The following is a 109,060-nucleotide window of genomic DNA, read 5'->3' on the forward strand; positions in this document are numbered from 1 at the left end:
CGAGCGGCAGCAGCACCTCCATCAGCCGGTGCAGGGAGACGCCCGCGTCGCACAGCACGGTGCCGCCGTCGGCGTCGATGGCGTGGATGCGGTCGAGACCGGTCATGTCGAGCACGGCGCCGCCGGCGTTCTGCGCCGCGTCCCCGTAGGCCCGGCCAAGGCCCCGGGCGATGCCGCCACGGGCCCCGCAGCCGCGGACGGCGGCCACGGCCTCCTCGTACGTCCGCGGACGCACCAGCCGGGCGGAGGTGGGGGCGGTGCGGCCCCACCCGGTGACGGAAACCATGGCTCCAGACATGCCGGAGACCGTATCGCCCCAATGTGAGCGATTAATTTAGAAACATCCCATCCCTCCCCGAAATGGGTGATTAATGGGATGTCGCTCAATATTGCCGTAGTTCTGGCGGTGCGGGCGTGAACAGTGAGTCCACATGGACGACATGGACCACCGGATCCTCTCCGCACTCCGCGCCCGCGGTGCCGATCCGCGCGTCGCGTCCGCCGCACGCGGCCTGTCCCTGGCCGGTGAGCACGGCGCGCTGTGGCTCGCGGCGGGTCTCGTCGGAGCCGCCGCGGACGGCGCGCGGCGCGGCTCCTGGCTGCGCGGCACGGCGCTCGTCGCGGGCGCGCACCTCACCAGTTCGGGCGTCAAACGCCTGGTGCGCCGGGCGCGCCCGGCGCACATCGAGCCCCTTGTACGCACCGTCGGCCGGTACTCCTTCCCGAGTTCGCACGCCGCCTCCGCGACGGCCGCCGCGGTGGCGTTCGGGGCGCTGGGCGCGTACGGGCTGCCGCCGCTGGCCGCCGCCATGTGCCTGTCCCGCCTGGTGGTGGGCGTCCACTACCCCTCCGATGTCGCCGCCGGCGCGGTCCTGGGGGCGCTCACGGCGCGACTCGGGGCGCGCTGGATGACAGGGGGCGGTCGTGACTGAGACCGCGCCCCTCAGGGACGGCGTGCACGCCGGGGAAGCCACACTGCCGGAGCGGCGCAAGCCTCCCGTGCCGTCCGTGCGCCCGATCAAGGGCACCCTCCTGGGCGGCCTGCTGAGGACCACCCGCCCCAAGCAGTGGGTCAAGAACAGCCTCGTCGCCGCCGCCCCGGCCGCCGCCGGGCAGCTCTTCTCCCGGCACGCGCTCGCCCAGGTGGCCCTCGTCTTCGTCCTGTTCACCGCCTGCGCCGCCGCCGTCTACCTGATCAACGACGCCCGTGACGCCGAGGCCGACCGCGCCCACCCGACCAAGTGCCGCCGCCCGGTCGCCGCGGGACAGGTCCCGGTACCCGTCGCCTACGCCGCGGGAGCCGCCCTGGCCGTGCTCGCGCCGGCCGCCGCTGCCTGGCTGACCGCGCCTCTCGTCGCGGCCCTCCTGGCGGCCTACGTCGCCATGCAACTGGCGTACTGCGTCAGCCTCAAGCATGTGCTCGTCGCCGATCTCGCCGTCGTCACCACCGGCTTTGTGATGCGCGCGATGATCGGCGGGCTCGCGCTCGGCATCCCGCTGTCCCGCTGGTTCCTGATCACCACCGGTTTCGGGGCGCTGTTCATGGTGTCGGCCAAGCGTTACTCCGAAGCCCTCCAGATGGCCGGGAAACCGGGCGCCACGCGCGCGTTGCTCACCGAGTACACCACCGGCTACCTCCGCTTCGTCTGGCAACTGGCCGCGGGGGTCGCCGTCCTCGCGTACTGCATGTGGGCCCTGGAGGAGGGCGGCGCGCCGCACGCGGGCGTACTGCCCTGGCGGCAGCTGTCGATGGTCGCCTTCATCCTCGCGATCCTCCGCTACGCCGTCTTCGCCGACCGCGGCGCCGCGGGCGAGCCCGAGGACGTCGTCCTGCGCGACCGGGCGCTGGCCCTGATCGGACTGGCCTGGCTCGCCATGTACGGGCTCGCGGTGGCGAACTGGTGAGCGTCGCCCGGCGCGAACTGCTCGGCTTCGCCGTCGCCGGGCTCCTCGCCTACGCCACCGACCTGGCCGTCTTCAGCCTGCTGCGCGGCCCCGCCGGACTCGATCCGGTCACCGCGAAGACCGTGTCCTTCGTCGCGGGCTGCACGGTCGCCTACGTGGGCAACGCGCGCGGCACCTACCGCCACGCGCAGCCGCGGGGCCCGCGCCCGTACGCCGTCTTCGTCGCCGTGAACCTCGCCGGCGCGCTCGTCCAGCTCCTGTGCATCGTCGTCAGCCACTACGGCCTCGGACTCACCTCGCAGTGCGCCGACACCGTCTCCGGTGCCGGCATCGGCATGGCCCTCGCCACGGTCCTGCGTTTCTGGGGTACCCGGACATTGGTGTTCCCCGCCGAGGGCAGAGTCGGATCATGGACTGGCTGAAGAGGCTCCCCGGAGTAGGACCGCTCGTCACGTGGCTCATGGCCACGCACGCGTGGCAGGCGTACGAGCGCCTGGACCGGGTGAAGTGGACGCGGCTGGCGGCGGCGATGACGTTCATCAGCTTCATCTCGCTGTTCCCGCTGCTGACGGTGGCCGCCGCGATCGCCGCCGCCACGCTGAGCACGGCGCAGCAACAGCAGCTCCAGAAGAAGATCACCGAGCAGGTCCCCGGCATCTCCGCGCAGTTGGACATCAACGCCCTGGTGCAGAACGCGGGCACCGTCGGACTCATCGCCGGTGCGGTCCTGCTGTTCACCGGCATCGGCTGGGTCGGCCAGATGCGCGACTGTCTGCGGGCGGTGTGGGAGCGGCCGGACAGCGAGGGCAACCCGATCGTGCGCAAGGCCGTCGACGCGGGCGTCCTCGTCGGCCTCGGCGGCGCGGTGCTCGCGACCATCGTCATCTCGACGGTGGCCTCCGCCCTGGTCGGCTGGATCTCCGACGAGTTGGGCCTCGGCCGGGCGAGCTGGGGCAGCCTGCTGCTGCGCGTCGCCGCGTTCGCCGTCGCCGTGCTCGCCGACTTCCTGCTGCTGCTCTACGTCCTGACCCTGCTGCCCGGGGTCGATCCGCCGCGCCGCCGCCTGGTGGTGGCCGCGCTGATCGGCGCGGTCGGCTTCGAACTCCTCAAGCTGCTGCTCAGCGGCTACATCCAGGGCGTCGCCACGAAGAGCATGTACGGGGCCTTCGGCGTGCCCGTGGCCCTGCTGCTGTGGATCAACTTCACCTCGAAACTGGTGCTGTTCTGCGCCGCCTGGACGGCGACGCAGAGCAAGGAAGCACCGGTCACGGACGGGGCGTCGTCCGACGGCGCACCAGGTCCGGCAGCGGCCAGCGGCGATTGATCAGGAACACCCCGCCGGCCAGCAGCACCAGCAGCCCGCCGGTGATGGCCAGCGCGACGCCCGCACCACCCGAACCGCCCGCGGCGGAGGCGCCGGCCGGCTTCGCCGGGGACCCGCCGCCGGCCGCGCTGCCCGCGGCGGTGCCACCGCCCGCCTCCGCGGCGGACGCCGAGGCACCCGGCTGTCCGCCGGCCGGTACCGCGCTCTTCGGCGGCACCAGTTCGCCCACCGGCCGCGCCTTGCCGGCCGCCGCGAAGCCCCAGTCGAAGAGCTTCGCGGTCTCCTTGTAGACCTCGTTGTGCTCGTTCTTCTGCGGGTTCATGACGGTGACCAGCAGCACCCTGCCGCCGCGTTCCGCGACGCCGGTGAAGGTGGCGCCCGCCTTGGTGGTGTTGCCGTTCTTCACGCCCGCGATCCCGTCGTAGACGGAGATGTCGGCGTCGCCGCTCAGCAGCCGGTTGGTGTTCTGGATCTCGAAGGTGCCGCGGACCTTCTTGCCCTTGACCTTCTTGGTCTCGCCCGGGAAATTCGCCCGGACCGTGGAACAGTACTCGCGGAAGTCCTTCTTCTGGAGTCCGGAGCGGGCGAACAGCGTCAGGTCGTACGCCGACGAGACCTGTTCCGGCGCGTCGTAGCCGTCGGGGCTGACCACATGTGTGTCGAGGGCCTGCAACTCCTCGGCGTGCGCCTGCATGTCCTTGACGGTGTCCTTGACGCCGCCGTTCATCGCGGACAGCACGTGCACGGCGTCGTTGCCGGAGCGCAGGAAGACGCCGAGCCACAGGTCGCGGATCGTGTAGGTCTCGCCCTCGTGCACCGGGACGACGCTGGAGCCCGCGCCGACGCCCGCCAGATCGGAGGGCACCACCTTGTGCTCGGTCGACTTGGGGAACCTCGGCAGCACGGTGTCGGCGAACAGCATCTTCAGCGTGCTCGCCGGGGGCAGGCGCCAGTGTGCGTTGTGGGCGGCGAGCACGTCGCCGGTCTCGGCGTCGGCGACGATCCAGGAGCGCGCGGTCAGTCCCTTGGGCAGCACGGGCGCGCCGGTACCCAGGTCGACCTGGGTACCGGCCTGGCCGAGGCGGGCGCCGCCGACCGTCGACATCTGCGCCGGGGGTGTGGCCGACGGACGCGGGGCCGCGAGGGCGGCCGGCGCCGCGAGAGCAGGCGCGAGGGAAAATGTCAAAAATGCGGCAGAACATACCAGAAGGGATCGTCTGGCGATCTTATAAGGTGCGGGCACGGTCGAGAACGTACCTGTCGTGGGCCGTGAAGTCCCGTCGCCCGCCCCACCCCGGGCCGGGATCCGGACAGCCGACCGCGATACTGGGCATATGAAGCTCAGCCGCCCGGTGTCCTGGTTCCTGCTCGCCTTCGGGGTGTGGAGCTGGGTCATCTGGGTCACTTTCGTCAAGAACCTCGTCAAGGACAGCAGCGGACTCGCCTTCGACGACGGGCATCCGACGGGCTATTTCTGGGTGCATCTGCTGCTGGCGGTCGTCTCCTTCGTATGGGGGACGGTCATCGGCGGCATCGGGTTGCGCGGGCTGCGCGCACTGCGCCGGACGTCATAGCCGGACGTCATGACGGAACACTCACAACGGAAGACCGAGGACACCGCACAGTGGTCATCGTCTTAGTGCTCGTCGCCCTGGCCGTGCCGGCCGTCGTGGCCGGGCTGCACTGGTACGTCTGGCGGCGCCTGGTCCGCGACACCACGGCGGCGCCGGGACGCGCCCGCCGGGCCGGTACGGCGGTGTTCGTGGCGGGCCCGGTCCTCATGGTCGCCGCGCTGGTCGCCGAGCGCGGCGGAGCGCCGTTCTGGCTCCAGCGCGCCCTGGCCTGGCCCGGCTTCCTGTGGATGGCGCTGGCGCTCTACCTGCTGATGGCGGTGGTGGCGGGCGAGGCGGTGCGGCCCCTGCTGCGCCGTCTGACGCGCGCACGCGCACCCGAGCCCGTCCCCGCCGCCCCGGTGGCCGTGCCGGCGGGCACAGCACCGGCTCCGCAGGCGCAGCAGCCGGCGCCGGAGCCACAACCGGACGCGGGCCCGGAGCCCCGACCGGACGCGGGCCCGGAAACCGGCCCGGAGCCCGCCCCGCAGGACCCGTCGCGCCGGCTCTTCGTGTCGCGGGTCGTAGGCGGGGTTGCGGCCACGGCCGCCGTGGCGACCGTCGGCCACGGCACCTACGGCGTGCTGCGCGGACCGCGTGTGAAACGTGTCACGGTTCCGCTGGCCAAACTCCCGCGTTCCGCACACGGTTTCCGCATCGCCGTCGTCAGCGACATCCACCTCGGGCCGGTCCTCGGCCGGGGCTTCGCGCAGCGGGTCGTCGACACGATCAACGCGACCCAGCCCGATCTGATCGCGGTCGTCGGCGACCTGGTGGACGGCAGCGTCCCCGACCTGGGCCCGGCGGCGGCACCGCTGGCGCAGCTCTCGGCCCGGCACGGGGCGTACTTCGTCACCGGCAACCACGAGTACTTCTCCGGTGCCGAGCAGTGGGTCGAGGAGGTGCGCCGGCTCGGGCTGCGCCCGCTGGAGAACGCCCGCACCGAACTGCCCGGTTTCGACCTCGCCGGGGTCAACGACGTACAGGGCGAGAGCGAGGGCCAGGGCCCGGACTACGAGAGAGCCCTTGCCGACCGCGATCCCGCACGCGCATGTGTGCTCCTCGCCCACCAGCCCGTGCAGATCCATCAGGCCGTACGCCATGGTGTCGACCTCCAGCTCTCCGGCCACACCCATGGCGGGCAGTTGTGGCCCGGCGGTCTGCTCGCGGCGGCGGCCAACCCGACGGTGGCGGGCCTGGAGCGCTACGGCGACACCCAGCTGTACGTCAGCCGCGGTGCGGGCGCGTGGGGGCCGCCCACCCGGGTGGGGGCGCCGTCGGACATCACGGTCGTGCAACTGGCGTCCCGGCACGCCTGAGCGCGGCTGCCGGCGCCGCAGGCCCGCGTCAGCGCGCGTGAAAACAGGGAAACGTGCAGGTCATGACGGTGCTGAGGAGGTGCCGGCGGCGCTCGGCCCCGGCCCTGTGGGCACCCTGTGAAACCGGGCGGTAACCGTCGTGACGTAAGTTCTCGCACATCTCGCCCGATTGCTCTTCCCCCAGGTGAAACACGTGTGATTAGGTGAGCCGCGCCACGAAGGGGATGTGGCGTATGTGCAACGCCAGGGGTAGGGCCGCGGACGGCCCGGGGAGGGCACCACCATGCGATCGGTTCGCATGCGGATTCTCGTGACGCTGCTCGTACTGGCGGTCGTGGGAGTGGGCGGCTGGCAACTGCTGCCGTCGCAAGGGGACAAGAACAAGTCCATCACGGTCGGTACGACGGACGCCGTCACCTCGCTCGACCCGGCAGGCGCCTACGACGCCGGCTCCTGGGCCCTGTTCAGCAACGTCTTCCAATCGCTGCTGACGTTCGAACCAGGCGGCGTACAGCCCGTGCCGGACGCGGCGCAGAGCTGCGCGTTCAAGGGCAGCGACCTGAAGACGTACCGGTGCACGCTGCGCGACGGGATCGTCTTCCCGAGCGGCCGGGTGCTGACGGCCGAAGACGTCAAGTACTCCTTCGACCGGGTCAAGAAGATCAACTCCGATGTCGGTCCCGCGTCGCTGTTCTCCACCCTGGGCTCGGTGAGCGCCGACAGCGCCACCACCGTCACCTTCCACCTGGCCTCGCCCGACGCCACCTTCCCGTTCAAGGTCGCCACCGGCGCCGGCGCGATCGTCGACAAGGACAAGTACCCGGCGGACAGCCTGCGCACCGGCTCCGGGGCCGACGGCACCGGCCCCTACCGGCTGACCGCGTACACAAAGGACCAGCGTGCCGTCCTCGCGCCGAACAGCCACTACAAGGGCAACCTGAACGGCACCGGCAAGCCCATCGAACTGCGGTACTACGCCGACTCGCAGGCCCTCGACAAGGCGTGGCAGGGCAAACAGATCGACGTGGCCACCCGCACCCTGCCGCCGAAGGTGCTGTCCGGGCTCAATTCGAGCGACCCGAACCAGCGCGTCACCGAGTCCGACAGCGCCGAGACCCGCAACCTGTACCTCAACACCCGCGCGGGCTCGCCGCTGCACGACGCGCGTGTGCGCCAGGCCATGGCCTGGCTGGTCAACCGCGAAGAACTCGCCGCCACCGTGTACGAGGGCACCGTCGACCCGCTGTACTCGCTGATCCCGACCGGACTGACCGGCCACACCACGTCGTTCTTCGACACCTACCCGAGGCAGAGCACCGCGAAGGCGAGAGAACTGCTCACCGAGGCCGGGGTGACCCTGCCGGTGCGCTTCACCTTCGGCTACGGCAAGGGCCGCGGCGCGGGCGCCGAGGAGTCCGCCGCGCTGAAGAAGCAGCTGGAGGCGGGCGGCCTGTTCGAGGTGGACGTCAAGGGGTACGAGTGGACCGACTTCCAAAAGCGCTGGGCCGCCGGGAAGATGGACGCCTGGGCGGTCGGCTGGGTCGCCGACTACCCCGACCCTGACACCTTCGGCTCCCCGCTCGTCGGCACCGGCTCCACCATGAGCACCGGCTACACCAACAAGGCGGTCGACACCCTCATCCAGGCGAGCCAGCAGTACGCCGACCGCAGCCGGGTCGCCCAGGACTTCCGTGACGTGCAGGCGCACATCGCCACCGACGTGCCGCTGATCCCGCTGTGGCAGCGCAAGGAGTACGTGGTCAGCAGCGAGGACGTCGGCGGCGGCCAGTACCTCTCGGACGGCACCGGCGTGTTCCGGCTCTGGCAGCTGAACTGGATCTGACCCTCACGGCGCCACGGGCGCCCGGCACGGCAGCGTGACCGTCACGGCCAGCCCCTGACCAGGGGCCGTCCGTACCGCCACCTGCCCGCCGTGCGCCCGCACCACGCCCTGCACGATCGCCATCCCCAGACCGCTGCCCGCTCCGCCGCCCGCGCGGAAGAACCGGTCGAAGATGCGCGTCGCGTCCTCCTCGGCCAGCCCCGGGCCCTCGTCGGCGACACACAGCCGCACCAGCCCGTCCGCCCGCTCCACGCCCAGCCGCACCGGCACGCCGGCCGGCGTGTGCGTACGGACGTTGGCCACCAGGTTGCCCAGCACCTGGCGCAGCCCCGACTCGTCGGCGCGCACCAGCACGGAGCCGTCCGCGGCCACGGTCACCGGACGGTCCGGCTGCTGGGCCCGCAGGTCCTGCGCCGCGTCCCGCACCAGCCGGCTCACGTCCACGTTCCGCAGCCGCAGTTCGGGCCGCTGGTCGAGGCGGGCCAGGGTGAGCAGTTCGTCGACCAGCCGCCCCATCCGGTCCACCTCGCCGTTCATCCGGTCCCAGGCACGCTTGCGCTCTTCGGGCTCGCGCAGCATGCCCTTCTCGTAGAGCTGGAGGTAGCCGCGTATCGCCGACAGCGGGGTGCGCAGCTCGTGCGAGGCGTCGGCGACGAAACGGCGCAGCTGGGCCGCGCTGTGCTCGCGCGTGCGGTACGCCGACTCCACCTGGTGCAGCATAGAGTTGAGGGCGAGCCGCAGCTGCTCCACCTCCTGGGTGGTCTCCCGGCTGGAGGGCACCCGGCGGGCGAGGTCGCCCTCCGCGATCGCCGAGGACGTCTCCACCATGTCCTCCAGCGGCCGCATCCGGCGCCGCACATTGAACAGGGTCAGACAGGCCAGCAGCGCCAGCAGCAGCGTGCCCATGGCCACATCGAGCCTGAGCGCCTTGGCTATGCCCTTGTGCAGGGCGTCGGTCGAGTTGGCGAGCAGGACGTAGTTGCCGTCGGCGAGCCGGACGCCGATCGCCCGGTACGAGGCGTCGGCGACGGTGATCTCGCGCGGCTCGGGCAGGGCGGCGAGCGGGGCCGGGCCGCCGATCGCGTCGGCCAGCGCACGCTGGCTCTCGGTGGGCGGGAACCCGGCGAGGGGCAGCACCCCGCCCTGGGCGTCGACGACCGTGAACAGCGAGTCCGGGCGGGGCCGCTCGCTCATCGGGGGCCGCACGAACCGGTCCCGGATGACGGCCAGTACGGCCAGCGAGTCGATCTGCCGCAGCGTCACACGGGAGTCGGCGAGCGTCCGGCGGGACTTGTCCAGCTCGGCGTCGACCTGCTGGAGCAGATAGTGCCGCATGCCCATCAGGCTCACCGCGGTGGCCGCGGCGATGCCGAGGGCCAGCAGCAGGACGTTGGCGAGGGTCAGTTTGCCGCGCAGGGAGCGCATGCCGCGGGAGGGGCGGCACCTGGTGCCCAGCGGTCCGAGCCGGGTCCGCTGTGCTTCCCCGCTCCCCGAGGAGGCACGGGAAAGCACCGGCTTGCGGCTGCGCCGAGCGAGGGCGGCCGCCCACGCCGGGGCGGCCGGCCGACGGCGCATCACGGCCCCTTCCGCGGGGCGCCAAGACCGTATCCGACACCGCGCCGGGTGGTGATCACCGGCGGCCCCAGGGTGTCCAGTTTGCGGCGCAGATAGCTGATGTAGGTCTCGACGACGGTCGACTCGGCCGGGGTGTGCTCGTACTGCCAGACGTGCCGCAGCAGCTGCTCCTTGGGCACGATCCGGCCGCCGTTGCGCACCAGGAAACGCAGCAGCGCGTACTCGGTGGGGGTCAGCTCGACCGTGCGGCCCGCGCGGCGCACCGAGTACGTCGTCTCGTCCAGCTCCAGATCGCCGTAGCGCAGCGGCGGGCGCTGCGGGACGAGGTCGGCGGGCCGGGTGCGGCGCAGCACGGCGCCGATCCGGGCGACCACCTCGTCGATGTTGAACGGCTTGGTGATGTAGTCGTCGCCGAAGCCGAGGGCGCCGACGATCTCCGCGGGCGAGTCCCGTGCGGTGAGGAAGACCAGCGCAAGATCGGGCCGACGGGCGCGCAGCTCACGGCCCAGCGCGCGGCCGTCCCCGTCGGGCAGCATGACGTCGAGCAGGGCCACGTCGGGCCGGGTGCGCCCGGCCGCGGCAAGCGCCTCGCGGACGGTGCCCGCGATCATCACCTCGAAGCCGTGGTAGCGCAGGGCGATGGCGAGGACGTCCGCGATGCTCGGCTCGTCCTCCACGACCAGCACGGTGCCTGGAGCCGTCGTCATGCCCCCAGTATCGGCGGGACCACTGACAGCCGGGCTCGTTCGCCCTTTGGAGTTCCTTGAGAGTCATGGGCGCGTCGTGTGCACGCGCGGGTGCCGGCGCCAATCTGTTGCCCAGGACCTGGGGGACCGACCGACCGAAACAGTGAAGGAGCCTTGAACGTGGCGGCATTGGCACGGTGGTGCTTTCGGCACCGGCTGGTGGTCCTGCTGGTGTGGGTGGGGGCGCTCGGCGGGCTGGGCTTTTCGGCCTCGACGGCGGGCACGGACTACGCGAACGTGTTCTCCCTCCCCAACACGGACTCCAAGCGCGCGTACGACCTGATGGAGCGGGCCTTCCCGGAGACGTCCGGCGACACCGACACAGTGGTGTGGAAGACCGGCACGGGCACGGTACGGGACCAGGACGTACGGTCCCGGATCGAACCCGCACTGGAGAAGATCGCCGGGATGGACGGCGTCGGAGCCGTCACCGGCCCCTACACCGGGGAGCGGGGCGCCGCGCAGATCAGCCGCGACGGACGGATCGCGTACGCGCAGATCACCTTCACCGAGCGCGCCCAGTCCGTGCCCAAGGAACTGGTGCAGGACGTCGTCGACACCGCGCAGGGCGTGGAACACGACGGACTCCAGGTGGAGTTGGGCGGGCAGGCGATCCAGCGGGTGCAGGAGCCGCCGACCGGCCTCGCCGAGCTGGTCGGGATCATCGCGGCGGCCGTCGTGCTCTTCCTTGCCTTCGGCTCGCTGTTCGGGATGCTGCTGCCCATCGGCGTCGCCGTCTTCGGCGTCGGCACCGGACTGTTCTCCACCCAGCTGCTCAGCCATGTCACCGACGTCCCCGATCTGGCCCCGCTCCTTGCGACCCTGATCGGGCTGGGCGTCGGCATCGACTACGCGCTGTTCATCGTCACCCGGCACCGGCGCGGCATCCTGCGCGGCACCGACCCCGAGGAGTCCGCGGTCACCGCCCTGAACACCTCGGGCCGCGCGGTGCTGTTCGCGGGCGGCACGGTGTGCATCGCGCTGGCGGGCATGCTGGTGACCAACCTGCGCTTCCTGGACGGCGTGGTGATCGGCACCTCGCTGACGGTCGTGCTGAGCGTGCTCGCCGCGACGACGCTGCTGCCGGCGTTCCTCGGCTTCCTCGGCCCGCGGGTGCTCAGCCGCCGCCAGCGCCGCCGCCTCGCCGAGCGCGGGCCCGAGCCGGAGCGGGCCAGCGGGCTCGCCGCCCGCTGGTCGGGCGGGGTGCAGCGGCGCCCCCGTACGGTCGCCGCGCTCGCGGTGGTCGTCATGGCCGTGCTCGCCCTGCCCGTGCTGTCGCTGCGGCTCGGCGCCACCGACCAGGGCAACGACGAGGCGTCCACGACGACCAGGAAGGCGTACGACCTGCTCGCGGAGGGCTTCGGCCCCGGCTTCAACGGGCCACTCCAGGTGGTCGCCTCAGGAGGCGACACCAAGGCCCTGGTCGAGGGCATCGAGACGACCTCGGGGGTGGCCCGGGCGGTCGCACTGCCGCCCGCGCGGGGCGTCACCGTCATCCAGGTCGTGCCGACCACCTCGCCGCAGTCGAAGGAGACGGACGACCTCATCGACACCCTGCGGGACCGGGTGATCCCCCAGGCGGGCGCGCAGGCCCATGTCGGCGGGGTCACCGCGGTCTCCAAGGACTTCGCGTCGGTCACCGGCGACCGGCTGCCGTACTTCGTCGCGACCATCATCGGCCTGGGCTTCCTGCTGCTGCTGATCGCCTTCCGCTCCCTGGTGGTGCCGCTGACGGCCGCGGTGATGAACCTGTTCGCGGCGGCGGCATCCTTCGGTGTCCTGGTCGCGGTCTTCCAGTGGGGCTGGGGCCTGGACCTGCTGGGCCTCGGCAAGGAAGGCCCGATCAACGCGTTCCTGCCGGTCATCATGCTGTCCCTGCTCTTCGGCCTGTCCATGGACTACCAGGTGTTCCTGGTCAGCCGGATGCACGAGGAATGGGTGCACACCAAGGACAACGCGCGCGCGGTGCGCGTCGGCCTGGCCGAGACCAGCCGGGTGATCAACTCGGCGGCCCTGATCATGGTGTGCGTCTTCCTGGCCTTCGTGCTCAGCGGCGACTCGGGGGCGGCGATGGCGGGCGTGGGGCTCGCCGCCGCGGTCGCCCTGGACGCGTTCATCCTGCGCACGGCCCTGGTGCCGGCGGTGATGCATCTGCTGGGCCGGTCGAACTGGTGGCTGCCGCGGTGGCTGGACGAGCGGCTGCCGCACCTGGCGGTGGAGCCGGCCGACGACGGGCCGCCGGCCGCCGAGCCGCCCGCGGCCGACGGCCCGGCGTCGGTCGTGCACGGCTTCATCCGCTCCGTCGACGGCGACCCGGTGCGGGGCGCGACCGTGACGCTGATGTCCAAGGGCGGCCGCCAGCTCGACCGCGTCGACTCGCTGGCCGACGGCTCGTACATCGTGGCGGTCCCCGGTCCCGGCACCTACCTCCTCGCGGCGACCTCCGCCTCGCACGGCACCCGCGCACGGCATGTCGTCGTCGACGGCGGCCCGCTGGTGTACGACGTGGAACTGGCGGACGACGAGGTGGACGCGGTCAGCTGACCACCGGCTGCTGCCCGGCCCCGCGCGCGGATGGTGGGCCCTTGGGGGGCCGGCCCTCTCGCGGGGCCGGGCAGGAAGCGGCCGAACTCCTCAGGTACGTCGCGCGAGTTCCGGCCGCTTCGAGTAGTCCGTGAACCCGAGGACGTTCCCCCACGGGTCGGCGAACTCCACGGTCCAGCCGGTGGCCACGGCGAACGGCTCGTCGAGCGTCCCGATCCCGGCGTCGGCGAGCGCGCGCGCCGCCACGCGCGCGTTCGGCACCTCAAGCCAGATCCGTGGCGAGGGCCACGGCGGCGGCCGGTGACCGAACTCCTCCTCGGTCCGCAGCAGGATGCCCGGAGTCTCGCCGCCGACGTGCAGCAGCGCGATCCCGCCCTCGTCGAACCGGAACCCGACGGCGAACCCGGCCCGCTCGTAGAACCCGACGGCCTCACCGAGATCCCCGACGGGCACCAGCACATTGTCAAAACCGAGCAGCTCGTACGACTCTTCGTCTGACATGTCGTCACATTAGCGAGCCGGGATCACCCACCCCTCGGGACCGGCCCGGTGGCCCGCACCGTGATCACTCGATGAGGCGAGACGTCCGACGTTCCGCCTGGGCAGTCCGAACGAGCAGGCGGGACTCTGGCGCATGGAGGCACCCACGAGCGAAGCGTCCGAGACCGAGGCGGAGACGCAGACGGAGGCCGAGCGGATCACCCGCTGGCCGATCCCGCCGGTTACGGGCGCCGGCGCCGAATCTCCCGTGGGGGCCGCGGGCAAGCCGAAGGCCCCGTCCCGGTGCGGAACCGGATACGGGGCCCTCGGGCTACGGCGGAGACCAGGTCGACGGAGACCGGGTCAGAAGCGGCGGGTGATCAGGGCTCGTTTTACCTCCTGGATCGCCTTTGTCACCTCGATGCCGCGTGGGCAGGCGTCCGTGCAGTTGAAGGTGGTGCGGCAGCGCCAGACGCCGTCGCGGTCGTTCAGGATCTCCAGCCGCTGCTCGCCGGCCTCGTCACGCGAGTCGAAGATGAAGCGGTGCGCGTTGACGATCGCCGCCGGGCCGAAGTACTGGCCGTCGTTCCAGAACACCGGGCACGAGGACGTGCACGCGGCGCACAGGATGCACTTCGTGGTGTCGTCGAAGCGGGCGCGGTCCTCGGCGGACTGCAGCCGCTCGCGCGTCGGCTCGTTCGTGTCCTTCGTCACGAGGAAGGGCATCACGTCCCGGTACGCCTGGAAGAACGGCTCCATGTCCACGATCAGGTCCTTGAGGACCGTGAGGCCCTTGATGGGCTCGACCGTGATCGGCTTCTCGGGGTTGATGTCCTTGATCAGCGTCTTGCAGGCGAGGCGGTTCTTGCCGTTGATCCGCATCGCGTCCGAGCCGCAGATGCCGTGCGCGCAGGAGCGGCGGAAGGTGAGTGTGCCGTCCACGTCCCACTTGATCTTGTGCAGGCCGTCGAGGACCCGCTCCTTCGGGTCGATCTCCAGCTGGAAGTCCTCCCACGTGGACTCCGCCGAGACCTCCGGGTTGAAGCGGCGGATGCGGAAGGTGACCGTGATGTAGGGAGAGGACGCGGCCTCCGCCTCCACCTTGTCCAGAACAGGGGTTGCCATCAGTACTTACGCTCCATCGGCTGGTAGCGGGTCTGGACGACCGGCTTGTAGTCGAGACGGACGGACTCGGTGCCGTCGTCGCCCACCTCGCGGTACGCCATGGTGTGGCGCATGAAGTTGACGTCGTCGCGGTTCGGGTAGTCCTCGCGGTAGTGACCGCCGCGGGACTCCTTGCGGGCCAGCGCGGACACCGCCATGACCTCGGCGAGATCCAGCAGGTTGCCCAGCTCGACGGCCTCCAGCAGATCCGTGTTGAACCGCTTGCCCTTGTCCTGGATCGCCACGTTCTTGTAGCGCTCGCGCAGCTCCGCGATCTTCTCGACCGCCGTCTTGATGGTCTGCTCGGTGCGGAACACCATGACGTTGGCGTCCATGGTCTCCTGCAGCTCGCGGCGCAGGGTCGCCACCCGCTCGGTGCCTGTGGACGTACGCAGCCGCTCGATCTGCTCGATGACCAGGGACTCCGGGTTCTCCGGCAGCTCGACGAAGTCGGCCTTCTGGCTGTACTCCGCCGCCGCGATGCCCGCCCGGCGGCCGAACACATTGATGTCCAGCAGGGAGTTGGTGCCCAGGCGGTTGGCGCCGTGCACCGACACGCAGGCCACCTCGCCGGCCGCGTACAGGCCCGGCACGACGGTGGTGTTGTCCGCCAGGACCTCGCCCTCGACGTTCGTCGGGATGCCGCCCATCGCGTAGTGCGCGGTCGGCTGGATCGGGATCGGGTCGGTGTACGGCTCGATGCCCAGGTAGGTGCGGGCGAACTCCGTGATGTCGGGCAGCTTGGCGTCCAGCTGCTCCGGCGGCAGGTGCGTCAGGTCGAGGTAGACGTGGTCGCCCTCGGGACCGCAGCCGCGGCCCTCGCGGATCTCCGTGTAGATGGAGCGGGAGACGACGTCACGGGACGCCAGGTCCTTCATCACCGGCGCGTACTTCTCCATGAAGCGCTCGCCGTCCTTGTTGCGCAGGATGCCGCCCTCACCGCGGGCGCCCTCGGTGAGCAGGATGCCCATGCGCCAGATGCCGGTCGGGTGGAACTGGAAGAACTCCATGTCCTCCAGCGGCAGACCGCGCCGGTAGACCGCCGCCTGGCCGTCACCGGTCAGGGTGTGCGCGTTCGACGTCACCTTGAAGAACTTGCCGCAGCCGCCGGACGCGTAGATCACGGCCTTCGCCTGGAAGATGTGGATCTCACCGGTCGCCAGCTCGTACGCGACCACGCCTGCCGACCTCTTGATGCCGTCGACCTCGGTGATCAGCTGGTCCAGGACGTAGAACTCGTTGAAGAACTCCACGCCCTCCTTGACGCAGTTCTGGTACAGCGTCTGGAGGATCATGTGGCCGGTGCGGTCGGCCGCGTAGCAGGACCGGCGGACCGGGGCCTCGCCGTGGTTGCGGGAGTGACCGCCGAAGCGGCGCTGGTCGATGGTGCCGTTCGGGGTGCGGTTGAACGGCAGGCCCATCTTCTCCAGGTCGAGGACGGAGTCGATGGCCTCCTTCGCCAGGATCTCCGCGGCGTCCTGGTCGACGAGGTAGTCACCGCCCTTGACCGTGTCGAAGGTGTGCCACTCCCAGTTGTCCTCCTCCACGTTGGCGAGCGCGGCGGCCATGCCGCCCTGCGCGGCGCCCGTGTGGGAGCGGGTGGGGTAGAGCTTGGTCAGGACCGCGGTGCGGCTGCGCTTCGTCGCCTCGATGGCCGCGCGCATACCGGCGCCACCGGCGCCGACGATGACGGTGTCGTACTTGTGGATCTTCATCAGTGGAATACCTCGGTCCCGGGCCTAGCGGATGTTCGGGTCGAAGGTGAAGATCACCAGCGTGCCCAGCAGGATGGTGAACACCGTGGCGGTGTAGAGCAGGCCCTTGAGCCACAGCCGGGTGTTCGCGCGTTCCGCGTAGTCGTTGATGATCGTGCGCAGACCGTTCGCACCGTGCAGCATCGCGAGCCACAGCATGGCGAGGTCCCAGACCTGCCAGAACGGGTTGGCCCAGCGGCCCGCCACGAAGGCGAAGCCGATCTTGGAGACGCCGCCGTCCAGGAACAGCTGGATCAGCAGGTGGCCGAGGACCAGGACGACCAGCACGATGCCGGACAGGCGCATGAACAGCCAGGCGGCCATCTCGAAGTTGCCCCGGGTGCTGCGCGGGGTCTTCCTGGTGCGCCGGCGCGGCGCCTCGATGAGCGGCGCGGGGTTGTCCACGCCGTACAGGGCCTCGCCCTCGACGGGGCCGATCCCGGAAGCGGTGGTTTCAGTGGTGGACATCGGCGTCAGCTCCCGAACAGGACACGAGCGGCGTGGCCGAGGACCGGGTAGATCGAGCCGGCCATCAGGACGACCCAGACGCCGACGACGGTCCACAGCATCTGCTTCTGGTAGCGCGGGCCCTTCGACCAGAAGTCGACGGCGATGACGCGCAGGCCGTTGAGCGCGTGGAAGAGGATCGCGGCGACGAGGCCGTACTCCAGCAGCGCGACGATCGGCGTCTTGTACGTGGCTACGACCTTGTCGTAGTCCTCGGGGGAGACACGCACGAGAGCGGTGTCCAGCACGTGAACGAACAGGAAGAAGAAGATGAGGACGCCGGTGACTCGGTGAGCCACCCAGGACCACATTCCTTCCCGGCCGCGGTACAGCGTTCCAGCCGGCACGGAAGAACCCTCCGGGAGCGGGGACTGAGGGCCGCGCCGGCTTCGGTGTCGGTCGGGCCCGGCCGGGTACGGTCCACCGGCCCTAAGCATCGTAGCGGGGTGCCTGCGGCGCTCAGCGGGGGGTCTTGACTGTGTGATCAAACTGGCACCGGACGGATGAGCTGGGTGGGGCGGCCAGGGGGGTGGGGGGTGCGGTGTCGTGCCGGGTGCGGGTAGGTCGTGGCTGGTCGCGCAGTTCCCCGCGCCCCTTCGGGGGCTGTCGGTGTTGTGGATTGGGTGGCGGTTAGGGGGGTGGGGGGTACTGGGGGGTGCCGGGTGCGGGTGCGTTGTGGTTTCTCGCGCAGTTCCCCGCGCCCCTTCGGGGCGCAGCCGGGGTTTCGGGGATCGGTTGTGCACGTCCGTTGTGGCTGGTCGCGCGGTTCCCCGCGCCCCTTCGGGGGCGCGCTGCCGGGTCAGGTGCTCAGGTGGGTGGTCAGGCGGGCTCTTGCCAGGTGGCGTAGTTGGTCTGCGGTCACCGCTCGTTCCTCGTCGGGGTCGTTCGTCAGGCGGGAGCGGATGCCTTCGAGGGTGCGGTCCAGGGCCTCTCCGGGCGGGGTGCCGCCGAGGTGGATGACGAACACGTGTCCGAAGCGGGCCTCGTAGGCGGCGTGCGCGGCGCTGAGGGCCGTGTGGGCCGCGGAGTACGTGTCCTCCGGCAGCGGCGGCAGGGTCTCGCCGGCCAGGGCCTCGGCCAGCTCGGCCGGGGTCAGGTCGTACGCCGCCTCGTCCGCCGCGGCCAGCAGGGCGTCCAGGTCGGGATAGGGGCGGTGGGCGGCGACGCGCTGGGCCCAGCGCGGGCTGCGCAGGCAGGCGAGAAGTGCCTCGCGGGCCTCGTCGGCGGTCGCGGCGTTGAATCCCGCCAGTCCACCGGAGACGGGCGGGACGCGGGTCTGCTCGGGGAGCGCCGGTATGGTCACTCGGTCCAGGGACCCGGACGGGTACGGGAGACGGTGCGCAGGCAGCGTGGGTCCTCGCGTCACATGTGGGGCGGCAGCGGATGCTGTGAGAGATGTGCGGTCACGTTATCGAGAGCGGTCATGGCGTGTCCGACGGACGCCCGAATTTCACCCGGACGGCGGAGTTTCGGAACCGTTCGTGGACGCACGGCTTCGGCATTGGCCTTAGCTTGGCGGTGTGAGTCAGCACAGGCGCCGCACGCCGGCGCAGCCGGTCAGGCGGCGCGCGACGGTCGTCGGCGCGTTCGTCGGCACCGTCGCCCTCGGTGTCGGACTGGGCGTCTGGGCCGCCGCGGACGGCGGCGGTGCGGCGCGGCCCACCGCGACCGCGCGGCAGTCCGCGGGCGGCACCGCGGTGGGCACGGCCCCCGGTTCGGCAGGACCGAGCCAGGCGAGCCCGTCACCCAGCCGTTCCTACCCGCTGTCCCAGGCGCCCCGCACCATTCCCGCCGTGCGCTCGCACACCCCCGAGCGCGGCCCCGGCTGGCATCCGGCCGGCGGTGAGCGGGTCGTGGTGGGTGCCCCGGCCCTGGCCGACGAGGGCCGCCTGATAGCCGGTGAGCTGGGCCTGACCTACGCGGGCGAGCGGCGCGACCGGCGCGCCGGTGATCTGCGGCTTGAGCTGAGCGGCGACAAGGCCGCGAACCCGGAGTCGTACACCATGACCGTGCGCGGCGGCGCCGTGACCATCAGCGGGCCCGCCGACACCGGCGTCTTCTACGGCACCCGCACCCTCAAGCAGGAGGTCCACGGCGGCGGCACCGCCCCGGAGGGCGTGGTGCGCGACGAGCCCGCCAAGCCGCGGCGCGGCTTCGTGCTGGACATAGCGCGCAAGCCGTACAGCGAGTCCTGGATAGAGGACCGGATCCGCGAGCTGGCGGACCTGAAGTTCAACGAACTGGGCCTGCACTTCTCCGACGACCAGGGGTTCCGGATCGAGTCCAGGACCCACCCCGAGATCGTCTCCGCGGACCATCTCACCCAGGCGCAGGTCAAGCGGATCGTCGATCTCGCGGCCGGCCGGCACATCGCCGTCGTCCCCGAGATCGACTCGCCCGGACACCTGGGCGCGGTCATCGCCGCCCACCCCGATCTTCAGCTGCGCAACGCGCAGGGCGTCGCCGCGCGCGGTGCCGTCGACATCTCCAAGCCCGCGGCGGCCCGCGTCGTCGACGACCTGCTGGGCGAGTTCACCGGCGTGTTCCCGGGCTCGTACTGGCATCTGGGCGGCGACGAGTACCGCGCGCTCGCGGTCTCCGATCCGGCCGGCTCCTACCCGCAGCTGGCCGCCGCCGCCCGGAAGGCGTACGGCTCCGGCGGTACCGTCGCCGACCTGGCGACCGGCTGGCTCAACGCACGCGCCGACACCGTTCGCGCCCACGCCCGCACGATGCGGGCCTGGAACGACGGCTTCTACCGGGGGACCTCCGTGCAGCCCGCCAAGGACCTGGAGGTCGCCTACTGGACGGGCAAGGAGATCGGCGCCCGGCCGCCGGCCGACTACCTGGGCGCGGGACGCAAGGTCGTCAACTACAACGACGAGTTCCTGTACTACGTCCTCGGCCAGCCGCAGACCTTCGTCTACCCCACCGGGCAGCGGATCTACGAACAGTGGAACCCCCGGGTGCTGCGCGGCACCACGGCCGTGCCCGCCCGCTACGACGGACAGATCCTCGGCGGCTCCTTCGCCGTCTGGGGCGACGTGCCGAACGCCCAGACCCAGGACCAGGTGGCGGCCGGGATCCGGATGCCGCTGCGGGCCACCGCGCAGAAGCTGTGGGACCCGGGCCGACCCGCCCTGCCCTGGGCCGGCTTCCAGAAGCTGGCCGACCGGCTGCGCTGACCCGCGCGCAGGGCGTCCGCCGACCCCGACGGCATGGCCGAAAACTCCTCTTCCGCCTGCTCGACCTGCTGGGCGTGCCCACCCCTGTGACACTCCGGCGCCCTCCCGCGCGCTGGATCGCTGCGTACCCCTGCTGGGCGGCGACGACGAGGTACTGCGTCCGCTGTGGGGCAGCCTCGCGGACGGCGGCGACTGGGGTGAGCGCCTGGAGCGGGCGCGCGCCGCGCTCGGCCCGCGGGACCCGGCCGAGGACGAGGCCGCCCGACTCGCCCGCCGGATGCTCGACGCGGCCCCGGCCGAGCGCGCCGGAGCCGCCGTACGGGTGTGGGCCGACGCCTGCTCGGTCGCCGCGCTGCGCGTGCACCGGCTCCTCGAACCCGCCGAGAGCGACCGCGGCGGCCCGCGCCGACGGCCCCTGGGCGCCGTGCGCGCCGCGGGAACGGCGGGCGCGGGTCGTACGGAGGGCGTGTCGCCGCTGGTCGCCGCCGAGCTGCGGCGCCAGGTCAGCGTCCTGGAACTGCTCGCCGGGCACGGGGCGGGCGGGCTGCGGCGGGCGATGGACGTGACGACCGAGGGGCGCCGGGTGCTGGGCGCGGTGGTCTCGCGCCGGGCCCGCGGCCGGGCCTGAGCCCGCTGGGCGGCGGCAGCGGGCGGACCGTGCCGCCGGGCCGGTGCTGTGACCGTCGTGCGGGGGAGGTGGGGCGGTCCTGCGCCGGTTGTGGATCCGGCCCGGATCCGTGTGACGAAAGCCACGCCTGTCTCGCTCTTGAGTATGTGACAGCGCAGCAGGTGACAGCACAGCAGCAGACCAGGCCGCAGGCCGCGGCCAAGCCCGTGCGATGGGCGGCGGACGTCGTGGCGACGATGCGCGAGGGCGCGCGGGTACGGCTCGACTACTCGGCGCAGAGCCTGTGGCGGGTGGACCGGATGATCGACGACATACGCCGCGAAGGCGCGCCGTACGCAGCCGTGCAGGACGTACTGCGCGGGTTCGGCGCCTACGCCGGCGAGGTGATCGTCCGGCAGACCGGCGCCGAGTGGTGGGCGAGCGGCGGCGACCACTGGATCCGCACGCCCGACGGCCGGTTGTGGGATCCCGTCGACGAGGCGCGGCGCTGCTTCACCGGGCACGGCTCGCTGCGGCTGCTGTGCCGGGACGCGACGGTGTCGGTGCCCTGACCGCCGCCCCGGACGCGGCCGGTGCGGCCCGCGCGGACGCCCGGCGGGGCGCCCGCCGCGGCCGGGCGCGGCCGTGCCTGTGACACATCTGTGCACCGCGGCGCTGATCATCGTGGGGATGCGGGTCGCCGTGTCACACGATGCCGGCGCGCTGCGTGGACGAGCAGCGGCACGAGCACGGGCACGGCTCGTACGGACGAGGACGGTTCTTGGGCCAGGGAGGGGAACGTCGCCGCCTGCAGGCGTACGACGGCGAGCTGGGCGCGGCCGTCGCGCGGGCCCAGGACGGCGACGAGACCGCCTTCGCCGCGGCCTACCGGATGGTGCAGCCGGGTCTGCTCGGCTATCTCCGCGGCCTCGTCGGCGACGACGCGGAGGACGTGGCCTCCGACGCCTGGCTGGAGATCGCCCGGGACCTGGGCCGGTTCAAAGGCGACGGCGCCGGGTTCCGCGGCTGGACCGCGACCATCGCCCGGCACCGGGCCCTGGACCATCTGCGCAGACAGCGGGTGCGGCCCCGGGCCACCGGACTGGAACAGGACGTACTGGAACTGCCCGGACCGCACAGCACGCACGACCAGGCGCTGGAGTCCATCTCCACCGAACGCGCCCTCGCCCTGGTCCGGAATCTGCCGCGCGACCAGGCCGAGGCCGTGCTGCTGCGGGTCGTCGTCGGGCTCGACGGCCCGGCCGCCGCGCGCGTCCTCGGCAAGCGTCCCGGCGCGGTGCGCACGGCCGCGTACCGCGGGCTGAAACGTCTCGCCCGGCAACTGGGCGGCGGGCCGCCGGCGGACGGCGGCGCGCACGGCGGTGTGACGCAAGAGGGCCCCGGCACGCTGGGGGATGCGACATGAACGGCGGCCGGGCGCGGCACGTACGGAACCGGTGGGGCCGGTGGAACGGGCGGGGCCCGGCGGCCCCGCGGTGTGACGGAGCGGACGGCTCCGGTGGAGTGGACGGACCGGGCGGACCGGGCTAGGACGGGGAACGGACATGGGTGAACGGCACAGCGACGACGGGCCGCCCGGCCGTCGGCGCGCGCGCCCCGCCGACGCCGCGCCCGGCCCACAGCCGCCCGACCCGGCCCCGGCGGGTGCTGGCGTTGACGTGCCGGGCATGTCGCCGCCCGACCCGGACTCGGCGGGTGTTGGTGTTGGGGTGCCGGGTGTGTGGTCGGCTGATGTGGACTCGGCGCGCCCCGCCGACGCCGTGCCCGGCCCACAGCCGCCCGACTCGGACCCGGCGGGCCGTGGTGTTGCCGTGCCGGGCATGTCGCCGGTCGATTCGGGCTCGGCGGGTGCTGGTGTTGGCGTGCCGGGTGTGTGGTCGGCTGATGTGGACTCGGCGGGTGCTGGTGTTGCCATGGCCGGCCTGCGGTCGGCCCACCCGGACCCTGCGCGCTCCGGCGTTGGCGTGCCCGGCCCGTGGTCGGTCGGTTCGGACCCGGTGCTTCAGGCGCGGTTCGGCAGGGCGCTCCGGCGGGACGGCGCCGGTCTTGACCCGGAGGGCGAGCGGCGGGCCGTGGCCGCGTTCCGCGCCGCGCGGGACACCGGGGCGCACCGGGCGCGGACCCGGTGCCGGGACGACTGGCGGGCGGGCGGGACACGGCGCGCCCGGTTCTCGGTGAAGGCATCGCTGTCCGTGTTCCTCGCGAGCGTCGCGCTGGGCGGCCTCACCGTCGCGGCGATCGCCTCGGCCGGGTCCCCTGCGCACCACGGCGAGCCCGGCGGCAGCACCCCGCGCCCGACGACGGAGACCCACGAACGGCCGGGCTCCCCACCGACACCGTCCGCCCCCCGGCCCGCCACGGGCTCCGGCGCCACGGGCCCGGCGCCCACGGGGCCCGCGCCCACGGGGCCCGCTCCCGCGGACCCGGCGGCCACCGGGTCCGCGGCGGCCCGCATCCGCCCGGACCGCCCGGCCACGGCCAAGGACACCCTCGCCCACTGCCGTGCGTACGAGCAGGTCACGGACCGGGGCAAGGCGCTGGACGCGACGGCCTGGCAGCGGCTCGTCACGGCCGCGGGCGGAGCGGACAAGGTGGCCGCGTACTGCGCAGCCCACCCCTCGACGACGCCGACACCGACCGGGAACCCCGCCCCGCACAAGTGACCCCATGGGTGGGCACACCACGCCCGGTCCGTCGACCCGGACACGGGAGAGCCGCTCGGGGCGCTGTCCGACGAGCAGGCCGCGCACGCTGTCAAGCTGATGGAGTCGGCGGGGGTGAGGGTCGACTACCGCTCGGCGCCGGACGCGCCGCACGTCCTGCACGAACTCGACCCGGCGCGGTACGCACAGCTCCTCCACGACTGGGTGAGCACGCTGCCGGTCAGCTGACCCTCAGTGCCCGTACCTTCCCAGTTCACAGCGGTGGGTGCCGGTGAGACGGCCGGGGCCGCCACCCCCCACAGGAGAGGCCCCGGCCGTCGCGCGGTACGGGCCGCGCGGCGGCCCGTACTTCCTTCAGCGCCATGGGTGCGTTTTGTGTCACACCCGTCCGCGTCACGAGCAGGTTGCATCGTGTACGAACGTGGACGGGAGCGGTTTCAGGCCGTAACGTGCCTTTCGCGCCGAGGCGCGGGGGACGCGCGACCATCGCAACCACCTGTGACCTCGAACACCGCAACCATCAATTGAGGAACCACGACGGCGAGGACCACGTCCGCGAGAGCGGCGCCGGTTGAGGCGCGAAGTAGGGACACCACGGGTGCTGGGGGACGACGCGGAGTTGACCGCCGCGGTGCGCGCGGCACAGGGCGGGGACGAGACCGCGTTCCGGACCGTCTACCGCGCGGTGCATCCGCGGCTGCTGGGGTACGTACGGACGCTGGTCGGCGATCCGGACGCCGAGGACGTCGCGTCCGAGGCGTGGCTGCAGATAGCCCGCGACCTGGAACGCTTCAGCGGTGACGCGGACCGCTTCCGCGGCTGGGCCGCCCGTATCGCCCGCAACCGCGCCCTCGACCACATACGCATGCGCGGCCGGCGCCCCGTGATCGGTGGCGACGAGACCGAACTGACCGCCCGGGCCGCCGAGTCGGACACCGCGGGGGAGGCCATCGAGGCCCTGGCCACCAACAGCGCCCTGTCCCTGATCGCGCGGCTGCCGCAGGACCAGGCCGAGGCGGTCGTCCTGCGCGTGGTCGTCGGCCTCGACGCCAAGACCGCCGCCGAAACGCTCGGCAAACGCGCGGGCGCCGTCCGCACCGCCGCGCACCGCGGTCTCAAACGGCTCGCCGAACTGCTCGCCGAGGATCCGGAATCAGCCGGCCGGCTCGACGCCCTGCCGAACCAGCGAGAACCGCGCGGCCGCGCGGTGACGTCCGCCACTGTGACGCATATGCGTTCGCGGACGCAGAAGGACATGTGATGGCCGACGAGCAGTACAAGTGGCTGAACCGGGAAACGGCGGAACGCCTGCTGCGCGGTGAACCACTCGAAGCCGTCGACGCGTCCGCCCGCGGACAGGCCGAACGACTCGCCGGGGCACTGGGCGCGCTGTCCGTGGAGGCCACCCCGGCCGGGGCCGAACTCCCCGGTGAGGAGGGTGCGCTCGCGGCTTTCCGGAAGGCCCGCGAGGCCGCCGCCGATCAGGCCGCCGCGGCGCACGGCGAGCGTTCGCAGCCGCGACGCGACGGCGCGGCGGCCCGGCCGTCCGACGCGGGTCTCATCCGCATCGGCGCACGCCCGGCCCCCGCCCGCGGCCGTACCCGCCGGGCCCGCCCCGTGCGTCTGGCGCTCGCCGCCGCACTGGCCGTGGGCGCCGTCGGCGGGGTCGCGGTGGCCGCCGGAGCCGGGGTCCTGCCGGTGCCCTTCGGCGGCGACGATCCCGGGCCCGCCGCCTCCGTCACCGCCGCCGGTACGCCCGGACGACCGCTCGCCTCGCCGTCCGCGCAGTCCGCACAGGGCGGTACGTCGGGCCCGTCAGCGCCGAGCGCCCCCACGGGCGGCGCCCCCGACACCGGCTCCGCGGGCGAGAGCCCCGGCACCGATCCGGACCGGGGCGGCGCCACCGGGTCCGCCGACCCCGCCGGGCGGGCCCCCCGGCCGTGGAAGGGCGCGCCCGCGGCCTGCCGTGACCTCCGCGACGGCAAGGAACTCGGTCCCGGCCGCGAGCGCCGCCTGGAGCAGACGGCGGGCGGCCCCGCGCGCGTGTGGACGTACTGCAAGGGCGTCCTGGCGAGCACCGAGGGCAACCAGGGAAACCAGGGCAGCCAGGGCGAGGCACACGGGAAGTCCGACGACGGCAAGGACGAGCAGTCCGGCCAGGGCGATCAAGACGACCAGGGCGACCAGGGCGACCGGGGCGACCGGGGCGGTCGACACGGCCACGGCGACCGGGACCACCGCGGCGGTGCCAACAGCGGCAACGGCCGCACCTCCCACGAGGACCGCGGCAACGACCACCGCCGGGACGGCGGGACCACGTCCGTCCCCTCCGCTTTCGCCCCGCAGCGGCCCGACTGCCCCGCGCAGTCCCCGGACCCCGCGCCGAGCCCCACGTACACCGCGCTCTGACGTCGCCCCGACCCGAGGCTGTGACCTGCGTCTTCACCGCGCGGGAGCGGTCGCGCGGGTCCGGTGTGACGTTTTCGGCGGCGGTGACGCAGTACAGAGTGAGCCGACTGGTCATCGGCCGTCGCACCGAGCCGGGGTTCCCCCCGTACCCAGGGCTCGTGCACCTTGGCGCGGGCGGGATCCGTTCCCCCGGTCCCGCCCGCGCCCCGTCCCGGTGAGCGGAACGCCCGGACCGAGTGAAACGCCTCAGCGAGCGGAACGCCTCACCAGGAGACGACGACTTTGTCGCCCGTCCGCACCTGCGCGAACAGCGCCGCGATCGCCGCCTCGTCGCGCACGTTGACACAGCCGTGCGAGCCGCCCGCGTAACCCCGCGCCGCGAAGTCGTAGGAGTAGTGCACCGCTTGACCGCCGCTGAAGAACAGGGCGTACGGCATCGGGGAGTCGTAGAGCGTCGACACATGGTGCCGTGACTTCCAGTAGATGCGGAACACACCCTCACGGGTCGGGGTGTACTGCGAGCCGAACCGCACCGCCATCGTCGACACCGTGCGGCCGTCGATCATCCAGCGCAGCGTCCGGCTGGTCTTGTCGATGCACAGCACCCGGCCCGTCAGACAGCGCGGGTCGGGTGCGGCGGCCGGCTGACCGCCCATCAGATACAGGTCCCACTTGCCCGGCCGGCGCGTCATGCCGAGCAGCCGCTGCCAGGTGACGGTGTCCATGCGCCCGGTCCGCGGCAGCCCGCGCTTGCCCTGGAAGCCCCTGACCGCCTCCTCCGTCAGGTCGTCGTACGTCCCCGTCGGCCCGTCGGACAGCCAGGCGACCTGGCGCAGCCTGGCCTGCAGCGCGCGCACGCCCTGGCCGGTGTCGCCACGGGACCACAGGACGCGGGGCGCCGCCGGCGCCGGCCGGGCCGTGGTCGGACCGCCGCCGGGAGCGGACCGGTCCGGCGTCCGGGTGCCCGGCAGCCGGATGTGCACCGGCGAGCGGTTCTTCCCGTCCGCGTCCGCGGGCTGCACGGTGCACCCGCAGAGCACGGTGAGCGCGGTGAGCGCGGCGGCCGAGGCGAGCGCGGCGGGCCGCCCTGCGATCCGTTCGATCCCCCTGAACCTCATGCCGGGATGTTTCCCCGGGTGACCGCCGCCGAACTAGGGGGCATGGTGGGGAGTAGTCGACGTACTGCGGAGGCACCCCATGGCGCGTGAGTCGGAGTCCGGACTGCCCGTCGAGCCGGTCTACGGGCCCGCCGCGCTGGAGGGCTGGGACCCGGCCGAGCGGCTGGGCGAGCCCGGTGCGTACCCCTTCACCCGGGGCGTGTACCCGACGATGTACACCGGGCGTCCCTGGACGATGCGTCAGTACGCGGGCTTCGGTACGGCCGCCGAGTCCAACGCCCGCTACCGGCAGCTGATCGCCCACGGCACCACCGGCCTGTCCGTCGCCTTCGACCTGCCCACCCAGATGGGCCACGACTCCGACGCGCCGATCGCGCACGGCGAGGTCGGCCGGGTCGGCGTGGCGATCGACTCGATCGAGGACATGCGGGTCCTGTTCGGCGGGATCCCGCTCGGCGAGGTCTCCACCTCCATGACGATCAACGCCCCCGCCGCGCTGCTGTTGCTGCTGTACCAGCTGGTCGCCGAGGAACAGGGCGTCCCCGCCGAGCGGCTGGCCGGCACCGTCCAGAACGACGTCCTCAAGGAGTACATCGCGCGGGGTACCTACATCTTCCCGCCGCGGCCGTCGCTGCGGCTGACCGCGGACATCTTCCGCTACTGCCGCGCCGAGCTGCCCCGCTGGAACACCATCTCGGTCTCCGGCTACCACATGGCCGAGGCCGGCGCCTCCCCCGTGCAGGAGATCGCCTTCACACTCGCCGACGCCATCGCCTATGTGCGGGCCGCGACGGCGGCGGGCATGGACGTCGACGACTTCGCACCCCGCCTGTCGTTCTTCTTCGTCGCCCGGACCACCTTGCTGGAGGAGGTCGCCAAGTTCCGTGCCGCGCGCCGGATCTGGGCGCGGGTGATGCGGCAGGAGTTCGGGGCGCGCGACCCGCGGTCCATGATGCTGCGGTTCCACACCCAGACCGCCGGGGTACAGCTGACGGCGCAGCAGCCGGAGGTGAACCTGGTCCGGGTCACGGTCCAGGCGCTGGCCGCGGTGCTGGGCGGCACCCAGTCGCTGCACACCAACGCCTTCGACGAGGCGATCGCGCTGCCCACGGACACCTCCGCACGGCTGGCGCTGCGTACCCAGCAGGTACTCGCCCATGAGACGGACGTGACCGCGACCGTGGACCCCTTCGCCGGCTCGTACGCCATCGAGCGCATGACCGACGACCTGGAAGCGGCCGCCGTGGAGCTGATGCGCAAGGTCGAGGACCTGGGCGGCGCGGTCGCGGCGATCGAAACCGGCTTCCAGAAACGCGAGATCGAACGCAACGCCTACCGCATCGCCCAGGAGACCGACACCGGCACCCGGACCGTCGTCGGCGTCAACAAGTTCCGCCTCGACGAGGAACAACCCTACGAACCCCTCCGCGTCGACCCCGCCATCGAGACGCGGCAGGCCGAGCGGCTCGCGGCGCTGCGGGCCGGGCGGGACCGGGGCGCGGTGGACTCGGCGCTGGCCGCGCTGCGGAAGGCGGCCGTGGGCGAGGACAACGTCCTGTACCCGATGAAGGAGGCGCTGCGGGCACGGGCGACGGTCGGCGAGGTGTGCGACGCGCTGCGGGAGGTGTGGGGTACGTACGCCCCCTCGGACGCCTGGTGAGACCCACCGGAGCGGGGGGCCGACCAGGGGTTGGGCAAGCGGCGGACGGGGATGTCGTACCCCCGTGCGAGACTCCCTTCCATGTTCGGTGTCATCGATTTCCCCACCTATCTGGCAGGGCTCGTCCTGATCGTCCTGCTGCCCGGCCCCAACTCCCTGTACGTGCTCTCGGTGGCCGCCCGCCGCGGGGTCCGGTCGGGGTACACCGCCGCGGCGGGGGTCTGGTGCGGGGACATCGTGCTGATGACGCTGTCCGCCGCGGGGGTCGCCTCGCTGCTCAAGGCGAACGCCGTGCTCTTCGGCATCGTGAAGTACGCGGGCGCCGGCTATCTGACCTGGCTGGCCATCGGGATGCTGCGGGCCGCGTGGGGCATGTGGCGGACCCGGCGGGAACAGACCGCGCCCAAGGCGGTGCCGGCTCCGGCCGCCGCGGAGCGGCCGTTCCGTCGCGCCCTGGTCGTCAGCCTCTTCAACCCGAAGGCGATCCTGTTCTTCGTCGCCTTCTTCGTCCAGTTCGTCGACCCGGGCTACGCCTACCCGGCCCTGTCCTTCGTCGTCCTCGGCGCCTTCGCCCAGCTGGCCAGCGTGCTCTACCTCAGCGCGCTGATATTCGGCGGCACGAAGCTGTCGGCCGCCTTCCGCCGCCGCAGACGCCTGTCGGCCACGGCAACCTCAGCAGCAGGCGCCCTGTTCCTGGGCTTCGCAGCAAAACTCTCCCTGGCAAGCAACTGAGCACTCCCCGCGAGAGCCCGACGACCGCGACGACACCGTGCCCTTGGTCGGCGGCCCAGCAGTGTGGCTGACCTCGGGCCACGGCGTCGGACTTCTAGGAGGCGGCGGGGGTGGGGGGCGACGGGGTGTTTCGGGGGGTGGCCGTCTTTTTGAGGTGGGGGGCGAGGGGGCGCTCCACGTAGCGGTGGATCAGCCAGGCGAGGCCCAGCATGCCGAGCACCGTGACCGTGAGCGTCGGCCACGGCGGCAGGCCGAGGCCGCGGTGCAGCACCCGGATGACACACCAGCCCAGGTGCTCATGGACCAGGTAGAAGGGGTACGTCAGCACGCCCGCCGTGGTCAGCCAGGGCCACGAGGCCCACCGCGTCCAGCCCAGCGCGACGGCCGCGACCGCGGCGAAGCCCAGCGTCAGCACCAGCAGGATCACATACGGGCTGCGGTGGAAGTCGCCGGCGGCGCCCGGACGCCACAGCCCGGTCGTCACGGTCTCCTGGCCGAGCAGCCAGGAGACGCCCACGATGCCCCACAGGGTCGGGTTCCCGCCGCACCGGTGGATCAGATACAGCGCGAGCCCGCCGACGAAGAACGGCGCGTGCTCGGGCATGACCAACTGGGCGGCCGGCGCGTTGCCGGCGCCCTTGCAGATCACCGCGGCCAGCGTCCACACGCAGCAGAACAGCACCACCCGCCGGTAGGTGACGCCCCGCAGCACCACGCACACCGCGAACAGGGCGTAGAAGCGGACCTCGGCCCACAGCGTCCAGCACACGCCCAGCACCCGGGGCACACCCGTCGGCATCTGGAACATCGTCAGGTTGACCAGGACCTGGTCGAGGCGCAGCGGATGCAGCGCGGCGGGCACGACGAAGGCGGCGCCGGTGACCAGGAGCACGGCCGCCCAGTACGCCGGGTAGAGGCGGGCGACGCGGGACCTGAAGAAGTCGCCCGGGCCGCGGCCCCAGCTGCTCATGCAGATCACGAAGCCGCTGATGACGAAGAAGAACTGCACGCCGAGACAGCCGTAGACGGCCGCCGTGGCGAGGTCGGGGAAGACCCGGGCCGGCGACTGCCCCCAGGAGCGGGAGATGTCGCCGCCGCGTCCGGCGAAGTGGTAGAGGCAGACCATCAGCGCGGCCAGCAGACGCAGCCCGTCCAGGGCGGGCAGCCGCTCCCGCCGGCCGGCGGCGCCGGGAGCGGGAGCCGGACCCGCGGCGGGCGCGGGGGCGTGGGCGGGGGGAGAGGGAACGGAGGCGAGGGTGGAGGATGTAGCTGCCACGTGCGGCACGCCTACCCTGTGCCGTGCGGTCCGTCGCGGGTCGGCGTCCGGATGTCCCCAGGACGAAGGAGCGCTCCCACCGGCAGCTGGGGGAATCACAGGATCACCGCGGTCCGCCGCCCAACGATTCTTCCGTAGTCCCCAGTGCGTTAACCCGCACGTCGTTTTTACTTCCTAGTTTCTCCATCCACCCCCACGCGTCGGCAAACGCGCGGCATGCGGCGGTAAATTCAGTCTTTGCTTGGCAAAACAGGAGAATTATGACGAGGGTCCAGAACAGGCGGGCACCAGCACGCGGAGGGGAGCTGGACGACTGCCTGCGCGCCTGTGCGGTGCACAGCGGCAAACTCGTCGGCAGCCTCGACCGTCGCCGCGCGGAGCTCGCCGAGCAGCTGCGCAAGCTGCTCGTGGTCCACACCACGGTCGGTACGGCCGCCCCCGCACCCGCCCCGGCGGGCGGCGCCACCGCCCTGCTCAAGCGCGCCGTCAAGGGCGCCGCAGCCCCCGCGGGCGGGATCGGCAACGAGCTGCTGGACGCCCTGCTGGCCGTGGCCAACAAGGCGCTCGAATGCGGCTACGACGACGAGCTGAACCTCGCCCTGGTGATCAGCGAGACCGTCCTCGCCCAGCGGAAGAACTCCCGCGCCGGCTGGCGGCTGCGCGCCCGCGCCCTGGAGGCGGCCGGCGAGGAGCGCGAGGCCATCGGGGCCTACGAGCGCTACCTGGAGCTGACCACCGAGGACGGGTTCGGCGTGGCGGCCCGGATCGCCGGGATGCGCCGGGCCGGGGAGCGCGAGCGCGAACTGCTCGACCTGCTGAAGCGGCAGTGCCCGCGCGCCGCCGAGTACACCCGCGGCCCCGCCACCGACATCTGGGCCGAGGGCCTGGCCCTGCACACCCTCGGCGACTGGGCCGAGGCCGAGCCCCGGCTGGTCGGCGCCCTGCTGGTGCTCGCCGCCGACGAGGCCCCGGTCGCCGACCGGCAGGAACTGCTCAGCCAGTACCTTGACCTGCGTACCGGCCTGGCCGACGCCGACCCGGCAGCCCTCGGTGAGGCCGTCGCGCTCTACGCCGAGCAGCGCCGCATCCGGATGCGCGGTCCGGTCGCCGATCCGACGATCGGCGGCGTGCAGTGGATCACCCTCGGCGAGTTCCGCAACCTGATCGCCGGCAAGTCCATCTGCCTGATCGCCAACTCCGGTCGGGTCGGCGCCAGTTCGCTGGGCAAGGAGATCGACGACTACGACCTGGTGGTGCGCTTCAACTCGTACAAGATCGACCCGAAGCACACCGGCACCCGCACCGACATCCACGCCACCATCCACAAGCACGGCTTCAACTGGGACAAGCCGGTGACCACCCGGCTGGTCTTCGGCGGCATCTCCGGTGACTGGAAGCACTCCCTGCGCAACCGCCTGGTGCCCGGCGCCCAGCAGTACCTCGGCGACGAGTCGCTGCGCTGGCCGCTGCGCAACATCGGGCACATCGGCGCCGACGCCTGGTCGGGCATCCCCACCACCGGCTTCAACATGCTGTGGCTGCTGGACTTCCTGGACGTCAGCCCCACCCTCGACCTGATCGGCTTCGACTTCTACGAGAGCGGCGCCTACCGCGTCCAGGAGGCCATGAAGCTCGCGATCACGTCCGTGCACGAGTACACCAGCGAGAAGGCATGGGTCATGCAGCGGGCCCAGAGCGTGACCGACATGAGGATATCCCTGCGATGACCACGACCTCCCCCACAGGTGCCGCCACCGTCAGCCCGGCGGCCTCGGCGTCCGCCCACGCCCTCACCGGCAAGCGGCGCATCGCCTTCGCGAGCTACGTCGACGAGAACTACCTGCCCGGATTCCTCGTCCTGCTGCGCAGCCTCGCCCTGTCCAACCCGGGTGTCTGCGAGGACTTCGTCGTCCTCTACGACGATCTGCGCCCCTCCTCCATCGCCCGCATCCGCGCCCTGCACCCGCGCATCGTGCTGCGCCGGGTCGAGGACGAGCGCTACGACTCCTACGTCAAGGGCGACCAGGACAACTACCTGGTGCGCAAGGCGTACTTCATCCTCGACATCTTCCGGCTGCGCGACTACGACACGGTCATCACCCTGGACACCGACATGGTCGTCCTCGGTGACCTCGGCGAACTGCTCAAGCTGCGCGAGGGCCTGGCCGCCGTCCCGCAGTTCTTCTACGGGCAGCACAAGCTCAACTCCGGGCTGCTGGTCATCCAGCGCGAGTACCTGTCCGACGAGTTCTGCGCGAAGATCGACCAGACCGGGCGCAGCGGCGAGTACGAGCTGGACAAGCACGACCAGGGCATCCTGAACGCCGTCCTCGACGGCGACTTCGTCCGCCTCGACGCCCGCTACAACTTCGTCAAGCGGCGGCTGTCCGGCGATCTGCCGGTGCCCGAGGACACCGCGATCCTGCACTTCACCGGCCGCCACAAGCCGTGGCAGGGCGGCGAGTCCGGGTACTCGCTCGCGGAGGAGCGCTGGCGCGAGTTCGAGATGAGCGACGCGGAGTTCCACGCCGCGTACGTGGCGCTCGGCGGCGCCCACCACGATCTGCTGGTGCACTTCGGCACCCCGTACGTCCGGCGCACCGGCGACGTGGAGATCGCCCGCAAGGTGGCCGCCACCCATATCGCGGCCGGCGAGTACCAGGAGGCCGTGGACATCCTGTCCTCGGTGCGGATACCGCTGGACGCGGCCTGGCCGCACGAGGTGCTGGGCCACGCCCTGATGAGCGTGTCCCGCTACCCGGAGGCGAAGACCCAGCTGCTGCTGGCCACGGCCGCCCCCAACCGGGCCGCCACCGCCTACGCCCGGCTCGCCCAGATGGCCTGGGTGCACGGCGACAACACCGAGGCGCTGCGGTACGCCACCGCCGGCCTGTCCGTCGACCCCACCCACCGCTCCAGCCGGCTGTGGGCGCAGCGCGCCGCCGCCGTGCCCCCGCAGGAGCAGGGCGCGCCCGACGACCAGCTCGCGCACGTCGCCTTCTACATGGACCGGCAGGGCAACGCCGGTGACAAGCTGCTGCCGGAGACCGTCCGGCTCGGCTTCGGCCCCGACACCACCTCGCGCCGCTGGCACTCCGTGCACGCCCACCGGCTGTTCGACGCCGCCGCCCTGGAGCGGGTCAACGCCCGGCGCGGACTGGTCATCGGCGGCGGCGGGCTGTTCATCCCGGACACCATGCCCAACGGCAACAGCGCCTGGCAGTGGAACGTCCCGGACGAGCACCTGCGCGCCATCGACGTGCCGATCATGGTCTACGCGGTGGGCTTCAACGCCTTCGACGGACAGTCCTACCGGGCCACCCGGTTCAACGAGAGCCTGCGCCTGCTGGTGGAGAAGGCCGCCTTCTTCGGGCTGCGCAACCACGGCTCCATCGCGAAGGTCCGCGCGCTGCTCCCGCCTGAGCTGCACGACAAGGTGGTCTTCCAGCCCTGTCCGACCACGGTCAGCCGGCAGCTGATCGCCGGCTGGAGCGACCCGCTGTACCGCGACGACACCGTGATGCTGAACGCCGCCTACGACCGTGCCGGGCTGCGTTTCGGACACGACTACGGGCACTTCCTCGGCCAGATGGCAGAGGCGGTCCGCAAGATCGGCGCGCACACCGAGGTCCAGTGCGTCGCGCACTCCCTCGACGACGAGCGGATCGCCTTCGACCTGCGCCGTGAGCACGGGATCTCGCTGCCGGTGATCCCGATGTACGACTTCTCCAACGACGAGATCCGCGAGACCTACGCCAAGGCCCGGCTGGTCATCGGGATGCGCGGGCACGCCGGGATGATCCCCTTCGGGGTCGGCACGCCCATCATCAGCCTGATCTCGCACCCGAAGATGGCGTACTTCCTCAACGACATCGAGCGCCCCGAGTGGGGTGTCTCGGTGCACGAGCGGGACCTGGGCGCGGTGCTCACCGAGCGGGCCCTGCACATGCTGGACAACCACAGCCGCACCGTCGCCGATGTGCACGACCGGCAGGAACTGCTGTGGAAGGTCACACAGGAGAACGCGGCCCGGATCCAGCAGATCCTGGCCCGCTGACCCGAAGGGTGTGGGGCGGGGCCCGTCACGGACCCCGCCCCACGCCCGAAGAACCCCCACGCGCCATGTGCCACGCGGCCGGCTTGTTCAGCGGCGTACCGCTCGGCGCAGGTTGCGTGCCTTGCGGGCCACGCGGCGCACGGTCGCGTTGCGCGGGATGAACGACAGCTGCGCCGGGACGCCGCCGGGCAGGGCCAGCGAGGTCAGCCGCTTGCGCTTGAAGTAGCGCAGCGTGTGCGGGTTCAGATGCTTCGTCAGATAGCCCTCGGCCGCGCCGCGCAGCTCAGGGTAGATCTTCGGCTGCATGGTGAAGCCGACGGCCCGGACGAGTTCGCCGAGCGCCGTCACATCCATGCCGGGCCGCTGCTCGGTGACCGCGGCCCGGTCCGTCAGATCGGGCAGCAGCGCGTCGACGAGGGTGACCGGGACGCGGTTGCTGTTCTCGAAGGGGGACAGCCGGTCCAGCAGGGTGTCCGTGCCCACCCGGGCGGTGGGCAGGCCGTACAGCGCGGACGCGGTCAGCAGTGCCGTGGAGAAGCAGCCGACGACCAGTGCCGGGCGCATCCGCTGGTACAGCACCTCCGCGAGGATCGGCGTGTCCAACACCGTGAGGTCGGCGCCGAGCCGTTCGGCCTCCCGCTCCAGCGTGCTCGTGAAGCGCGCCGGGGCCGACGGGTGCGGCTTGAACACGACCCGCTCGTGGCCGAGTTCCACCGCGCCCTTCAGCATCCGCACATGAAGGTCCTCCTCCTGCTCCGCGCTGAGGATGCCGAGCGCCGACAGGTACTGGCCCAGCAGCAGCGCGGGCTCCTCGATGTCCGGCAGCCCCTCACCGCCGCCGGCGAGTTCGGCCAGCACCTTGGTGAACGCGGCCGTCGGCACGATCTGGGCCGGCACCTCGAACTCGGTGAGCAGCAGCGGAGTGAGCCCCGGCACCAGGTCGAGGTGGAGCAGCCGGTCCACCCGGGTGCCGACCAGCGGATCGATCTTGTTGCGGGTGGGGCCGTAGCTCATCAGGCCGTCCGCGTAGACCGTCACGGGCGCGCCGGTGAACATCTGCGCGAGGCTGAGCGACGGGTTGACCTGGATCGACTCGACGGCGAGTTCGACGTCGTCGTCACCGAGGTCCCAGGCGAGCCGCAGATGGCGTTCCCACAGCGGCAGGTCCTCGGGCCGCGGGGCCCAGCCGCCCGGGTGGAACGGGAAGATCGTCTCGTTGTACGAGATCACGTCGTCGAACCGCTCCCGCAGCCGCTCGAAGCCCGGCATCCGGTCCGGGCCCGGCGTCGTCTCGGGTGTCGCGGCGTTGTTGCAGACCAGCAGGGTGCGCCGGTCGGCGGGGCGGAAGGCGCCGGAGTCCAGGGCGGCGGCCAGCGTGGCGGTGCCGTACAGCGTCGACACCTGGAAGATCTGCGTGGTCACGCGGCGGCCCCCGAGGCGGCGGGGCGGCGGCGCAGCCGGCGCAGCTTCGTGGCGCGCTCCAGGTCCATGGAGCCCAGGGCGTCGTCCAGGACGTCCTGCGGCATGCGCCGCAACGCGGCGGCGCTCAGAGTCTTCAGCTTCTTCGCCACCGCGGGCTCGAACCTTTCGATGGATCCCAGATGATGGGAAATGATGGCGCAGTAGGTGCGAACGGCCTTCGGCAGCAGGGCGTCCGCCTCCGGGTCCCGGGCGGTTTCCTCGATGACCTGATCGAAGGCGCGAATGAAGTCGAGCTGCCGTACGTCACCGATCTGGGTGAGGGAGGAGGCCACCCCGCGCCGGTAGAAGACACCGAGCAGGTTCACCGCGGCGAACGACTCCGCCTCCCGGTGCAGCTTCCAGATCCACGGCCGGTCCTCGGCCGTGCGCAGCCCGTCGGTGAAGTGCAGCAGCCCGCGGTCCACCAGCCGGCGGTGGTAGATCCCGGCCCAGGCGTAGGCGTAGTCGACGGACGTGGTCCGGTGGGTGGGCAGGATGGCGTCGCGGGGGCGCATCACCACGCTGCGCCGGCCGTGCGGCACCAGGTGCACCGTGCGCGCCCGCCCCGTGCACTGCACATGGTCGGTGCGCAGGAAGTCGCAGCCCAGGTCGTCCATGGCGGCGACGAGCCGGGGGTAGTAGCCGGGGGCGAGCCAGTCGTCGCCGTCCAGGAACGTCAGATACTCGCCGCGGGCGCGGTCGATGCCGGTGTTGCGCGCGGTCGCCAGCCCCCCGTTCTTCTCGTGTCTGACATGTACCGCCCCTGGCAGCTCGCGCTCCGCGCGCGCAAGGATCTCTGGCGTCCCGTCGTTCGAGCAGTCGTCGACGAGAATGAATTCGAAGTCCTCACGGGCGTTCGCACGCAGGCTTCTGAGCGTGTCTGGCGCGTATTGCTGCACGTTGTAGAACGGCACGATGACGGAGAGCTTGACCACACAGTGGACGTTAGGGCGGGGCCCGTCATTCGTCTTGACCGCCACCTTGATATCAGGTGAACGACGTGTGGCGAAGCCGTGAACCGGGGCCTTTTCCCGCTGGTTCCCGGGCTGATTCGCCATCCGTCGATGTGCTGTTAACCGTTTGTTGTGTTCGGGTTGGGCGGAACCTAGGAATGCCTTCCTAGCGTCTTCGGCGTGCCAATCAGTGCAACGAAGTCGCTGCGGGTCGCCGTGCTCGCGGATTCCGACACCCGGTGGAAGTGGGGCGCCCTCACCGCGAGCCGCATCGCGGGCGGCGGCCGGGCCGAGCCCGTCGAGTCGTCCATCCGGCTCGACGGCTATCTGCTGCGGGGCCGCGCCACCCCCACCGCCCGCCAGCTGCGCGAGGTCGGCGTGCACGCCGACTCGCTGCGCGAGGTGACCGCCGTCGAGTTCCTGCGCGCCATGGACGACGAGCCGTACGACGTCCTCGTCCTCGCCCTCGTGGGCGGCGGCGTCCAGGCCATGCTGCACGGCCTGAAGCGGGTCTGGGAGGACCGCACCGAGCGGCCCGTCGTCGTCACCGGCTACGTCGGCGTCGTCTACGAGAAGCTTGCCGACGGCCTGCTGCTGCGGCACGGCGCCGACCTCGTCCTCGCCAACTCCCGCCAGGACGCGGACCGTTTCCGCGCCGTGTACGAGGGCGTGGGCGCCGACGCCTCGGGCGTGACCGAGGTGGCGCTGCCGTTCCTCGGCGGCGCCCCCTACACCGGCGAGCCCGCGCCCGCCACGCAGCCGGAGGGCAGGCCCTACACGGTCGTGTTCGCGGCCCAGCCCTCGGTCCCGGAGAGCCGCAGGGACCGTACGTACCTGCTGGACCGGCTGATCCGGCACGCGCAGGCGTTCCCCGACCGCGAGGTGCTGCTGAAGCTGCGCTCCCGGCCGGGCGAGCACACCACGCACATCGAGGAACTGCCCTACCAGAAGCTGGCGCAGAGCCGCGAGCTGCCCGCCAACCTCCGCCTGGTGTACGGGCACATGGGCGAGGTCCTGGACCGCACCGACCTGCTGGTCACCATCAGCTCGACGGCCGCACTCGAATCGCTGCACCGCCGCATCCCCACGGTCGTCCTGACCGACCTCGGGGTCCGCGAGGTGCTGGGCAACCACCACTTCGTCGGCTCCGGCTGCCTCGCCTCCTGGGACCAGCTCGACGCCGGTCACCGCCCCGAGCCCGAGCCCGAGTGGGTGGCCCGGCAGGGCGTCGCCGCCGACGGCACGTACGGCACGGCCTTCGACGCCGCACGGCACCGCATCACCCGGCTGCTGGGCCGGCCCGGCGGGCTGCCGCCCCTGAACCCCTACTACACGACCGAGACCGCGCCCGGCTATCTGCCGGGGATCCTCGCCCGCCACCACCTCGGCCCGGACGGCTCCCCGCTGCCCGGCGCGCCCGCCGCCGACAAGGCGCCGGGCCCGGTCCGCCAGATCGTGCGCCGGGCGGCGCGCGGCGCCTACCGCCATGGCGTCCAGCGGGTGGCACCTGTGATCCGACGAATGGGAGAGCTGTGAGCGACCGGATCCCGCGTCAAGGAGGAGAGCCCATGTCCGACACCCGGGCGGGCCAGGGCGCTTCGGTGCGCCGGGTGCTCGCCGTGATCCCCGCGCGCGGCGGCTCCAAGGGCGTGCCCGCCAAGAACCTCGCCCCCGTCGGCGGGGTGCCGCTGGTGGCCCGCGCGGTGCACGAGTGCCGGGCCTCCCGGCTGGTCACCGACGTCGTCGTGTCCACGGACGACCAGTCCATCGCGGCGGCCGCCCGGCAGGCCGGCGCCGAGGTCGTGCTGCGGCCCGCCGCCATCGCCGGCGACACCGCCACCTCCGAGGCCGCCGTGCTGCACGCCATGGACGCCCACGAGGCGCTGCACGGCGCCACCGTGGACGTCGTCCTGCTCGTGCAGTGCACCAGCCCGTTCCTGCTCCGCGAGGACGTGGACGGGGTCGCGGCGGCCGTCGTCGAGAACGGCGCCGACACCGCGGTCACCGTGGCCCCCTTCCACGGCTTCATCTGGCGGGACGCGGGCGACGACCCGGTCGCCGTGGAGCCCACCCGGGAACAGACCGCCGGCGGCGCCACCCGCGTCGCCAACTCCACGGCCACCCAAGGCGGTTACGGCGTCAACCACGACAAGTCGTTCCGCCCGCGCCGCCAGGACCGCCCCCAGGACCTGCTGGAGACCGGCGCCGCCTACGCCATGGACGCCGCCGGGTTCCGCGAGCACCGGCACCGCTTCTTCGGCCACACCGAACTGGTCCGCACCGACCCGGCCCGGGTCCTGGAGATCGACGACCCGCACGACCTCGCCCGCGCCCGGGCCCTGGCCCCGCTGTTCGACGCGGACCGGCCCGGCGCCCTCCCGACCAGGGAAGACATCGACGCGGTCGTCCTCGACTTCGACGGCACCCAGACCGACGACCGGGTGCTGATCGACGCCGACGGACGGGAGTTCGTCTCCGTGCACCGCGGGGACGGACTCGGCATCGCCGCGCTGCGCAAGAGCGGCCTGAAGATGCTGATCCTGTCCACGGAGCAGAACCCGGTCGTCGCCGCCCGGGCCCGGAAGCTGCGGATTCCGGTGCTGCACGGCATCGACCGGAAGGACCTCGCCCTCAAGCAGTGGTGCGAGGAGCAGGGCATCGCGCCCGAGCGCGTGCTCTACGTCGGCAACGACGTCAACGACCTCCCGTGCTTCGCCCTCGTGGGCTGGCCCGTGGCGGTCGCCAGCGCCCACGACGTCGTGCGCGGCGCCGCACGCGCGGTCACCACCGTCCCCGGCGGCGACGGCGCCGTCCGAGAGATCGCCAGCTGGATCCTCGGCCCCTCTCTCGATTCCCTCACCAAGTAAGGACATCCCCTGATGAGCACCAACTCCCGCATCCGCGCCTTCGGTTCGCGTGAGGCCGGCCCCGGCCGCCCCGTCTACATCACCGGCGAGATCGGCATCAACCACAACGGTGACCTCGACAACGCCTTCAAGCTGATCGACGTCGCCGCCGAGGCCGGCTGCGACGCCGTCAAGTTCCAGAAGCGCACCCCGGAGATCTGCACCCCGCGCGACCAGTGGGACATCGAGCGGGACACGCCCTGGGGCCGGATGACCTACATCGACTACCGCCACCGGGTGGAGTTCGGCGAGGACGACTACCGCAAGATCGATGAGTACTGCAAGGAAAAGGGCATCGACTGGTTCGCGTCCCCGTGGGACACCGAGGCCGTCGCGTTCCTTGAGAAGTTCGACGTCCCGGCCCACAAGGTCGCCTCCGCCTCCCTCACGGACGACGAACTGCTGCGTGCCCTGCGCGCCACCGGCCGCACGATCATCCTCTCCACCGGCATGTCGACCCCGAAGCAGATCCGGCACGCCGTCGAGGTCCTTGGCAGCGACAACATCCTGCTCTGCCACGCCACCTCCACCTACCCGGCCAAGGCCGAGGAGCTGAACCTGCGCGTGATCAACACGCTGCAGCAGGAGTACCCGAACGTCCCGATCGGCTACTCCGGCCACGAGACCGGCCTGCAGACCACGCTGGCCGCCGTCGCCCTCGGCGCCACGTTCGTCGAGCGCCACATCACCCTGGACCGCGCGATGTGGGGTTCGGACCAGGCCGCGTCGGTGGAGCCGCAGGGCCTCACGCGCCTGGTGCGCGACATCCGGATCATCGAGGCGTCGCTCGGCGACGGCGTCAAGAAGGTCTACGACTCCGAGCTGGGCCCCATGAAGAAGCTGCGCCGGGTCGCCGGTGTCGTGGCCGAGGCGGAGATCGCCGCGGCGGCGGGCGAGCCGGTCACCGTCTGACCCCGCCCGAGCACGCCTTGGTCCCCTGCCGAACGCCTCACGGGACGGTCGTACGACGATGAACCGACGCGCCGGGAACGCCGGCCCCAGCCTTCGCACCCTCGCCTTCGTGGAGAGCCCGGTACAGCTGCTGAACGTACTGGAGTGGGCGCACACCCATGCCCTGCGCGGAGCGCCCGGGGCGCGGGCGTCCGGCGCGCCGGCGCCGGCGTCCTTCCCGTCCGTACCGCCGCAGGTACGACGCACTCCGCACGGCGACGCGCCGCCGTCCGGGCCGGAGCGGACCGGGGTGGTGCCGTCCGATGTGGTGCCGACCGGGTCGGAGTCGGTCGGGGCCGTGCCACCTGGGCCGGAGTCGGTCGGCGCGGTGCCGCCCGGGTCGGAGCCGATCGGGGTGATGCCGTCCGGGTCGGAGTCGGTCGGCGCGCTGCCCTCCGGTGTCGTGCCGTCCGATGTGGTGCCGTCCGGGGCGGAGCTGACCCTTGTCGTGCTGGCCCCGACCGACCCGATGACCCGCGGGCAGCTGCGGCGCATGGCGGACCTGGCCCGGGACGAGGGATACGAGGTGCGCTGGGAGGAGGCGCGGGGCGGTACGACCGCGCCCTTCCAGACCATCGGCGGCCTCGCCGGTGCGCTGCGCCGGGCGGACCGGATCGTCATGGGCGACCCGTTCTCCCGCTACGTACAACTGCTGCTGACCATCACCAGGGCGCGCGACCTGGTCGTGGTCGACGACGGCACGGCGACGATGGAGTTCGTCGCCCAGCTCGCGCGCGGCGAGCGGCTGGTGCGCTGGCACCGCAAGGGCGGCCGGCCGGGCCCGCGTGACCTGCTGTTCGCCCCGGTCTCCTCCTCGGCCCGGCGCCGGCTGACACCGAGGGCCGGCCGCCGGGTGGAGGTGTTCTCGTCCATGCCGGTCGAGGAGACTCCGGACGGCGTCACGATCACCGCCAACGACTTCGGCTGGACCCGGGCCCGGTTCGGCCCGCCCCGCATCACCAAGGGCGCCGACATGGTCGGAACGTCGCTGGTGGAGACCGGCGTCGTGGACGCCGACCGCTATGTGGAGGCCGTCCGCGGCCTCGCCAAGGCACACGGCGCCGCCCGCTACTTCGCGCACCGCCGCGAGAGCACGGAGAAGCTGCACCGGCTCGCGACCGAGACCGGCCTGGAGATCGTCCGCCCCGACCTCCCCCTGGAACTGATCGCCCGCCGCGGCCCGATCGGCCGCACGGTCCTCAGCTTCCCGTCCACGGTCGTGCACACCCTCCCGCTGGCCCTGGCCGGCACCGGCGTCCGCGTCGCCGTCTGCGACATCGACCCGACCTGGCTCACCGACCACGCCTCCCCCCGCGCCCAGGGCTTCCTGTCCGGAGTGACAGACACAGCAAAAGACATCCACCGCCTGTCAACGGTGGCCCTGGCCTAGCCCTTCTGCTCCGGGTCGCTCCCACGGGCGTGCGATAGGTTGCCCGCCATGGCTGAACTCGGACCCGCTGCCTGGCCACCCGCCCCGATCAGGACCGAGCGGCTGGTGCTCCGCGCGTCCGAGGCCCGGGACCGTACGGCGTTCATCGAGTTGTTCGCCTCACCGGAGGTGGGCGCCTACATCGGTGGCCCTCGACCGCGTGATGAGCTTGAGCGCGCGATGCCCGAGGTACCCGGGCGGCGCCCCGGCCTGTTCGTGATCGAACTCGACGGAGCGATGATCGGCATGATCACCCTCGATCGGCGCGACGCGGAGCGTCCGGGTCACATCCGTCCGGACGCCGCAGAGGCCGAACTCGGCTACGTGTTCCTGCCCAAGGCGTGGGGACGCGGGTACGCCGCCGAGGCGTGCGCGGCGGCACTCGACTGGTGCGCCGACGCGCTTCCCGGCGAGCAGGTGGTGCTCCGCACCCAGACCGCCAACACCCGCGCCATGCGCCTCGCGACAAAGCTGGGCTTCACCGAGCTGGAACGCTTCGAGGAGTTCGGCACCGAACAATGGCTCGGAGCCCGGCCCCCGCACCTTGGGTAGGGGGTCTTGTCTTCCGTCACCCGAGGGCCTGCCGGGCGACCTCGGTGACACGGCGACCGCTTGTAACGTGTCCGCTGCAACGAAACGGTCCGCAACCGCCGCGCCCACGCAGGGCACTAGCCTTCACACAGCCGTATACAGCGGGTGCCCTGCGCCACCATCACTCGTTCTGGAGTATTGGGGAAATCCGGACATGTCCAACGGGGATCTCGTCCTGAGTCTGGCCGGGCTCGACACCTTGGCGGGCCAACTGCGGTCGATCAAGAAGCGCATGGACGACACCGGCCAGGTCGACCGCAAGCTGGGGCACGGAGAGCTGGGCTCAGGCGCGGCGTTCGACGCCATGGACGATTTCACGCGCGGCTGGAAGGACGGCCGCAAGGAGATCGACGTCGGCCTCGACAGCGTGGCGAAGATGGCGCAGGAGATCGTCGACAAGATGACCGAGCTGGACGTCGACCTGAGGAACGCCCTCCGCAAGCACGAAAAGGAGGGCAGAGGTGGAAAGTGAGGATCTCGCCGACGACCCGTTCGCCGGTGCCGCTCCCGGGGACGTCATCGGCATCAACATCCAGGTCCCCCGTGCGTGGTACGAGTTCGACGTCCACCCGGCGACAGTGAACCGTTCGATCCACGAGGCGGTCGCGGCGCGGGTCAGGGAGAAGCCGGAGTTGGCCGGGTACCAGGCCGATCTGGTCAGGACCTTGAAGAAGGTGGCCCGCGAGGCCAGGAACAACAACGTCGTCTACTCCGGGTCCATGTGCGAGATCGTCGACGACGAGCCGATGGTGGCCGGCCTCACGGTCAGCGTCAACGAGGCCGTGAACGCGACCACGGGGGAGACGGCGCCCACCGGTCTCGACACGCTCATGGGCGTGCTGATGCCGATCGCCCCCGGCCGACGGCCCACGGATCCGTGGCGTCGTGTGCGCGAGGTGAATCTGCCAGGGGCGGGCAAGGCGGTACGCACCGAAGGCATCGAGGACATCGAGGTTCCGGACGACAACCGCAGCCATCGCGCGGTGATGATGCAGACCTTCGTACCCTTCCCGAACGGTGCCCCAAAGGTCGCCGTGATCAGCGCCAGCACACCCCAACTCGGCCTGGTCGAGCCGATGCTGGAGCTGTTCGACCTGATCACCGGAACCTTCCGCTTCGTCTCCCGCGCGGACCTCGACACGGAGGACTGAACCCGATGGCGCGTCCCACCGACTGGCACCACCTCGACCTGCACGACGACCCGACACCGGGGGATCCGCACGAGGTCACGCTCCAAGGCCGGCGGTACAAAACCTTCGTCGAGGACGTTTCCACGGTGCTGAAGGGTCTGCGCTCCGCCTCGAAGGACTCCGTCCTCCAGGACGCGGCCGGCAAGGCCATGGACGAGTTCAAGGACCGGATCGGCAGGCTGCCCGGCCAGTTGCAGAAGCTGTACGACTCGTACGACATGGTCGCGGACGCCCTGCTCACCTATGCGGGGAAGCTGGAGCACGCCCAGACGACGGCCGACCGCGCGCTCGCCGACGCCCGGACGCTGCGCGGTGACCTCTCCCGAGCACGGTCCCGACTGGCCGTCGCCACCTCGGCGGCGAACCGCGCCAAGTCCGCGCAGGACAAGCTGAGGAATCCCGCGGGCGACGCGCCACCGCCGGATGCGGAGCAGGTCCGTAGGGCGGCACGCGACGCCCGTCACGCGAACGAGACCCGGGAGGCCACGCAGGGTCAGGTGAACATCCTGAACGCCCAGTTGGCCGAGCTGAAGACGAAGGCGGAGGGTGCCGGCAAGGACCAGGACGAGGCTGCCAAGGAGCTGGTCAAGGAGATCCACGCGGCGTCCGACGCCGGGATCCACAACAAGAAGTGGTACGAGAAGGCCGGCGACTGGATCGGGGACGCCTGGAAGGTGATCGTGGTCGCCGCCAAGATCTTCGTGGCCGTCGCCGGAATCGTGCTGCTGTTCGTCGGGGGGCCGCTGGTGTGGTTCGTACTGGCAGCGGCCCTGATCGTGCTGGCGGACACCATCGCCGAGTTCGCCCGGGGCAAGGCAGGCTGGGGTGATCTCCTCTTCGCCGCGCTGGACTGCATCCCGGTGGTCGGCAAGTTGGCCATGCTGGCGAAGGCAGGCAAGATCATGGCCGGGTTCAAGATGGCGCTGCGGGTCAGGAAGGCGGAGGTCGCCTTCGCCCGCCTGATCAAGGTGTGGCGGATGGGCGAGGACTTCAAGGGCCTTGGCAAGGTCGCCTTTGCGTTCGCCAAGAGCGAGTTGAAGACAACGCTCAAGGACGCCCTGAACGGCGGCTGGGGCGAGATGCGGAGAAACGCGCTGGGCAACCTCACCGGCAACGTCATCGGCGCCGGCGCCGGCTCGCTGGTGGGCAAGGGGCTCGGCAAGCTGCCCAAGCTGATCAACGACAGCAGCCTGACCAACCTGACGCGCAGGCAGTACGCGAACCTTGCCATGACCTTGTCCGGCAAGAACCTGCTGGGCAAGGGGATCATCGGCGGCACCCAGGGCCTCGTGACCAGCGTCACCAGGGCGACCGTCAACACCGCCTTGTTCGGGCAGGAGTTCGACACGACCGGCGCACTGCTGGACACGGTCGGCGGCTACGGCAGCAGCGGCGTCGGGTACCAGCCGGGCATCGCGCCCGCCAAGGCTGCCTTCAGCGGCTGAGCTGCCGACGCGCCTCCTCGAACCGGGACATCGCGTTCCTCACCTGCACCCGGAAGTCGATGGCCCCGATGCTGCCGTCCTCCAGAATGTCGATGTGCCCGCTGGGTTCGGTGACTCGCCCGAGATGGGTACGCGCCAATTCCTGCGCGGCCGACCAGAGCGCGTCCGCGACGGCCTGCGGCGTCGACTCGTCGATCAGCGACCAACGATGGCTGGTCGTCAACCCCCCGTTCTTCAACTTGAACTTCATCGGCAGCCCGATGTCGGAGCTCTTGAACGTGCCGCGGCCCTCCCGCAGCAGCGTTCCCACGCCGTCGAGTAGTTCGTCGAGGGCCGCGAAGAGCACGATTCCCATGCCGCCGTCCGCCTGGCGGGAGCTTCTCGTGGTGGCTTTCCCGGAGCTGCCGCTGACATCGAGGTGTCCCAGGAAGGTGCCGTCGCTGACGTCGTCCTGGTCGGTGAGCGGGGTGAACGTGAACTCAGGCATAGGAACCTCGCTTCTGCACGCGGGCCACCTCCCTCGACTCCCCAGCCTCAACCGCCCGGGTGGGCGATGGCGGTCGCGGACGCGTGGGGGCCGTCTCCGGGGCGTTCGACGCTACCAGTGCGGCGCGAAGACGCTCTCGGCGAGGAGCGAGTGAAGCGAGGTTGCGGGCGCGTCCCGCGCGGTCATGCTGGGGTGTGGCCCTGCAGGTAGGTGCGTACGGTCTGGGGGAGGGGGGTGTTGGTGGTTTCTGTGAACGGGGTCCAGCGGATGTCTTCCGGTGGGAGGCGGGCGCCGTCCGACGGGGACTCGGTCAGCAACTGGCACACCACGGCGGACACCGTGTCCTGCGGCTCCAGAGTCTGGGAGCCGTCCACGAGGTAACCGGTCAGTTCGTAGACGACGCGGGCCGCGGTGGCCTCGGCAGTCTCTGCCGGTTCGGGGGTGCCCGAGGGCAGTCCCCAGCCGTCCGGCCGTCGCACCAGCAGCAGTCGGCCGTCGTAGCCGACGACCGCCTCCACCGCGCCCGCGGCAGCCCGCTCCAGCGTCATGGCTCGACCATCCCTTCCCCGGCGCCGTCCCGGCCGCCCGTCGGCGAGTGCCGTACGACCGGGTGCTGCACGCCTACCCGGGCCCGGCCGCAGAAACGCATGCGCAGCCGCCCAGAAATAGTAGCCATGGATATAGTAGCCATGTACTCTATCTGTCCATGAGCAAGGGTTCACCGGGCCCCACGCCCGGATTCCTGGTATGGCGGCTCGCCAACAAGTGGCGCGTCGCGGTCGATCGCGCGGTGGCTCCGCTGGGCCTCACCCACGCCCAGTACTCACTGGTCGCCTCGCTGTACGGCATGCAGCGCGCCGGGGAACGGCCCAGCCAGCGCCGGCTCGCCGACCACACCGGCCTGGAGGCGCTGTACGTCTCGAAGCTCGCGCGCGCTCTGGAGTCGGCCGGCCTGATCGGGCGCACCCGCGATCCCCGCGACCCGCGCGCCGTGCAACTCGCCCTCACCGAACGGGGCCTGACCGTCACACGGCAGGCCATCGAGGTGGTCCAGGAACTGCTTCAGCAGTTGCTCGAACCGCTCGGCGGCCTCGACGCCCCGCGGACACGCGCGTTCACCGACGAGCTGACGACCCTGCTCGACGCACCTCTCGCCCCACCCGTACCGAACGACGAGAGCACTCAGGGGACCACACCATGACCACGCCCACCTCCACCACCGCACCGGCCGCCGACTCCCGTGCCCTGGGCCTGGCCCACTACGCCGCCCGCGGCGTCCTGGAGCACGTCCTGGCCCGGCACGGCATCACCTTCCAGCAGCAGGTCGCGCTGCGCGCCGCCGTCACCGCCGACGCGCCGCAGACTCCGGACGCCCTCGTCACCCAGGTCCGGGACGCCCTCAAGGCCGACCCGGCCGACATCCGAGCCACCCTCGACGAACTGCTCACCAAGGGACTGCTCGTCGCGGACGGCGCGCACCTTCGCCCCACGACCGCGGGGCGCGAGCTGATCCCCGCGGTCAGCGCGGAGACCGCCCCCATCACCGCCCGCATCTGGGGCGGCATACCCGCCGAGGACCTGGCCGCAGCCGGCCGCGTCCTCGCCCTCGTCACGGAGCGAGCCAACACGGAACTCGCGGCGCTGACCGCCTCCGGGTGATGTGCGGTCGCCCGCGGGGGTCAGGGCCGAGCCCTGCTCTTCAAGCCCACTACGAAGGCGGCGAAGGTGACGACAGCTCGGGCGGGGCGGAGGGAGTGAGCCGGGTCGGGTGAAAGTTCTCCTGCGCACGGAACCTTCCGCGGGCATTGCACATCTTCGGGTGTGTAGGCGCGCACTGACCTTGCGCGCCGATACGTATGCGAGGGGAACCCGAAACTCCATGAACAGCAAGCTGACCGTCGTGGCCCTTGCGGCCGTCGTCGTCGCGGGCACTGCCGCTGCCGCCGTTCCGGCCTCGGCCGCCGCCAAGGCCGCACCGACCCGCTGTCACACCGCCGACCTGAAGGCCGGCTTCGCCCTGGGGGAGGACGCGAAGCCGGAGATGAACCAGACCGCCAAGCAGACCCAGGCGTACATCTGGTTCACCAACCGGAGCAAGCGCACCTGCACCCTGTCCGGCTTCGCCGGTGTCGACATGACCGGCGCTCAGAAGACCGACGGCACCTGGTCGCTGGCGCGCTCCTCCAAGAAGCCCGTGAAGATCACCCTGGAGCCGGGGGACACGACGGACTTCAGCATCACCTTGCTCCCGGTGGCCAAGTCCACGCCGCAGAAGGAGAAGTTCGTTCCGGCGAAGTTCCTGGTCACCCCGCCGAACGAGACGGAGCACTTCACCCTGAAGTGGCCGTTCGGCGGCCAGATCCTGAAGCAGGACGCCGCCACCCACCCGGCCACCTACCTCAACCCGGTCGGCCTGTAGCAACCAACGGGGCAGCCTCTGAGCTGTCCTCTCACTGAGAGCGAGACGGAAGGTACCGCGGTCGGCCGCTCGGATCGGTCGACCGCGGGAACCCGGCCGCCTCCAGGACCGCGGCGAAGAGACGTCCGGCTCACCCTGGTCGACCGGCTACCGGTTCCCTGACCGCACCCGGACCGCGCACACCACCGTCCACGCACTGCTGGACGTGGGACACAGCCGCCGCGCGATCCATCGCAGCTCCGCATGACCAGCCGCACCGTCAAGAAGTACGCCGACGCCACCAAGCCCGAAGACCTCTTCGCGGGTCAGTGGCAGAAGCGGTCCTCCTGATGGCGTCCCGTCGGGTGGTGCAGCCGATCAAGTCGCCGGAATCCTCAGGTCGGCGGTGGTGAGGAGTGAGGGGCGTGGTGTGGCAGCCGAGGGTGGTCAGGCGGGCTGGCCCATGGGGCGGATGGTCAGGGTGTTGAGGTCGACGCCCGCCGGCTGGTCGAGGGCGAAGCAGATGGCCTCGGCGATGGGCTGGGGAGGCAGGGCGAAGGGGGGAACGCCGGCGCCTTGCCAGAAGGGTGTGTCGATCATGCCGGGGTTGACAAGGGTGACACCGATGCCGCGGGTCGTGGCGTGCAGGCGCAGGTTCTCGGCGAGTCCGGTGGTGGCCCACTTGGTGGCCGAGTAGAGATTGGCGGGTGAGTTCTTCAGCCCGGCGACGCTGCCGATGAGCACCAGCCGTCCGCCAGTGGCCTCCAGGTGGGGCAGGGCGGCATGGGCCAGCAGGGCGGGGCCGAGGACGTTGGTGAGGACCATGGGCGACCACGACGTCGGGTCGCCCGCCCCGATGGAGTCACCGGACATGAATCCGGCGTTGGCCACCGCCGCGTCAAGGGCACCGAAATGCTCCACGGTTCGGGTCACCACCGACTCGGTGGCCTGCCAGTCCGCCGCGTCCGCGACCAGACCCAGCAGCCGGTCGGGGTGGCCGGCCTCGTCGAGGAACGTCTTCAGTTTGCTCTCGTTGCGGCCGGTGACCGCCACACGGTGGCCGCGGTCGAGGAGCAACCGCGCGGTGTGGGCGCCGATACCGCTGGTCGCGCCGGTGATCAGTACGGTCTTGCCAGTCATGGTCATGCTCCTGAGACGTGAATGAGGGGCGGCGGACGGCGGTGAAGAAGTGCCGTTCGAATCCGCCGACCCCAGAAAACCGGCGCCGTCACAGGCGGGCAAGGTCGCGTTTATGGGGGGTATAAACACAACCTCTTTATCGGCAGGGCCATGGGTAACCTGGACGAATGGAACCTCCGTCCGAAAACCGCGCCGGTGATCCCACCGACAACCGCTCGGAGATCCGCGACTTCCTCATCAGTCGACGCGCCAAGCTCGCCCCGGAGCGGGTCGGACTGCCCACCAGCCGACGCCGCCGGGTTCCGGGACTACGGCGCGAGGAGGTCGCGGCCCTCGCCGGCGTGAGCACCGAGTGGTACACACGGCTGGAGAAGGGCCACATCGGCGGGGTCTCCGAAGACGTGCTGGAAGCGGTCGCGCAGGCATTGCTCCTCGATGAGGACGAGCGCGCCTACCTTCTCGATCTGGCCAGAGCGGCTCGCCCCACCCGCCGCAGGTCGCACCGCCGCAAGGATGTCAAGATCCCGTCCCCCGTCCAATGGATGGTGGACTCCATGACCATGGCCCCCGCCTTCGTACGCGACGGCCGTCTGGACATCGTCGCCAGCAACGCGCTGTGCAGGGCCGTGTACTCACCGATGTTCGACAGCGACACCACCAGCGACCGCGGCTGCGCCAATTTCCCCCGTTACTTCTTCCTCGACCCCGGCTCCCGCGACTTCTTCGTCGACTGGGAGGAAGGCGCGAGGGCCACGGTCGCAGTGCTCCGCGCCGAAGCCGGACGTGAACCCCACGACCGGGCCCTGCGTGAGCTTGTCGGCGAACTGTCCACGCTCAGCCCCGACTTCAGCACCATGTGGGCCAGTCACGACGTCCGGATCCGTCACGAAGGCATCAAGCGGCTGAACCATCCCGAAGTCGGCCGTCTGGAGATGACCTTCCGCTCCCTGGACCTGCCCCTGCCGCAACGGGCCGTACACGACCTGATCATCTACACGGCCGAGCCGGGCACCCCCTCGGAGGACCGCCTCAAACTCCTCGCCAGTTGGACAGCACCGCGGGCCTCAGCCACGGAACCGATCCGACCGCCCCGCTGACCTCACGTGTTCATGAGGTGACTGTCCGGGGACTGTCCCGAACGGGGCTTCAGCCGTGCTGTGCCGCGTGTGCTGGAGCCGGTTCTGCTGGGCGTTGCGGGAGGGGCGGGCGGTTTCGGCGGCCCCGCTGCGTACGCCACGACGCCGGGGGTGCTCGCGCCGCTGATCCAGGCGGGTCGCTTGGAAGCCGGCGAAACGCTCTACTGGTCGCGCCCCCGGCTCGGAGTGCGCCACACGGCGACCGTGTTGCCGAACGGGTGGCTTCAGTTCGAGGGCAAGCCCTATCGCACGCCTTCCGGTGCGGCGGTCGCGGCGACGGGCGGATCGCAGGCTGACGGGTGGACCGCATGGCGCCGAGAAAAGGACAAGGTGATCATCGGGTCACTTCGCCAGTGAGTTGTGTTCATCTCGAACGTGCACTTGGCCGACCAACGGCGTCTTGTCGGGTGGCCGGTGTGGTCGTGGTGAAGCGCGTCGATTCTCGCGATGACGCGCACTATTTCTCGGCTGGAGCGGGCGCTCGGGGAAGGCGTAGCTCGAAGCATGCTCCGAGGGTCCGGGGGGTGAGGGTGAGGGTGCCTCGGTGGCGGTGGGCCAGGTCGCGGGCGATGGCGAGGCCCAGGCCGCTGCCGCCGTGATCGCGGGAGCGGGCGTCGTCGAGCCGGACGAAGCGTTCGAAGATGCGCTCGGCGTCCTCGGTGGGCACCCCCGGTCCGTCGTCGTGCACCGTGAGGACGACCCGGTCGTCCTGGTTCCGGACGGTGATCTGGATGCGGTGCGCGGCGTGGCGGACGGCGTTGTCGATGAGGTTGCGCAGCAGCCGTTCGAATTCGTTGGGGTTTCCGTGTACGTACGCGGGGGCGGTGCTGTCGCAGCTGAGGGTCAACGGCCTTTCGGCGAGGGGGTATTGCTCGGTCAGCCGGGAGGCGAGGGCCGTCAGGTCAACGGTTTCGGGGTCGGCTGTGGGGGTGCGGGTGTCGAGGCGGGCGAGGAGCAGCAGGTCTTCGGCGAGGGCCTGGAGGCGGCGGGTCTGCCGTGCGGCGGTGGTGGCCACGGCGGGCCAGTCGGTGCGTTCCCGGTAGGTGAGCGCGACTTCCAGGCTGGCCAGCAGTGTGGTGAGGGGACTGCGCAGTTCGTGGGCGGCGTCCGCGACGAAGCGGCGCTGCTGGGCGGCGGCGTTGTCGAGGCGCTGGAGGGTGCTGTTGATGGTGGTGGCCAGGATGGTGAGCTCGTGTCCCGTGGCGGGGACGGTGACACGTTCACGGGGGTCGCTCGCGGTGACCGAGGCGGTGAGGACGCGGATGGCTTCGACCGGCCGCAGCGCTCTGCGGACGGCGAAGTAGGTGACGGCGGCGATCAGTACCAGGCTGACGAGCCCGGCCAGGAGCAGCAGACGGTCGGTGATCTTGGTGATTGCCTCGGCTGTGTGCGGGAGCACCACTACATAGGCCCGCAGTCTGGCGTCGGGGGCGACGCCGAGAGCGGCGGCTTTGTCGCCGCTGAGTTCACCGGCCTCGATGTCGGCGGTCATGACCCGCTGCGTCCCGCCGGCCACACTGAATTTGTCCCGGGGGTTGTAGTGGCGGTTCACAGGTATGCGGACGGTGGTGACCGGCGTTCGCGCGGCCACCCCGCCTGTCGGCGGGGTGGGCATCACGTGGTGGGTGCCGGGATCGAAGTCCTCCATGCTTCCGCCGTAGGTGACAGCGGTGCGTCGGCCGGTCGCGACGACCTCGTACGGCACGGTGCTCGTGGAGTCGGGAATGACACCCCGGCGCAACTGTGCGCAGAGGGACGAGAGCTGCGTCTGGGCTTGTTCTTCGGCGATCTGCGTGCTCTGGCGGTAGACGTCGTGGTGTACCCACCAGCCGATGCCGGCCAGGATGACGGCGGCGGTCGAGGCGGCGGCCAGGGCCGCTCCGGCTCGTACCGACCGCGGCCACCAGCGGCGTCGCGGCTCAGTCGCGTCCACGGTCGTCCACCAGCCGGTAGCCGATACCCCGTACGGTCTGCAGGGACTGCCGGTGGAACGCGGCGTCCACCTTCTTGCGGAGGGCGCTGACGCGCGCCTCCACCAGGTTGGGGTCCCGGGCTTCGTCGGGCCACGCGTGATACAGCAGATCCGTTTTGGAGACCGCCTGGCCCGCCCGGCGGGCCAGCAGCTCCAGCACGGCGAACTCCCGGGGTGTCAGCTCCACCCGGACCCCGGCCCGGCGGCATACCCGGCCGGCGACATCCAACGAGAGGTCACCCACGGCAAGGACGGGCGGTACGGCCGCGACCGCTCGTCTGACCAGGGCCCGCAGCCGTGCGACGAGCACCGGGTACGAGAAGGGTTTCGCCAGGTAGTCATCGGCCCCCGTGTCCAGGGCCTCTGCCTGATCCCACTCTCCGTCCTTGGCGGTGAGTACCAGGATGGGGGTCGCGTTGCCCTCCCGGCGCAACTGGGCGCAGACCTTGTAGCCGTTGAGTCCGGGCAGCATCAAGTCCAGTACGACAAGGGCGTATTCGCCGGTCCGGGCCATCCACAGGCCCTGCCGGCCGTCATGGGCGAGGTCGACGCTGTAGCCCTCGGCGGTCAGACCGGTGCGCAGGGTGTGGGCAAGGTCCACCTCGTCTTCGACCACCAGGATGCGCATGTGATCCAGCCTCGCACAGCGCCGGCCCGCCTTCCTGATCGGCCGGTCAGGTTGGATCAGCATCCGATCAACGAGGTCCCGGCACGCTGGCGCAGTGTCTCCGCCGCTGCTGAAAGGCCCTGTCGCCGATGTCCCTCGATGAACGTGCCCCCGCCGTGGCCAGGACGGTTTCCCCTCCCGTACCCGTCCGTCGACGATCTCCGAGCCCGGCCAGAGCCGTTGTCGTCATCGCGCCCTTGTCGCTGACCATCGCTCTGGGGCTGTGGGGCATCCGCAGGAAGAACACCATGTGGGGGGACGAGTCCGTCACCTGGCAGCTCGCGCAGCGCGATCTTTCGCAGATATGGCACACCGCCCAGCACATTGATCTGGTCCATGCCCTCTACTACGCCGTGATGCACGAGATCTTCGGTCTCTTCGGCGGAGGGCTGCTGGCGTTGCGGCTGCCCTCTGTGCTGACGATGTCCGTGGCGGCGAGCGGAGTCGGGCTTCTTGGGCTACGCCTGGCGGGACCCCGTGCCGGGCTGCTGGCCGGGCTGGTGTTCGCGCTCCTTCCCCAGGTACAGAAGTACGCGCAGGAAGGCCGCTCGTATGCCATGGTCTGTGCCCTGGTGACCTGGGCCACCTATGCGCTCGTGGTCAGCGTCCCGCATCGCGACCGGTGGCGGTGGGCGGTGTACGGCTCCACCATGCTGCTGGCCTGTCTCCTCCATGAGTTCGCGGTCCTCGCCCTGGTCGCACACGGCGTCACACTGGTCGTCTCCCGTGTTCCACGACCGGTGCTGAGGGCGTGGAGTGTGGCCGCCGCGGGCATTGTGGCCGGGCTGCTGCCGCTGGCGATCCGCAGTGCGGGGCAGTCGGGGCAGGTGTCCTGGATCGGCGGACCGGTGCGGCCTAGTTATCTTCTGGTGGTGGCGGTCGTGGGCGTGGCGTGTGCCCTGGTGCCCCTGGAGAAGGGCGGACCCCTGCGGCTTTCCGCGCTGGCTGTGCCGATTCTTGTTCTTCCGGGCCTTCTGCTGCTGATCGCCTCACTGGTCAAACCACTTTTCGTCGACCGGTACGTGCTCTACAGCAATATCGGGATCGCCCTGCTGCTGGGCGCCTGCATGGATCACTTCCACCGGCGGCGGCGGTCTTCCCGCATCGCGTGGATCGCGGCGGTCGCCGTACTGGCCGCGCTCGTCCCGTCGAGCCTTTCGCTGAGGACGCCCCAGAGCCGGAGCAATGACGTCACTGCGATCGGCGCCGCCGTACGCAAGGAAGGCCGTCCCGGCGACGGGCTGCTCTATCTCTCCGGCCAGCAACGGATCCTGACCGCGGCCAACCCCGAGGACACCCGTTTCCTGACGGACCTGGCCCTGGCACAGGACCCCGTTTCGTCGAACACACTTGCCGGTGTCGAGCTTCCCGCCCAGGACATTGCGGCACGCATGCTGGAATTCGACCGGATCGTCGCGGTCCGCGCGGCGGGTGCGCACGCGCTGACCGACCCGCGGGAGGAAGCGAAGACAAGCACTCTGCGGCGCCACTTCCGCGAGTACGGAACAATCCATGTCAACGGGGCGCGAGTCACGGTCTATGTCCGAGTCCACGCCCGGTCTCCCAAAGCCGGTCCTTGATCCGAAGCCGGCTTTCAGGGCGGCGGTTGCACCATCTTGCGTCTGTGCCGCCGCCCCGTCGGTGATGCCCCCACTCACTTCGTTGATCAGTTCCGCATGGGGGGAGTGGGCCGAGCGGACCGGTCACCTTATGCGTGTGCTCTACGCGAGCGAGGCAGTCTTCAAGGCGTCGATGAATACGGTGAAGGCGGGGGTGGGGAAGGTGAGGACGGCTCTGGTGGGGGTCTTGGAGTCGCGGACGGCTATGAGGGTGTCCCGGTCGGCGACTTCCACGCAGGCGTTGCCGTCGCCGCCGCCGGAGTACGACGACTTCTTCCACGAGGTCAGGGTGCTCATGCCGGTCCTCACAGTTCCTTCGCCAACTGGTCGATGAGGTGACGCCGGTTGCCCGTGGAGGTCAGGGGTGGGGATGTTCCTTCAAGGCGTCGATGAATACGGTGAAGGCGCGGGTGGGGAAGGTGAGGACGGCTCTGGTGGGGGTCTTGGAGTCGCGGACCGAGGTGTTGAAGTGTGTCTGGGCTATCTCCACACAGGCGTTGCCGTCGCCGCCACCGGAGTAGGACGACTTGCGCCAGTGGTCGCGGTTGGTCATGTGTGCCTCACAGTTCCTTCGCCAGTCTGTGGATGAAGTCACGCGACCGGTCGGGGTCGAGTGACACTGGCTCCACTCTACGGAAATGCCTTCGGAACACGCCCAGTTGCGCTTCGGAGTCGATGAAGACCGTGCCGTGAGGGCCGTCCCGTACGACGGTGTCCAACTTCGGGACGGCGCCACCCGCATACACCATGGCGGCGCCCAGGTCGGCGAAGTGCTCCAAGTTGAAGGGGATCACGCGTACCGTGATGTGGTCGGCCTCGGACAGCTCCAGGACGCGAGCAAGCTGATGCCGTGAGGCGGCACGACTGCCCACCATCATGCGAAGCGCTGCTTCGTGGACCACGGCCTCGTACGGGACAGGCTGTGCCCTCTCCAGGATGACGCGCCTCTGCATGCGATGCCGCACCCGCAACTCCAGCTCTGATTCCGGGAGTTCAGGAACGCGAGACGAGAAGAGGGCCCGCGCGCAGTCCTCTGTCTGCAGAAGCCCTGGGACGTGCAAGAACTCCACGTCCCAACGGTAGGCGGCGTAGTACTCCAGCTCCGACAGGTCCAGGAACGACGTGGGTAGACGGCCCCGGTACTCCTCCCACCAGCCGCGTGTCCGATCGGCTGCCATTCCCGCAAGGGCCTCGATCAACTCGTTGTCCGTGCAGGCGTAGTGAGCCGCGATTCTGCGCAGGCGCGCCTCGCTCACGCCCGCGAGGCCGGCCTCGATCTGGCTCACCTGTGCGGAGTCGGAGCCCAGCAGTGCGGCGGCTTCACGTCCCTTGAGCCCCGCGGCCTCGCGCAGTTTCCGCAGCTCAGCACCCAGTCGCGCCTGGCGTGCGGTGGCCTGCCGTCTGCGTGGCATGGTTTCCTCCTCCGGGCCCAACTTCCTTCAGGCTGTGACTCGTTCGAGCGCCAGACTATGGCAACGACTTGCGTGGGACCAAAATTGGCCCCTACTGTCAGTGATGTGACGAACGCGAAGCGGAAGTGCACCGCTTCGTCCTGCCATGACGGCCGCGGCAATGCCACCGCTCGTGAAATCCCGCTGACCTCAACGGAGTTGATGCCGCATGCCCGAAACCTGGGACTACACCCTCTACATCCCCAACGACCTCAGAGCCGTCACGGTGTGCCGCCGCACGCTTCGGCTGATCCTCACCCTGCACGGGCTGATCGGCCTCGTGGACACCGCGGAGCTGCTGGCCGCGGAGCTGGTCTCCAATGCCGTACGGCACACGAAGGGGCCCGCCGCGCTCCGGGTGCGCCGCTCCCCGGAGGGCGTGGTGTGGATCGGCGCCTGGGACACAGACCCCGTGCCGCCACCTCCGCCACAATCGCTCTGTCACGCCGCCGAGTTGGAGGAGGGGCGGGGGCTCGCCCTGGTGAGGGCCTGCGCCGACTACTGGGGCTGGCGGCCCTCGGCCCGCTTCGGGGAGCGGGGGAAATACGTATGGTGCGAACTTGCGGTGGCCTGAAGCGGGACGGTGAACTCGGTGCGGTGGGGTTCCAAGGGCGTCGCAGGAGGCACCGCATGAACGACCAAGCGAGACGCGCCCGGTTCGGCGTCCACCTGGCGGGCCTGCGCAAGAGCGCGGGTCTCTCGCAGCGCTCGCTGGCGCTCCGGCTGTGCGTCACTTCCGGTATCACCACACTGACGCGCAACGAAGTCTCCCGGTGGGAGCGCGGCGGGCGCATCCCGGACGCGTGGTTACCGCCACTCGCGCAGGTGCTCGGGGTGCCGCTGGACGGCCTGGAGCGGGAAGCCGCGCGGGCCCGGGACGGAGCAGAGCCGCCAGGGTGCCCGGACCGCGAGCCGGACACCTACGTGCAGGACGCCGTGGGGTGGCTGCTCGCCCACGACAACCGCCACGGCGGGGACCACGTGGCGGACGCCGCCGTGCAGGTGTGGGAGGCCGAACGGGGCCGGATCATGGGTGAGGACAAGCAGCACCTCGCCCAGGTGGCGGAGATCGGGGAAGTAGCCGGGTGGCTGCTCCACGACGCCGCCCGGTTCCGCGAGGCACGCGCCACACTCGCGGAGGCGCACACCCTGGCCCGTCTTGCCGGGGACGGCCCGCTGGAGTGGTTCATCCTGGACCTGATCGCCATGAACGACGTGCACACCGGCCGCGCAGGTGAGGCTATGGCGATCACGGACGAGTTGCTGACCGGCCGGGAGGTGCCCGGCCGCGTGGCGCTCATGGCCCGCGTACGGCGCGCGCGCAGCCTCGCGCAGGCCGGAGACCGGACGCGCGCCCTGGACGCCCTGGAGCGGGCCGCAGGGGGACTCCAGGACTCCATACAGGCCAACGACCCCGCATTCACGTGGTGGATCGACGCCACCGAAGTGGGCCTGCACACCGGGGAAACGCTGCTGAGCCTCGGAGACCCGCGCGCGGCGCTGCCGCACCTCCAGCGCAGTTCGGCGGCCTCTCACGACGGGGGCCGCCGTGAGTTCGGCAACGTGCTCGCGGAGTTGACCGTTCTGGTACGGCTCGGAGCGTGGCGGGAGGCCGAAGCGCCGCTGCTGCGGCTCGAACCGATCGTGCGCGCGGTCACATCGTCCCGGACCCGCGTTCGCCTCCGGTCCACGCTGCGCGCCATCGACCGGGACGCCCCGTCATGGCTCGCGGACGCCGCGCACGAGGTGGCGGCTGCCGGATAGGTCTTACGCAGCAGGAAGTTCCGCTCAGACAGCAACAGCAACAGCAACCGCCGCGCTGCGGGCGCCCCTATGCGCTGAGCAGATGTCCGTGATCGTGAAGCAAGGTGCGAACCTCGGGCACTCCCTCAAAATCCCGGAGCCGTTGAAGTACGACGCGAGCCCGCGACGCAGTGCGTTCGCTCGTCATGGCCACCGATGCGGAGACGACACGTCGGGTTTCCTCGGCTGCTTGCTCCGGTTCGTTGGCGTCGGCAAGGGCCACGGCAAGCCATGAGCGGTACAGGACGACCTCTCGTGCGTGCGTGGCGTCGTACCGACTCAGAACGTCAGCCAGCAACGGAACCGCGCGCAACGGACGGTGCAGTTCGGTGAAGACCCGCGCGTCCATCACCTCAAGCTCTTCCCTGCTCACCCAGTACGCCCACTGGGGCGCCCTGTCATCCGCTTCTGTCAGCGCGTCGTGCGCCTGCCCGAGCGCCTGCATGGCGGGTTGCGGCTCTCCGACGCGCGTATGAGCCCACGCCACGCGGTCGAAGAACAGCGCACGCGTCTTGGCAGGGGCGTCCCGCCCGGCCTCGTCCACGGCCGCACGGGCGAGATCAAGCCCGGCGCGCTCGTGCCCGGTATTGCTGAGCTGGTAGGCAAGGCTTCCTGCGAGGTTCGCAACCAGTGCGGGATCACCCGCCTGCCGTGCCGCTTCGATCCCGATGCGATACGCGCGCTCAGCCTGTGCGAGCTGCCCGGCGTCACTGGCGATCCATCCAGCGATCTGGGCCAGTTCACCGACCTGGGCCAGCAGCGCGCCGGCGACGGCTTCAGTGTGCGTGCTCTCGCGGTACAGCCGCATTGCCGCATCGAGTTCCCGGAATACGGGCGCCAAGAGATCGCCCCCGGTCAGCACGTCGTCAGCGAGTCGGAAGCCGTGCACGCGGGCGGCGAGGCGTGCCACGTCATCGCCGCCGACGCGGCGGCCGATCGGGGTGGCCAGTGGTGTCAGCGAATCACCTGGCGGGATCAGCTCCGAGAGGACCGCGGCGGCCCCGAACGGAGGCACGCCCAACTCGCCTCGGGCGTAGGCAGCGGCCCGTTCCAGCTCGACGGCAGGAGCCCCGAGGACTTCCGCGATGAACGGGAGCCAGGATTCCGGAATGCGTTCTCCGCGCTCCCATCGGGAGACGTCGTTCCGCGTGAGTGACCGCGTGTCCGAGACCGTGCACAGCACGGCGGCAAGCTGTCTCTGACTCTTATGAGCATCGCGCCTCAGCCGTGCCAAGTACGCCCCGAACTGCCGTCGCCGTTCAGTCGTCACCCGCCGGCCCCCTCTCCCGTCCAGTGTGGCCCCTCCCTGGCCCCCTGCGCGGCTCCTCTCCCCGTTCTGCCCCGAACGATTCGATGGGGCTTCCGGACATGCCGGACCCCCGCGACCGTGGCGACGGCCCGGGGGCATGGCCAACGCTTTGAGGGAGCGCCGACACATGCAAGCTACAGCCCGCCCGCCTGCCGTGGCAGGACAGGATCAAACCCCGCCGGACGTTGCCACGATGCGGGCCACGGCGGCCCTGCTGCTCGGCCCGGATGACAACCCCGACGTCCTGCCCCCGGCTCCTGCGGACGTGGACACGCTCACCTCCGCACCATGAGGAGGCCGCCAGTGGGCCGGGCTGGGCTTACTGGGCGCATTCCGGTTGCGCCGAGTTGGTGCCTGCGGGCTTCGCGTCGGTCGCCGTGGCCTGCGCTCAGGCGAGGGCCGGGTATATGCAGTCCCGGAGGCAGAAGTCACGGTGAAGGCTGCCGTGAACCGCCCTGTGGACAGCGGCGTCTGGGACACCGATCCCGAGCCGCCGCCTCCGCTTCAAACCCAGGTACGGGCAGGCGAGTTGGAGGACGCATGCGTGCGGTGTGAACTCGCGTCGGCCTGAGGAGAGGCGGCTCACCCCAACGGAGTTGTCCCTGAAATTGCCCGGAAGTGTCCGCGGTCGGTAACAGACGCATCCCCCGGCCGCCGTCCGTCGTCCTGTCATGTGGTCGGAAGGCGGCCAACGACCGGCGAGTAACTGCGGGAAGGCGGGGCGGGCATGACACGGCACGGCGCGAAGCGGGGCTGGTACGGCAAGGTGGTCGGGGCGGCGCTCGGGGTGACGGTGCTGGCCGCCGGCGCCTCGGTGTGGACCGCGCAGGCCGGTGCCGCGGGCAGCCCGTCGTCGCATGCCACCGCGTCGCCCACACCGGGCGGTGACATCACGCCGGTGGAGGTGAGCATCGCGCACGCCTCGGACAAGGGGGAGCGCGGCGTCAACATCACCATCGACGACGGCCCCGACCCCGTATGGACCCCTCAAGTACTCGACCTGCTGCGGGAGTACGGGGTGAAGGCCACCTTCTGCATGGTGGGGACGCAGGCGCAGGCCCACCCGGACCTGGTGAAGAAGGTGGTGGCCGACGGTCACCGGCTGTGCGACCACACGGTGTCGCACGACACCGCCATGGACACCAAGTCCCACGCGTACCAGTCGCAGCAGATCCTCGACGCCGAGCGCATGATCACCGAGGCGTCCGGGGGCGTACGGCCGATGTACTACCGGGCGCCCGGCGGGGCCTTCACCCCCTACAGCCGCAAACTGGCCGCCTCCCGGGGCATGCGCCCGCTGGGCTGGAACGTGGACACCAAGGACTGGGAGCTGCCGGGCACGGACGCCATCGTCGCCACCGTCGAGCGGGAACTGCCCAACGGGCCGACACTCCTCTTCCACGACGCGGGCGGCGACCGCTCCCAGACCGTCGAGGCCCTGCGCCGTATCCTCCCCTGGCTCAAGCAGCAGGGCCGCTCCTTCGGCTTCCCGGTGCGCTGAGCCCCGGCCCCCGGCCCCGCGGGTCACGTCTCCCGGCCTCGCGAGCTACACCTCCCGGTATCGCGGGTTACGCCTCCCGGCCCCATTGGCTACGTCTCACGGGTTACGCCTCCCGGCTCCGCCGGCTACGTCTCCCGGTCTCGCGGGCACGCCACCCGCCCCCGTCGGCTACGCCGCTCGGCCCTGCGGGCTACGCCAGGAGACCGCCCTGGCCTCGCCGACTACGCCACCCCCGGCTTGCGGGCCAGGACGAAAGCCCGGGGGAGTTTCTGCTCGGCCCCGGCCCCGGCCTCGGGCTCGCGCAGGACGCGGGCGTGCGGCTCAAGCCCCGCCGCCGCGAGCAGACCGCAGACGGTCTCCGGCGTACGCCAGTGACAGTCGAGCGAGATCTCGTGGCCGAAGCGCTCGGTGAGGCGCGTACGGCCGTCCCGGTCGCCGGAGTCGCCGGAGTCGCCGGACTGGAAGCCCAGCAGCACCTGGCCGCCCGGCACCAGCGTGCGATGGATCTCCGCGAACACGGTCGGCAGATGGTCGTCGGGCACATGGATGGTCGAGTACAGCGCGAGCACGCCGCCGAGGGTCCCGTCCGGCAGGTCCAGGCGGGTCATGGAGCCGACGTGGAAGCGGAGGCCGGGATGTGCCTCACGGGCCAGCGCGACCATGCGCGGTGAGAGGTCGATCCCGAACACCGGCACGCCCAGCGCGTGCAGCCGGGCGGTGACGTGTCCGGGGCCGCTGCCGAGGTCGGCGACCGGGGCGGGGCCGTTCGCCCGCACCAGTTCGGCGAAGGCGGTGAGCAGGGCCACGTCCAGCGGGCTCTCCGAGAGCCCGTCGGGGACGCGGGCCGCGTAGTCCCGGGCGATGGTGTCGTAGGCGGAACGGGTGGCCTGGAGGAAATCCGGGGTGGGATCGGTCACGTCGGCGCACGCTACCGGCGCCGGCGCCCGCCGCGCGGAGGTTTCGGTGGGTGGACGCCCCGGCCCCGGGGAGGCCCGACGTGGTATCCGTGGAGGGAGCAACCGTTGGGTTCATGATCGACACGGTCGGCGGACGGGCGAGTTTACCCACCTTTGTCGACGGCTATGCGGCCAGTGGCCAGATTTTCTTCGCCTAACGGGCTGAAGTTTTGTTGATCGAGGGGTAGTTGACCGGCCGGTCGGCATACCCTTCAGAGGGTGAACCAACTGATGTCCACAGAGTCCGAGGCCGATCTTCCCGAGGATGCCGTGCTCCCCGGCACGCTGAGCGAGGCGCTCTACGCCGAGCTGGTGGCGTTCCGGCGCGACCTGCACATGCACCCCGAACTCGGCAACCAGGAGTTCCGTACGACCGCGGCGATCAAGGCCCGGCTCGAACAGGCCGGTCTCGAACCCCGCGTCCTGCCCCTGGGAACCGGTCTCGTCTGTGACATCGGCGTGACGGAGGCAGCCGCCCCCGCATCCGCCCCTGCCTCCGCCCCCGGGCCTGCCACCGGCGCGGCCCCCGCCTCGGCCTCCGGGCTCACCCCCGACTCCGCGCCCACCCCCGGCTCCGCCTCCAGGCCCATCCCCGGCCCCCTCCTCGCCCTGCGCGCCGACATCGACGCCCTGCCCATCCCGGACTCCAAGAGCGGGTGCGCCTACCGCTCCACCGTGCCCGACCGCGCCCACGCCTGCGGGCACGACGTGCACACCACCGTGGTGCTGGGCACCGGCCTGGTCCTCGCCGAGCTGCACCGGCAGGGCCTGCTGCCGCGGCCCGTCCGGCTGATCTTCCAGCCCGCCGAGGAGGTGCTGCCCGGCGGCGCCGCCGACGCCATCGAGTCCGGCGTGCTCGACGGGGTGGGGCGGATCATCGCCGTGCACTGCGACCCGCGGGTGGACGCCGGCCGGATCGGGCTGCGGCAGGGCGCGATCACCAGCGCCTGCGACCGGCTGGAAGTGGCCCTCGACGGTCCCGGTGGACACACCGCCCGGCCGCATCTCACCACCGATCTGGTGACCGCCGCGGCCCGGGTCGCCGTCGATGTGCCCGCGCTGGTGGCCCGGCGGGTGGACAGCCGCGGCGGGCTCGCCGTGACCTGGGGGCGGATCGAGTCGGGCCACGCGCCGAACGTGATCCCGCAGCACGCCGAGTTGTCCGGCACCGTGCGCTGCCTGGACCTCGCGGCCTGGCGGCTGGCCCCGGACGTGGTGCACGCCGCCATCGACGAGGTCGCCACCCTGCACCGGGCGAAGTCGGAGATCACCTATGTGCGCGGGGTGCCGCCCGTCGTCAACGACCCGGCGATGACCGAACTGCTACGGGACGCCATGGTCGCGCGGCGCGGCGCGGAGTCCGTCGAGGGCACCGAGCAGAGCCTGGGCGGCGAGGACTTCTCCTGGTACCTGGAGCATGTGCCGGGCGCCATGGCCCGGCTCGGTGTCCGGCCGCCCGGGGAGCGCCAGGTGCGCGATCTGCACCAGGGCGACTTCGACGTGGACGAGTACGCCATCGCGGTGGGCGTGGAGCTGTTCACCGCCGCCGCCCTGCTCGACGCGGCACGGTAGCGCCGCGGACCGAAGGGGTGCCGGATCGGTACCCCTTCGTCCCCTTGTGTCACCCGGGCGTAACCGCTGAAGCATGGTGGTAACCCAGGGGCGGCACGAATCGATAACGGCCGGGCGCAATCCCGTTCCCCTCCCCTTCTACGCGCGTTACTGTGCGCCGACATCGCCACCAGAGGCGGCACATTGGGGAAGAAGCGGACCGGTGACGGTGCCGTGGGGACAAAGGGGTGCTTGCTGTGCGTCTGATCTCTCGGAGGACGAGGTTCTCCCACGTTGCGGCCACCGTCGCGGTCGTCGCCCTCGCGGCCGCCGGTTGCGGCAAGTCCAGCAGCGATTCCGCCGGTTCGTCCGACGACGGCACGTACTCGGGCAAGGGCATCGGCCTCGCGTACGACATCGGCGGCAAGGGCGACCAGTCGTTCAACGACGCCGCCTACGCCGGTTTCCAGAAGGCGGAGAAGGAATTCAAGATCGGCGGGCGGGACATCGAGCCGCAGGACGGCGAGTCCGACGCGGACAAGGTGCAGCGCCTGGAAACCCTGGCCAAGCAGGGCTACAACCCGATCATCGGGGTCGGCTACTCCTATGCCCCGGCCGTCAAGGAGGTCGCGGCGAAGTACCCGAAGGTCACCTTCGGCATCATCGACGACGACACCATCAAGGCGAAGAACGTCGCCGACATGGTCTTCCACGAGGAACAGGCGTCGTATCTGGCGGGTGTCGCGGCGGCCAAGACCACCAAGAAGAACCACATCGGCTTCGTCGGCGGCGTGGACATCCCGCTGATCCACAAGTTCGAGGCCGGGTTCATCCAGGGCGCCCAGTCCATCAACCCGAAGATCAAGATCGAGAAGCAGTATCTGACGCAGACCGCGCAGGAGGGCGGCTTCTCCAGCCCCGACAAGGGCAAGGACGCGGCCAACGGCCAGGTCGAGGCCGGCGCGGACGTCATCTACCACGCGGCAGGGCTCTCCGGGCAGGGCGTCATCCAGGCCGCCGCCGAGCACAAGGTGTGGGCGATCGGCGTCGACTCCGACCAGTACGGGCAGAGCGCGCTGGCCAAGTACAAGGACTACATCCTCGGATCGGCCCTGAAGAACGTCGGCGGAGCCGTGTACGACCTCGCCAAGTCCGTCGTCGACGGCAAGCCGCTCAGCGGCGAGGTGCGCGGCGACCTCAAGTCGGGCGGGGTGGGCTTTGCGGACAGCAACCCGAAGTACCAGGCGATGAAGGACGTCGTCGCCGCCGTGGACAAGGCCGAGCAGGACATCGTCGGCGGCAAGGTGACCGTCAACACCCAGTGATCAGGCGGCGCTGACGCGGCCCACCCGGCCGCGCGGACATCGTCGCAGCGTGCGCCCCTTGCCGACGGCAAGGGGCGCGCCGCTGTGTGTCATTACGGCCCCGACTGCGGCCACAGCTCGGTAACGGACCGGACAGAAGGGGTTTTCCGTCTGGTCTACGCGCGTTACGCTGCGGCGGAATCAGCGCCTGGTATGGGCGCTTGCACGAAGGAGTCTCGTTCCATGCGCCGGGTGTCCCGTATAGCGGTTGCAGGCGTTGCAACCGCAGCCCTCGCCGTCACCGTTTCCGCCTGCGGCAGCTCGTCCACCTCGTCCAAGGACGGTGGGGAGTCCAAGGGTATCGGTCTGGCGTACGACGTCGGCGGCAAGGGCGACCAGTCGTTCAACGACGCCGCCTACGCCGGCCTGCAGAAGGCCGAGAAGGAGTTCGGCGTCGGCGGGCGGGACATCGAGCCGCAGGACGGCGAGTCCGACGCGGACAAGGTGCAGCGCCTGGAGACGCTGGCCAAGCAGGGCTACAACCCGATCATCGGGGTCGGCTACTCCTATGCCCCGGCCGTCAAGGAGGTCGCGGCGAAGTACCCGAAGGTCACCTTCGGCATCATCGACGACGACACCATCAAGGCGAAGAACGTCGCCGACATGGTCTTCCACGAGGAGCAGTCCTCGTACCTGGCGGGCGTGGCCGCGGCCAAGACCACCAAGAAGAACCACATCGGCTTCGTCGGCGGCGTGGACATCCCGCTGATCCACAAGTTCGAGGCGGGCTTCATCCAGGGCGCCCAGTCCGTCAACCCGAAGATCAAGATCGAGAAGCAGTATCTGACGGAGACCGCCCAGGAGGGCGGCTTCTCCAGCCCGGACAAGGGCGAGAACGCCGCGAACGGCCAGATCGACGCCGGTGCCGACGTCGTCTACCACGCGGCGGGTCTGTCCGGCCAGGGCGTCATCAAGGCCGCCGCCGAGCACAAGGTGTGGGCGATCGGCGTCGACTCCGACCAGTACGCGCAGTCCGCGCTCGCCAAGTACAAGGACTACATCCTGACCTCGGCGCTGAAGAACGTCGAGGGCGCGGTGTACGACCTCGCCCAGTCCGTGATCAAGGACAAGAAGCCGCTCACGGGCGAGATCCGCGGCTCCCTGGACAACGGCGGCGTCGGTCTCGCGGACACCAACCCGACCTTCAAGGGCAACGCCGACCTCCAGGCCGCGCTCAAGAAGGCCGAGGACGGCATCAAGAACGGCAGCATCAAGGTCAAGACCTCCTGACCGAGGGTCCCGGCGTTGTCCGGGGCATGGTCAAAAGAGCGCTGTAATGGCAGCGTTACGGCCACGGAACGGGGTGCGGGGAGGATGACCTCTCCGCGCCCCGTTCGCACGGCAGAATGCTCGGAACGGATCGAGTGCGAAAGGGTCGATCGGGTCCGAGCACTATTTAAAGTAGGGGCGCTACGCGCGTAGAGCGGCCCCTTTCCCGAGGAGAGTGCGCCATCGACGCGTCCAGCAGCCCTCCGCCCACCGCTTCGACGACAGCCGCGGTGCAGCTCGCGGGCATCACCAAACGATTCCCGGGTGTCGTCGCCAACCACGACATCCACCTGACCGTCCGCAAGGGCACCGTGCACGCCCTCGTCGGCGAGAACGGCGCCGGCAAGTCGACCCTGATGAAGATCCTCTACGGCATGCAGAAGCCGGACGAGGGCACCATCCGCGTCGACGGCGAGGAGGTCGCCTTCGGCAGCCCCGCCGACGCCATCGCCCGCGGCATCGGCATGGTCCACCAGCACTTCATGCTGGCGGACAACATGACCGTCCTGGAGAACGTGGCGCTCGGCAGCGAGAAGCTGTACGGCATCGGCGGCGCCGCCCGCCGGAAGATCAAGGAGATCTCCGACCGGTACGGCCTGGGCGTCCGCCCGGACGCGCTGGTGGAGGACCTGGGCGTCGCCGACCGGCAGCGGGTGGAGATCCTCAAGGTCCTCTACCGCGGCGCCAGGACCCTGATCCTCGATGAGCCGACCGCCGTCCTCGTACCGCAGGAGGTCGACGCGCTCTTCGACAACCTGCGGGAACTCAAGGCGGAGGGCCTGTCCGTCATCTTCATCTCGCACAAGCTCGGCGAGGTGCTGTCCGTCGCGGACGACATCACCGTCATCCGGCGCGGCACGACGGTCGGCACCGCGATCCCCTCCGAGACCACCTCGCGCCAGCTCGCCGAGATGATGGTCGGCAGCGAACTGCCCACCCCGGAGACCGCCGAGTCCACCGTCACCGACCGGGTCGTGCTGGAGGTGAAGAACCTCACCGTCCACGCCGGCGGCGCCTCCCTCGGCGCCGAGGCCGAACCCGCCGGCGACGGGCTCACCGCCTTCACGGGCACGGGCGAGGCCAAACGCGTCCTCGACGACGTCTCCTTCACCATCCGCGCCGGCGAGGTCATGGGCATCGCCGGCGTCGAGGGCAACGGGCAGACCGAACTGATCGACGCGCTGATCGGCACCAGGAGCGCCGACTTTGGCCGGATCCTCTTCCTGGGCGAGGACATCACCTCCTGGCCCACCCGCAGGCGCCGCGAGTCCGGCGTCGGCTACATCCCCGAGGACCGCCACCGCCAGGGACTGCTGCTGGAAGCCCCGCTGTGGGAGAACCGCATCCTCGGCCATGTCACCGAGAAGCCCAACGCCAAGGGCTTCTGGCTCGACCCCAAGGGCGCCCAGGCCGACACCCGCCGGATCGTCGAGGCGTACGACGTCCGCACCCCCGGCATCGACGTCACCGCGGCCTCGCTGTCCGGCGGCAACCAGCAGAAGCTGATCGTCGGCCGCGAGATGAGCCACGACCCGAAGTTCCTGATCGCCGCCCACCCCACCCGCGGTGTGGACGTCGGCGCCCAGGCACAGATCTGGGACCGCATCCGCGAGGCCCGCCGGGAGGGCCTGGCCGTGCTGCTGATCTCCGCCGACCTGGACGAGCTGATCGGCCTGTCGGACACCCTGCGGGTGATCTACGACGGCAGGCTGGTCGCGGACGCCGACCCGGCCGCCATCACCCCGGAGGAACTGGGCTCGGCCATGACGGGTGCCGCCTCCGGCCACCTCGAACACGCAAGCGCCGGTCCGGAGGACGAGGCCCGATGAAGAAGTTCGACAAGGAGCGGGTGCTCCTCGCGGTGGCCGGACCGGTCATCGCGCTCCTCCTCGCGATCGCGCTGACCTCGATCGTGCTGCTCGCCTCGGGGAAGAACCCGTTCGAGCCGTACCGGCTGATGCTGGAGCAGCTGCCGTACTCGGACATCCAGGTCCTGATCGTCAACCAGGCGTCCCTGTACTACATCGCCGCCCTCGCGGTCGCCCTCGGCTTCCGGATGAACCTGTTCAACATCGGCGTCGACGGCCAGTACCGGCTCGCCGCGGTGATGACCGCCGTCGTCGGCGCGAACATCGCCCTGCCGGGCTTCGTGCAGATACCGCTGCTCCTGCTGGTCGCCATGTTCACCGGCGCCTTCTGGGCCGGCATCGCCGGCGTCCTGAAGGTCACTCGCGGCGTCAGCGAGGTCGTCGCCACGATCATGCTGAACTCCATCGCGACCTCGCTCATCGGCTATGTCACCCTCGCCGACGTCTGGGGCGTCCAGGTCGGCAACAACATGACGACCGGCGTCATGGAGAAGTCCGGCTGGTTCCCCGGCATCGACCTGGGCTCCGACGTCGGCGAGATCTACGGCCTGGTCTTCCTCGCCGTGCTGCTGGGCGTCCTGTACTGGATCGTCCTCAACCGCACCCGGTTCGGCTTCGACCTGCGCGCCACCGGCGCCTCCGAGACGGCCGCCGCGGCCTCCGGCGTCAACGCCAAGCGGATGGTGCTGACCTCCATGCTGATCTCCGGCGCGGTCGCGGGCCTGTCCGGCCTGCCGCTGCTGCTCGGCGACACCCACACCTACAGCCTGAGCTTCCCGGCGGGCCTCGGGTTCACCGCCATCGGCATCGCCCTGCTCGGCCGCAACCACCCCGGAGGCATCGCCCTCGCCGCCCTGCTGTGGGCCTTCCTCGACAAGGCATCGCCCGCCCTCGACTACGCGACCCCGGTGGCGTACGAGAAGGAGATCGCCACGATCATGCAGGGCCTGATCGTCTTCGCGGTCGTCATCTCGTACGAGGCCGTACGCCAGTGGGGCCTGCGCCGCCAGCAGCGCCAGGTCGGCGCCGAGCTGGCCGCCGCCGCCCTCAACGTCAAGAAGGAAGAGGTGGCGGCCTGATGAGCACCGCGACCGTCGCGAAGCCGAAGGCGAAGCAGCCCGCCAAGGGCGGCCGCCGCCTGTCGCTCCCGGTACTCCTGCTGGTCATCGCGGGCGTCCTGGTGCTGACCTCGATCGTCCGCCTGATCACCGGCGCGGACGGCATCACCTCGACCGGCCAGATGTCCACCGCCCTGCGCCTCGCCGTGCCGATCGGCCTCGCGGGCCTCGGCGGCCTGTGGGCCGAGCGCTCCGGCGTCGTCAACATCGGCCTCGAAGGCATGATGATCCTCGGCACCTGGTTCGGCGCCTGGGCCGGCTACCAGTGGGGCCCGTGGACCGGTGTGCTCTTCGGTGTGATCGGCGGCGCCCTCGGCGCCGTGCTGCACGCCATCGCCACCGTCACCTTCAACGTCAACCACATCGTCTCCGGTGTGGCCCTCAACATCCTCGCCCTCGGCACCACCCGCTATCTGTCGAAGTTCACCTTCGCCGACGCGCCCCAGGGCTCCGCGAAGCAGTCCCCGCCGATCAGCTCCCTGGGCAGCTTCGACATCCCCGGCCTGTCCGGCTGGCTGGACACCCTCAACCAGAAGCACTGGTTCCTCGTCTCCGATATCGCGGGACTGCTCGGCGGGCTGGTCACCGACCTGTCGCCGCTCACCGTCATCGCGGTGGCGCTGGTGCCGCTCAGCTGGTGGGTGCTGTGGCGCACGGCCTTCGGGCTGCGGCTGCGCTCCTGCGGCGAGAACCCGGTGGCCGCCGAATCCCTCGGCGTCAACGTCTACAAGTACAAGTACATCGCGGTGATCATCTCGGGTGGCTTCGCGGGCCTCGGCGGCGCGTTCCTGTCCATCGTCGCCTCGAACGTCTACCTCGACGGCCAGACCGCCGGCCGCGGCTACATCGGCCTCGCCGCGATGATCTTCGGCAACTGGATGCCGGGCGGCCTCGCGCTGGGCGCCGGCCTGTTCGGCTACACCGACAGCCTCAACCTGCGCGGCGGCACGGTGAACGTGCACGCGCTGATCCTGCTCCTCGCCATCCTGCTGGTGTTCGGCGCGGCCTACCTCGCCTGGCGCAAGCGGTACGTACCGGCCGTCGTCACCGCCGTGGTCGCCGCCCTGATGTTCGTCTGGTACGCCACCACCAACGAGGTCCCGCGCCAGCTCGTCACCGCCACCCCCTACCTCGTCACCCTGCTCGTGCTGTCGCTGTCCGCGCAGTCCCTGCGGATGCCGAAGGCGGACGGCCTGCCGTACCGGAAGGGACAGGGCAAGTGACCGGGCCCGCCGCCGTCGACTGGGAGGCGCTGCGCGCCGAGGCGCGGGAGGCCATGACCCACGCGTACGCCCCCTACTCGGGCTACCCCGTCGGGGCGGCGGCCCTGGTCGACGACGGGCGCACGGTCTCCGGCTGCAACGTCGAGAACGCCTCCTACGGTCTCGGCCTGTGCGCCGAGTGCGGCCTTGTCTCCGCACTGCGGCGCACCGGGGGCGGCCGGCTCACGCACTTCACCTGCGTGGACGGCACGGGCGCGCTGCTCGTGCCGTGCGGCCGCTGCCGCCAGCTGCTGTACGAGTTCGGCGGGTCCGACCTGCTCCTCGACACCCCCGAGGGCGTCCTGCCGCTGTCCCGGATGCTGCCCCAGGCCTTCGGCCCCGACCACCTCACCAAGTAACTCCCGTGCGGCCCCCTCGGCCTCGCTCGGGGGGCCGCATCTGCGCAATTCCGGAAGGAAGGCCATGGCCATGGACGCCGTCTCCGTCATCCGCACCAAGCGGGACCGCGGAGAGCTGACCGACGAGCAGATCGACTGGGTCATCGACGCCTACACCCACGGGGAGGTCGCCGACGAGCAGATGTCCGCGCTCGCGATGGCCATCCTGCTCAACGGCATGAACCGGCGGGAGATCGCCCGCTGGACCGCCGCGATGATCGCCTCCGGCGAGCGCATGGACTTCTCCTCACTGTCCCGCCCGACCGCCGACAAGCACTCCACCGGCGGCGTCGGCGACAAGATCACGCTGCCGCTCGCGCCCCTGGTGGCGGCCTGCGGGGCCGCCGTGCCGCAGTTGTCCGGGCGCGGCCTCGGCCACACCGGCGGCACCCTCGACAAGCTGGAGTCCATCCCCGGCTGGCGGGCGCTGCTGTCCAACGAGGAGATGCTGGACGTCCTCGACACCACCGGCGCGGTGATCTGCGCGGCCGGCGACGGCCTGGCCCCCGCCGACAAGAAGCTGTACGCGCTGCGCGACGTCACCGGCACGGTCGAGGCGATCCCCCTCATCGCCTCCTCGATCATGTCGAAGAAGATCGCCGAGGGCACCGGCTCGCTCGTGCTGGACGTCAAGGTGGGCACCGGCGCCTTCATGAAGACCATCGAGGACGCCCGCGAGCTGGCCTCGACCATGGTCGGCCTCGGCACGGACCACGGGGTGCGGACCATCGCGCTCCTCACGGACATGGCCACCCCGCTCGGCCGCACGGCCGGCAACGCCCTGGAGGTCCGCGAGTCCGTCGAGGTACTGGCCGGCGGCGGCCCCGCTGACGTGGTGGAGCTGACCCTCGCCCTGGCCCGGGAGATGCTGGCCGCGGCGGGCATCACGGACGCCGACCCGGCCAAGGCCCTGGCCGACGGCTCCGCCATGGACGTCTGGCGCCGGATGATCGCGGCGCAGGGCGGCGACCCCGACGCCCCGCTGCCCGCCTCGCGCGAACAGCACACCGTCACCGCCCCGGCCGGCGGTGTCCTCACCCGCCTCGACGCCTACGACATCGGCGTCGCCGCCTGGCGCCTCGGCGCGGGGCGCGCCCGCAAGGAGGACCCGGTGCAGGCGGCGGCGGGCGTCGAACTGCACGCCAAGCCGGGCGAGAAGGTGACCGCGGGTCAGCCCCTGCTGACCCTGCACACGGACACCCCGGAGCGGTTCGCGTACGCGCTCCAGGCGGTGGAGGGTTCCTACGACATCGCGGCGCCGGGCACGGCCTTCACGGCGTCCCCCGTAGTGCTGGAACGTATCGCCTGACCTGCGGTTTCCCCATTCGGGTGAACGGGACCGGTGGACCGGCACCGGTCCCGTTGGGCATGCTGGGATCGGTGACGCACCGATTGGAGACCGCCATGAGCGCACTCACCGTCGACCACACGACGGCCAGCGGCCACGAGTGGGACGGCCTCGTCCGGATCTGGCAGGAGACGGACGCGCCAGAGGGCTGCAAGGTGGAGATCATCGAGGGGATCGTCACCGTGGCACCACCGCCGTCCAACGTCCACAACGACATTGCCGAACTGTTGCAGTACGAGCTGTATCAGGTCATCCCCCGTCGCTGGGGTATCTACCAGACGTTGGGCATGGCCGTGCCGTCCCGCGACGGCCTCTACGTGCCCGACCTTGCGGTGGTGCCGAGGGAGGTACTGCGCGCGGAGGGGCCCAACTACGTCTCAGCGGCTGCGGCTGAGCTGATCGTCGAGGTCACGTCCAAGTCCAACGCCAGTAACGACCGCATCAAGAAGGCCGCTGGATACGCGCAGGCAGGCGTTCCGCTCTACCTCCTCATTGACCGCTGGGCTCCGGGCGGCCCCACCATTACGCTCTATGGAGAGCCGAAGGGCGATGTGTACCGAATCCTGCGTGCCGTGAAGTTCGGCGATCCCGTCGAACTGCCGGAGCCGTTCGGAGCCACGATCGACACCGGAGAGTTCCCGGCCGAGTAGCGCCGCGCGGTAACGTCCTTGGGCGCCGATGAGTTGAGGGTGTTCCGGCGGTCTGACAGTACGTGGATGCCAGGACACCGGCCGTGCTCGTGCTGACCGGCCCCGTCGCCCGGGACGAGGTGACGGGGTTCTGCGACGATCTGCGAGGGCTGTTGGCGGTCACCGGGCCGGGGGTCGTGGTCGTGGATGTGGGCGGGCTCGGGCCGCCGGGGCTCTGGGCGGTGGAGCTGCTGGCCCGGCTGGAGCTGACCGCCCGCAGGGCCGGCGGGCGGACCCGGCTGCGGGCCGCCGACCCCGCGCTACGCGCCCTCCTCGATCTCGTCGGCCTCCGCTTCCAGATGGAGGGGCAGGCCGAACAGGGGGAACCAGCGGGCGGTGTCGAGGAAGCAGTGCAGACCGGTGATCCGGCCCTCTGACACCTCCAGCACCTGCACCGCCCAGGCGGCGAAACCGCCCTTGTCCGGGTCCGGCTTGTACTGCGCGAAGGCCGGCAGGCCGTTGGCCTCGACCGGCAGCAGGCGGGAGCCCGCGCAGGCGGCACCGAGGGTGGTCATGAAGCCGGTCATGTCGGCCGGGCCGCTCAGCCACAGGTCGAACGGCGGCATCGTCATGACGGCGTCCTCGTGCAGCAGGGCGATGAGCGCCGCCATGTCGTACCCCTCGAACGCCTTCACATAGCGCTCCAGGAGTCTTTGCTGCTCCTCGTCGAGCGGGTCGGAGACGGCCGCGTCCGCGCCCTGGCCCGCCCGCTCGGCGAGCGTCGCGCGGGCCCGCTGCAACGCGCTGTTCACGGACGCCACCGTGGTGCCGAGCAGTTCGGCGACCTCGCTCGCCTTCCAGGCCAGCACCTCGCGCAGGATCAGCACCGCCCGCTGCTTGGGCGGCAGTTGCTGCAGGGCGGCCATGAAGGCCAGCCGGACCGATTCCTTGGCGACGGCGGCCTCCGCCGGGTCGTCGACGGTGGGCAGTACACGGGCGTCCGGCATCGGCTCCAGCCAGGTGTTGTCCGGGCGGGGGGTCAGGGCCGCCTGGGCGAGCGGCGTCGCATCGGTCAGGTCCATGGGCCGCGCCCGCTTGTTGCCCGCCGTCAGCATGTCCAGGCAGACGTTCGTCGCGATCCGGTACAGCCAGGAGCGGAGGCTGGAGCGGCCCTCGAACTTCGCGTAGCTCCGCCAGGCGCGGACCAGGGTGTCCTGTACGGCGTCCTCGGCCTCGAAGGAGGACCCGAGCATGCGGTAGCAGTAACCGGTCAGCTCGACGCGGTGCTTCTCCAGTGCGACGTCGAGATCCGTCGTCGCGGTGCTGTCGCTCATCGTCCACCCACCCCTGTGGCCGTTCCTGTTCGCGCGCCTTTGCGCCCAGTACTCCGGAAACTACAACAGCCCACTGACAACGGCCCCCCGAGCCCACAAACGCCCAGCTCAGACCGTTTCCCTTCAAAACCCCGCCTCACCGACACCCCCCGGGACCCAGCAACGGGGGCGGCAAGGGCAAGGGCAAGGGCAGGGGCAGTGGTAGAGGGGAGAAGCAGGGGCAGAGGCAGAGGGAAGAGGAGGGGGCAGTGGCAGGGAGAGGCAGGGGCAGGGTCGGGGCAACGCGCCGGGAGGCCCTCGCTCCACGCGGCCGGGACCACCCGCCGGGACAACAGCCCACTCTCACCGTCCTACGGGGGGGCGGGCCCCATGGAGCCGGGCCCTATCCCGGCGGTGGGCCCGCCGCCCGCTCGCCGATCGCGGCAGCGCGTCCTCCCGCACGGGGGCCGCCCGCTCTCAACGCGCGGGAACCCCCCTGGGCCGCTCGGCATCGATGTCCGTGCGGTGCGATGCCCACTCGCACGCCTGCGGCGGCCCTCACGTGCCGGGAGGCTCATCGTCACGGGGCTGGGGCCGCCTGTCGGGGCGGCTCACCCTCATGCGTGGGCCGTCTCACGCTCACGTGCGAGGCCCCGTCCTGCTGCTGGGCAGCGATGGCCGCGCGGGGCGACGCCCACTCGCACGCCTGCGGCGGCCCTCACGTGCCGGGTGGCTCATCGTCACGCGGCTGGGGGCGCCCGTCGGGGCGGCCCGTCCTCATGCGTGGGCCGTCTCACGCTCACGTGCGAGGCCCCGTCCTGCTGCTGGGCATCGATGTTCGTGCGGCGGCGGCCGTCCGCACGCCCACGGACCGACGACCCTCACGCGCCGGGAGGCCCATCCCCTCACGTGGTCGGCGCCCCGGGCTGGGTGGGGTTCTTGGGCTCAGTGGGTGGTGGGGAGGGGCTTGGGGCGGGGGGTGGTGCGGCGGGCTGCCCGGGAGCCGAAGGCCGTGATGGTCACGACGCCGACGATCGCGAGCACTGCGACCCCGACCGTCCCGGGCCAGCCGTTCGCGTGGAAGGCGACCGCGCCCACCGTGCTGCCCGCGCTGGAGCCGATGTAGTACGCCGACTGGTACAGCGCCGCGGCCTGCGCCCGGCCGTGCGTCGCCGTCTTGCTGACCGCCGAGGACGCCACCGCGTGCCCCGCGAAGAAGCCCGCCGTGATCAGCACGAGGCCCAGCAGGACCAGCGGGAGGGAGGGCGCCAGGGACAGCAGCAGACCGGCCGCGGTCGTGCCGCCCGCCAGGTACAGGGCGCCCCGCCGGCCGAGGCGCATGACCAGCCGGCCCGCCGTCGACGCCGACACGGTGCCGACCAGGTACACCAGGAAGATCGAGCCGACGATGCCCTGCGGCAGCCCGAACGGCGCCTCCGTCAGCCGGTAGCCGATCACCGTGTACACGCCGCCGAACACCGTCATGAACAGCGCGCCGATCGCGTACAGACGGCGCAGGAGCGGGTCCGCCAGATGGTCGCGGACCGCACGGGCGAGGACCCGTGGCCGCAGCGAGCCGGGCTTGAAGTGCCGCGGCGTCGGCAGCAGCATCCGGAACGCCACCGCGCAGCCCACCGCGATCACGCCGATCACGCCGACCGCGACCCGCCAGCCCCACTCCTGGGCGACCCAGCCGGTGATGACCCGGCCGCTCATCCCGCCGACGCTGTTGCCCGCGACGAACAGCCCGATCGCCGTGACCAGCGCCCGCGGCCGGACCTCCTCGGCCAGGTACGCCGTCGCCGAGGCGGGCAGCCCGGCCAGCGCCGCACCCTGCACCGCCCGCAGCGCCACCAGCACGCCCAGCGAAGGGGCGAACGGGACGAGCACGCCGACCGACACCGCCACCGCCAGCGACGCCGTCATCACCGTACGGCGGCCGAAGCGCTCCGACAGGGCGCTCATCGGCAGCACGAACAGCGCCAGGCCGCCGGTCGCGGCGGCCACCGTCCAGCTCGCCTCGCTCGCCGCCACCCCGAACTCGCCGGAGATGAGCGGCAGCAGGGCCTGCGTGGAGTAGAGGAGCGCGAAGGTCGCGACACCGGCGAGGAAGAGGGCGAGGCTCATCCGGCGGTAGCCGGGGCCGCCCGGGGTGAGACGGGAGTCGGAGTCGTCGGCGTGGGAAGCGGAGGCGGGAGCGGACGCGGATACGGCGGCGGAAGCGGTCGGGACGGCGTCCACGTCGGTGGACGCCCCGGTACTGGCGGGAGACATGCCTCGAAGCTACGGAGCCCGCCGCTGATCCGTCCAATGCATGGAATCGGCATAATCGTTCCCATGGTGCATCAGCAAAGGCCACAGCCGCGTCTGTCACCGTCCAGTGACACAGAAGACATGACCGACATGGCGCGGCTGCTCGCCCCGCGGCTCGCCTACTTCGCCGCGGTCGCCCGTACCGAGCATGTGACGCGGGCCGCGCTGGAGGCGCAGGTCCCGCAGTCCACCCTGTCCCGGGCCATGGTCCGCCTCGAACAGGACCTCGGCGTCGACCTCTTCGCCCGCCGCGGCCGCACCCTCTCGCTCACCCCGGCCGGCCGCACCTTCCTCGCCTCCGTCGAACGCGCCCTGGCCGAGATCGGACGGGCCGCGGACGAGGTGCGCGCCGACGCCGACCCGGCCTCCGGCAAGGTCGCCTTCGGCTTTCTGCACACTCTGGGCGCCGAGACGGTCCCCGGGCTCATCCACGCGTTCCGCGCCGACCATCCGCGCGTGCGCTTCAGCCTGGTGCAGAACTACGGCGAGGCCATGCTGGAGCGGTTGCGCGCGGGCGAACTCGACCTCTGTCTGACCTCGCCGGTCCCCGACGCCCCGGACCTGGTGGGGCGCCGCCTGGACGAGCAGAAGCTCCGTCTGGTGGTGCCCGCCGACCACCGTCTCGCGGGACGGCGCCGGATCCGGCTCGCGGAGGCCGCCGAGGAGGTCTTCGTCACCCTGGAGCCCGGCTACGGCCTGCGCCGTATCACCGACGCCGTGTGCAAGGAGGCGGGCTTCAAGCCGCGGATCGCCTTCGAGGGGGAGGAGGCGGAGACCCTTCGGGGGCTGGTGGCGGCCGGGCTCGGAGTGGCCCTGCTGCCACCGCCCGCGGTCCCGCGTCCGGGCGTGGTGGAACTGACGGTGACGGCTCCCCGCGCGGTACGGGAGATCGGAGTGGCCTGGCTGGACGGCCACCCGGACACCCCACCGGTGGCCGCGTTCAAGAAGTTCCTCCTGTCCAAACGCGGCAACCTCCTGCCCTGACCCCCTCCACCGTCCCTGGTCGGGACACGTATCGACCGGCGGGCGCGGCCACGCCGGCGGCGGCCCCGTCACCGCGAGATGGGGGAGAAGAGCCGGCCGGGATGGGTCAGGGGTGGCGTAGGGAGCGGCCGAAGCCGGTGGCGAGGGGCATGCGGAGGCCGATGGGCGGCGGCGCGGCCAGGGCGTCCTCCACGGGACGGGACAACGCGTGCCCGAACAGCGCGCCCATCGCGAAGTCCGCGGCGAGCGCCAGCACTTCGTGCCGGTGCTGATGCAGCCCGTGCCCGTCGGAGTGCACCTCGAACCGGCACACCTCCCGGTTCGCCTTCTTCGCCCGGGCGGCCAGCCGGAACGACAGCTCCGGATCGGTCCGCTCGTCGTTCGTGCCGTGCACGATCAGCACCCGCCGCCCCACCAGCTGCCGCACCGGCTCCGGCGGCGCCGCCACGTCGTCCTCGGGCAGCCAAGGGGCGATGGCCGCCACGGAGTTGACCGCGTCATGGCCGCCCGCGCGCAGCGCCGCCCGGCCGCCCATACCGACCCCGACCAGGCACACCGGCACATCGCCGTAGCGGCGTACGACCTCGTCGACCGCCCAGGACGCGTCCTGCGCGAGATGCGCCTCGCTGCCGTTCCAGCCGCGATAGCGGTAGTGCACGGCGTGGGTGGCCAGTCCCTCGCCGCGGCCCGCCTTGGCGAGCGTCCGGCCGAGCGCGCGGACGAACGCCGTCGCCCACACGGGCGACGGTCTGCGGGCGGAGACCTCCTCACCGCCGGGCAGGATCAGCACCGCCCCGCTCACCGCCGTCGGCTCCCGGCCGACTGCCCTTCCCAGCCTGGCCGTTCGCAGCGGCGTCAGTTGCTGTGCCATGGCAGAACAGTGTCAGAAGCAGCGGTGTACGCGACCCTTCCGTGCGGTCACCGTTGGGTATCGACGGAGACCCGCGGCCCGTGATCTACGCGCGTAGGAGTTAGAGTGCGGAAATGACGAGCCAGACTGCACCGACCGGGACCGTCCCGACGCCGGACCAGATCCGCCGGGCCCCCAAGGTCCTGCTGCACGACCACCTCGACGGCGGCCTGCGCCCCGGCACCGTCGTCGACCTAGCCCGGGAGACCGTCCCCCACAGCCCTAAAGGCGTGGGAGGTACCCCCATCTCCCAGCTTCCCGAAACCGACCCCGACAAACTCGGCGTCTGGTTCCGTGAGGCCGCCGACTCCGGCTCCCTGGAGCGGTATCTGGAGACCTTCTCGCACACCGTGGGCGTAATGCAGACCCGCGACGCGCTGATCCGCGTCGCCCGCGAGTGCGCCGAGGACCTGGCCCTCGACGGCGTCGTCTACGCCGAGGTGCGCTACGCCCCCGAGCAGCACCTGGAGGGCGGGCTGAGCCTGGAAGAGGTGGTCGAGGCCGTCAACGAGGGCTTCCGGCAGGGCGAGGCGCTGGCCCGGGAGAGCGGCCACCGCATCCGGGTCGGCGCCCTGCTCACCGCCATGCGGCACGCCGCCCGCGCCCTGGAGATCGCCGAACTCGCCAACCGCTACCGGGACCTGGGCGTCGTCGGCTTCGACATCGCGGGCGCCGAGGCCGGCTACCCGCCCACCCGGCACCTCGACGCGTTCGAGTACCTCAAGCGCGAGAACAACCACTTCACCATCCACGCCGGCGAGGCTTTCGGACTGCCGTCCATCTGGCAGGCCCTCCAGTGGTGCGGCGCAGACCGGCTCGGACACGGGGTGCGGATCATCGACGACATCCAGGTCGACGAGGACGGCTCGGTGCGGCTCGGACGGCTCGCCTCGTACGTGCGGGACAAGCGCATCCCGCTGGAACTGTGCCCCAGCTCCAACCTGCAGACCGGGGCCGCCGCCTCCTACGCCGAGCACCCGATCGGGCTGCTGCGCCGGCTGCACTTCCGGGCCACCGTGAACACCGACAACCGGCTGATGTCGCACACCAGCATGAGCCGGGAATTCGATCACCTTGTCGAGGCATTCGGTTACACGCTCGACGACATGCAGTGGTTCTCCGTCAATGCGATGAAATCAGCGTTCATTCCTTTCGATGAACGACTGGCCATGATCAATGACGTCGTCAAGCCCGGATACGCGGAGCTGAAATCCGAATGGCTGTTCCGGCAGACCGCTTCCACCAGCGGTTCTGTCGCTCGGGAGGGCTGAATACACCCGCGAGGCGGCACACGGAACACGGGCCGGCTTCACCATCCGTCCGCATTTCGATGTTTGCGGCGGGCGGTGCGCCGTGTTTACGGTCGGGGACCGCTGAACCCCGTCATCGCATGCAAGGACGCATTCCCCATGAAGCAGTCTGCTGTCAAGACCTTCGGTGTCGCCGCCCTCGGTGCCGCCTTCGCCGCGGCCGGCGCGGGCGCCGCCGACGCGGCCCCGGCCGTCCCGGACGCCACCCAGGCGCTCGACGGCATCACCCGGACGCTGCCGGCCGAGAACGTCGCCACGGCGCTGCCGGGTGCGGGTGCGGCGCTCGCCCAGGGGCAGTCCGCCGTCGGCGCCGGACTGGCCGCCGCCCAGCCCGCCGCCCAGCAGGTGCTCGCTCAGGGCCCGACCGCGCCGGTCGGCGGCCTGCTCGGCGGACTGCCGGTGCAGGGCCTGCCCACGCACGGCCTGCCGGTGAACGGGGTCCCGCTCGGCTGAGCCGTACTCCACGACTCCACGACGCGCCGTCGGAGCACACCCCCTCCTCCCGGGGTGCGCTCCGACGGCGTTCTTGCGCGCTCACCGCGCCGGGCGGTTACCAGGCCGCCGACCTGGACTTCTCCTCCGAGGGCAGCAGGATCCACAGGGCGAGGTACAGCAGGAACTGCGGGCCCGGCAGCAGGCAGGAGACCAGGAAGATCACCCGCATCGTCGTCGCGGACGTGCCGAAGCGCCGTGCCAGCGCTGCGCACACTCCGCCGAGTACGCGGCCGTGGGTGGGGCGGGCGAGGGCAGTCATGTCACCACTCCTTTTCAATGCTCGGTCGTCTACGGGGCGCCTCAGCCGATGTCGAGACCGCGATCGTGCTCAACCCTTCGGGCCTCCGCGCTCCCCCACGCTCGAACTCGCTCGCGCGGGAGGGGCCCCCATGCGCTCTCGACATCGGCGCGCTCCTTCGACTCCCTCGTGGCCGGCGCGTGGGGAAAGGTGCTCTTGCACGGCCCTTGCCGCCCGCCGGTGTGGGCTCGGCTGCCCATCTGACCGCAACGGTACGGAGCGGCGTGCGGCGGGGCGTCGCCCTACGGTGCGATGCCGACCCTGGGAATCGTCGGGGTCCGGCCCTGAGCCGCTTCCTCCTGGTGGAGGGGCGTGCGCCGTACGCGCTCGCCCCTGCGGCGGAGCCAGGAGCGGCCCGCGGGGACCACGGCGAGGTGCGCCAGCGCCACGCCCACCGTGTTCAGCAGCAGCGAGTCCACGTCCACGACCCGGCCCGGCACCCCGGTCTGCAACAGGGCGATGCCCAGCGAGAGCAGGGCGCCCGCCGCGGCCGTACGGAACAGGGAGGCGAGCGGGGAGACGGTGAGCCGGCCGTGCGCCATCGGCAGCAGCACGCCCAGCGGCGCCAGCAGGGCGACCCCCTCGCCGATCCGCCGGGCCGCCTCGGGCCAGCCCAGTGCCAGATCGGCCCGGATACCGGCGAGCGGGTGCAGGTTGGCGGGCATCACCCAGGGGACGTTCAGGGGGCGCAGCATCAGCCAGGCGACGAGCGTGAGATGTGCGACGAGGAGGACACCCCCTGTCACCCGGATACGGATCGCGGCGCTGCCGCCGATGGAGCCTTGACGCTGCACGCCCCCCTAGACGCGCCCCCGCGCGCGATCGGTTCCGGATAGCCCCCGCACGGCCGCATGAGGCGTACGACACACCCACACGCCCTGTGCCGCATCCCTGCGGTGGTGGGCTCGCGGTTGGGCTGCGCGGGGCCCGGCCCGGGGCGTGCGTGGGGGTGTCAGTTGTTTGTGACGGTGGTGGAGGGGGGTCGGGTGGTGCCCGGGCGGGAACGGACGTCGTCGCCGCACTCGTAGCGGCGGGGAGGCTCGCCGCCCGGCCCGCCCAGCACCACCGAGCCGTCGCCCTCGGCCGCCGTCGAGTCGGAGAACGTGCAGACGATCTGGGCGAGCGCGTACGAGGTGAGCTGTTCCGGGGCCGTGCTCAGCCGCAACGTGTCCTCGGGGTCCTTGGGCCGCGGCCCGCTCACGCTCATGCCGCCGCGCACATACGTCGCATAGCCCGCGTTCCGCTCGCTGTCGGAGGGCGTGCGGGCGAGCTGGTCCAGCAGCCCCTGCGCCACATGCGCCCGCCGCCGGGCGTCCGCCGTGCCGTCAGGGACGCGCACCGTACGGTCCACGGTCACCAGCGACGCACCGCACAGCAGGAACACCTGCACGGGCACCCCGCCCTGCGCGGCCTGCGTCGACCGGTCCGCCTCGGACAGCGAACACGGCACCCGCGAGGGCGCGCCGCCGAAGTCCGTCGGCACCTCGGTGGCCCGGATCCCGCAGCCGGCGAGCAGCGCGGCGAGCACGGGGACGGCCAGCAGCCGCCGTACGGTCATCACGCCTCCCCCTTGTCGTCGCCCCGGCCGACGCTGCCGTCGCGGTCGCCTTCACCGGCGTCGGCGGCAGGACCGGTCTCGTCGTCCGGCTCCGTCAGCTTGGCGGCGTCCCGGGGCAGCCGCAGCGTGAACACCGCGCCGCCCTCGGCCGAGTTGGCGGCGGTGATCTCGCCGCCGTGGATGTGCGCGTTCTCCAGGGCGATGGACAGGCCGAGGCCGCTGCCGTCGGAGCGCGGTCGGGATGCGCTGGCCTTGTAGAAGCGGTCGAAGACGTGCGGCAGGACGTCCTCGGGGATGCCGGGCCCGTGGTCGCGGACGGCGATGACGATCTGTGAACCCTCCTCGCCGGCCACCCGCACCGAGACCCGCACCGGCGAGCCGCCGTGCTTGAGCGCGTTGCCGATCAGGTTGGCGAGGATCACATCGAGGCGGCGCGGGTCGAGACGGGCGTGGATGCCGCGCTCGGCGTCCAGCTCCACCGCGTCCAGCCAGGCACGGGCGTCGATGCAGGCGGTGATCTGGTCGGCGATGTCCACGTCGTCCAGGACCAGCCGGGCGGTGCCCGCGTCGAAGCGGGTGACCTCCATCAGGTTCTCGACCAGGTCGTTCAGCCGCCGTGTCTCGCTCACCACCAGCCGCACCGCGGGCTCGATCATCGGGTCCATGCTCCCGGCGTCCGAGTCCAGCTCCTCCTCCAGCACCTCCGTCACGGCGGTGATGGCGGTCAGCGGGGTGCGCAGCTCGTGGCTCATGTCCGCGACGAAGCGCCGGGACGCCTCGTCGCGGGCGGCCATGTCGGCGACCCGTTTCTCCAGCGCCTCGGCCGCGTTGTTGAACGTCCGGGACAGATCGGCGAGTTCGTCGGTGCCGGACACCCGCAGCCGGGTGTCGAGCCTGCCCTCGCCGAGCCGCCGGGCGGCCACGCCCAGCCGGTGCACCGGCTTCAGCACGGTCGTCGCGGCGGCCTGCGCGAGCAGCGCGGAGCCGATCAGCGCGAGACCCGTGGCGATGCCCAGCGACCAGGCGAGGGAGTTGAGGTCCTTCGCCTCGGGCTCCAGCGACTTGAGCATGTAACCGGTCGGGCCGCCGCCGATCACCTTCGTGCCGGCCACCAGGTACGGGGTGCCGTGCTCGACGATCCGCTGCCAGTACAGGTGGTACGCGGACTTGTTGCCGTCGCTCACCGGCTGCCGTTTGTCCACGGCGGCCCGCAGCGACCGGGGGACGTCCTCCAGCGCGAACCCGCTGAGCCCGCCCGACGTGCCGTACACCGTCCGGCCGCCCGCGTCCTGGCCGACCAGCAGCACACTGAACCGCTGGCTGCTGCCCGCCATCTGCCCCGCCGTACGCTGGAGTTCGTCCTGGGTGGGATGCACGGGCAGCGCGCTCGCCCGGTTCTGCATCTCCTGCTTGAAGTCGCGCAGCGCCGCGTCCTGGGCCCGGGTGAGCACGGCCTCCCGGTTGAGCCAGTAGGCGATGCCCGAGGCGGACACCGCGGCCGTCAGCGCGACCAGCCCGAACACCACCACGAGCCGCAGCCGCAGACTGGTGAAGCGCAGCCGTGACAGGACTCCCTTGCGACCCGCGGCCCAGCCGCGGAACCCCCCTTGCGCCTTCGTCACTGAGGAGCGTCCAGGCGGTAGCCGACACCACGGACGGTACGGATCAGCGTCGGCGACGACGGCACGTCCTCGACCTTGGCGCGCAGCCGCTGGACGCACGCGTCCACCAGCCGCGAGTCACCGAGGTAGTCGTGTTCCCAGACCAGTCGCAGCAACTGCTGCCGGGACAGCGCCTGACCGGGCCGCCGGCTCAGCTCCAGCAGCAGCCGCAGCTCGGTCGGGGTGAGCTGAAGGTCCTCGCCGTTCTTGGTCACGGTCATCGCCGAGCGGTCGATGACGAGGCTCCCGAACGTCGCCGAGTCGCTGGCCTCCCGCTCCCCGCGGCGCAGCACGGCACGGATCCGGGCGTCCAGGACGCGGCCCTGCACCGGCTTGACGACATAGTCGTCGGCGCCCGACTCAAGGCCGACCACCACGTCGATGTCGTCGCTGCGCGCGGTCAGCAGAATGATCGGCAACTGGTCCGTGCGCCGGATGCGCCGGCACACCTCGAATCCGTCGATGCCGGGCAGCATCACATCCAGCACGATCAGGTCCGGTCGCTGTTCGCGCAGCAGTTTCAGACCGTCCTCGCCGGTGGCAGCGGTGGCCACCCGGTGTCCCTGGCGCGTCAGTGAGAGCTCCAGGGCCGTACGGATGGCGTCGTCGTCCTCGATCAGCAACAGGGAAGGCACGGGGCTCATTCTGGCCCATGGAGGGGGTGCCGGACGACCTGTGGGACCCGCGGGCGCCCGGAAACCGCGATACCGCCACAGTCCGTGCACGGCCGGTCACGCAACTGTGCCGGGCCGCTGTGACAGGTCTGTGACAGTCGGCGGACACGGCCATGAAGTCACCCGGGCAAGATTTTCGGCACAGGCAAGGAAGCAAGACCGAACACCGAAGTCCACGACAGGGGGCGCGAGATGAACACGCTGCACGGCATGAGCACCAGCGCGGTCGTCACGCGTCTGCACGACGTGAACCGGGGTTACGAGAAGTCCGGTGCGGAGGGGAGTCCGTCCCGCGCGAGCGCGTTCGAGCGTGGGGGAGGCCGGGGGTGCGCCCGCGGCACCGGGCGTCAGCACACCGCGTACATGTCGGTGGTTGACGCGCGTACGGGGGGAAGCACGACGGGGGTCACGGGGGCCCACGGGGGAGCCGCGTACAGGGAGGACTCGGGGGAGCGCCGCTCGCTGACGGAAGCGGAGTTCACCGCCTACGTCCAGGAGCGCCGCGCCTCCCTGTACGCAACCGCCTACCATCTGACCGGCGACCGCTTCGAGGCCGAGGACCTGTTGCAGAGCGCGCTGTTCTCGACGTACCGGGCGTGGGACCGGATCAGTGACAAGGCGGCGGTCGGCGGATATCTGCGCCGCACCATGACCAATCTGCACATCAGCGCCTGGCGGCGCCGCAAGCTCAACGAGTACCCGACCGAGGAACTGCCGGAGACGCCCGGCGACACGGACGCGATGCGCGGCACCGAACTGCGCGCCGTGCTATGGCAGGCGCTGGCCCGGCTGCCCGAACTCCAGCGCACCATGCTGGTCCTGCGCTACTACGAGGGCCGTACGGACCCGGAGATCGCGGACATCCTCGGCATCAGTGTCGGCACGGTCAAGTCCAGCATCTGGCGCTCACTGCGCCGGCTGCGCGACGACGAGGTCCTCAGCGTCGGCCGTGACGAGGAGAACGCCTTCGGCGAACTGGTCGCCTGAAGGCCGGGGGGAACGGGGAAACGGGGGAAGGGGAAACACGGGGGTCCGTGAGTCCGGGGGGACCCACGGATGGCAGGGGGGACAGCGGGGGAACGGCGGGACTGGAGGGCCGGGGGGTCCATCCAGTCCCGCTTCTCGTGTTTCTCCGGATTCCCCTGGATTCCCCTGGATTCCCCCGGATTCCTCCCGGGCTACGCCGGTGTCTGGGTCTGTGCCGGGGGTGTGTGGTCCTGCGGCGGTGCGGCCGGCCGTACCCGGCGTACGGCCGCGGCGGCCAGCCGGACCAGCGCCTCGTCCCGGTCGCAGGCGTGCGCGCCCAGCGCCACCTGGCGGGCGACGATCGACCGCTCCGCGCGCATCAGCCGTACCCCGCGGCGCAGCAGGAACGGCACCGACTTGCGGCCCTCCGCGAGGTCCCGCACAAAGCGCCGCCTGAAGGTGGTGAGCGCACCGCGGCTCAGGCACAACGCGTCGGCCAGCAGGCCCAGTTCACGGCAGCGCGCCACGATCTCCGCCGCGAAGACGCCCTCCGCCACGAACAGCGGGGCACGCCCGATGTGCAGCGCCTCCTCGCCGGTGCGGGCGCTCTTCGCGATGTCGTACACCGGCACGGTCGTCGACCCCGTGGCGCACAGCCGGGCGATGGCGTCCACGGCGACGTCCGCGTCCCAGGACCGCGGGTGGTCCCAGTCGATGTCCGAACTCCCCGCCACCAGCGGCAGCGTCGGGTCGTCACCCTCCTTGTAGAAGTCGTCGAGGCGCAGCACGGGCAGCCCGGAACGGGCGGCGACGAGGGACTTGCCGGAACCCGAGGGGCCGCACAGCAGCACCACACGGGCGGAAGACGGGGGATGAATGCTCACGGAACACCAGTTTGACGCATGGCGCGGCCCCTGCCGACCCCGCGGGTCGGCTTTGGAGCGCACGTCACGCCTCAACTACCCTTCGTGTCGACATGATTACCCCGCGCACCAGAAGGCGGCACCCATGATGGCCCGACACAGTTCCCCCCGGCACCGCACCGCGCGGCGCGCGCTGATCGCCCTCGCGACCGCCTCCGCGGCCCTGGGCGCGGGCGCCGCGACGGCGTCCGCGGCCACCGAACCGGTCGCGGAGGTGCCGCCGCGGCCGACCTCGCTCGGCCATGTCGACCCGCAGACGGGACTGGCGGCCCTCACCGGCTCGGTCGGCTACGTCACCGGCCCGATCGCCGGTCTCAAGCCCAACCCGCTGGCGGGCACCGGCGTCGACCCCCTCGACAACGGCGTCGGCACCCAGCTCGCCGACTTCAAGCCCCTGTCGTCCCGCTCCCTGACCGGTCCGGTGGCGCAGGCGGAGTCGATCGGCGGCGTGCCGGTGGTGGGGCAGGTGGTCGGGGCGCTGCGCTGACCGTCCCGCACCGGCGCCGTGTACGACGGAGAGCCGCTCTTCCCCTGGTTGGCAGGGAAGCGCGGCTCTGCGATGTGCTGGCCTTGCAAGGCGCCTCGTCGGGGTTCAGGTAGTACGGCCGAGGTGGGTGACCATGATGCGGATGACGCCGTCGTCGATGATGTACAGAACCCGGTAGTCACCGACGTGCAGCCGCCGGATGTCTTGTGACCCGTAGGGGATGGAGCCACGTGGGCGAGGCTGGGTGGCCAGAGTGTCCACCGCTTCATAGACGGCGGCCAGCCCGACCGGGTCGTCCTTGAGGAACCGAGCAGCTGCGTTCGTGGCGCGCGGCTCCCAGATGATCTCGTAGGTCACTTACCGCAGCCCCAGCATTCGGCCGACTTCTTCGTGCGGGATGCCCGGCTCCAGCGTTCCCTGTTCCTTCTTCAGCTTGTACTCGGCCACTGCGAGGGCGTCTTCGAGATCCTCTATCACTTGGGGAGAGACGAGAAGGGCGGCTACGTGGCCGTGGTCGGTGAGGGCGATGGTCTCGCGGCCGTGGGCGGCGCGGCGGACCAGGTCCCCGAGCTGGGAGCGGGCTGCGCTAATAGCGATCTCAACCATGTGCACATGGTGGCACAAGATTCACCTTATGAGCAATTCAGTGTTCGAGGTCAGGTTGCGGAGCCTCGGGGGCTCCTTTCGGACGGGACGCGACTGGAGTTGCGCCTCGACATCGAGGCGGACCACAAGAACCGGTGAGGAACCGGTTCCGCGCTGGCCTAGTCTTGGGCGGTGCCGCCGGATGACCGCAGGCGGGGTTAATTGTGGCAATACGGGACAAGGTGGGCGCAGGCGCGATGGGTGAGGAACAGCTGGGCTTCGACATTCCCGGGGAGGGCGAGCGGAGGCCGAAGCCGGCGGCGACGGCGTTTGGGAAGGGGCGTGCGGCGGGGGCGCCGGAGGAGAGCTCCGGGCCGCGCAAGCTCCAGGACGACGAGATCTTCGACTACATCTCCGGTGACAAGGTCGTCAAGCACACGCCGATGGAGGAGGTGCGGCAGCGGATCGCCCGAGCGCTCGTCTATCAGTACGGCATCGACCCGCGCGACATGGAGGCCGACTTCCGGATCCAGGTCGAGAACCGGAAGACCGGCCGCAAGTCGTGGAAACGGGCGAGCATCGCGATCTTCAAGCACCGCGCGGATCACGAGCGGGAGTACATCCGCCGGATCGTCGTCATCAAGCCGCCCCGCAACGACAGCCGTACCGTCTCCAAGATCCGTACGTTCGCGCGCGCCAAGGAACAGATCGACGAGGTTGCCGACCTCATGCACGGGGCCGGGCCGGAGTGCGTGTACGGCATGTGGACGGACGACAAGGACCTCTACTTCATCCGCCGTGACCCGTCCCGCTTCGAGGACGAGTACCTGCCGCTCGCGAACTGGCCGCGCGGCGACGCCAGCCTCTTCGACGCCCAGGGCAACATCTCCTCGCTCGGCATCATGCGCAGCGCCGACGAGACGATGCTCAAGTTCGCGTTCCGCCGCTGCCACGACTTCATCCACGGCAACGAGGGCCTGCCCAAGGATGCCGCGTTCTGGCAGTTCCTCTACGTGCTGTTCGCCAAGCTGCACGACGAGGAGCTGGTACGCGAGCAGGGACGCGAGCCCCGGTTCTACGTCGATACGACGGAACTCGCCGCCCTCGCCGAGAGCGACGCGGGCAGCAAGGCCGTCGCCGACCGGGTACGCGAACTCTTCAAGGAGGTCAAGGAGGCCCACGCGGCGGAGCAGCAGTTCACCGAGTACGACCGTCTCACCCTCAACGACGCCGCGCTCACGTTCATCACCAGCGAACTGTCCACCTACCCCCTGCACGGCACTTCCCTGGACGCGATCGGCGCCGCCTACCAGGAACTCGTTGGCGAGAACCTGCGTGGCGATCGAGGCCAGTACTTCACCCCGAATGTCGCGACCCGCTTCATGGTCGAGCTGCTCGACCCGCAGCTCGACGAGACGGTTCTCGACCCGTGCTGCGGCACCGGTGGCTTCCTGCGCGAGACCCTGCTGCACGTGCTCCACCGGGAGGGGCTGCCCGACTTCGGGCGGGGCCTGTCCGTGCAGGAGAAGGCCAAGCTGGAAACGGAGTATCGCCCGCAGCTCGCGCGGTACGCCAAGGACCGGGTCTTCGGCATGGACTTCGACCCCTTCCTCACTCGCGCCGCCTCGTTCGGCGTGATGATGATGACCAAGGTCAAGGGCAACACCTTCCAGGTGGACTCGCTCAAGTTCCCTTACGCGGGTACGAAGATGCCTGGGTTCGGGCCCGCCAAGGAGCGCGAGGACCGCATCGGTATCGGCCAGGTCCACGTTCTGCTCACCAACCCGCCCTTCGGTACCGACATCCCCGTCACCGGGCCGACCCTGGAGCTCTTCCGGAGGGACGAGTTCGGCGGCGAGAAACAAGCGAGCATCGCCTACGACTGGAGCAAGGACAAGGAGAAGGGCGACGGCTCGCTCAAGCGCGGCAAGCCCGCCTCCTCCGTCCCGCCCGAGCGGCTGTTCGTACAGAAGTGCGTGGAGTGGGTGAAGCCGGGCGGGCGCATCGGGATCGTCCTGCCCAACGGCATCCTGTCCAACCCCGGCCCCGACGACGAGGCGGTACGGCGGTACATCCTCGACGAGTGCTGGGTGATGGCCAGCGTCGAACTCCCCGTCGAGCCCTTCGTGTTCGGCGCCGGCGTCAACATCCTCACCACGATGCTGTTCCTGCGGAAGAAGACCCTGGAGGAGAAGAGGGAGGAGCAACTGTACGGCCCCGTCGACTACCCGGTGTTCATGGCCGTCGTCGAGAAGGTCGGCCACGACCGGCGCGGCAACCGGTTGTGGGTACGGGACGCGCGTGGCGAGTACGAGTGGCAGGAGTACTTGGAGAACGACGACATCTGGGTCGGGAACGTCATCGTGCCGCGGAAGATCAAGCGGCGCAAGCGGATCCTGGACAACGACCTCTTCGCTCTGCGGGACCGGACCGAGCACGATGTCGTCGTGCGGCCCAACGTGATCGACTCGTATCGCGAGTTCTTGAAGGAGTACGGGCATGAACTCCCCTGGAAGAAGGGGGAGACGGCGTGAGGGTCGCCGAACCCGGGAATCCGGCGCGGCGGGGATGGTTGGACCGGCAGGGGCTGCGGCTTGTCGCGAAGCCCTATCTGTCGGGGGCGTTTGCCACTCAGCGGATGTTGGAGCGGCTGCCCATGGAGAGCACGGCGCTGAAGGAACTCACGGTGGAGCACGGGGGCATCTTCAGCGGACCACAGTTCTCACGCGTGTATCTCACCGCGCCCGAGCACAGTGTGCCATTCGTCGGCAGCAAGGACATGCTGGTTGCGGACCTCAGTGTGCTGCCTCGGCTCAGGAAGAGCGACGCGGAGCTGCCGGGGATGCGTTATCTGAAGCTCCAGGCCGGTACGACCCTGATCTCGCGCTCGGGCTTCAACGCAGGGCGTCGGTCGTATGTACGCCCGGACATGGCTGGTTTCTGGTCTTCGGAAGATGTCATCAAGGTTGTACCTGACCAAGACAAGATCAGGTCCGGCTATCTGTACGCGTTTCTGTCGAGCCGATTCGGCGAGGTGCTGGTCAGGTCCGGGATTTACGGTTCGGCCGTCAAGCACATCGCGCCCGACCACGTCGGTGAGATTCGTGTGCCGCGCTTCGGGGACGCCGTGGAGAACGAGATCCACGAGCTCGTCCAGGGGGCGGCCGAGTTGAGGGCGGAGTTCCAGGCGGGGCTGGAGGCGGCGACGCGGGATCTGTTCCGTACGGCCGGGATCGAGGAACTGCTGGATCTGCGGTGGCATGAGCGGGGGCGGGACCTGGGGTTCGCGCAGCGCGGCGTCACGGCGACGAGCCTTCGGGCGCTCAACTTCCAGCCGCGGGCTCGGGCGATTCTGGAGCGCTTGGGGGAGCGGGAGTGTGTGTCGTTGGGGGAGGTTTGTGAGGGGGGCATGCTGAGAACCGGGAAGCGGTTCAAGCGTGTTGACGCGGACCAGGCTCACGGTGTCCGCCTGGTTGGGCAACGCCAGTCCTTCTGGATTCGCCCGGAAGGGCGCTGGATCAGTGCGGAACAGGCGCCCGATGACATCCTGCAACAGGACGAGACGGTCTTGATCGCTGCCCATGGGACCTTGGGTGACAACGAAGTGTACGGCCGCTCGATCATGGTTACCGGATCGTGGCTGGACAACGCGTTCAGTCAAGACTTCGTACGGGTTGTCAGCGGGGACGTGAACGTTCCCGGGGCTTACCTGTTCGCATTCTTCCGCTCGGAGGCGGCATTCCGCGTTCTGCGATCAATGAGCGTCGGGGGGAAGCAGCAGGAGTACCACACAAAGCTGCTCCGCGAACTGCCCATTCCTCTCCTCACCCAGCCCGATCGCGACCGCATCGCCAAAACCGTCCGCGCCGCCTACAAGAAGCGTGACGAAGCCGACCGCAAGGAGGACTTGGCCCTCGTGAAGCTTGAGGAGGCTGTGACGGGCTGAAAGGCTCGCCGGAGTCCCTGTTCCGGAACGGGTCCTGGAACGTCACCAGGGCCCGTTCCGTGTATCTGCCCTACAGGGAGCCGTTCTTGATCCCGCTGACGAATGGTTGCCAGGCTTCCCCGTCCAGCATCAGGACAGGGCCGGTCGTGTTCTTACTGTCGCGTACGGGGACCGTGCCGGGGAAGTCGTCGCAGACCTCGACACATTCGTCGCCCTGCTGGTTCCCGCTGTAGGAGGACTTGCGCCAGCGGGCGGTGCTCAGGTCCGGGGTGACTCGCATGGCTCGTACTTCTCCAACGTCGCTTCGATCAGCGCCGCGGACTCCCGTGCTGAGAGGGCGCTGGCTTTCATACGATCGTACTCTCGCACGCGCTGCGCGACCGTTTCCCGGTCGTCGAAGACCTCGCCGTTCCTGGGGCCTTCTTGGTACACGGTGGTGGAGTTGTCCGGCAGCGTGAGCAGGATGAGCGTGCCGTTCATCAGGGCGAACGCCCCCGCATCGAACGGGGCGACCTGGATCGTTGTATGGCGCGTGTTGACCAGTGGCAGCAGCGCCGCGAGCTGCTCGCGCATCACCGCTGGACCGCCCACGGTCTGCCGCAGCGCTGCTTCACTGAGAATCCACCAGAAGTCCGGTGGATTGTCACGCCGAAGAATCTCCTGTCGGCTCAGACGGGCCGACACCAGGCTCTCGATCTCCTGAGGGCTCATGCCAGGCTCGCCCTCTGGAAACAACGCCCGCATGTATGCCGGAGTCTGGAGCAGCCCAGGGATGATGCTCGCGTTGAACGCCTGAATCCGCGCCGCCCTCGCCTCCAACTCCAAGCAATGATCGAACCGCCGAGGCGTATGCTCCCGCTTCACCGCCCCCCACAACCCCTGGAACAACTCCCCCGTCCCCAACGCGACGTCCAGCTTCTCCGAGATCGGTGACAGCGGAAGCCGTTCCCCCGTCTCCACCCCGTGCAGGTGCGTCTTGCTGTAGTTGACGATGTCCGACAGCCGGTCCAACGACAGCCCGGCTAGCTGGCGTTGACGGCGCAGCTCCACGCCGTACAGGTCGCGTGCGGAGCGGGCCGCGTCGAGGTCGCGGGCGGGCTGGGTCATGGCGATGCTCCCTTGCCGTATGGATGGGCCGTGCCGTTCCGTTCCGTGTCCCCGATGGGATGTCGGCACCCTGTCCACGGTAGTTTCGGTGGGTGACAGTGTGGGCGCGAACAGTGAATTCCGGCAGGTGAGGGCTGTTCCCAAACCCGTCCTGGAACACCGTCATCCTGTTCAACGACCGCCCCGCCCGTGACGCTGAGTGTGCGAACAGTGAGAACGAGCAGCTCGGGGTCTCCTCCGCCCCCGCTGCGAACACAGGAGGCACCCTTGGCATCCCGAGCCCGTAAGTCGACGGACGGAACCGCGCGTACCGCCCGTCGCCCCCGCCCCGACCGCGCGGCCGTGACCGCCGCCGCGCAGACGCACGCCGAGGAACGGGCCGCCGAGCGGGCCGCGCGTGAGGAGCGGCGCCTGCCGGTCGGTCAACTTGCCCACGACACACGGCGGGAGAAGCGCGGAATCGTCATGGACCACCTTGATGGGTTCGTGTGGCTGCGCCCGGTCGGTGGTGGTACGGAGTGGACGGCTCTCCCCGGTGACGTACAGCCGTGGCAGGACCGTGATCAGGCGAAGGCGCTGCTGCGGGCACGTGTAGCAGACGCGAACGCCCGCAGCAGAGGGGAGAAGCTGTGAACGACGCCGAGTGACCGGCGGACGACCTCTGTGTGACGGAATCCAGGCCCCTTGTCAGTGGGCCGTTTTAGAGTGTCCCGTGACACAGGTGGTGGTGCATATGCCGAGGGGATGCCTGGGTGTGTGAGCACAGCGGGACACTCACGGCGGGGAACGGGGAGCGGGGGCAGAGCGATGGCGCGGATCATCCCGATCGGGGAGCCGGCCAACGAGGCCGAGCGCATGGTGCTGCGCCATCTGCGGGAGCAGGCGCCGGACGACTGGATCGTGGTGGCCAACTTCGAGCTGCCGTACGGGCCGGGGCGTCCGATGTTCGAGGTGGACCTGGCGATCATCGCGGATCACGCCGTCTATGTGGCCGACACCAAGGGTGTGCACGGCCGGGTCCAGGTGCGGGGCGGGCGCTGGTATCCGCAGGGGGCGCCGTTCCCCAGCCCGGCGCGCAAGATCCGCAACCACGCGCGGGTCGCCGGTGACCTGCTGACGCGGTCCCGGGCGGCGAGCGCAGGGCTCGGGTCGGTGTGGTGCGAGGGGCTGGTGATCCTGCCGTATCCGGGCGCCACGCTGCACGACCCCGACGGCCGCGACGAGGTGAGCACGTATCACCTCGACGAACTGGTGTCTTTCCTCCAACGGCACCGGCCGCCCGGGCACGGCAGGCGCCCCGGCGGCGATGACATCTCCGCGCTGCGTGACGACATCGCCCGTGTCTTCCAGGCGGAGACCCGGCCGCCGTCCGGGCCGCGCCGGTTCGGTCACTATGAGGTCGTGGAGACCCTGTACGAGGCGTCCCCCGCCGACCTGGCCGACCAGGACGGCGATCCGGCCCGCCGTGTCTCCGTGTACCGAGTGCGGCTGGCCGACCAGCCGCGGTCGGGGACACGCATCCTCCAGGCGCACGCCGTCGACCCGCTGCTGCCCGAGGGCGCGCGGTCCACGGCCTACGCGCGCATCGGCACCCCGGTCCAGGCCCTCAGCAAGCTGCCGTCCAGCCCGTACATCGTGCCGTGCGAGACGTCCTTCCGGCTCGACGAGGGGGACGGGTACGCCGTCGTCCTGAAGGACGTGCACGCCGAGGCGCTGCGGGTCAGGCTCGACGCCCGGGGACAGAGCACGCTCGGCGCCGACGCCAGGCGGCGTGTGGTCGACGGAGTGCTCGGCGGTCTCGCCATCGCGCACGCCCATCGGGTCGTCCACCGCTACCTCAGCCCGGACACCGTGCTCATCGGGCGCAACGGCACCGCCATGCTCACCGGCTTCGACTACGCCCACCCCGGGCCGCCGCGCCCGCGTGACGAGTCCCGGGGCATCGAGGCGTACGCGCACCAGTCGCCAGCCTATCTCGCCCCAGAGTGCCATGAGCGGCCCGGGGTCTTCTCCCCGGCCACCGACCTGTACGCGGCCGGAGTGCTCTTTCATGAGCTGTACACCGGGGAGGAACCGGCCCTTGGCGCGGGCGGCACCCCGCTCGACAGCCTCGACGATGTCGACCGGATCGACCCCGAGCTCAAGGCGATCATCCGTGAGTTGCTGTCCGCCGACCCGGCTGCCAGGCCGCCCGCCCGCGAGGCCATCCGGCGTCTCGACAGCGCCGACAAGGGCCGTGCTCGTGCCCAGGTCCGGCGCGGGGAGCGTGAGGAATCCGGTGACCCGTTCGACTGGGCCGACTCGCACAGCTACACCGACCTGCCTGAGGGGTTCCGCCTCACCGAGAAGTTCCGGGTGCGCTCCCGGCTCGGGCACGGGCAGTTCGGGGTCGTCTACCGGGTGTTCAACACCCTCGACGACACCGACGAGGTCCTGAAGATCATCACCAGGGACCGGGAGTCCGTACGGGAACGCCTGGAGAGCGAGTACCGCATCCTGCGCAGGATCGGCCCGCACCCCAACCTCGTGCGTCTCATCGACGCCGAGTTCCTGCCCAAGGGCGGCTTCCCCTACCTGCGCATGGAGTACGCCGAGGGGCAGGACCTCAAGCGCGTCCTCGACCAGGGCCGCCCCCTCGGCCCCGCGGACGTGCGCAAGCTCCTCGACGACTGTCTCGCCGGCCTCGCCCATCTGCACGCGGGCGGTGTCTTCCACTGCGACATCAAGCCCAGCAACCTGCTGTGGACCGCCGACGGCGCCCGCATCCTCGACTTCAACGCGGCCGTCTCTGCCGACTCCACCCTGACCCCGACCCTCGGCTCCCCCCGCTACCTCGCCCCCGAGGCCACCGGCCTCACCCGGCCCAGCCGCGAGGAACTCACCGACCTCGACCTGTTCGCTCTCGGCATCTCCGCCTATGAGGCGCTCACCGGCGGCTATCCGTGGCAGGGCCGAGGCACCCCACCACGCGGCGGGCAGCCCCTCGACCCGCGCCGGCTGCCCGGTCTTGCCGACCTCGACCCCGGCTTCACGGCTGTCCTGCTGCGCGCTCTCGCCCCCCGCCGCTACGAGCGGTACCGAGACGCCGAGGAGTTCCGCGCCGCCCTCGCCGCCGTCCGCGAGGTGCGTCTCGTGCCGCCCGCCTCGGACCCGGAGGAACCGCCGCGGCCCGCAGCCGCCGACGGCGACCCGGCTCAGGCCGATTCCAACCCCTTCGTCAGCCACCTTCAGACGCTCTACAGCCAGAACGCCCGAACCAACGCGGGCACCCGAGGCCTCGACCCGGCCGGCTACCCCCTCTACGTCGCGACCGCCCTGGACAACCGGCTGCGCCCCGACGTCCTCGCGGGCCGTCACCGCCTCGTCCTCATCACGGGAAACGCCGGGGACGGCAAGACCGCGTTTCTCCAACACCTCGCCGACGAAGCACGCCGACGCGGCGCCCGATTCGGTGAAGCACGTGCCAACGGCGACGACTTCACTCTCGACGGCCGCTCCTTCCACACCAACCACGACGGCAGCCAGGACGAGGGCGACACCGACAACGACACCGTTCTCGACACCTTCCTCGCCTCCTACCAGGGCACCGACGCGGAGGCATGGCCCGACGACGTCACCCGGCTCGTCGCCGTGAACGAGGGCCGTCTCGTCGATTTCGTCACCCGGCACCAGGAGCGCTACCCGCTGCTCGCGGACACCGTCCGGGAGGGGCTGACCACCGGCCGTGCCGCCCACGGTGTTGCCGTGGTCAACCTCAACGCCCGTGACGTCCTCGCCGACCCCGACGGCACCGGATCGGTCATGCACCGCATGGTCGCCGCACTCACCGACGAACGGTACTGGCAGGCCTGCGGCTCCTGCGTGCTCGCCCCGCGCTGCTACGCCCTGCACAACGCCCGCACCTTCTCCCACCCCACTGCCGGCCCGCAGGTCACCGATCGCCTCGCCACCCTCTTCCGCATGGCCCACCTGCGGGGACGCCTTCACATCACCCTCCGGGACCTGCGCTCCGCCCTCGCCTACACCCTCACCTCCGGCCGCGACTGCGCCGAGATCCACACCCTGTACGCGCGCGAGGAACCCGAGGCCACGCAGGAGATCCTCGACAGCCTGTACTTCACCAGCTGGACCGGCATCCACACCGGAAGCCACCCGGGTACGCAGGCGGGAGCCCGAACCGGCATCCCCGGGACGGGCACGCGTACCGGCGCCCGTCCCGGCCGGACACCCGCCGACGCCCCGCGACGGGACGAACGGGACCGGCTCCTCGCCCAGTTGCGCGACCTCGACGTCGCCGCCGTCCCCGATCCCCAGCTGGACCGGAAGCTCGACTACACCGGCCCGGCCGCCGGACACACCCTCGTCTCCTTCGACCAGCGCGGCGATCTCGACGAACGGCTCCTCACCGATGCCTTCGAGGCCCTGCCCCGCACCCACCAGGCCGACAGCGCCCAGATCTCCGCCCACCGCGCCTACCTCGCCGCCGCCCGGCGCCGTTTCTACTTCGAAAGCCTCGACGACGCCCGCTGGCGAAGCCTCCTGCCCTACCAGGCAGCCGACCGCTTTCTGCGCCTGCTGGCCGGCGGACAGCCCGGTCACGAGGAACTGACCCGGCTCATCGAGGCCGTCAGCCGTGGCGAGGGCATGCCCCGGGGGCTCGGCCAGGACGGCGGCCGGGACCTCGCGCTGCAGGTGCGGGCCGTCCCCGGCGGCACGGTACGCAGCCACCGGCTGTTCCCCGCCGAGCACTTCACCATCGGCGTCGACGGCCCGTCGGCTTCGCCGTACGTCGAGACTAGCCCCCGCGAACTCGTCGTACGCCACCACCCCGAGGACGGTCGCGCTCACCGTGCCCAACTGACGGTCCGCCTCGACCTGTACGAGCTGCTCGACCGGTTGCACCGCGGACACCAGCCAGGCGTCGAGGATCGCCAGGGCCAGAACCTCGCCCTGACCGTCTTCAAGAACGCCCTGGCCGCCACCTCCTACCAGGAAGTTCTCCTCAACGCACCCGGATCGCCGCCCTACCGGCTGCGCCGGCTGCCGGACGGTGCCCTGCGCCTGGCTCCCGCTCGACCAAACACAGCTCCGGACCCGGACCGGGACTCGGATCCGGCCCCGGAAGGAGCACGCTGATGGCACTGCGCCGCCGTGACACCGAGTTCAAGCACCTCGGCGTCTCCTACCTGGACTTCAAGCGCGTGCAGATGGACCGGGTGCTGACCGGATTCCTCATGCGGCTCAACCACAAGGGCCTCACCAGTCGCCTGGTGCGACGCAACGACCTGTCCGCCAAGGAATTCGCGGCCGAGTTCACCGACACCGGCAATGCCGACCGCTTCCAGGGCTTCGCCGACCACCCCGACATGGCCCGGCGCTGGGTGGAGACCCAGCTCCTGGACGTGGTCAACCGGGGCAGGCCCACCCAGGCGGTGGCCGGTCTGCGCCCGCTGCACGGCCTCACCTACAAGTTCCGCAGCAGCTACCACTCCCGGCCCTACGGCGCTGACGCCCAGCTGTACGAGATGCTGCGGCACGCGCGCGGCCCGCTGGGCGCCCTCGCGCTGGAGCAGCTTCGCGCGTTCTTCTTCACCGGTCTCGGCACGGCGGCCTCCGTCCCCGCGCAGAAGACGCCCGTGGACATCGAGACCCAGGCGGTACTGCACCTCAACAGCCAGGTGAAGGCGGACAGTCCGCACACCATCAAGGGCTGGTACTCGGCACCCCCGCTGTGTGTGGGGCAGGCCGATCTGCTCGCCGACGACGTTGTGCGCCTGTTGTCCCTGAAGGATCTGCTGCCTCGCATCACCATGGTCGAGTACCTGAAGATCCTCTTCGCGTTTCACCTCGCTCTCGCCCAGTTCAAGACGATGAAACTGCTGCCCGTGGCCGTGGCGCGGTCGGCGGCTGACCCGGCCTGCGGACACGATCGCTGCCCGGCTTCCGCCACCGCGCGGGACCCGCTGGCGGGATGCCCTTTCCGTATCGGGCTCTTCGTGGATGTCGCCGGAGTACCCGGCACCCCCGCTGCCGCGCTCGCCGAACAGAGCGCCGAGCACTGGCTACGCCGCATCCCCGACTTCGTGCGCGCCGCCTACACCGTCCGGAAGCTGGACGAGTTCGCCGAACACCTCGTCGGCCAGGGCAAGGAGGGCCGCCCTTCGTCCGGGCACTTCACCGTGCCCGAGCTTCTCCGCTTCGGCACGGACGCGTACCGCAAGACGCGCGACGAGTTCTTCGGTTCCCGGCTGACCGCGATCCTGGACGACACCCCGGTCAGCGAGCAGCCCGAAGAGGTCCGGCCACTGCTGGACGAGTCCATGGGGCTCGCCCCCTTCGAGAAGTACCTCGAACTCCTGATGGCCTATCGGGGGCCCTACCACCACAAGTACATCATCGACACCATCGACTCCCTGCTACTCAAGAACCGCCCCGGCGCCGCCATCACGCAACCCCACGGAGGCCGACGCCGCTTCGTCCTCGACAGCGCCTTGCTGGAGGTGCTGGTTCAGGTGGCGCTCCTGCGTCTCAACTCCCGCGGCAGCTCCTCCCCGTACACCCACCACACCGTTTCGCTTCGGCTGGACGAGTTCCTCGCCCTGTTGCGCGATCGGTACGGGCTGTACGTGGACCGTCTGCCCACCGCCGACGGATTCGGCCCGGCGGGGCTGGACGAGGAGTCCGCCCTCAGGGCCAACGCCGAGGCGTTCACCACGCGTATGCGGGAGATCGGCTGCTACGACGACCTGTCGGACGCCTATCTCACCCAGGTGATCACCCCGAGGTTCTCCATCGCCGAGGACGGCACGGTGACCACGGGCGGACGGTAAGAGGAAGCGCACGGGCGGTATGGACCGCAGGGGCAAGAGGGAGACGGGGGAGACAGGACCATGACACGAGGACTGGTGGAGATCACCGAGACCGACTGGCGGCGCGCGCTCGAACACGTCGCACTGCCAGGCCTCGCCGACCTGCTGCGCGCCCGCGAGGCCGGTCACTGCATGCGGGTCGGCGGGCTCGACGCCGAACTCGCCGCCCGCCTCACTCTCGGTCTGCGCCAGGCCGTCCCCGACGCCCAGGTGCACGTGCTCGCGGCCGGCCCTGCGGACGGCGGTGACGCGACGTCCATCACCAGCACCAAGCTCGTCGAACTGCGCAACCCCGACGAGCGAGGGCGCCTCAGGCCTCCGCTCCTGGTGTTCGTACCGCCCGGAACCAAGGCCAGCGCGGAGGACTCCTTCTCGGTCGCCACCTTCGAGGAGGTCTCCCTCCACGAGGTGCACGCCCGGCTCAGGCGGAATCTACTCAAGGACGTGCCCGAACCGCTGCGCACGAGCGTCGAACGGCTCCTCGCCGAGACGTCCGACGCCTCGGACCGGGACGCGGCCCGCTACCTGCTCACCCTGCGCGAGAACCAGCATGATCCACAGGCCGCCGGAGCCGCGGTCCACCTGCTGGGCCTCATCCCGGACTTCCAGCTCTTCACCGACCCCTCCCTGCTCGTCACCAAGATCCAACGCAATCGGCGCACCGTCGCGAAACTCACAGACGGCCCCGCCACCGACCGGCAGCGTGTCCTAGCCCTCGGTCTGCCCCGCAACTCCGACGAACACCAGCGCTTCCTGCGTCGTCTCGTCGACTTCGCAGCGGCCACCGGCCTGTCCGACCCCCGGCACTGGTGCCGGGCCATCGCAGCCGACCCGGACAACTGGCCGCTCGCCTTCCACCACTGGCCGCAGGAACACGACCCGGCCGACCAGACCGTGCGCATTGAGGTCGACGACCTGACGGCCCTGCCCAAGGCCGGGGAGAACGCGGAGGACCAGCGCAACCACCCCGCCCTCGACCGGCTCTTCGGCCAGCCCTACCTCCTGCCCGGCGGCCTTCCCTCCCTCCCGGTCACCTTCTCCGTGGACCGCGGCCAGCGGGGCATCACGGGCCTGAGGCGCTTCAAGGTCGAGATCTGCGCCGAAACCGGCGACGAGCCCGGAGACGAGGACGGCGGTGACACGGGTGCCCCGCTGGTCAGCCCGACCGGGCTGACCGTGACCGTCCCCGTCGGCCCTCGGATCAAGCCGCAGTACAAGGCGAGCATCAAACTCCGCAAGGGGCGCCGCGCGCCGGACTGGGAGGAAGGCTGGCACTTCGTCCGTGTCACCCCGCTCGACGGGAACGACGACCCCATGCACGCCGCGGGCAGCGGGCAGACGGCAGGCCGCCGCCCGTACGAGAGCGACCGTTTCTACGTCGTCCCTGGAGGCGAGTTCGACGAGCCGCCCACCCCCCGTGGCCACCATGCGCCGGGCCTTGCCCAGGCGATCAACCGGCTGCGTTTCACGGCGCTCGCCGAAGGTCGTGACCCCACGCGAGTGCAGTGCCGCGAGATCGGCTGGGGCCCCCGCGGCACCAGCGTGAAGTCCCGCTCGCTGCGCGCCTCGTTCGGACCCGCCGGGCTGGTCACCATCGATCTGCCGCGGCTTTTGGCCGAGGCTGAGCAGCACATCCTGCGGACGCCGCACACCCTGCAAGGGCCCGAGATCAACGTGGACGCGGCCGGGGCCGCCCGGCTTTCCACGGACGAGCAAACGGGTCCACAGGTCGATGACCCCGCCGATGGCCCGGACGAGGGAACCTTCACCGACTACCTCCACGCGCGAGCGGAGCTCTTCGGCTACCTTGCCGTGCCGGAGTCCACGGACGACGCGTCGGACGTCCTGGTCGTGGAGGGGGCGGACCCACGCGCGCTGCGGACCGCCACCGAGGCATACGCGGAGGCGTACCTCACAGCCGTTACCACCTGCCTGCGAGCCCTGGACCGGCCCAACGCCTCGCACACCGATCGGTGGCGGGCGCGGCTGCACAGCCTGCTGCGCACGGACACACTCACCGTCCGCCTGCACGACCCGGACGGCAGCCGGCGCACCGTCGTCCTGGTCGCCCCCACCCATCCGCTGCGCATGCTGTGGTGGAGCGGGCAGGCGGCCCTCGCCGACCACTGGCTCGAACAGCTTCACGATGCCCCGGCGGGGGTGGTCAAAGCACGGCTGGACAGCCTGGAACGGCAGTTGGCACCTCTGGGCTACCCGTTGGCCGTACCGCTGGATTCAGGCGAACTCGCCTTTGCCAGCAGTCCCTTGACGGACTACTGGCAGGTGTGCCTGCCCAGCGAGGCCGATGACCCCCGCGAGGTCCTGGCCCGGGTGGCGGGTGCGCTCGGCATCGACGTGGCGGCAGCGGCGGGTGGGGTGACCGGCGTGGAACTCGCCGATCGCGTGGAGAAGTACATCCGCCTTCATCCCTACGCCGACAGCCTCGTGATCAACGCGCTCGGCGCCGGCCACGGCGAACTTCTCGCCGACATGCTGGTCGCCCTCCAGGAGCGCCGCCACCTGTCCCACCTCCACTACACGGTGCGGCTCTTCGCCACCGCGCCCGACGACCCGTGGACGGCTTCCGCGCTGACCGACCTGATGGTCCCTGCGAGCGGTCCGCGTTCCGTCGCCGCGGAGGCCTTCGCCACCCCCGGGGATCCACTGAGGCCCAAACTGTCGGTAGTGATCCGCGACGCCACGGAACTCCTGGGAGCCGCCGACGACTTCCCTGCTCACCTCACCTTCCTGTTCAACCCCTTCGGCGGAGAGAGCCACGACATCGCGCCCGGCCGCGATGGCACCGGACGGGTCGCCGTGCACGGGCTTGTCCAGGAGATGAGCGGCGACTATCGGGAGGACGACGAAGGCGTCGAGTGGACCCGTCGGCCGCGCCACGGCCTCACCGACCCCGTGGCCGGTGCCGAAACCACCGGCGACCTGCTCGCGGCTCTGCCCAGGACCCTGTCCGCCGCCCTGGTCGCGGCCAGCGCGGGCGAACACCAGCCAGGGATGCTGCCGCAGATAACGGTCCGCCTCACCCCGGACGACCGGGCCCTCCTGCACGACGTGCACCGGATGAGCGACTGGGTCGTCACGGTGGACCGCACCCTTGGAGCGGAGTACTTCGACCACGGACGGCGTGGGCGCACCGAATACGTCATCGACCACACCACCACGTCCTATGGCGGGCTCGGCCATCAGATCGTGGTCTCCTCCCGGTCGCTGGACGAGATGCGCGCCTTGCTCGGCCCGGTGCTCGCCGACCGGTCGCTCGCCATCCCCGAACGGCACATCCGGACCTTTTTCGACCAGCTACGGGAATTGTCCGGCAGCCTCGTGTTCAAGCTCGCGGCGCTCGGCGAGAACCAGCGCACCGAGGTCCTCGGCCTGGCCCTCGCACGCCGGTACCTCGGTGCCCGAGACGCGCTGCGCGACCAGATCCTCATCCCCCTCGACGCCCACCCCGAGCTCTACGAGGAGGAACGCGGCCGGGCGGCGGCCGGAGACACCGAGGTGCGGCTCCAGCGCACCGACCTCGCCCTGTTCGACCTCGACGCCGAGCGGCGCACCGTCGTGTGCCGACTGCTGGAGATCAAGTGCCACACGGGCGGTGGCCTCGGTGCCTACCAGGGCAAACGCCAGCACATCATCCGCCAGACGGAAAACACCGAGCGGATCATCGCCAAGCGGTTCGATCCGGTACGAGGTCGTACAGACCGCCCGTTGCAGAACGTGGCGCTGCGCACGCTGCTGGAGAAGTATCTTTCCCGCGCGGGCCGTTACGGTCTCTTCGGCGAGCGCGCGATGGCCGAGGCCCGCTGGCTGCTGGATCGCCTCGACCACGGCTACCGCCTCGAATTCACGCGCACCGGCCTTGTGTTCGACCTCTCCAGGGATGGTTTCGACACCGATGACGAGGAAGGGGTGGCGTTCCACCGGATCGGCCGCGACCACGCGGTGCGGCTGCTCGACGACATCGAGACGGAATACCGCAACGCCCCGGAGAACGCTGGACGGGACTCCGCAGCACACGAGCCGGTCCTGCCGGGCTTGGAGGACCTCAGTGCGCAGAATGGGGATCCCGTTCCGGTCACGGCCACTGTCCAGCTACGCCCACGCGCACGTGCTCGGGCGATTCCTGAGGAACTGGCCCCTCTGCCCGACGATCCCGACGAGGCCGCGCCGGAGCTACCGGAGGCCGTCGACGCTGTGGTCGTCGATGCCACGGCAGCCGCTGTCGAGTCCGAGGCCGCACAGGAGGACAAGCGGATTGAGGCGGAGGGCAACCTGGACGACCACGAGGACGCCGCCGACGAACCCAGCCCGGGGGACAGTGCACCCGATGGCTCAACCGCTGATTCATCCAGTGCCTCGGAGACCAAGGACCCCGACATCGTCCTTGGTGTCTCGCGACCGTCCCCGCAATTCGGTCTCCTCGGCGTGAGTGCGGGCCGCACCGTTGCCCTGGACCTCAACGAGACACACGCGATCAGCTTGTTCGGAGTGCAGGGCGGCGGCAAGAGCTACACCTTGGGCTCGGTGCTGGAAATGGCGAGCTTGCCAGTCCCAGGGGTCAACCGTCTGGTGAGCCCTCTGGCGAGCGTCGTCTTCCATTACAGCGAGACCTCGGAGTACGAGCCCGAGTTCCTGAGCGTGATCCACGCCAACGATGATGAGGGTCAACGGGAGGCCTTGCGCCGCCGGTATGGAGCGCAGCCTGCTGGTCTCTCCGACGTCGTCTTGCTGGTTCCCGAGGAGTACGTGGAGGAGCGTCAAGCCCGATACCCGGGTGTTCTCGTGCGTCCCCTGGCTTTCGCCGCGTCCGAGCTGAAGATCGCTCACTGGAAGTTCCTCATGGGAGCCGTCGGCAACCAGTCCGGCTACATCCGGCAGATCGGCAGAATCATCAAGGCCAACCGCGCCGACCTGACCCTGGAGGCGGTCCGTCGCGGAGTCGAGGAGTCGACACTTGAGGAGCATCTGAAACGAAGGGCCAGAGAACGGCTCGATCTCGCAGGCGATTTCATCGACGATTCCGCGCGGATCAAGGACCTTGCGCGGCCGGGCCGTCTGATCATTGTGGACCTGCGCTCCGACGACATCGAGAAGAGCGACGCACTGAGCCTGTTCGTCGTGCTGATGCATCTGTTCTCGGAGGCGACGGACGGGGGGCGTCCCTTCAACAAGCTGGTTGTCTTTGATGAGGCGCACAAATACGCCGACAGCGGCGACTTGGTGACGGGGCTGGTCTCCAGTGTGCGCGAAATGCGGCACAAGGGGATGTCCGTGCTCGTCGCCAGCCAGGATCCGCCCTCCGTGCCGTCGGAGCTCATCGAGCTCTCCACCCACATGGTGCTGCACCGGTTCACGTCGCCGGCCTGGCTGAAGCATCTGCAGAAGGTCAACGCGGCCCTGTCGGGACTCAACGCCGAGAAGCTGGCGGCGCTCAGGCCTGGGGAAGCGTACGTGTGGTCGGGGAAGGCCACGGACGAAGCATTCGCCAGAGGGACGGTCAAGGTCGACTGCCGGCCGAGAGTCACGCGGCATGGTGGTGCGACGCGGACCGCGTTGGGGCAATGAGTCGGCAACCTGGCAGGAGGGCCGCGGACTCCTCCGGACGGAGAGGAGCCGCGGCCCTGTTCACGGGGTTGCCGCCCTGCAGCGGTGAGTGATGGTCAGTAAGAGGAACCGGACGCGCCCAGTGCCCCCGTCGGGTGCCATACCGTCTTCGTCTCCAAGAACGCCGTCAGCCGCTCGGTTCCGGGCGTCTCAAAGTAATCCACAGGCTGTGGACGAAGGACGCGCTTCAGATTGTCGGCCGCCGCGATCTCCAGGTCCTTCGCCAGCGCCTCGTCCGCGCCGGCGAGGTCGATCGCGTTGACGTCCTGGTGCGCGGCCAGCGGCGCGGCGATCTCCGCCGTACGGCCGGAGAGCACGTTGACGACACCGCCGGGCACGTCCGAGGTGGCCAGCACCTCGGCGAGGGAGAGCGCGGGGAGGGGCGACCTCTCGGAGGCCACCACCACGGCCGTGTTGCCGGTCGCGATCACCGGGGCGAGCACCGACACCAGGCCCAGGAACGACGACTCCTGCGGGGCCACGACGGCGACCACGCCCGTCGGCTCGGGGGAGGACAGGTTGAAGAACGGGCCCGCGACCGGGTTGCCGCCGCCCACCACCTGGGCGATCTTGTCGGTCCAGCCCGCGTACCAGACCCAGCGGTCGACGGCCGCGTCCACCACGGCGCTCGCCTTGGCCTTCGACAGGCCCTCGGCGTCGGCGACCTCGCGCACGAACTGCTCCCGCCGGCCCTCCAGCATCTCCGCGACCCGGTAGAGGACCTGGCCCCGGTTGTACGCCGTCGCGCCCGACCAGCCGCCGAACGCCTTGCGGGCGGCGACCACCGCGTCCCTGGCGTCCTTGCGGGAGGAAAGGGGCGCGTTCGCCAGCCACTTGCCCTTCGAGTCGGTCACCTCGTACACCCGGCCGCTCTCGGAACGCGGGAACTTGCCGCCCACGTACAGCTTGTAGGTCTTGAAGACGGACAGTCGTTCGTCAGACATCGAGGTACGCCTCCAGGCCGTGGCGGCCGCCCTCGCGGCCGAAGCCCGACTCCTTGTAGCCGCCGAACGGCGAGGTCGGGTCGAACTTGTTGAACGTGTTGGACCACACGACACCCGCCCGGAGCCGGTTCGCGACCGCCAGGATCCGCGAGCCCTTCTCCGTCCAGATGCCCGCCGACAGGCCGTACGGCGTGTTGTTGGCCTTGGCGACGGCCTCCTCCGGGGTGCGGAAGGTGAGGACCGACAGCACCGGGCCGAAGATCTCCTCGCGCGCGATGGTGTGCGCCTGGCTGACGTTCGTGAAGAGCGTCGGGGCGAACCAGTAGCCCGACGACGGGAGTTCGCAGGCCGGGGACCAGCGCTCGGCGCCCTCCGCCTCGCCCCGCTCGGCCAGCGCGGTGATCCGGGCCAGCTGCTCGGCGGAGTTGATCGCGCCGATGTCGGTGTTCTTGTCGAGCGGGTCGCCGAGACGCAGCGTCGACAGGCGGCGCTTCAGGGACTCCAGCAGCTCGTCGTGGATCGACTCCTGCACCAGCAGTCGGCTGCCCGCGCAGCAGACCTGGCCCTGGTTGAAGAAGACACCGGTGACGATGCCCTCGACCGCCTGGTCGAGGGGGGCGTCGTCGAAGACGATGTTCGCGCCCTTGCCGCCGAGTTCGAGGGTGAGCTTCTTGCGGGTGCCCGCGAGCGTGCGGGCGATCTCCTTGCCGACGGACGTGGAGCCGGTGAAGGCCACCTTGTCGACGTCGGGGTGCGCGACGAGGGCCGCGCCGGTGCGGCCGTCGCCGGTGACGATGTTCACGACGCCCGCGGGCAGGCCCGCCTGACGGCAGATGTCCGCGAAGAACAGCGCGGACAGCGGGGTCGTCTCGGCGGGCTTGAGGACCACCGTGTTGCCGGTGGCGAGCGCCGGGGCGATCTTCCACGCCAGCATCAGCAGCGGGAAGTTCCACGGGATGACCTGGCCGGCCACGCCCAGCGGCCTCGGCGACGGACCGAAACCGGCGTGGTCCAGCTTGTCCGCCCAGCCCGCGTAGTAGAAGAAGTGCGCGGCGACCAGAGGGAGGTCCGCGTCGCGCGTCTCCTTGATGGGCTTGCCGTTGTCCAGCGTCTCCAGGACCGCCAGCTCGCGGCTGCGTTCCTGGATGATGCGCGCGATGCGGAAGAGGTACTTGGCGCGCTCGGCGCCGGGCAGCGCCGACCACTTCTCGAACGCCTTGCGGGCGGCCCGCACCGCCCGGTCGACGTCCTCGGCGGTGGCCTGGGTGTACTCGCTGAGCACTTCCTCGGTGGAGGGGGAGACCGTCTTGGCGAGATCCCCGCCCGCGCTCTCGACGAACTCGCCGTCGATGAAGAGGCCGTAGGACGGGGCGATGTCGACGATCGCGCGCGACTCGGGCGCGGGAGCGTACTCGAATGCCATGGGTCAGTCCACCGTTACGTAGTCGGGGCCGGAGTAGCGGCCGGTGGCCAGCTTCTGACGCTGCATCAGCAGATCGTTCAGGAGCGAGGACGCGCCGAAGCGGAACCAGTGGTTGTCCAGCCAGTCGGCACCGGCGGTCTCGTTGACCAGGACGAGGAACTTCACCGCGTCCTTGCTGGTGCGGATGCCGCCGGCGGGCTTCACACCGACCTGCACACCGGTCTGGGCCCGGAAGTCGCGCACCGCCTCCAGCATCAGCAGGGTGTTGGCCGGGGTCGCGTTCACCGCCACCTTGCCCGTCGACGTCTTGATGAAGTCGGCACCGGCCAGCATGCCGAGCCAGCTCGCCCGCCGGATGTTGTCGTACGTCGACAGCTCGCCCGTCTCGAAGATGACCTTCAACCGGGCGGACGTCCCGCAGGCCGCCTTCACCGCGACGATCTCGTCGTACACCTTCAGGTACTTCCCGGCGAGGAACGCCCCCCGGTCGATGACCATGTCGATCTCGTCGGCGCCCGCGGTGACGGCCTCACGCACGTCGGCCAGCTTGACGTCGAGCGCGGCACGGCCGGCCGGGAAGGCGGTGGCGACCGAGGCGACCTTGACGCCCGAGCCGGCGACGGCCTCCTTGGCCACGGCCACCATGTCGGGGTAGACGCAGACGGCCGCGGTCGTCGGGGTCGTACGGTCCGTCGGGTCCGGGTGGACCGCCTTGGCGCCGAGCGCCCGGACCTTGCCCGGGGTGTCCGCGCCTTCCAGCGTCGTCAGGTCGACCATCGAGATGGCGAGGTCGATGGCGTACGCCTTCGCGGTGGTCTTGATGGATCGGGTGCCGAGCGAGGCGGCGCGCGCCTCCAGGCCGACCGCGTCGACGCCGGGCAGCCCGTGCAGGAAGCGGCGCAGCGTGCTGTCGGACGCGGTCACGTCGGCGAGAGCCTGCGCTGTGGGAGCAGAGGTGGGCATGGTCACCAGACGAGCATATCTACGCGCGTAGCGGCTGTACAGCCCCCGGACCGGCCCCGGACCCGGGCCGCGGCCCCGCCTCCGCCCCGGTACCGCGGATGAGCGCCGCCGGCGGCGTCGGGCAGAATCGGTGCCATGACGACCCCGGACCACCAGCCATCCGAGCCGCAGCCGCCGGTGCCCACCGCCGAGGACCGGGTCCACCGGTCGTCCGGGGCGATCGCCGGTGGGGTGGTGATGCTCGCCATCATCCTGTGGCTCGGCTTCGACGCGCTGTTCAACGGGCACGGCCGGACCCCCTGGCTGGCCCTCGCCACCATGATCCTCGTGGTGCCGCTGGTGGTCGCCTTCACCCTGCGCCCGGCCGTGTACGCGGGCGAGGACCGGCTGCGGGTGCGCAACCCGTTCCGGGTGATCACCCTGCCCTGGGGCGAGATCGCCGCCCTGCGCTCCGGCTACTCGAACGAGGTCGTCGCGAAGTCCGGCACCAAGTACCAGCTGTGGGCCGTCCCGGTCTCGCTGCGGGCCCGCAAGAGGGCCGCCCGGCGGCAGGCCCGGTCCGAGGCCGCGACGCGCGACGGCGGCGGTGGCCGGTCCGGCGGGCCGGGCACGGGGCTCGGCGCCGGGGCCTCCGTTGCGGGGCGGGCCGAGGGGGATCAGGTTGTGGAGGATCTGCGGGAGGTGCTGGAGCGGCGGGAGGCCGCGGCCGGTGCTCAGGGTGAGGTCGTGGTGCGCTGGGCTTACGAGGTCCTGGTGCCGGCGGTGGCCGGTGCGGTGCTGTTGGTGATCCTGCTCGCGGTGGGGTGACAGTCGCCGGCGGCGCGCTCTGCCGGTCGCCGGCGGCGCGCTCTGCCGGGTGTGGCGGGCTGTGCCGTCGGTTTTCTGCGGCTTCGTTGTGGCTGGTTGCGCCCGCGCGGCGGAGCCGCATGTTGATGCAGCCCCGTGCCCCTTTGGGGGGCGGCCCGTCGTTGGTTGGCTGCGGGGGCGTTGTGGCTGGTCGCGCAGTTCCCCGCGCCCCTTTGCTTGAGTTTTAACCCG

The 109,060-nt window shown here is 70.9% G+C and carries 98 protein-coding genes (1 of these 98 running past the window's edge); 58 read left to right on the forward strand and 40 right to left on the reverse strand.

What is annotated here, in order from left to right:
- Positions 1-298 carry the 5' portion of a decaprenylphosphoryl-beta-D-ribose oxidase gene (gene dprE1, locus AC27LF_RS18510; protein WP_479657110.1) on the reverse strand. The gene continues 1,058 nt to the left of window position 1, outside the view, so 298 of the gene's 1,356 nt are visible here — the first part of the coding sequence; the start codon lies at positions 296-298; the stop codon falls past the left edge of the window.
- A 133-nt stretch (positions 299-431) separates the two neighbouring features.
- Between dprE1 and AC27LF_RS18515 the strand changes: the two genes are divergently transcribed.
- Genes AC27LF_RS18515 through AC27LF_RS18530 form a run of 4 tightly spaced genes read left to right on the forward strand, consistent with a single transcriptional unit; the run spans position 432 to position 3,229 of the window.
- Positions 432-932, forward strand: a complete 501-nt coding sequence (locus AC27LF_RS18515; protein ID WP_479657111.1) for a phosphatase PAP2 family protein — start codon at positions 432-434, stop codon at positions 930-932.
- Positions 925-1,905, forward strand: a complete 981-nt coding sequence (locus AC27LF_RS18520; RefSeq protein WP_479657112.1) for a decaprenyl-phosphate phosphoribosyltransferase — start codon at positions 925-927, stop codon at positions 1,903-1,905. Before AC27LF_RS18515 ends, AC27LF_RS18520 begins: the two co-directional genes overlap by 8 nt.
- The gene (locus AC27LF_RS18525; protein WP_479657113.1) at positions 1,902-2,327 is read left to right on the forward strand and encodes a GtrA family protein; all 426 of its coding nucleotides are present in this window, start codon (positions 1,902-1,904) and stop codon (positions 2,325-2,327) included. The genes AC27LF_RS18520 and AC27LF_RS18525 overlap by 4 nt, the downstream gene beginning before the upstream one ends.
- Positions 2,315-3,229, forward strand: coding sequence for a YihY/virulence factor BrkB family protein (locus AC27LF_RS18530; protein WP_479657114.1), 915 nt, complete (start codon positions 2,315-2,317; stop codon positions 3,227-3,229). Before AC27LF_RS18525 ends, AC27LF_RS18530 begins: the two co-directional genes overlap by 13 nt.
- Here AC27LF_RS18530 and AC27LF_RS18535 read toward each other — a convergent pair.
- The gene (locus tag AC27LF_RS18535; protein WP_479657115.1) at positions 3,171-4,472 is read right to left on the reverse strand and encodes a D-alanyl-D-alanine carboxypeptidase family protein; all 1,302 of its coding nucleotides are present in this window, start codon (positions 4,470-4,472) and stop codon (positions 3,171-3,173) included. The two genes, AC27LF_RS18530 and AC27LF_RS18535, sit on opposite strands and share 59 nt — an antisense overlap.
- A 91-nt stretch (positions 4,473-4,563) precedes the next feature.
- Here AC27LF_RS18535 and AC27LF_RS18540 point away from each other — a divergent pair, with 91 nt between their 5' ends.
- From AC27LF_RS18540 to AC27LF_RS18550, 3 genes are all read left to right on the forward strand, one after another.
- Complete coding sequence (locus AC27LF_RS18540; protein ID WP_479657116.1) at positions 4,564-4,803, forward strand: SCO4848 family membrane protein; 240 nt, start codon at positions 4,564-4,566, stop codon at positions 4,801-4,803.
- A 50-nt stretch (positions 4,804-4,853) separates the two neighbouring features.
- Complete coding sequence (locus tag AC27LF_RS18545; RefSeq protein WP_479657117.1) at positions 4,854-6,158, forward strand: metallophosphoesterase; 1,305 nt, start codon at positions 4,854-4,856, stop codon at positions 6,156-6,158.
- A gap of 298 nt (positions 6,159-6,456) precedes the next feature.
- On the forward strand, positions 6,457-8,001 hold the full coding sequence (locus AC27LF_RS18550) for an ABC transporter substrate-binding protein (protein WP_479657118.1): 1,545 nt from the start codon (positions 6,457-6,459) through the stop codon (positions 7,999-8,001).
- A gap of 3 nt (positions 8,002-8,004) precedes the next feature.
- On the opposite strand, the gene AC27LF_RS18555 is transcribed toward AC27LF_RS18550, so the two are convergent.
- Together AC27LF_RS18555 and AC27LF_RS18560 are read right to left on the reverse strand one after the other, a co-directional pair.
- The gene (locus tag AC27LF_RS18555; RefSeq protein ID WP_479657198.1) at positions 8,005-9,426 is read right to left on the reverse strand and encodes a sensor histidine kinase; all 1,422 of its coding nucleotides are present in this window, start codon (positions 9,424-9,426) and stop codon (positions 8,005-8,007) included.
- 149 nt (positions 9,427-9,575) lie between these two features.
- Entirely contained in the window at positions 9,576-10,283 is a 708-nt protein-coding gene (locus tag AC27LF_RS18560) for a response regulator transcription factor (protein ID WP_479657119.1), read from the reverse strand.
- Between the two features lie 168 nt (positions 10,284-10,451).
- Between AC27LF_RS18560 and AC27LF_RS18565 the strand changes: the two genes are divergently transcribed.
- Positions 10,452-12,866 carry an MMPL family transporter gene (locus AC27LF_RS18565; RefSeq protein WP_479657199.1) on the forward strand — a complete coding sequence of 805 codons (2,415 nt, stop codon included), beginning with the start codon at positions 10,452-10,454 and terminating at the stop codon, positions 12,864-12,866.
- Positions 12,867-12,956: 90 nt separating this feature from the next.
- On the opposite strand, the gene AC27LF_RS18570 is transcribed toward AC27LF_RS18565, so the two are convergent.
- The 6 genes from AC27LF_RS18570 to AC27LF_RS18595 all read right to left on the reverse strand — a co-directional run bounded on the left by AC27LF_RS18570 (position 12,957) and on the right by AC27LF_RS18595 (position 18,137).
- Positions 12,957-13,367 carry a VOC family protein gene (locus tag AC27LF_RS18570; protein ID WP_479657120.1) on the reverse strand — a complete coding sequence of 137 codons (411 nt, stop codon included), beginning with the start codon at positions 13,365-13,367 and terminating at the stop codon, positions 12,957-12,959.
- A gap of 342 nt (positions 13,368-13,709) precedes the next feature.
- Complete coding sequence (locus AC27LF_RS18575) at positions 13,710-14,471, reverse strand: succinate dehydrogenase iron-sulfur subunit (RefSeq protein WP_479657121.1); 762 nt, start codon at positions 14,469-14,471, stop codon at positions 13,710-13,712.
- The gene (sdhA, locus tag AC27LF_RS18580; protein ID WP_479657122.1) at positions 14,471-16,225 is read right to left on the reverse strand and encodes a succinate dehydrogenase flavoprotein subunit; all 1,755 of its coding nucleotides are present in this window, start codon (positions 16,223-16,225) and stop codon (positions 14,471-14,473) included. The genes AC27LF_RS18575 and sdhA overlap by 1 nt, the downstream gene beginning before the upstream one ends.
- 24 nt (positions 16,226-16,249) lie before the next feature.
- Positions 16,250-16,732 carry a succinate dehydrogenase hydrophobic membrane anchor subunit gene (locus tag AC27LF_RS18585; protein WP_479657123.1) on the reverse strand — a complete coding sequence of 161 codons (483 nt, stop codon included), beginning with the start codon at positions 16,730-16,732 and terminating at the stop codon, positions 16,250-16,252.
- A gap of 5 nt (positions 16,733-16,737) precedes the next feature.
- The gene (sdhC, locus tag AC27LF_RS18590; RefSeq protein WP_351745517.1) at positions 16,738-17,118 is read right to left on the reverse strand and encodes a succinate dehydrogenase, cytochrome b556 subunit; all 381 of its coding nucleotides are present in this window, start codon (positions 17,116-17,118) and stop codon (positions 16,738-16,740) included.
- 452 nt (positions 17,119-17,570) lie between these two features.
- A complete protein-coding gene (locus tag AC27LF_RS18595; protein WP_479657124.1) occupies positions 17,571-18,137 on the reverse strand; it encodes a 2-oxo-4-hydroxy-4-carboxy-5-ureidoimidazoline decarboxylase in 567 nt (188 codons plus the stop codon).
- A gap of 154 nt (positions 18,138-18,291) precedes the next feature.
- On the opposite strand from AC27LF_RS18595, the gene AC27LF_RS18600 reads away from it, so the two are divergent.
- The 7 genes from AC27LF_RS18600 to AC27LF_RS18630 all read left to right on the forward strand — a co-directional run bounded on the left by AC27LF_RS18600 (position 18,292) and on the right by AC27LF_RS18630 (position 25,656).
- Positions 18,292-19,956 (forward strand): beta-N-acetylhexosaminidase, encoded by a 1,665-nt coding sequence (locus AC27LF_RS18600; protein WP_479657125.1) that lies wholly within the window; start codon positions 18,292-18,294, stop codon positions 19,954-19,956.
- Positions 19,957-20,068: 112 nt separating this feature from the next.
- Positions 20,069-20,584 carry a hypothetical protein gene (locus AC27LF_RS18605; protein ID WP_479657200.1) on the forward strand — a complete coding sequence of 172 codons (516 nt, stop codon included), beginning with the start codon at positions 20,069-20,071 and terminating at the stop codon, positions 20,582-20,584.
- 161 nt (positions 20,585-20,745) lie between these two features.
- A complete protein-coding gene (locus AC27LF_RS18610; protein ID WP_479663597.1) occupies positions 20,746-21,135 on the forward strand; it encodes a hypothetical protein in 390 nt (129 codons plus the stop codon).
- A gap of 209 nt (positions 21,136-21,344) precedes the next feature.
- The gene (locus AC27LF_RS18615) at positions 21,345-21,989 is read left to right on the forward strand and encodes an RNA polymerase sigma factor (RefSeq protein WP_479657201.1); all 645 of its coding nucleotides are present in this window, start codon (positions 21,345-21,347) and stop codon (positions 21,987-21,989) included.
- A gap of 508 nt (positions 21,990-22,497) precedes the next feature.
- On the forward strand, positions 22,498-23,247 hold the full coding sequence (locus AC27LF_RS18620) for a hypothetical protein (protein WP_479657127.1): 750 nt from the start codon (positions 22,498-22,500) through the stop codon (positions 23,245-23,247).
- A 598-nt stretch (positions 23,248-23,845) separates the two neighbouring features.
- Positions 23,846-24,508, forward strand: a complete 663-nt coding sequence (locus AC27LF_RS18625) for an RNA polymerase sigma factor (RefSeq protein ID WP_479657128.1) — start codon at positions 23,846-23,848, stop codon at positions 24,506-24,508.
- Positions 24,508-25,656, forward strand: coding sequence for a hypothetical protein (locus AC27LF_RS18630; RefSeq protein ID WP_479657129.1), 1,149 nt, complete (start codon positions 24,508-24,510; stop codon positions 25,654-25,656). The genes AC27LF_RS18625 and AC27LF_RS18630 overlap by 1 nt, the downstream gene beginning before the upstream one ends.
- Positions 25,657-25,919: 263 nt before the next feature.
- On the opposite strand, the gene AC27LF_RS18635 is transcribed toward AC27LF_RS18630, so the two are convergent.
- Positions 25,920-26,774, reverse strand: coding sequence for a L,D-transpeptidase family protein (locus AC27LF_RS18635; protein ID WP_479657130.1), 855 nt, complete (start codon positions 26,772-26,774; stop codon positions 25,920-25,922).
- 79 nt (positions 26,775-26,853) lie between these two features.
- On the opposite strand from AC27LF_RS18635, the gene AC27LF_RS18640 reads away from it, so the two are divergent.
- Both AC27LF_RS18640 and leuE read left to right on the forward strand, forming a co-directional pair.
- Positions 26,854-28,434 carry an acyl-CoA mutase large subunit family protein gene (locus AC27LF_RS18640; protein WP_479657131.1) on the forward strand — a complete coding sequence of 527 codons (1,581 nt, stop codon included), beginning with the start codon at positions 26,854-26,856 and terminating at the stop codon, positions 28,432-28,434.
- Between the two features lie 81 nt (positions 28,435-28,515).
- On the forward strand, positions 28,516-29,166 hold the full coding sequence (gene leuE / locus AC27LF_RS18645; protein WP_479657132.1) for a leucine efflux protein LeuE: 651 nt from the start codon (positions 28,516-28,518) through the stop codon (positions 29,164-29,166).
- Positions 29,167-29,260: 94 nt separating this feature from the next.
- Here the strand turns inward: leuE and AC27LF_RS18650 are convergent, their stop codons facing one another.
- Positions 29,261-30,322 (reverse strand): acyltransferase family protein, encoded by a 1,062-nt coding sequence (locus AC27LF_RS18650; RefSeq protein ID WP_479657202.1) that lies wholly within the window; start codon positions 30,320-30,322, stop codon positions 29,261-29,263.
- Positions 30,323-30,702: 380 nt separating this feature from the next.
- On the opposite strand from AC27LF_RS18650, the gene AC27LF_RS18655 reads away from it, so the two are divergent.
- Positions 30,703-32,169 carry a glycosyltransferase family 29 protein gene (locus AC27LF_RS18655; protein WP_479657133.1) on the forward strand — a complete coding sequence of 489 codons (1,467 nt, stop codon included), beginning with the start codon at positions 30,703-30,705 and terminating at the stop codon, positions 32,167-32,169.
- Entirely contained in the window at positions 32,166-34,499 is a 2,334-nt protein-coding gene (locus AC27LF_RS18660) for a glycosyltransferase (protein WP_479657134.1), read from the forward strand. The genes AC27LF_RS18655 and AC27LF_RS18660 overlap by 4 nt, the downstream gene beginning before the upstream one ends.
- Positions 34,500-34,586: 87 nt before the next feature.
- Here AC27LF_RS18660 and AC27LF_RS18665 read toward each other — a convergent pair whose 3' ends face one another.
- Complete coding sequence (locus tag AC27LF_RS18665; RefSeq protein WP_479657135.1) at positions 34,587-35,921, reverse strand: alpha-2,8-polysialyltransferase family protein; 1,335 nt, start codon at positions 35,919-35,921, stop codon at positions 34,587-34,589.
- Positions 35,918-36,895: a glycosyltransferase family 2 protein gene (locus AC27LF_RS18670; RefSeq protein ID WP_479657136.1), complete on the reverse strand. Its 978-nt coding sequence runs from the start codon at positions 36,893-36,895 to the stop codon at positions 35,918-35,920. Before AC27LF_RS18670 ends, AC27LF_RS18665 begins: the two co-directional genes overlap by 4 nt.
- A gap of 198 nt (positions 36,896-37,093) precedes the next feature.
- Between AC27LF_RS18670 and AC27LF_RS18675 the strand changes: the two genes are divergently transcribed.
- The 8 genes from AC27LF_RS18675 to AC27LF_RS18710 all read left to right on the forward strand — a co-directional run bounded on the left by AC27LF_RS18675 (position 37,094) and on the right by AC27LF_RS18710 (position 45,425).
- Positions 37,094-38,449 carry a DUF6716 putative glycosyltransferase gene (locus AC27LF_RS18675; RefSeq protein WP_479657137.1) on the forward strand — a complete coding sequence of 452 codons (1,356 nt, stop codon included), beginning with the start codon at positions 37,094-37,096 and terminating at the stop codon, positions 38,447-38,449.
- A 32-nt stretch (positions 38,450-38,481) separates the two neighbouring features.
- Positions 38,482-39,780: a cytidylyltransferase domain-containing protein gene (locus AC27LF_RS18680; RefSeq protein ID WP_479657138.1), complete on the forward strand. Its 1,299-nt coding sequence runs from the start codon at positions 38,482-38,484 to the stop codon at positions 39,778-39,780.
- A gap of 12 nt (positions 39,781-39,792) precedes the next feature.
- Positions 39,793-40,731 carry an N-acetylneuraminate synthase family protein gene (locus AC27LF_RS18685; RefSeq protein WP_479657139.1) on the forward strand — a complete coding sequence of 313 codons (939 nt, stop codon included), beginning with the start codon at positions 39,793-39,795 and terminating at the stop codon, positions 40,729-40,731.
- 58 nt (positions 40,732-40,789) lie between these two features.
- Positions 40,790-42,160: a hypothetical protein gene (locus tag AC27LF_RS18690; protein ID WP_479657140.1), complete on the forward strand. Its 1,371-nt coding sequence runs from the start codon at positions 40,790-40,792 to the stop codon at positions 42,158-42,160.
- Between the two features lie 48 nt (positions 42,161-42,208).
- Positions 42,209-42,751 (forward strand): GNAT family N-acetyltransferase, encoded by a 543-nt coding sequence (locus tag AC27LF_RS18695; protein WP_479657141.1) that lies wholly within the window; start codon positions 42,209-42,211, stop codon positions 42,749-42,751.
- 193 nt (positions 42,752-42,944) lie between these two features.
- Positions 42,945-43,262: a hypothetical protein gene (locus tag AC27LF_RS18700; protein WP_479657142.1), complete on the forward strand. Its 318-nt coding sequence runs from the start codon at positions 42,945-42,947 to the stop codon at positions 43,260-43,262.
- Positions 43,252-43,941: a hypothetical protein gene (locus tag AC27LF_RS18705; RefSeq protein ID WP_479657143.1), complete on the forward strand. Its 690-nt coding sequence runs from the start codon at positions 43,252-43,254 to the stop codon at positions 43,939-43,941. Before AC27LF_RS18700 ends, AC27LF_RS18705 begins: the two co-directional genes overlap by 11 nt.
- 5 nt (positions 43,942-43,946) lie before the next feature.
- Positions 43,947-45,425 (forward strand): putative T7SS-secreted protein, encoded by a 1,479-nt coding sequence (locus AC27LF_RS18710; protein WP_479657144.1) that lies wholly within the window; start codon positions 43,947-43,949, stop codon positions 45,423-45,425.
- Here the strand turns inward: AC27LF_RS18710 and AC27LF_RS18715 are convergent.
- Entirely contained in the window at positions 45,415-45,912 is a 498-nt protein-coding gene (locus AC27LF_RS18715; RefSeq protein ID WP_479657145.1) for a hypothetical protein, read from the reverse strand. The genes AC27LF_RS18710 and AC27LF_RS18715 overlap by 11 nt on opposite strands.
- A gap of 182 nt (positions 45,913-46,094) precedes the next feature.
- Positions 46,095-46,460, reverse strand: coding sequence for an NUDIX domain-containing protein (locus AC27LF_RS18720; RefSeq protein WP_479657146.1), 366 nt, complete (start codon positions 46,458-46,460; stop codon positions 46,095-46,097).
- Between the two features lie 158 nt (positions 46,461-46,618).
- Here AC27LF_RS18720 and AC27LF_RS18725 point away from each other — a divergent pair, with 158 nt between their 5' ends.
- The 3 genes from AC27LF_RS18725 to AC27LF_RS18735 all read left to right on the forward strand — a co-directional run bounded on the left by AC27LF_RS18725 (position 46,619) and on the right by AC27LF_RS18735 (position 48,331).
- Positions 46,619-47,113: a MarR family winged helix-turn-helix transcriptional regulator gene (locus AC27LF_RS18725; RefSeq protein WP_479657203.1), complete on the forward strand. Its 495-nt coding sequence runs from the start codon at positions 46,619-46,621 to the stop codon at positions 47,111-47,113.
- Complete coding sequence (locus AC27LF_RS18730; RefSeq protein ID WP_479657147.1) at positions 47,110-47,571, forward strand: MarR family transcriptional regulator; 462 nt, start codon at positions 47,110-47,112, stop codon at positions 47,569-47,571. The genes AC27LF_RS18725 and AC27LF_RS18730 overlap by 4 nt, the downstream gene beginning before the upstream one ends.
- A gap of 220 nt (positions 47,572-47,791) precedes the next feature.
- Positions 47,792-48,331 carry a DUF4232 domain-containing protein gene (locus AC27LF_RS18735; protein WP_479657148.1) on the forward strand — a complete coding sequence of 180 codons (540 nt, stop codon included), beginning with the start codon at positions 47,792-47,794 and terminating at the stop codon, positions 48,329-48,331.
- Positions 48,332-48,757: 426 nt separating this feature from the next.
- On the opposite strand, the gene AC27LF_RS18740 is transcribed toward AC27LF_RS18735, so the two are convergent.
- Positions 48,758-49,450, reverse strand: a complete 693-nt coding sequence (locus AC27LF_RS18740; RefSeq protein ID WP_479657149.1) for an SDR family oxidoreductase — start codon at positions 49,448-49,450, stop codon at positions 48,758-48,760.
- A gap of 167 nt (positions 49,451-49,617) precedes the next feature.
- Between AC27LF_RS18740 and AC27LF_RS18745 the strand changes: the two genes are divergently transcribed.
- Together AC27LF_RS18745 and AC27LF_RS18750 are read left to right on the forward strand one after the other, a co-directional pair.
- On the forward strand, positions 49,618-50,547 hold the full coding sequence (locus AC27LF_RS18745) for a helix-turn-helix transcriptional regulator (RefSeq protein WP_479657150.1): 930 nt from the start codon (positions 49,618-49,620) through the stop codon (positions 50,545-50,547).
- Positions 50,548-50,616: 69 nt separating this feature from the next.
- A complete protein-coding gene (locus AC27LF_RS18750; RefSeq protein WP_479657151.1) occupies positions 50,617-50,943 on the forward strand; it encodes a restriction system modified-DNA reader domain-containing protein in 327 nt (108 codons plus the stop codon).
- Between the two features lie 100 nt (positions 50,944-51,043).
- Here AC27LF_RS18750 and AC27LF_RS18755 read toward each other — a convergent pair whose 3' ends face one another.
- Both AC27LF_RS18755 and AC27LF_RS18760 read right to left on the reverse strand, forming a co-directional pair.
- Positions 51,044-52,519: a sensor histidine kinase gene (locus tag AC27LF_RS18755; protein ID WP_479657152.1), complete on the reverse strand. Its 1,476-nt coding sequence runs from the start codon at positions 52,517-52,519 to the stop codon at positions 51,044-51,046.
- Complete coding sequence (locus tag AC27LF_RS18760) at positions 52,506-53,186, reverse strand: response regulator transcription factor (protein WP_479657153.1); 681 nt, start codon at positions 53,184-53,186, stop codon at positions 52,506-52,508. The genes AC27LF_RS18755 and AC27LF_RS18760 overlap by 14 nt, the downstream gene beginning before the upstream one ends.
- A 128-nt stretch (positions 53,187-53,314) precedes the next feature.
- Here AC27LF_RS18760 and AC27LF_RS18765 point away from each other — a divergent pair, with 128 nt between their 5' ends.
- Positions 53,315-54,805 carry a glycosyltransferase family 39 protein gene (locus AC27LF_RS18765; protein ID WP_479657154.1) on the forward strand — a complete coding sequence of 497 codons (1,491 nt, stop codon included), beginning with the start codon at positions 53,315-53,317 and terminating at the stop codon, positions 54,803-54,805.
- 141 nt (positions 54,806-54,946) lie between these two features.
- Here AC27LF_RS18765 and AC27LF_RS18770 read toward each other — a convergent pair whose 3' ends face one another.
- The 3 genes from AC27LF_RS18770 to AC27LF_RS18780 form a co-directional block, all read right to left on the reverse strand.
- Entirely contained in the window at positions 54,947-55,141 is a 195-nt protein-coding gene (locus AC27LF_RS18770; protein ID WP_479657155.1) for a DUF397 domain-containing protein, read from the reverse strand.
- Positions 55,142-55,202: 61 nt separating this feature from the next.
- Positions 55,203-55,397, reverse strand: coding sequence for a DUF397 domain-containing protein (locus AC27LF_RS18775; protein ID WP_479657156.1), 195 nt, complete (start codon positions 55,395-55,397; stop codon positions 55,203-55,205).
- Positions 55,398-55,404: 7 nt separating this feature from the next.
- Positions 55,405-56,256, reverse strand: a complete 852-nt coding sequence (locus tag AC27LF_RS18780; RefSeq protein WP_479657157.1) for a helix-turn-helix domain-containing protein — start codon at positions 56,254-56,256, stop codon at positions 55,405-55,407.
- A 208-nt stretch (positions 56,257-56,464) separates the two neighbouring features.
- Between AC27LF_RS18780 and AC27LF_RS18785 the strand changes: the two genes are divergently transcribed.
- Positions 56,465-56,869, forward strand: coding sequence for an ATP-binding protein (locus AC27LF_RS18785; RefSeq protein WP_479657158.1), 405 nt, complete (start codon positions 56,465-56,467; stop codon positions 56,867-56,869).
- 56 nt (positions 56,870-56,925) lie between these two features.
- Positions 56,926-58,059, forward strand: a complete 1,134-nt coding sequence (locus AC27LF_RS18790) for a helix-turn-helix domain-containing protein (protein WP_479657159.1) — start codon at positions 56,926-56,928, stop codon at positions 58,057-58,059.
- A gap of 67 nt (positions 58,060-58,126) precedes the next feature.
- Here the strand turns inward: AC27LF_RS18790 and AC27LF_RS18795 are convergent, their stop codons facing one another.
- The gene (locus AC27LF_RS18795; RefSeq protein WP_479657160.1) at positions 58,127-59,368 is read right to left on the reverse strand and encodes a helix-turn-helix domain-containing protein; all 1,242 of its coding nucleotides are present in this window, start codon (positions 59,366-59,368) and stop codon (positions 58,127-58,129) included.
- 766 nt (positions 59,369-60,134) lie between these two features.
- On the opposite strand from AC27LF_RS18795, the gene AC27LF_RS18800 reads away from it, so the two are divergent.
- Entirely contained in the window at positions 60,135-60,908 is a 774-nt protein-coding gene (locus AC27LF_RS18800; protein ID WP_479657161.1) for a polysaccharide deacetylase family protein, read from the forward strand.
- 221 nt (positions 60,909-61,129) lie between these two features.
- Here AC27LF_RS18800 and AC27LF_RS18805 read toward each other — a convergent pair whose 3' ends face one another.
- A complete protein-coding gene (locus AC27LF_RS18805; protein ID WP_479657162.1) occupies positions 61,130-61,825 on the reverse strand; it encodes a class I SAM-dependent DNA methyltransferase in 696 nt (231 codons plus the stop codon).
- A gap of 270 nt (positions 61,826-62,095) precedes the next feature.
- Here AC27LF_RS18805 and AC27LF_RS18810 point away from each other — a divergent pair, with 270 nt between their 5' ends.
- From AC27LF_RS18810 to AC27LF_RS18855, 10 genes are all read left to right on the forward strand, one after another.
- Positions 62,096-63,436 carry an amidohydrolase gene (locus AC27LF_RS18810; RefSeq protein ID WP_479657163.1) on the forward strand — a complete coding sequence of 447 codons (1,341 nt, stop codon included), beginning with the start codon at positions 62,096-62,098 and terminating at the stop codon, positions 63,434-63,436.
- 245 nt (positions 63,437-63,681) lie between these two features.
- Positions 63,682-64,740 (forward strand): BMP family lipoprotein, encoded by a 1,059-nt coding sequence (locus AC27LF_RS18815; protein ID WP_479657204.1) that lies wholly within the window; start codon positions 63,682-63,684, stop codon positions 64,738-64,740.
- Positions 64,741-64,962: 222 nt separating this feature from the next.
- The gene (locus AC27LF_RS18820) at positions 64,963-66,009 is read left to right on the forward strand and encodes a BMP family lipoprotein (RefSeq protein WP_479657164.1); all 1,047 of its coding nucleotides are present in this window, start codon (positions 64,963-64,965) and stop codon (positions 66,007-66,009) included.
- A gap of 221 nt (positions 66,010-66,230) precedes the next feature.
- Positions 66,231-67,877 carry an ABC transporter ATP-binding protein gene (locus tag AC27LF_RS18825; RefSeq protein WP_479657205.1) on the forward strand — a complete coding sequence of 549 codons (1,647 nt, stop codon included), beginning with the start codon at positions 66,231-66,233 and terminating at the stop codon, positions 67,875-67,877.
- Positions 67,874-68,995, forward strand: coding sequence for an ABC transporter permease (locus AC27LF_RS18830; RefSeq protein ID WP_479657165.1), 1,122 nt, complete (start codon positions 67,874-67,876; stop codon positions 68,993-68,995). The genes AC27LF_RS18825 and AC27LF_RS18830 overlap by 4 nt, the downstream gene beginning before the upstream one ends.
- Positions 68,995-70,257: an ABC transporter permease gene (locus tag AC27LF_RS18835; RefSeq protein WP_479657166.1), complete on the forward strand. Its 1,263-nt coding sequence runs from the start codon at positions 68,995-68,997 to the stop codon at positions 70,255-70,257. Before AC27LF_RS18830 ends, AC27LF_RS18835 begins: the two co-directional genes overlap by 1 nt.
- On the forward strand, positions 70,254-70,655 hold the full coding sequence (locus AC27LF_RS18840) for a cytidine deaminase (RefSeq protein WP_479657167.1): 402 nt from the start codon (positions 70,254-70,256) through the stop codon (positions 70,653-70,655). Before AC27LF_RS18835 ends, AC27LF_RS18840 begins: the two co-directional genes overlap by 4 nt.
- A 64-nt stretch (positions 70,656-70,719) precedes the next feature.
- Positions 70,720-72,003 (forward strand): thymidine phosphorylase, encoded by a 1,284-nt coding sequence (locus tag AC27LF_RS18845; RefSeq protein ID WP_479657168.1) that lies wholly within the window; start codon positions 70,720-70,722, stop codon positions 72,001-72,003.
- Between the two features lie 95 nt (positions 72,004-72,098).
- Positions 72,099-72,692 (forward strand): Uma2 family endonuclease, encoded by a 594-nt coding sequence (locus AC27LF_RS18850; RefSeq protein WP_479657206.1) that lies wholly within the window; start codon positions 72,099-72,101, stop codon positions 72,690-72,692.
- A gap of 83 nt (positions 72,693-72,775) precedes the next feature.
- Positions 72,776-73,108: an STAS domain-containing protein gene (locus tag AC27LF_RS18855; RefSeq protein WP_479657169.1), complete on the forward strand. Its 333-nt coding sequence runs from the start codon at positions 72,776-72,778 to the stop codon at positions 73,106-73,108.
- Here AC27LF_RS18855 and AC27LF_RS18860 read toward each other — a convergent pair.
- Both AC27LF_RS18860 and AC27LF_RS18865 read right to left on the reverse strand, forming a co-directional pair.
- Positions 72,992-74,005, reverse strand: a complete 1,014-nt coding sequence (locus AC27LF_RS18860) for a sigma-70 family RNA polymerase sigma factor (RefSeq protein ID WP_479657170.1) — start codon at positions 74,003-74,005, stop codon at positions 72,992-72,994. The genes AC27LF_RS18855 and AC27LF_RS18860 overlap by 117 nt on opposite strands.
- 924 nt (positions 74,006-74,929) lie before the next feature.
- Positions 74,930-76,258, reverse strand: a complete 1,329-nt coding sequence (locus AC27LF_RS18865; protein WP_479657171.1) for an MFS transporter — start codon at positions 76,256-76,258, stop codon at positions 74,930-74,932.
- Positions 76,259-76,321: 63 nt separating this feature from the next.
- Here AC27LF_RS18865 and AC27LF_RS18870 point away from each other — a divergent pair, with 63 nt between their 5' ends.
- A complete protein-coding gene (locus AC27LF_RS18870) occupies positions 76,322-77,281 on the forward strand; it encodes a LysR family transcriptional regulator (protein WP_479657172.1) in 960 nt (319 codons plus the stop codon).
- A gap of 106 nt (positions 77,282-77,387) precedes the next feature.
- Here AC27LF_RS18870 and AC27LF_RS18875 read toward each other — a convergent pair whose 3' ends face one another.
- Complete coding sequence (locus tag AC27LF_RS18875) at positions 77,388-78,152, reverse strand: prolyl oligopeptidase family serine peptidase (protein WP_479657173.1); 765 nt, start codon at positions 78,150-78,152, stop codon at positions 77,388-77,390.
- A gap of 113 nt (positions 78,153-78,265) precedes the next feature.
- On the opposite strand from AC27LF_RS18875, the gene AC27LF_RS18880 reads away from it, so the two are divergent.
- Both AC27LF_RS18880 and AC27LF_RS18885 read left to right on the forward strand, forming a co-directional pair.
- Positions 78,266-79,462, forward strand: a complete 1,197-nt coding sequence (locus AC27LF_RS18880) for an adenosine deaminase (RefSeq protein WP_479657174.1) — start codon at positions 78,266-78,268, stop codon at positions 79,460-79,462.
- Positions 79,463-79,600: 138 nt separating this feature from the next.
- Positions 79,601-79,954: an ATP-binding protein gene (locus AC27LF_RS18885; protein ID WP_479657175.1), complete on the forward strand. Its 354-nt coding sequence runs from the start codon at positions 79,601-79,603 to the stop codon at positions 79,952-79,954.
- Between the two features lie 97 nt (positions 79,955-80,051).
- Here the strand turns inward: AC27LF_RS18885 and AC27LF_RS18890 are convergent, their stop codons facing one another.
- The 5 genes from AC27LF_RS18890 to afsQ1 form a co-directional block, all read right to left on the reverse strand.
- The gene (locus AC27LF_RS18890; protein ID WP_404023331.1) at positions 80,052-80,255 is read right to left on the reverse strand and encodes a PspC domain-containing protein; all 204 of its coding nucleotides are present in this window, start codon (positions 80,253-80,255) and stop codon (positions 80,052-80,054) included.
- A gap of 281 nt (positions 80,256-80,536) precedes the next feature.
- Entirely contained in the window at positions 80,537-81,088 is a 552-nt protein-coding gene (locus AC27LF_RS18895; protein ID WP_479657176.1) for a VanZ family protein, read from the reverse strand.
- A gap of 158 nt (positions 81,089-81,246) precedes the next feature.
- Positions 81,247-81,852: a hypothetical protein gene (locus tag AC27LF_RS18900; RefSeq protein ID WP_479657177.1), complete on the reverse strand. Its 606-nt coding sequence runs from the start codon at positions 81,850-81,852 to the stop codon at positions 81,247-81,249.
- On the reverse strand, positions 81,852-83,474 hold the full coding sequence (locus tag AC27LF_RS18905; RefSeq protein WP_479657178.1) for an ATP-binding protein: 1,623 nt from the start codon (positions 83,472-83,474) through the stop codon (positions 81,852-81,854). The genes AC27LF_RS18900 and AC27LF_RS18905 overlap by 1 nt, the downstream gene beginning before the upstream one ends.
- Positions 83,471-84,148: a two-component system response regulator AfsQ1 gene (gene afsQ1, locus AC27LF_RS18910; protein ID WP_121887427.1), complete on the reverse strand. Its 678-nt coding sequence runs from the start codon at positions 84,146-84,148 to the stop codon at positions 83,471-83,473. Before afsQ1 ends, AC27LF_RS18905 begins: the two co-directional genes overlap by 4 nt.
- Before the next feature lie 231 nt (positions 84,149-84,379).
- Between afsQ1 and AC27LF_RS18915 the strand changes: the two genes are divergently transcribed.
- Positions 84,380-85,174: a SigE family RNA polymerase sigma factor gene (locus tag AC27LF_RS18915; protein WP_479657179.1), complete on the forward strand. Its 795-nt coding sequence runs from the start codon at positions 84,380-84,382 to the stop codon at positions 85,172-85,174.
- Positions 85,175-85,365: 191 nt separating this feature from the next.
- Here the strand turns inward: AC27LF_RS18915 and AC27LF_RS18920 are convergent, their stop codons facing one another.
- Positions 85,366-86,004, reverse strand: coding sequence for a uridine kinase family protein (locus tag AC27LF_RS18920; RefSeq protein WP_479657207.1), 639 nt, complete (start codon positions 86,002-86,004; stop codon positions 85,366-85,368).
- Positions 86,005-86,164: 160 nt separating this feature from the next.
- Between AC27LF_RS18920 and AC27LF_RS18925 the strand changes: the two genes are divergently transcribed.
- Positions 86,165-86,563 (forward strand): hypothetical protein, encoded by a 399-nt coding sequence (locus AC27LF_RS18925; protein WP_479657208.1) that lies wholly within the window; start codon positions 86,165-86,167, stop codon positions 86,561-86,563.
- 105 nt (positions 86,564-86,668) lie between these two features.
- Here the strand turns inward: AC27LF_RS18925 and AC27LF_RS18930 are convergent, their stop codons facing one another.
- Both AC27LF_RS18930 and AC27LF_RS18935 read right to left on the reverse strand, forming a co-directional pair.
- The gene (locus tag AC27LF_RS18930) at positions 86,669-86,920 is read right to left on the reverse strand and encodes a type II toxin-antitoxin system RelE family toxin (RefSeq protein WP_479657180.1); all 252 of its coding nucleotides are present in this window, start codon (positions 86,918-86,920) and stop codon (positions 86,669-86,671) included.
- On the reverse strand, positions 86,921-87,169 hold the full coding sequence (locus AC27LF_RS18935) for a type II toxin-antitoxin system Phd/YefM family antitoxin (protein WP_450499944.1): 249 nt from the start codon (positions 87,167-87,169) through the stop codon (positions 86,921-86,923).
- Positions 87,170-87,405: 236 nt separating this feature from the next.
- On the opposite strand from AC27LF_RS18935, the gene mads2 reads away from it, so the two are divergent.
- Both mads2 and mads5 read left to right on the forward strand, forming a co-directional pair.
- Complete coding sequence (gene mads2 / locus AC27LF_RS18940; protein WP_479657181.1) at positions 87,406-89,682, forward strand: methylation-associated defense system DNA methyltransferase MAD2; 2,277 nt, start codon at positions 87,406-87,408, stop codon at positions 89,680-89,682.
- The gene (gene mads5 / locus AC27LF_RS18945) at positions 89,679-91,094 is read left to right on the forward strand and encodes a methylation-associated defense system restriction endonuclease subunit S MAD5 (RefSeq protein ID WP_479657182.1); all 1,416 of its coding nucleotides are present in this window, start codon (positions 89,679-89,681) and stop codon (positions 91,092-91,094) included. Before mads2 ends, mads5 begins: the two co-directional genes overlap by 4 nt.
- Positions 91,095-91,164: 70 nt before the next feature.
- On the opposite strand, the gene AC27LF_RS18950 is transcribed toward mads5, so the two are convergent.
- Positions 91,165-91,374 (reverse strand): DUF397 domain-containing protein, encoded by a 210-nt coding sequence (locus AC27LF_RS18950; RefSeq protein ID WP_479657183.1) that lies wholly within the window; start codon positions 91,372-91,374, stop codon positions 91,165-91,167.
- Positions 91,353-92,201: a helix-turn-helix domain-containing protein gene (locus tag AC27LF_RS18955; RefSeq protein WP_479657184.1), complete on the reverse strand. Its 849-nt coding sequence runs from the start codon at positions 92,199-92,201 to the stop codon at positions 91,353-91,355. The genes AC27LF_RS18950 and AC27LF_RS18955 overlap by 22 nt, the downstream gene beginning before the upstream one ends.
- 267 nt (positions 92,202-92,468) lie before the next feature.
- Between AC27LF_RS18955 and AC27LF_RS18960 the strand changes: the two genes are divergently transcribed.
- The 4 genes from AC27LF_RS18960 (at position 92,469) to mads8 (ending at position 104,653) form a co-directional block, all read left to right on the forward strand.
- Complete coding sequence (locus AC27LF_RS18960) at positions 92,469-92,834, forward strand: hypothetical protein (protein ID WP_479657185.1); 366 nt, start codon at positions 92,469-92,471, stop codon at positions 92,832-92,834.
- A 174-nt stretch (positions 92,835-93,008) separates the two neighbouring features.
- On the forward strand, positions 93,009-97,337 hold the full coding sequence (mads6, locus tag AC27LF_RS18965) for a methylation-associated defense system protein kinase MAD6 (RefSeq protein ID WP_479657186.1): 4,329 nt from the start codon (positions 93,009-93,011) through the stop codon (positions 97,335-97,337).
- Positions 97,337-99,031 carry a methylation-associated defense system protein MAD7 gene (mads7, locus tag AC27LF_RS18970; RefSeq protein WP_479657187.1) on the forward strand — a complete coding sequence of 565 codons (1,695 nt, stop codon included), beginning with the start codon at positions 97,337-97,339 and terminating at the stop codon, positions 99,029-99,031. Before mads6 ends, mads7 begins: the two co-directional genes overlap by 1 nt.
- 60 nt (positions 99,032-99,091) lie before the next feature.
- Complete coding sequence (mads8, locus tag AC27LF_RS18975; protein WP_479657188.1) at positions 99,092-104,653, forward strand: methylation-associated defense system ATP-binding protein MAD8; 5,562 nt, start codon at positions 99,092-99,094, stop codon at positions 104,651-104,653.
- A gap of 95 nt (positions 104,654-104,748) precedes the next feature.
- Here the strand turns inward: mads8 and AC27LF_RS18980 are convergent, their stop codons facing one another.
- From AC27LF_RS18980 to deoC, 3 genes are read right to left on the reverse strand one after another with little or no spacing between them, the layout of a single operon-like run.
- Positions 104,749-105,636 (reverse strand): aldehyde dehydrogenase family protein, encoded by an 888-nt coding sequence (locus AC27LF_RS18980; RefSeq protein ID WP_479657189.1) that lies wholly within the window; start codon positions 105,634-105,636, stop codon positions 104,749-104,751.
- The gene (locus AC27LF_RS18985) at positions 105,629-107,059 is read right to left on the reverse strand and encodes an aldehyde dehydrogenase family protein (RefSeq protein WP_479657190.1); all 1,431 of its coding nucleotides are present in this window, start codon (positions 107,057-107,059) and stop codon (positions 105,629-105,631) included. Before AC27LF_RS18985 ends, AC27LF_RS18980 begins: the two co-directional genes overlap by 8 nt.
- A 3-nt stretch (positions 107,060-107,062) precedes the next feature.
- Complete coding sequence (gene deoC / locus AC27LF_RS18990) at positions 107,063-108,022, reverse strand: deoxyribose-phosphate aldolase (RefSeq protein ID WP_388704005.1); 960 nt, start codon at positions 108,020-108,022, stop codon at positions 107,063-107,065.
- Between the two features lie 135 nt (positions 108,023-108,157).
- Between deoC and AC27LF_RS18995 the strand changes: the two genes are divergently transcribed.
- Positions 108,158-108,829, forward strand: coding sequence for a PH domain-containing protein (locus tag AC27LF_RS18995; RefSeq protein WP_479657191.1), 672 nt, complete (start codon positions 108,158-108,160; stop codon positions 108,827-108,829).
- Positions 108,830-109,060 lie beyond the last annotated feature (231 nt).

The organism is Streptomyces diversicolor, from assembly GCF_057537855.1.

Excerpts from the sequence above, each read along its gene's own strand:
- AC27LF_RS18555 (WP_479657198.1), bottom strand. The coding sequence starts at position 9,426 with ATGCGCTCCCTGCGCGGCAAACTGACCCTCGCCAACGTCCTGCTGCTG.
- mads2 (WP_479657181.1), top strand. The coding sequence starts at position 87,406 with ATGGGTGAGGAACAGCTGGGCTTCGACATTCCCGGGGAGGGCGAGCGG.
- AC27LF_RS18530 (WP_479657114.1), top strand. The coding sequence starts at position 2,315 with ATGGACTGGCTGAAGAGGCTCCCCGGAGTAGGACCGCTCGTCACGTGG.
- AC27LF_RS18955 (WP_479657184.1), bottom strand. The coding sequence starts at position 92,201 with ATGACCCAGCCCGCCCGCGACCTCGACGCGGCCCGCTCCGCACGCGAC.
- AC27LF_RS18780 (WP_479657157.1), bottom strand. The coding sequence starts at position 56,256 with ATGCCACGCAGACGGCAGGCCACCGCACGCCAGGCGCGACTGGGTGCT.
- AC27LF_RS18765 (WP_479657154.1), top strand. The coding sequence starts at position 53,315 with ATGTCCCTCGATGAACGTGCCCCCGCCGTGGCCAGGACGGTTTCCCCT.
- AC27LF_RS18790 (WP_479657159.1), top strand. The coding sequence starts at position 56,926 with ATGAACGACCAAGCGAGACGCGCCCGGTTCGGCGTCCACCTGGCGGGC.
- AC27LF_RS18875 (WP_479657173.1), bottom strand. The coding sequence starts at position 78,152 with ATGGCACAGCAACTGACGCCGCTGCGAACGGCCAGGCTGGGAAGGGCA.
- AC27LF_RS18745 (WP_479657150.1), top strand. The coding sequence starts at position 49,618 with ATGGAACCTCCGTCCGAAAACCGCGCCGGTGATCCCACCGACAACCGC.
- AC27LF_RS18870 (WP_479657172.1), top strand. The coding sequence starts at position 76,322 with ATGGTGCATCAGCAAAGGCCACAGCCGCGTCTGTCACCGTCCAGTGAC.
- AC27LF_RS18830 (WP_479657165.1), top strand. The coding sequence starts at position 67,874 with ATGAAGAAGTTCGACAAGGAGCGGGTGCTCCTCGCGGTGGCCGGACCG.
- AC27LF_RS18655 (WP_479657133.1), top strand. The coding sequence starts at position 30,703 with ATGACGAGGGTCCAGAACAGGCGGGCACCAGCACGCGGAGGGGAGCTG.
- AC27LF_RS18680 (WP_479657138.1), top strand. The coding sequence starts at position 38,482 with ATGTCCGACACCCGGGCGGGCCAGGGCGCTTCGGTGCGCCGGGTGCTC.
- AC27LF_RS18710 (WP_479657144.1), top strand. The coding sequence starts at position 43,947 with ATGGCGCGTCCCACCGACTGGCACCACCTCGACCTGCACGACGACCCG.
- AC27LF_RS18515 (WP_479657111.1), top strand. The coding sequence starts at position 432 with ATGGACGACATGGACCACCGGATCCTCTCCGCACTCCGCGCCCGCGGT.
- AC27LF_RS18620 (WP_479657127.1), top strand. The coding sequence starts at position 22,498 with ATGGCCGGCCTGCGGTCGGCCCACCCGGACCCTGCGCGCTCCGGCGTT.
- leuE (WP_479657132.1), top strand. The coding sequence starts at position 28,516 with ATGTTCGGTGTCATCGATTTCCCCACCTATCTGGCAGGGCTCGTCCTG.
- AC27LF_RS18575 (WP_479657121.1), bottom strand. The coding sequence starts at position 14,471 with ATGGCAACCCCTGTTCTGGACAAGGTGGAGGCGGAGGCCGCGTCCTCT.
- AC27LF_RS18935 (WP_450499944.1), bottom strand. The coding sequence starts at position 87,169 with ATGGTTGAGATCGCTATTAGCGCAGCCCGCTCCCAGCTCGGGGACCTG.
- AC27LF_RS18560 (WP_479657119.1), bottom strand. The coding sequence starts at position 10,283 with ATGACGACGGCTCCAGGCACCGTGCTGGTCGTGGAGGACGAGCCGAGC.
- AC27LF_RS18570 (WP_479657120.1), bottom strand. The coding sequence starts at position 13,367 with ATGTCAGACGAAGAGTCGTACGAGCTGCTCGGTTTTGACAATGTGCTG.
- AC27LF_RS18725 (WP_479657203.1), top strand. The coding sequence starts at position 46,619 with ATGAGCAAGGGTTCACCGGGCCCCACGCCCGGATTCCTGGTATGGCGG.
- AC27LF_RS18685 (WP_479657139.1), top strand. The coding sequence starts at position 39,793 with ATGAGCACCAACTCCCGCATCCGCGCCTTCGGTTCGCGTGAGGCCGGC.
- AC27LF_RS18915 (WP_479657179.1), top strand. The coding sequence starts at position 84,380 with ATGAACACGCTGCACGGCATGAGCACCAGCGCGGTCGTCACGCGTCTG.
- AC27LF_RS18695 (WP_479657141.1), top strand. The coding sequence starts at position 42,209 with ATGGCTGAACTCGGACCCGCTGCCTGGCCACCCGCCCCGATCAGGACC.
- AC27LF_RS18860 (WP_479657170.1), bottom strand. The coding sequence starts at position 74,005 with ATGAGCGACAGCACCGCGACGACGGATCTCGACGTCGCACTGGAGAAG.
- AC27LF_RS18880 (WP_479657174.1), top strand. The coding sequence starts at position 78,266 with ATGACGAGCCAGACTGCACCGACCGGGACCGTCCCGACGCCGGACCAG.
- AC27LF_RS18720 (WP_479657146.1), bottom strand. The coding sequence starts at position 46,460 with ATGACGCTGGAGCGGGCTGCCGCGGGCGCGGTGGAGGCGGTCGTCGGC.
- mads6 (WP_479657186.1), top strand. The coding sequence starts at position 93,009 with ATGGCGCGGATCATCCCGATCGGGGAGCCGGCCAACGAGGCCGAGCGC.
- AC27LF_RS18865 (WP_479657171.1), bottom strand. The coding sequence starts at position 76,258 with ATGTCTCCCGCCAGTACCGGGGCGTCCACCGACGTGGACGCCGTCCCG.
- AC27LF_RS18550 (WP_479657118.1), top strand. The coding sequence starts at position 6,457 with ATGCGGATTCTCGTGACGCTGCTCGTACTGGCGGTCGTGGGAGTGGGC.
- AC27LF_RS18925 (WP_479657208.1), top strand. The coding sequence starts at position 86,165 with ATGGCCCGACACAGTTCCCCCCGGCACCGCACCGCGCGGCGCGCGCTG.
- AC27LF_RS18775 (WP_479657156.1), bottom strand. The coding sequence starts at position 55,397 with ATGACCAACCGCGACCACTGGCGCAAGTCGTCCTACTCCGGTGGCGGC.
- AC27LF_RS18735 (WP_479657148.1), top strand. The coding sequence starts at position 47,792 with ATGAACAGCAAGCTGACCGTCGTGGCCCTTGCGGCCGTCGTCGTCGCG.
- AC27LF_RS18850 (WP_479657206.1), top strand. The coding sequence starts at position 72,099 with ATGAGCGCACTCACCGTCGACCACACGACGGCCAGCGGCCACGAGTGG.
- AC27LF_RS18985 (WP_479657190.1), bottom strand. The coding sequence starts at position 107,059 with ATGGCATTCGAGTACGCTCCCGCGCCCGAGTCGCGCGCGATCGTCGAC.
- AC27LF_RS18980 (WP_479657189.1), bottom strand. The coding sequence starts at position 105,636 with ATGTCTGACGAACGACTGTCCGTCTTCAAGACCTACAAGCTGTACGTG.
- AC27LF_RS18640 (WP_479657131.1), top strand. The coding sequence starts at position 26,854 with ATGGCGCGTGAGTCGGAGTCCGGACTGCCCGTCGAGCCGGTCTACGGG.
- AC27LF_RS18635 (WP_479657130.1), bottom strand. The coding sequence starts at position 26,774 with ATGAGGTTCAGGGGGATCGAACGGATCGCAGGGCGGCCCGCCGCGCTC.
- sdhA (WP_479657122.1), bottom strand. The coding sequence starts at position 16,225 with ATGAAGATCCACAAGTACGACACCGTCATCGTCGGCGCCGGTGGCGCC.
- AC27LF_RS18730 (WP_479657147.1), top strand. The coding sequence starts at position 47,110 with ATGACCACGCCCACCTCCACCACCGCACCGGCCGCCGACTCCCGTGCC.
- AC27LF_RS18770 (WP_479657155.1), bottom strand. The coding sequence starts at position 55,141 with ATGAGCACCCTGACCTCGTGGAAGAAGTCGTCGTACTCCGGCGGCGGC.
- AC27LF_RS18810 (WP_479657163.1), top strand. The coding sequence starts at position 62,096 with ATGTCCACAGAGTCCGAGGCCGATCTTCCCGAGGATGCCGTGCTCCCC.
- mads7 (WP_479657187.1), top strand. The coding sequence starts at position 97,337 with ATGGCACTGCGCCGCCGTGACACCGAGTTCAAGCACCTCGGCGTCTCC.
- AC27LF_RS18660 (WP_479657134.1), top strand. The coding sequence starts at position 32,166 with ATGACCACGACCTCCCCCACAGGTGCCGCCACCGTCAGCCCGGCGGCC.
- AC27LF_RS18820 (WP_479657164.1), top strand. The coding sequence starts at position 64,963 with ATGCGCCGGGTGTCCCGTATAGCGGTTGCAGGCGTTGCAACCGCAGCC.
- AC27LF_RS18760 (WP_479657153.1), bottom strand. The coding sequence starts at position 53,186 with ATGCGCATCCTGGTGGTCGAAGACGAGGTGGACCTTGCCCACACCCTG.
- AC27LF_RS18585 (WP_479657123.1), bottom strand. The coding sequence starts at position 16,732 with ATGTCCACCACTGAAACCACCGCTTCCGGGATCGGCCCCGTCGAGGGC.
- AC27LF_RS18700 (WP_479657142.1), top strand. The coding sequence starts at position 42,945 with ATGTCCAACGGGGATCTCGTCCTGAGTCTGGCCGGGCTCGACACCTTG.
- AC27LF_RS18995 (WP_479657191.1), top strand. The coding sequence starts at position 108,158 with ATGACGACCCCGGACCACCAGCCATCCGAGCCGCAGCCGCCGGTGCCC.
- deoC (WP_388704005.1), bottom strand. The coding sequence starts at position 108,022 with ATGCCCACCTCTGCTCCCACAGCGCAGGCTCTCGCCGACGTGACCGCG.
- AC27LF_RS18885 (WP_479657175.1), top strand. The coding sequence starts at position 79,601 with ATGAAGCAGTCTGCTGTCAAGACCTTCGGTGTCGCCGCCCTCGGTGCC.
- mads8 (WP_479657188.1), top strand. The coding sequence starts at position 99,092 with ATGACACGAGGACTGGTGGAGATCACCGAGACCGACTGGCGGCGCGCG.
- AC27LF_RS18900 (WP_479657177.1), bottom strand. The coding sequence starts at position 81,852 with ATGACCGTACGGCGGCTGCTGGCCGTCCCCGTGCTCGCCGCGCTGCTC.
- AC27LF_RS18845 (WP_479657168.1), top strand. The coding sequence starts at position 70,720 with ATGGCCATGGACGCCGTCTCCGTCATCCGCACCAAGCGGGACCGCGGA.
- AC27LF_RS18715 (WP_479657145.1), bottom strand. The coding sequence starts at position 45,912 with ATGCCTGAGTTCACGTTCACCCCGCTCACCGACCAGGACGACGTCAGC.
- AC27LF_RS18630 (WP_479657129.1), top strand. The coding sequence starts at position 24,508 with ATGGCCGACGAGCAGTACAAGTGGCTGAACCGGGAAACGGCGGAACGC.
- AC27LF_RS18950 (WP_479657183.1), bottom strand. The coding sequence starts at position 91,374 with ATGCGAGTCACCCCGGACCTGAGCACCGCCCGCTGGCGCAAGTCCTCC.
- AC27LF_RS18690 (WP_479657140.1), top strand. The coding sequence starts at position 40,790 with ATGAACCGACGCGCCGGGAACGCCGGCCCCAGCCTTCGCACCCTCGCC.
- AC27LF_RS18740 (WP_479657149.1), bottom strand. The coding sequence starts at position 49,450 with ATGACTGGCAAGACCGTACTGATCACCGGCGCGACCAGCGGTATCGGC.
- AC27LF_RS18785 (WP_479657158.1), top strand. The coding sequence starts at position 56,465 with ATGCCCGAAACCTGGGACTACACCCTCTACATCCCCAACGACCTCAGA.
- AC27LF_RS18800 (WP_479657161.1), top strand. The coding sequence starts at position 60,135 with ATGACACGGCACGGCGCGAAGCGGGGCTGGTACGGCAAGGTGGTCGGG.
- AC27LF_RS18835 (WP_479657166.1), top strand. The coding sequence starts at position 68,995 with ATGAGCACCGCGACCGTCGCGAAGCCGAAGGCGAAGCAGCCCGCCAAG.
- AC27LF_RS18540 (WP_479657116.1), top strand. The coding sequence starts at position 4,564 with ATGAAGCTCAGCCGCCCGGTGTCCTGGTTCCTGCTCGCCTTCGGGGTG.
- AC27LF_RS18890 (WP_404023331.1), bottom strand. The coding sequence starts at position 80,255 with ATGACTGCCCTCGCCCGCCCCACCCACGGCCGCGTACTCGGCGGAGTG.